This is a genomic window from Acinetobacter sp. LUNF3 (genome assembly GCF_022699605.1).
Classification (GTDB): Bacteria; Pseudomonadota; Gammaproteobacteria; order Pseudomonadales; family Moraxellaceae; genus Acinetobacter; species Acinetobacter johnsonii.
Map to the genome: position 1 here is coordinate 2,304,916 of NZ_CP093968.1, position 115,343 is coordinate 2,420,258.

Consider the following 115,343-nt stretch of genomic DNA (forward strand, 5'->3'; position numbering starts at 1 on the left):
GAATAAAGATGCTCAAGGCTTCAACTCACACTTCTCAAATTTAAATAGCCTTTCAATCACTGAACGTTCAGGTGATAAAATTCGTCGCGAAACAATCGCTGCAAAAATTGAGATCCCTGAAGAAGAGCCTTCAGTGATTGAAAAGTTAAATACTGTTGCATCAAATACAGTCCGTAAGTTTAGTCAAACGGGTATGGCGTCTTGGTATGGTCGTCAGTTCCACGGTCGTAAAACAGCAAGCGGTGAAACATTCGATATGAATGCATTAACTGCAGCTCACCGTAGCTTGCCGCTAAACTGCTTTATTCGTGTAACGAATAAAACCAATGGTAAAAGTGTTGTGGTTAAAGTAAATGACCGCGGCCCATTCCATGGTAACCGCGTACTTGACCTTTCTTATGGTGCTGCTAAGCAACTGGGTATTACCAATGCAGGTACAGCGAAAGTCAGCATTGAACGTATTGATGGGCCAAACTCTTAAGACTCGTCCTTACAACATGCATTTGACAGTAAAGCCACAGTAATGTGGCTTTTTTAATGTCTCATATTTACATAATGCCCAATAGATAGCTCTCCATCACTTGATCCCCTCCCAGATGCTCAGTCTGAATAAAATGAAAAAACTCAATCGATCCGATTTTTTGAAGTGAGTGCGCTCATATTTTTACAGCGGTGGAAGACTAGCAGAATTAAATATTTTCTCGGCTCATTCTTATCTGATCAAAGCCAATTTTCTACCCACCCTGAACTGTAGTTTTATGCATTCGTCAAATTAAAATGATTTTATGAATTACCTAGTAAATTAAGCGCCATTTTTGCGATATTAGATTCACTATTGCCCTGCTTCTTTTATATAATTGAGTCAATTCTATGGACCAAAACTCAAAAGAAAACCTTGTTATTTCTTCTAAGTTCTCAAACCCCACCTCATTTGCTCTATTTTCAACTTTTTTAGTTCCCCAATCAAAGCTACGCCAATTTGATAGACATAGAAAAAATCGCAAATGGTGAGCATTTAGAGCAACACAAATTTAAAAGCAATGAAAAAGATCGGGCTCGCACACTTTTTTATCCTTTTTTCGGTATTTTATGGGCCTATTTGCTGATGAAATGCTAGAAATCGAATAATAGATTCAGACTGTAAAAAAATCCTAAACTCAGCAAAATACTAAGCAATAATTTTCTCGTCAAAAGAGTGATTAACAGCGTAAAAATTACCCCATAAAAATAACTATTTTGAAGTATCCCTTTCCAGTGCCCGCCTTCAAAAAAAACCAGTGGCAAACAAATCGAAATCATCAGACAAGGTGCCGCATATTTCAGCATGCGTGTCGCAAATTTAGGCAGCCGAATTTGAGTTTTAGGCTCTAAAAATAAATACCGATTAAAAAAGGTCACACAGGTCAAACTCAAAACAAATAACCAGGTCATGTTTTAGTCCTCTGCTTGATCAAAGAGCGCAGCAACCCACATCCCACTAAATCCAGCCAGCAAAATAGCTGATCCAAGCTCGAACCAACTCAAAATCGGCACCATGATCGATGAACTCACCACGCCATAAATTGCGGCCTTATTTTGAATCAGCAACACCGCCATAACCAAGAACACCACCACAATTGAAAATTCTAAGTGGAGAGTTGAAAGATCAGGTACTTTATTTGCAAGCAAAATACCCATTAGACTAAACAACACCCAACTGACATAAAAGCTAAATCCTGCACCCAACATATAGGCATAAGACGGCTTTTCCTTCAGCATCGCGGTGGCGTAGAGTTCATCGGTCAGCAAAAAGCCGATGCTCAGTCTTCTTTTGAGTGACCATGGCTTCACCTCCTCTCTTAAACTCAGTGCATAAATAAAGTGCTGACTGGTTAGAAAAAATACGGTGATCAGAATACTCAGTAAAGATGCACCCGTCATGAGCATACTCAAACTGACCAATTGTGCCGCACCTGCAAACACTAACGCTGACATGCCTACAGCTTGTATGACACTCAGGCCCGCATTAATCGCTGCTGAGCCTGCCAATATTCCCCATGGAATAACGGCGACTGAAAGCGGCAACATATCTTGTACACCACGGAAAAAGCTTAAACTTTTTTGTTGGATCAATTGCGACTGCACAGCAGACTCCATTTTTCAATTCGCTAGAGTCAATATGCGGCATACCTTAGATGGCTTTCTTGTATGAAATTGCTGTTATTTTAAATTTTATGTGCCAGATATTGCGCAGGCGTACAACCCAAAGACTTTTTAAAATGACGAGTGTAATGGCTTTGATCGGAGAAACCACAGAGTTGTGCGAATGTCGCAATCTCGCAGCCTTGTTTAAGTAAATATAAAGATTTACGTAATCGAAACTGTACCAACCATGCATGAGGTGGAAGTCCAGTAAACTTTTTAAATTGACGTAATAAATGCCATGGGCTCATCTCGACGACAGCGGCGAGCTCGGCCAGTTGATGCTCTCTTTCAGGTTCCGCAGCAAGTAGTTCTTGTACCAAGACCACTTTACGCTGTGCTTCGGGTAAGTCTTTTAATATTTTTTTAGATTGATTATAACGGCTTAATAAATAAGCCAAAGTTGAAATATATAAGCTTTGTTTAAACAGTGTATTTTTTGGCTGTAACAACAAATCGAACAGCAAATTCAATTGTTTGGCTAGTCCTTCATCATGAACCACAGCTTGCGGAAACCACGGCATAGTCCCTGCTTCATGAAAAAAATCTTGACTCACCTCTTGGATCATTTCAGGAGTCGGATAAATTGCCCGATAACACCACCCAGTTTCAACAGCAGAAGAACCCGTATGTACCTCATCAGCATTCACTAAAATAATGTCGCCTTGCGGTGCAATATGCTGATTTCCTGTACGTAAAAAAGACTGCGCACCTTCATCAATTAAGCCAATGCAATAGCCTTCATGGGTATGTTTTGAAAACTGCGTATGCTGATAGGAGGCTTTTAACATTTCAAGACCGTCAAGTTCTTGAACATGATGGTAATTTACAAATTCACTGGGTCTGATTTCGTGCATGAGTTGGCCTCTCCTGAACACTCAGCATACTGCGATTCAGCAAAACGTATAGAACAAAATTGCTCTACTACTGATAGGTTTTTCCTTGGTGTTTTAACCAACCACCTTCATGGCGCTGTTGTGGATCGTGATGTGTCCAGTGGATCACCCCACCTTTTTCACTATATTCGTATTCACCATTGAAGCCAACGGTATCCCCTTTTTGTAAGCGTTCAATACGGGGTGCTAAATCAATATTATGTGCAACCAAAACCGTCATTGTATTAGGGAGTTCTACAATAAATTTTTGATGACGAGAACCATTATTATCATCTTTAAGCACAGCCACAACACGCCCTTGTGATTGAACTTGAATATTACTTTTCCGGTTTTGAAACGCTTGGGCAATTTTTGCTGTGCCATCAAGTACTTGATTTTGCGGTTGGCTGGTCTGTGTAGAGGGCTCTACCGCGACTGATGGTGTCGATGTTTGTAATTGATTTTCTTGAAGATCGATTCCGAAATATGCAGCAATCAAAAGTACGATCACCGCGCCAATACTCAGGTTGGTTTTGTTGGCCACTTATCTACTTCCTCGTTTTATTTTTATTAATTGTATAAAAAAAGCCCCAAAGGGGCTTTTTTTACTCAAAATAATTTTTCAATTATTTTGCAGCAGCTTGAGCAGCAGCAACTTCTTCAGCGAAAGAAAGTTCAGCTTTTTTCTCAATACCTTCACCCACTTCAAAGCGAGCAAATTGAACAACTGTAGTACCAGTTGCTTTAAGAACGTCCGCAACTTTCTTGTCGTTGTCGATTACGTACATTTGACGATCAAGAGCAACTTCGTTCAAGTATTTCTCAACTGAACCAGTGACCATTTTCTCAACGATGTTTGCAGGCTTACCAGATTCGATTGCTTTAGCTTCAGCAATTTCTTTCTCTTTAGCGATAAGTTCAGCAGATACACCTTCAGCAGAGATAGCAACTGGGTTGAATGCAGCAACGTGCATTGCAATACCTTTACCAGTCGCAGCATCACCTGTGTAAGATACAACAACACCGATTTTTAAACCGTGTTTGTAAACTGCAAGGTTTTCGCCTTCAATGATTTGAGCACGACGAACTTGGATGTTTTCACCGATTTTTTGAACAAGTGCAATACGCGCTTCTTCTACAGTTGCACCATCTTCAAGTTTCAATTCAGCAATTTTAGCAGCATCAGTTTCGCCAGCAGCTAACGCAGCAGCAGCAACTTGAGCAGAGAAACCAGCAAAGTTTTCGTCTTTAGCAACGAAGTCAGTTTGGCAGTTTACTTCTAAAAGAAGCGCTTTGTTACCGTCTTGAGCGATAGTGATTGCGCCATCAGCTGCAATGTTACCCGCTTTTTTAGCCGCTTTAGCTTGACCAGATTTACGAAGGTTATCAATCGCTAATTCGATGTCACCATTCGCTTCTGTTAATGCTTTTTTACATTCCATCATTGCAAGACCAGTACGATCGCGCAATTCTTTAACCATGCTTGCTGTAACTGCAGTCATGTCAATCTCCTAAATACGGTAGAAAATGAATTCTTTTTAGAACAGAAACGGCCCAGAGCTGTCTCTTGGGCCGTCTGCATACATGACGCTTACTTTGCCACCATCACATGTCGCAAAAATGACAAGCTTACGTCAAACGCATTAAGCCTCAGGAGCTTCTTTAGCTTCTTCAACTTTAGCTTGTGCATTTGCTTGTGATTGAGCATATTCTTTACCAGCAAGAATCGCATCAGCCATAGCAGAAGCATACAAAGTAACTGCACGGATCGCATCGTCATTACCCGGAATAACGTAGTCTACGTTGTCTGGGTTAGAGTTTGTATCAACGATACCGATTACAGGAATACCAAGGTTTTTAGCTTCTTTAATTGCAATTGCTTCGTGATCAACGTCGATTACGAATAATGCGTCAGGTAAACCACCCATGTTCTTAACGCCGCCTAAAGCGCGTTCAAGTTTTTCCATCTCACGAGTACGCTCTAAAGCTTCACGTTTAGTAAGCTTAGCGAAAGTACCATCTTGAGATTGAGTTTGAAGGTCTTTAAGACGGTTGATAGATTGGCGAAGTGTTTTCCAGTTCGTCAACATACCACCTAACCAACGGTGATCAACATAAGGTTGACCAGCACGTTGTGCTTGTTCACGGATGATGTTAGAAGCAGCACGTTTCGTACCAACAAACAATACTTTATTCTTTTTGCTAGCAAGGTTGTTAACAAAGTTCAAAGCATCATTTAACGCAGGAACAGTGTGCTCAAGGTTGATGATGTGAATTTTGTTACGCGCACCAAAGATGTATTGACGCATCTTTGGGTTCCAGAAACGTGTTTGGTGACCGAAGTGTGCGCCTGCTTGAAGAAGGTCGCGCATGCTTACGTTGTAATCTGCCATTTTCTTTACCTTAAAGTTTGGGTTAGGCCTCCATATATCCGCATCCTCCACCCTAACGGGCACCCAGAGAAATGTGTCGATATATGTGCGGATTTTATTGCCCCATCGCACAAAGCCCGTGAAATTTATTCACGAAAAAGCATTTGATAAAATGGGCGGCTATTTATACCATAGTCACACACAAATTTCCAAAAGTTTTTAGAGATCATGAACAGTACTTACGAAGCACCCCGTCGACTCATCAAAAGCGCTGAAGACATCGAAAAGATGCGTGTGGCTGGACGACTGGCGGCTGAAGTCTTGGATATGATCAAGCCACATATTAAACCGGGTGTGACTACACTTGAGTTAGATACGATTTGTCACGATTATATTGTCAATAAACAAGACGCGATTCCAGCATGTTTAGGTTACGGTGCAGCACCAGGTCGCCCTGCTTTCCAACATGTGATTTGTACTTCTGTAAACCATGTGGTCTGTCACGGCATTCCTTCAGATGCAAAAGTGTTGAAAAAAGGCGATATTTTAAATATTGATGTGACGGTCATTAAAGATGGTTTCCACGGTGATACCAACATGATGTACATCGTGGGTGGCGAAACTTCTATTCTCGCGAATCGTTTATGTAAAGTGGCACAAGAAGCAATGTACCGCGGAATAGCAACAGTGAAGCCGGGTTCAACCATTGGCGACATTGGTCACGCCATTCAACAATATGTCGAATCGGAACGTTTTGGTGTCGTGCGTGAATACTGTGGTCACGGTATTGGGACTGTGTTCCATGACGAACCTCAAGTCTTACACTATGGTCAACCAAACTCAGGCATGATTTTAGAAGAAGGCATGACCTTTACCATTGAGCCAATGGTCAATGGTGGTGACTGGAAAACTAAATTACTGGGGGATAAATGGACGGTAGTGACCAAAGACCATAGCTTGTCTGCACAGTATGAACATACATTATTAGTCACTAAAAATGGTGTTGAAGTTTTAACTGCACGTCCTGAAGAAGATTTATCACGTTTTCAGTCTTAAATGCTGTCATTGGCATAAAATATGATGCCATCTGTCAAAAAGACCACCTACTGGTGGTCTTTTTTAGGGCTAAGCAAATATTAGATGTGAAATTTATTCTTTATTTTACAAACAGCTAGAATCAAAAAATATTCAACAGTAGCGCTCTATTACATTCATTTACCTGTAACAAAGATTGCAAGCTAGTAACACGATCACACAAAACGGGTTTTGACATTCACAAATGTCAAAAACACATGTCCTTCAAAAACAACAGCTTTATCGTAGCAGCAACCTTAATAATACGCTCTCTGTACACGACAAATTTCACAGAACTCTTATCCTATCAGGCATCTGCCTTCTTAAAATTGCCAGAATTTCCTTAAACTCTTCTTTTTTCCCAAAACCAATTAAACGCTGAATCGCCATTTGAACATAGTCTAAACCATAGCGAAATAAACTCATTGAGAGTCGTCCATGCTTCTTTATTTTTATCGCTTTTTTTTGATCATGTTGCCATTCACCCGTTAAGTAGCACCAACAGAAGCTTATAGCTAAGACCGCAATCAATTTTTTCACTCGTCTAGGGTCTGTCAAGCGCGTATTTTCAAGATTGAATCCTCGTCCTTTGAGACAACTGAATAAGGTTTCAATTTCCCAGCGTAATGCATAATCCTGAATAGCATTGGCATTAAACTGAGGAGAAACGACGAGTAAAAGCTCTCCATTTTCTAACTGTAGTGCACTCATATATAGTTTCACCCGACCAACCAAAATCCGTCGTTTACGACATTCAATTTGACCAAGTTGAAGATGGCGAAATAAATCACTAATTTTATGATTCTTCCCTAAATGATTGGTGAAAATGAAGTTTTTTTAACACGAATGCAGAAGTTGATGTCTTGTTCAATTAACCATGTAAACCACTGCTCACCGATAAACTCTCTGTCTGCGAACACATTCACAATACGGTCTTTACCAAAAATGGATATAAAGCGTTGAATCAAAGCAATCCGCTCTTTCGTATCTGAATTTCCACGTTTATTAAGCAATGTCCAAACGATAGGTATCGCTATTCCACGATAAACGATCGCAAGCATCAGGATATTAATATTTCGTTTTCCCCATTTCCAATTGGTTCTATCTAAAGTCAGTTGCACTTTGTCGAATGAAAACATATTGAAAATCAACTGAGAAATTTGACGATAATCAAAATACTGACCTGCAAAGAAGCGCTGCATACGTCGATAAAATGATTGTGGTAAGCACTTGATGGGCAAGGCTTTAGATGCAGAAGAAAGATTACATGTTTGCTTTAAAATGATCACAAGCATGATGAGCGCAAAGCACTTTAAATGTGACTTGTTCCATTTTAGAGATTTGTTTAAGATAAGATATAACTCATTGAGATGTGTCATAGTATTCGTCGTTAGAAAACAATTATTGTGACATTATTTCAATGAGTTATCTATTTTTGTCGTGTACAGAGTAATACGCTCTATAAAAACGAATAGCTAATTTGGACATGGAGTCCCAGAATGAAAAAAACATTGCTTTGTGTAGCAACATCTATTGCTGCCTTGCCTATGCTCACACATGCAGATTCACCTTATTTTAGTCTACAAGATGGAGATGGATTTAAACGCTTTTCTGTATCGGTCGGTGCTTTACATGTCATGCCACAAGGTAAAGCTCAACCTTTCCGAGTTAACACATCGGTTAAAGAAAGCGAAACTGCAAAAGTTGGAGATATCAAAGCACAAACGGTGCTCGACAATATCAAGCCAGGAAGTAGCGTCAATCCTCTCTTAAAGGCTACTCTTGATGGGCTAGCTTTAATTAATGCTGATGTCCCCTCAGCACTAAGTGGGACTGCTGAAATACGTGGCCTCAGTCAATGGGACAACCCAGGCACAGGTTTAGAAGCCGATGATGTCACCACATTGGGCATCATGACCAATTACTTTTTTACCGACAATATTTCTTTTGAAATGAAAGCAGGGATTCCACCAAAAGTCGATTTACAAGGTAAAGGAAAAATTTATGCGCCTTTTTCAGCAACTGCAACACCTATGGGCGGAGCTTTAGGAAATTTAGAACTTGAAAATGATATTTTCATTACCGATTTGGAAGCACACGGCCCTGCGGCATCTGCACGTGCATGGACACCTGCTTTCGAGTTCCAATATCACTTTGGTAAAACAGGGGTAAATAAATTCCGCCCCTATATCGGTGTTGGAATGATGTATGCCTACTTTAATGAGCTGGAAATTAACCCACAAACTGAAAAAGACTTGATTGCAGCAGGTCATATGATTGCCAATATTAAAGAAGGAAATGCTGGCGCATCACTTGAAGGGAAAAAAAGTTCAGCCAATCCCAAAGTTAAGCTAGAAGCAACTGATGCCTTCGCGCCTATTGCAACCGTCGGTTTCACCTATGACTTTAATGATAAATGGTTTGCTGTCGGTTCCGTGTCCTATGCTCATCTTAAAAATGAAACCACGATTACCGTCAAAGATGCTACGCACGGTGAACTGATTAAATCCACAGCCGATATTGAAATTAACCCTATTCTAGCGTATGCAGGTGTCGGCTACCGGTTCTAAGCCTTAAAAGAACTACAAAAAAGACGACACCAAGTCGTCTTTTTTCATGAATATTCATTGTTTTTATTGATCAAATAGTCAATTTTTTATCATCGCTTTCAGCAAATAATTCACTTAATATAGCGAACTCTAAGCTCATTTTTTGGTTGAAATATGTCAGAAACTCATTTTTCCAAACCGCTGATTTACATGCTCATTGGAAGTGCAATAATTCTGGCATTATCACTGGGTGTCCGACATGGCTTTGGACTCTACCTTGTGCCTATGAGTGATGAGTTTGGCTGGGGACATAATGTTTTTAGTCTAGCGATTGCGATGCAAAACCTGATTTGGGGCGCTGCGCAACCCTTTACAGGCGCATTAGCAGATAAATATGGCTCTAAAATTGTGGTTGCCGTCGGTGGTGTGTTGTATACCATTGGTTTGCTGCTCATGGCAGTCAGCTCTACGGGTTGGTTACTCAACTTAAGTGTCGGTCTTATTTTGGGCCTAGCATTATCTGCGACCTCTTTTTCTGTATTGTTATCCGCGGTGGGTCGTGCTGCACCGCCTGAAAAACGTAGCCTTGCTATGGGCATTGCCAGTGCAGCGGGTTCTTTTGGGCAGTTCATTATGCTGCCGTCAACCTTACTGCTGTTACAAAACTTTGGCTGGTCTGCGGCGTTGGTCGTTAGTGCACTTTTAATTGCGATGATTATTCCACTGGCTTGGATGCTCAAAGCTCCCGCCTTTGTTGTACCGAATGCGTCAACCAATCAAGTTCAGCTCAGTTTTAAAGATATTTTAGTCATTGCGAAAAACCATAAACCATTTTGGTTCCTATCACTTGGTTTTTTGGTCTGTGGCTTCCAAGTGGTCTTTATAGGTATCCATTTACCTGGCTATTTGATTGACCAGGGTTTTAATGCAACTACAGGAACTGTTTTCTTAGCGCTGGTCGGTTTATTTAATATCGTTGGCACCTACACTGCTGGTTGGCTAGGTGGGAAATATTCTAAACCAAAGTTACTGATGGGCTTATATGGGCTCAGAGGCATTGCAATTATTGCCTTTTTAATGCTCCCGCTCAGCACATTCACCATCTATAGCTTTGGTGTGGTGATGGGTTTATTATGGTTATCTACAGTACCTTTGACCAACGGTATTGTAGCCAATATGTTTGGTATTAAGTACCTCAGCATGCTGAGCGGGATCGTGTTCTTTACCCATCAAGTTGGTTCATTTTTCGGTGGATGGCTAGGTGGTGTGAACCATGACGTGACAGGTAATTATGACTTGATTTGGCTGTTTTCTATTATTCTGAGTGTTTTTGGCGTACTGGTACATTTCTTTGTCGATGAAAAGGCGGTTGTCCATGACTAATTCATTTTTATGGCTCAAATGCGGTATCGGCATTAGTATTATTGCTTTGTTTACTCTGGCGATTAGCCTTTGGCTGAATACGCCTGACCTGTTTGAGTATTTTAATCAGGCATTTTGCGCACATTAAATCTGCATATTTTGAGCTATATATTTCATTATAAAAAAAGCAATATAATCAGCATCTTAGTATTTTTTAAATTTTTTCATAAGTTTAGAACTTCTTTTAATTTTAAGATTACAAGTATTTTGATTACATTTTCTCTAGCCCCCATATCTAGAGAAAATAATCAAAATGACCGCATTAACCCAACTTTCACAAGCGATTCATGATGCCCCGCGTTGGCATCAACCTGAACAATTTCAAAATCCAGAAGAAATACAAATTATCCCACTGGCGGAAGAAGCCTTAGGTGCTGTGGTTTTTGGTTTAGATGCCCGTAAAGCCCAAGCAGGAGAAACCATTTATCGCTTAAAACAAGCTTTGGCCGAACATCTGATTTTAATTTTTAAGAACCAAACTCTGGATGATCTGCAATATTTAGCATTTGCCAGCTATTTTGGTTCTATTTTCCGTCCAAGTGCAGACAATCCTGTGCTGGCTAGTCAGTCTGACACTGGTGTTCCACCCGATGTGGTTCCTGTTTCCAATGCGGTCGGTCAAGGCGACTATACTGGTCATGGCGAACTCACCCCACATGCCGATCACCAGTGGATACCGCTTCCCTCTTTTGGCTCTCTGCTCTATGCCCTTGAGCTTCCTCAAGACGGCGGACAAACCTCTTGGTTCAATACCATCAAAGCCTATGATGCACTTCCCGATGACGTCAAAAAGCAGATCGACCAGCTACAGCTGATTACTTATAACCCATTCGTCCGTGCGCAAAGTAATACAGGCAATACGGGTTATGGAGACAGCCCTTATTATCGCTTTAAAGATCAACCCATTTTAGGTCATGCCTATCCTCATCCCTTAGTCCGCACACATCCAGAATCTGGGCGTAAAGCGCTTTGGCTCAATACTCGTTCGGAAGTTGAATTGCTCAATGTCGATGATACGGCAGGCAGTGAACTGATTGCTGCACTTCGTGCGCACATCCTGAAATCTGAGTTCCGCTATGAACATCATTGGGAAACTGGAGATATTGTCTTTTGGGACAATCAGGCGACACTACATTCACGTCGTCCCTTTCCTGTCGATCAACGTCGCTTACTAAAGCGTATTAGTCTTGCAGGTGGGCGTCCGTACTAGGCGATAAATAAAATGAATGATTTATTGGTATGACACCAAAATGTCACGATTGTTTTAGATAATCTGTTAAAAAACCAATAAAAAAGCCCATCAAACAATGTACGACTGATCAGTAAAGGCATTTCAATAGAATGCATTTACTGTTGGGCTATTCTCAACGGAGTCTTACTGTTCAAATCGAATTTTTGGAGTTCTTTCTGTTCTTTTGTTTAGCCAAAAGAAAATGCCAGTCCGTTTCTTAACTGACTGGCATTACAACTTTTAAGTTGGCTTTTCTGGCTCTATGACTTAAGCATTGCGTTTCGCAAAATCATCCATAAAGTTCACTAGCGCTTGCACGCCTTCTAGAGGAACCGCGTTATAAATACTTGCGCGCATCCCACCAACTGAGCGGTGACCTGCAAGGTTCAACAAATGGTTTTCTTCAGCTTCTTTGAGGAAAAGTTTCTCCAAATCTGGATTCGCCAAAGTAAACGGCACATTCATAATTGAACGGTTTTGCACAGCAATTGGGTTCGCATAAAAATCGCTTGCATCGATATAACCATAAAGTAGTTTCGCCTTTTCAAGGTTCACTTTATGAATCGCTTCAACACCGCCTTGTTCAAGCAACCATTCAAATACCAGACCGGATAAGTACCATGCATAGGTCGATGGTGTATTGACCATCGAATCATTCTTTGCTTGCGAAGCGTATTTCAAGATGCTTGGAATTTCAGGTTTGGCTTGATCTAGCAGATCTTCACGAACAATAACCAAGGTTAAACCCGCTGGGCCAATGTTCTTTTGCGCGCCTGCATAGATGATACCAAATTTAGTGACATCAACAGGTGCAGACAAAATACTTGAAGACAGATCTGCAACCAATGGCGCATTGGTTTCTGGAATAGCCGCAAACTGAAGACCACCAATCGTTTCATTGTCTACATAATGCACATAAGCCGCATCTTGAGATAAGTTCCAAGTGCTTGAGTCTGCAATGGCAAGTTTTCCATCAATTTGCGTACCCGCTTCAATGACGTTGATATCGCCATAGCGCTGCGCTTCTTTCAGTGCTTTCTCAGACCAAATTCCAGTATGGATATAGTCCGCTTTGCTGTTTTTACCCAACAAATTTAAAGGAATCGCGGAGAACTGAAGTGAAGCACCACCTTGAAGGAACAAGACTTTATAGTTCTCTGGAATGTTCATGAGTTTACGTAAATCTGCTTCTGCTTTTTCAGCCACAGCAACATAGTCTTTACTACGGTGACTCATTTCCATGATGGAAAGACCCTTGCCTTGCCAATCAAGCATTTCAGCTTGTGCTTTTTCTAAAACGGCAGTAGGTAATGCAGCAGGACCAGCACAGAAGTTGTACGCGCGCATGATTTTTCCTTTCAAAGTGAAACACAATAAAATGATGGCATTTAACCACAGATAGCCAGTGCTTGCAGTAAATTCAACTGAAAATATTTCAATGTAATCTCACCTTTACAGTCAAAAACTCAATCAAGATCAACGATCCAGTTTGAACTCAGCACTGCTCAATCAATTACAGCAGCGCTTTCCGATTCACCAAAGCTCAAACGAAAGCATTCCCTTTGCTTAAAAATGTCGCTAATCTATTGATATACATTTGCAAATTAAACAATTCAGTAACTGAGTCGGCATTCAGCACAGTTAGATTATGCGTATAATGTGCAAAAACATAGAAAAGAGTCGTGCTCATGCCACAAAGACTATTCAACATGCTTAATACACCAGCCAACAAATTCCTATTGCGTACATCACTGCCATCAATCTTGTCATTAAGCATGTTCGGCCTCAGTCTCGTAATCAGCTCGACAACTTTTGCTGCATCCATCAGCTATCAACAAGCTGAGCAAAGTGTGTTACAAGACTCGTATAGCACACAGGCCACACAAGCCTTACAACAAGCCTCAAAACTAGAAGCTGAAGCGGTCAAAGGTTTGGGGCTACCCCGTATCGATCTGAACGTACGTGCTTATGCTTTTCATAATGAGCTCGATGTGCCTCTGGGTGCACTCAAAAATAATTTAGAACACACACTGACTGATGGCGTAGCCACGAAAATTGATGAGTGGCAAAACACCTATCCAAATGTGGGCGATTTAAGTGGTTTAGAGCAAGGTATTGATCAAACCATCCACAAAGGTGTCGGGCTTATTCCGAATAGCTCGCAAATTACCTTAGAAGATCAAGTCATACGCCCGACGATTTCTGTAATGATGCCGCTTTATACAGGTGGGTTAACCTCAAGTGCAAAACAAGTCGCCAATATCAAAGCAAAACGTAGCGAACTCAATACAAAACAACAGCAAGACCTACAACGCTTTGAGCTGATTCAAGCCTATTTCAATGTTCAACTGCAAAAACAGTTACTCGCGTCTAGCCAATATAATTGGCATGCGATGCAAAAACACTATGACAATGCACTTAAACTTGAACAACAGGGCTTTATTAGTAAAGGCCAGCGCATGCAATTTGAAGTGGCAAAAAACAATGCACAACGCAATGAGCAAGCCAGTCAGGCCAATTTAAAAGCCAGTTTATTTCAACTGAATAACCTTTTACAAAGCAGCCAAATTACTGAACTCACCACACCACTCTTTATTAACAGTAGCCAAAACCAAGATCTGAATACCCTACTCAGGTCATATGCAGATCAATCGGCTTTAGTACAAAAACTGCAAATGGACACTCAACTGGCACAAGCCAATGTCACAGCACAAAATGCCGCTAAGAAACCACATATTTTTGCCTTTGGTGAATACAGTCTGGACGATAAAAATAACTGGATCGTTGGCTTAGCCGCACAGTACAATCTGTTCTCAGGCATTGATAAAAACAAAAATGTCCAAGCAGCAGAGTTACAACGCTACGCTTCTGAACTGATGACAGCACGTACCAAACAAGAAATTGAAAATGTGATTTATAAATCGTATAGCGAAGCCACCACAGCGCAGCAAAGTGATCTGTTATTACAGCAAAATATAAAAGCAGCGCAAGAAAATTTACGTATACAAGAACTGTCCTTTAAAGAAGATATGGGAACAGCGACACAAGTGATCGATGCACAAAATATGCTGAGCGCTTTAAAAGCAGAAACAGCACTAAATGCCTATAAATATGTCATGTCACTGGCGACGCTTCTACAAAGTCATGGTTCGATCCATCAGTTCCAAACCTATCTTCTGCAACCCAATACGCGATTTATTCGTTAATTCTTTGATGAGAGCCATTTAATGAATCAAGATCAAAACCAATCTGATCCGCAAAAACCTGAAAAACAACAAGATCAAGCGGTGCCATCAACAGAGGAATTAACCACAAATGATACTCAAGAGCAGGCACAGACTGAGAGCGAACAGACTGAGCCAGCATCAGTCAATACGAACACCGAGCAAAAGTCCAAAGTGATCAAGCTAATTGGGGGCCTTGCTCTTATTATTCTATTCATCGTGATTGCTTTTGGACTGTGGAAGGCCTATCAACCGAAAACGGTTGAAATCCAAGGTCGGGTTGAGGCAGAAACGATCCATGTCAGTACCAAAGTACCGAGTCGAATTGATGAGATTTATGTCCATGACGGACAAAAGATCAGCAAAAATCAAGAACTCGTTCGACTGTATAGCCCAGAAGTCGATGCCAAAAAACAGCAAGCACTGGCCAGCTTACAGGCTGCTTTAGCACTCCAGTCCACCGCTGACCGTGGTTCTCAGGAAGAAAATATTGCGAGTTTATACGCCAACTGGCAAGCACTGAAAGCACAGCAAACTTTGGCACAGACCACCTATCAACGTGGTGCAAACTTGTACCAACAAGGTGTCATCTCGCGACAACGTCGCGATGAAATGCATGCTGCGGCGCCATCAGCTGCTCAAATGACAGAAGCCGCATATCAACAATATGCTCGGGCTGAACGTGGCAGCACTCCACAGCAAAAAAGTTCAGCAGATGCGCAAGTGCAAATTGCAAAAGCAGCTGTTGCTGAAGTCAATGCACTTGAAGCTGAAACCAAACTACTCTCACCTATTGACGGTACCGTGTCTAAAACCTATGGCAAACCCTCTGAATTGGTAGCGATGGGGGTACCGATTGTCAGTATTATTCAAGATCGCGAGCTTTGGGTATCACTGAATATTCGTGAAGACCAATACGCCAACATCTATCAGGCAAAACAAATTGAAGGCTTTATTCCAGCCTTAAATCTACATACCAACTTTAATATTAAGAATATTGATGCCGAAGGCGAATTTGCCACCATTAAAACCACACGCCAAACAGGAGGCTATGACATTCGTAGCTTTAAAGTTCATTTAACGCCTGCGCAAGCCATTCCAGACCTAAAAGTTGGCATGAGTGTGTTGTTTAAAGTCAAAGAGAGCAAATAATGCTAAGCGGGCTACTGCGGGAACTGAACTATTTACTGAAGCATAAGTGGGATCTATGTTTAGTCACGCTTGCCCCACTGTTTATTATCGTGCTGTTTTCCAGCATGTTTGCCCAAGGTAAACCTGAACATTTGCCTATTGCGATTATTGATCAGGATCAAAGCGAGCTAAGCCAAAACATACAGCGCTACTTGAGACTCAACCATACTTTAGATGTCGCCATCGTCAGTGATCAAAATACCGAAGTTGAAAAGCTGCTGAACCAAACCAAAGTTTGGGGTTACGTCAGTATTCCCAATGGCGCCGAACAACGTTTTGTTCAAGCTAAAGATGCTGAAATCAGCATTGCCTATAACCAAAGTTACTTTAGTGTGGGGAACACCATTTCATCAGCTATGTTACTCAGCACAGTTGAAGCCATGGCAGACTATGCTGGTGAAAGCTATTTAGAAAATACTATTCCTTATTTAGATGTACCTACACCACACGTTAAAATTTCGACCTTATACAACCCAAATTTGAGTTATGAGTTCTATTTAGAACCCTTTATGATTCCTGCGATTTTGCATTTACTACTCTGCTGCTGTGTCGCATTTTCAGTCGGTCAAGAATTTAAGTTTCATACAGCGCAAAATTGGCTAAACAACCAATCTGCTTTTAAAGCCATCCTCACGAAAAACCTGACCTATGTACTTATTTTTAGCTTATGGACATGGGCGTGGATGTTTTGGCTGATTGAGATTCGCGGTTGGTTTGTTGCAGGTCAACTTTGGTTGATCATGTTGGCACAGCTTTTATTTTATAGCGCCTATGCCTTGATCAGTAGCACCATTGTTTTAGCCACCAACAACTTATCCAAAACCTTTGGTTTAATTGCTGTGTATGGCGGCTCATCACTCAGTTTTGCAGGAGTGACTCTCCCCTTAAATAATGCACCACTGTTTACCAAATTTTGGGCCAATATTATCCCTTACACACCCTATGCCAAACTACAAACTGAACAATGGGTCATTGGTAGCCCAATCAGTTCATCGCTGTTACCTTTACTCATTCTTATTCTCTATGTGGTCTTTTACGCTGTGACCTCTGTCCTGTTCCTCAAAAAACGAATCAAAGGAGCAGTGTCATGAAGTCATTTTTGCACTATTACCTCAAGACATTTAAAGACATTTTCGCCAATCAGTCGATTTTAACCACGCTCATCCTCTCGGTAATTTTCTATAGTGTTTTCTATCCGACTGCCTACAAAGCACAGCAAGCAGAAGCTTTGCCGATTGTAATTGTGGATGAAGAACAAAGTATCGTGACCAATAACATCATTCAGCAAGTTTCGCTCAGTCCAAATGTTGAAGTGAAAGCTGTGACGGGCAATTTCCTCGATGCTGAAAATATGATTAAACAACAGCAAGCCGATGGTATTTTGCTCTTACCCGAAAATCTTTCCAATAGTCTTCGGCATGGCGAAGTCGGTGGGATTGGGCTCTATCTCAGCGCGTCAAACTTCTTAAAAACCAAGCAAATTGGACTAGGTCTCGCTACCTCAATTGAAAATGCTGTACGCGAGCACGTGGAAAAATTTGGCAATATTTCGCACTTTTCTCCAACTATTTCCATTCATCAAACGCCGCTTTTTAACACCATGTCGGGTTATGGCAGTTATATTTTCCCCGCCATTGCTCCGCTGATTATTCATCAAACCATCGTGCTCGGTTTAGGGATGTTATTGGCCGGATACCGCGAACAGAAATGGCGACCAACGACGACAGAATTTTTTGCGATTTTTTGCGCCATTCTGACCATTGGTATGCTCGGTTGTTTATATTTATTTGGCTTTATTTATTGGTTAAATGACTACCCACATGGGGGAAATTTTAGTGGCATGTTACTGGCCGTGCCGATTTTTATAGGCTGTATCGTGGCTTTAGGCATGTTGATTTCAACATTTTTCGATATGCCTGAGCGTGCAGGACATGTCATTGTATTTACCTCTATTCCGCTATTTCTACTTTCAGGAACAGCATGGCCACACGCCGCAATGCCCGCTTGGATGCAATACTTGGGCAATGTTTTGCCATCGACCCAAGGGATTCAAATGTTTATTCAACTGAACCAAATGGGTGTACCAACTACACTTATTCTGCCGAAACTACTCTATCTCTTTGTGTTTGGTATAGCGTGCGCAGCATTTGCTTATTGGCGTCTCAAGCATCGCTAAATTTTAGAACCTATTGATAACAATCCTACCAATTTAATCCGTTGAAGCCCCATAAAGTTTGACATCAAAGCTGCGAATTTTTGTGCTTCCGCCGGCTTTATCAAAACCAACATCGTATTGAACTAGGTTTTTATTGCTATAAGCATACTCATAGGTAACTGCATACAAACTTGGTTTTTCCGTCGATTTTTCAATGTGTTTCGATACAATTTTTTGAGTCGTTATGGCTTGTTTAGGAATCGATTTTGCAAATTTTCGCATGTCTTTTTCATGAGTTTTAAATTTACGCTGTAACTCTGGCTCAAAATAAGTATATAGCTGCGGAAAATCGCCCTGAGTAAAGGCTTGATAAGCCTGCTGAGCTGCTTTCTCTTGAGCAGGACTCGGATTTGGGATCGAATCCAATGCCTGTTGTCCCAATTTATCACACGCTGTTAAAGCCAACGCGCAACTCAAAACCAGTAATTTTGCTTTCATAAAATCTTATCCACCACTCGGTCATCGCCAATATGAAAAAGGACGCCGAAGCGCCCTTTTCTTTTTCATTCAGTTAGTCTTCGTTCGATGTATTGGTATCTGTTGTATTTTCAGATGCATCTACATTTACTTCGTCAACCACAGTTTCTTCAGTTGTTTCCATAGAAGCATCTAAAATATCATCTTCGACTTCAACTGCTTCAACAGCAACGACACCGACCAAGATTTCTTCGTTACCTAAACGAATCAGACGTACACCTTGTGCATTACGACCCGTTCTAGCAACCTCAGAGGCACGAGTACGAACTAAAGTACCGCCATCAGAAATCAACATCAGCTCTTTAGATTCATCAATGGCAACCGCACCTACCAACTCACCGTTACGTTCAGATGTTTTGATGGCAATAACACCTTTACCACCACGTTTCTTGGTTGGGAAGTCGTCTACTGGCGTACGTTTACCATAACCATTTGCAGAAGCACACAGTACTTCGCCAGTTTCAGGCACAACAACTAATGAAACAATACGGCTTGCCACATTTAAATCAGAAGATTCTTCATCATCTGAATCTGTGTCGGTTTCAACATCATCTTCGGTCTGGGCTGCAGCTAAAGTGACACGCATACCACGTACCCCTTTTGCAGTTCGTCCCATCACACGTGCATCAGTTTCAGAGAAGCGGATTGCTTTACCTTCATTTGAGAACAACATAATTTGCTGTTCGCCATCGGTGATTGCAACACCAATCAAGGTATCTTCTTCTTTTAGCTCAATCGCACGTAAGCCATTTGAACGAACATTACTAAATTGCTCTAATTCAACACGCTTGACTGTACCAGATGCTGTTGCCATAAATACAAAGAAATTCTTCCGCATTTTCTCTGCAAGATCAGCAAATTCAACAACTGTTTCATTGTCCAAATCTGTTGTTGAAAGCTCAACACCCAATTCTTTCAATTGCTTACGTAATGCATCAGAGAGTTCATCAGCATCTTCTGCCAACTCATCGAATGAAGCTTTTAACGCTTCATAATGCGCGTCGATAATACTATTTTCACGTAATGTCGCGACATTGCTACGCACAAAGTTTTTGAACTCAGCTAAGCGTTCTTTAAATTTCTTCGGCGCATCAATCACAGGAAGAATTGCTGTGATTGTCTCATCGGCATCCAGTGGCAATAAGTTCACCATTGGGCGACCTTTCGAACCACGCGATGCTTGAGGCACTTCAAACACTCTCAGGCGATAGACTTTACCAACATTGGTAAAGCACAACACTGTGGCATGGTTAGATGTCACAATCAGATGCTGGATGTAGTCATCTTCTTTCATCGAGGTCGCAGATTTACCACGTCCACCACGACGCTGCGCAGCATAGTCTGAAAGTGGTTGAGTTTTCGCATAACCTGTTTTTGAAACAGTCAGTACCACTTGCTCTTCAGGAATTAAATCTTCACGAGAGAAGTCAATACGAGACTCAACAATTGCGGTACGACGCGCATCGCCGTATTGTTGCAAAATTAAAGCTAATTCTTCTTTAATCACTGCCATCAATAAATTGAAGTCATTTAAAATCGCTGTGAGTTCAGTAATTTGACCTAAAATTTCAGTATATTCAGCTTGTAACTTATCTTGTTCAAGACCCGTTAAACGGTGCAAACGAAGTTCAAGAATCGCACCAACTTGTGCAGGCGATAAACGATATATCTGACCATCTAAACCAAACGGACGACTTGGGTCTTCACCTTCAATTTCGTCGGGACGTACAGAAACAGAACCTGCTTTTTCAAGCAGTGCAATTACATTCCCAGCTGCCCACTCACCTGCTTGTAAACGCTCACGCGCCTCAGCTGGGTTTGCAGAAGTTTTAATGGTTTCAATGATCGCATCAATATTTGCTAATGCTACCGTCAAACCTTCTAAAATATGGCCGCGCTCACGTGCTTTGCGCAATTCAAACATGGTACGACGCGTCACTACTTCTTGGCGGTGACGAATAAATGCCGCAACAATGTCTTTCAAGTTCATTAACTTTGGCTGGCCGTTGTCTAAGCACACCATGTTAATGCTAAAAGAGTTTTCCAACTGCGTGTTTTGGAATAAGTTATTTACCACAACTTCAGCGTTTTCACCACGCTTTAAGTCAATGGCAATACGCATCCCGTCTTTGTCAGATTCGTCACGTAGTTCAGAAATACCTTCCAGTTTTTTCTCTTTCACCAACTCAGCAATACGTTCAATGGTTTTCGCTTTGTTGACTTGATATGGAATTTCTGTGAAAACGATCGTGGTGCGACCTGTTTTTTGGTCTTCTTCAAAGTGGTATTTACCACGAATATGCAAACGACCTTTACCCGTACGGTAAGCATCAACAATGCCCGCTTTACCGTAAATAATGCCACCAGTAGGAAAGTCTGGACCCGAAATATATTCCATCAATCCTTCAATTGAAATATTTGGGTTTTCAGCATAGGCCAAACAAGCGTTCACTACTTCAGTCATGTTGTGCGGCGCCATATTGGTCGCCATACCCACAGCAATACCTGTAGTACCGTTAATCAGTAAGTTAGGAATACGCGTTGGCATCACTTGCGGAATGCGTTCAGAACCGTCGTAGTTATCTTCCCAATCCACCGTATCTTTTTCAAGATCGGCAAGGATTTCATGAGTCAACTTACGCATACGAACTTCGGTATAACGCATTGCAGCTGCGCTATCGCCATCAACCGAACCAAAGTTCCCCTGACCATCAACCAATTGATAACGCAAGCTAAAGTCTTGAGCCATACGAACAATGGTTTCATAAACAGCATAATCACCGTGTGGGTGATATTTACCGATCACATCACCAACCACGCGGGCAGACTTTTTATAAGCTTTGTTGTAGTCATTACCCAATTCGTGCATTGCATAAAGCACACGACGATGAACAGGTTTTAGACCATCTCGAACATCTGGCAAAGCACGAGAAACAATCACGCTCATTGCATAGTCAAGATACGAGTTCTTGAGTTCATCCTCAATCGCAATCGGTCTGATTTCCGATACGCTCATGCATACTCCTTATTCTACAAACGTAAAACCGCTTGCATTTATATGTCGTAAAACTTGCAAAATTATTAGTTCAAAATACTGAACTAAAAACTGAAATATAGCCGTAAATTATAACATAAACACTCTAATTTTTGTGTCACGTCACCACAGTTAATCTCGTTAATTTTCTTTAATTTAGGGGTTATTTTTTACACATGTATAGGATGGACATTTACAGCTCCATCACATTCCCTGTTAACGTTTCATAAGATGCAAAAAAGCCCTCATTTTTGAGAGCTTTAAGCCATGTCTTGCCTATCTTTAGACTTACTGATCGATCTCTTGCTTATCGCGCCGCATAATATGAAATGCCACCATAAACAAGCCCAATATTAAAGGAAACTCATATAGCTCCTCCATAAGGTCTTTATATGCAATCTGATGTAAGAAAATTCCACCATAAATGCGACTGTGTTCAATGCCGTCAGAAATAATCAAACCCAACACCGTGAGCAGCATTGCCCAAGCAGGTATCGTAATGTTCTTCATTTTTGTCGCAATTTCATGGCGCAATGGTTTAACCAACAACATAAATACGACTGAACCAATCAAAACTACCGAGATGCCACGAAAATATACTTTTGGGACTTCAGGGAAATAGTCTCTACCCCAACTGGTGCTACGTCCAAACAAAAGCAACCACCACAACACAGCCCAGATCCAAAAATACTTTTTACCCTCAGGAAGACGCATCGGTTGCATGTAAAAATAGCTAAATGCAGCAAATATGAATAAAAGTAACGCTTAAATATTTTCCACACCACGTACAACAGCACCACCTAAAAGTGGAAACTGCAGATCAGCTAAAAATGGAAAAATTAGACACAGAACAGAAACGATCAGAACAGACCAAGATACACGCGTATCAATCAGCAAGATTACAACCCCCAACTTAACAAAAAATGTTTTGTGTAAGTTAAGCTTAAAAATGGATGGCAAATAGTATCATAAATCTGAATATTCAGATGCACACTCATCTTAAGAAATGCTTAAATTTTCATTATTATTTGCAAAATACAAGGACTTAAAATAACAAAATAAATATCGAGTAATTTTGATTTTTTATAATATTGAGATTGATTTACGCACATAAAAAAACGCTCCTGCACATGACAGCTAAGCATTGCTTAAACTGCTTGCACAAAAGCGTTTTTTGAAACGTTGTCAGGAATTAGATTTTAGATACTAACTCTGGAACAACGGTATTCAAATCACCTACTAACCAGTAATCCGCTACTGCATTGATCGGTGCTTCTTCGTCTTTGTTGATCGCAACGATCACTTTAGAGTCTTTCATACCCGCCAAGTGCTGGATCGCACCAGAGATACCTACAGCGATATACAGATCAGGTGCAACAATTTTACCTGTTTGACCGACTTGCATGTCGTTTGGAACAAAACCTGCGTCAACCGCAGCACGTGATGCACCTTGAGCAGCGCCCAATTTGTCAGCCAATGGATCAAGAACAGTATGGTAGTTCTCACCTGAACCTACACCACGACCACCTGAAACCACAATACGCGCAGCAGTTAATTCTGGGCGTTCAGATTTTACGATCTCTTCAGCAACAAACTTAGAGATACCCGCATCTTTTGCTTCGCTTACAGCTTCAACCGCAGCAGAACCACCTTCAGCAGCGACAGGGTCAAATGCTGTACCACGTACAGTACCAACAATGATTGCTTCATCAGACTGAACTGTTGCAATCGCGTTACCTGCATAGATTGGACGCTTGAACGTATTTGCAGATTCAACAGCAATGATGTCTGTAATCATGCTGACATCAAGAAGTGCAGCCACACGTGGAAGAATATTCTTACCCGTTGTAGTTGATGCAGCCAATACGTGTTTGAAACCACCTTTAGCAATATCTGCAACCAAAGCTGCAACGTTTTCAGCCAATTGGTTTGCGTAGACTGCGTTGTCAGCAAGTAATACTTTGCTTACACCCGCAACTTTTGCAGCAGCATCAGCAACAGCTTGAGCGCCAGAACCAGCAACTAATACAGTGATATCACCACCGATTTTTTGAGCTGCAGCAACAACGTTTAAAGTTGCACCGTTTAGTGCTTTGTTGTCGTGCTCAGCGATAACTAAAATACTCATGATTTTATCCTTCTGTATTAGATCACTTTCGCTTCATTTTTTAGTTTTTCTACAAGTTCGTCTACAGACTTCACTTGTACGCCTGCTTTACGTTCAGCAGGCGCTTCAACTTTAACTGTTTTAAGTTTAGTTGTCGTAGAAACACCAAAATCAGCAGGAGACTTCGTATCCAGCGGTTTTTTACGCGCTTTCATGATGTTTGGAAGAGCAGCATAACGTGGCTCGTTCAAACGTAAGTCAGTGGTGATGATCGCTGGAAGTGCAAGTTCAACAGTTTGTAAACCACCGTCGATTTCACGAGTTACTTGTACTTTGTCGCCATCAACTTTAACTTCAGAAGCAAAAGTACCTTGACCTGCACCTAGAAGCGCACCAAGCATTTGGCCAACTTGGTTAGAGTCATCATCAATTGCTTGCTTACCAAGAAGAATCAACTGAGGTTGTTCAGCGTCAACAACGCCTTTCAACACTTTCGCAATTTCTAAAGCACCCAGTTGGCTGTCATCAGCTTCAACTAAAATACCGCGGTCAGCACCAAGCGCCATTGCAGAACGGATTTGCTCTTGCGCTTCTTTAGGACCAATAGAAACAACGATGATTTCTGAAACAGTTCCTTTTTCTTTTAAGCGAACCGCTTCTTCCACTGCAATTTCACAGAATGGGTTAATTGACATTTTAACGTTGGTTAAGTCAACACCACTGTTGTCCGGCTTAACGCGAACTTTAACGTTGGCATCAACCACACGTTTTACAGCAACAAGAGCCTTCATGTAATCCTCGGCTGTTTTAGCAAATGTAAATGTTGAGAAAAGTTAGTTTAACTCTTCACTTAAATTTTTTTAGGTGCCCTATCTTGCAATGTGTACGGCATTTCGGTCAAGTCACAATTCACCAAAGAGCTGTAAAAATGCGTAAATTTAGCTGAACGACGCGTTCATACTTTTTTGTACGCACTATATTTGCACAAAATCGCACTCAGATTAAGTTATGATTTTTATTATATTTTTATCTGATTTACATTATTCAAAGATTTGATTTCTTTTCTCTAATATTCACCATCAAATAGATGATTGACTGCCTGTTTACATCTTTATCAGGCTTCACAAATCTGTCATTTAAGATAGATCACACATCCTTAGATTCAAATATTCAATATTCCAGACATACGATGACACAATATTGCTGCTTTATTAGGCAATCTAAAAAACTTCCTCAAAAAAAAAAGCATGCCATTCGGACATGCTTCTCTGAGTTTAATTGGCAATCAGCCATGTCGCGGCCAAAGCCAACAGACCACCTGAAGTGCCATCAATCCATTTTTGCTTACGTTCATCTATTGAGGACTTCTGTGTCAATTTTGCAAAAACTAGACTCAAACTACAGTAGACCACAAAAATCATCGCGATAAAGAGTAAAGACAAAATCAAACCTTGACTGACAGTGTTGGCTGATTTATCGATAAATTGTGGCAAGATTGCAAAATAAATAAGCATACCTTTGGGATTTAACAGTGCGGTAAAAAAGCCTTTTTTGATTGGGTTATTTTCCGTTTTTCGGTCTAGTTGCAATTTTTTAGAACTAAAAACCGACTTTAATAAACCAAAGGCCAAATACAACAAATAGGCAATGCCCAACCAACGGATGGTTTCAAACAAAAGCGGGAAAGACACAATAATGGCAGCAATACCCAAAGCCACTAAAATTGAATGTAGTAAATAGCCTGTACATACGCCGACAGTCGCCATCATGCCTGCTTTTGCATCTTTGCCCATAACTTGAGACAGAATAAATAACATATCTGGCCCAGGTGTAAAAATCAGCGGCAGCACGGTCAGTGCAAAGAGTACATATACAGACATTTCCTTTCCCCTTTCATCTATTAGAAAGTGAAAATTAGTATGTGCGAAATAATACAAAATTGGCTTTCAATTTATTCTATAATAAAACGTATTTTTCAAATTATATTCTAAGATATGAAACAATCACCAAAGTCTGTGCGCATAAAACTTGACCGTATTGATAAAAATATCATTCGCCACTTACAAGACAATGGCCGCATTCAAAATAATGACTTAGCACGAGAAATCGGTCTATCACCGTCTTCGTGCCTAAGACGCGTCAAACTATTAGAAGAAGCAGGCGTCATTCAAAATTATACCACAGTGGTCGATCCACAAAAAATTGGCCTTCAACTGATTCTGTTCTCGCGTATTTGGCTGGTCGGTCAAGATGCCGAAACCATCGACACCTTTATTGAAGCCATGAAAGAACTTCCACAAGTCATGGAATGCTACATTATTTTAGGGGAATGCGATGCAATGCTGAAAGTTGTAGTACCTGATTTAGAAAGCTATCGTGAATTCCAATCCACACATTTGACCAAAAAAAATGGCATTACCAGTGTCAAAACAGACTTGCCAAGTCAAATCATTAAACAAAGTTTCCAACTCCCGCTTAATGAAATCTAATGTCAGCGCATTTAAATTTTGCGATAGAAACAGCGCGTTTACGTCTAAGAGCTTGGCGCGCAGATGACTTTCCTGCATTTGTGCAGTTAAATGCCGATGCTCAAGTGATGCGTTATTTTCCTCATCCACTCACGCAAACAGAAAGCGATGCCCTTGCGCAAATATTTCAGCAATTCATCAATCAAAATGGTTGGGGCTTTTGGGCAGTCGAACTGAAGCATAGTCAGAAGTTCATTGGATTTACAGGCTTACATGCTCAACCGGAGTGCTTTGATTTTTCACCCTGTGTCGAAATTGGTTGGCGATTGGACTCGAAGTTTTGGCATCAGGGTTATGCCACAGAAGCTGCACAGGCTTGTCTATATTTTGCTTTTTCTGTTTTAAAACTGGATGAAGTTGTTGGTTTTACCGCAGTTCAAAATAGGGCTTCTGAAGCGGTAGTGAAACGTCTCGGCATGCAACATCGTGGCTATTTTAATCATCCTAAACTCGACCAAAATAGCCCACTGCTTCGACATACACTCTATGCTATTAAGCCAACTGACTTTCTAAAAAATCACGATGAATATGACTTAAATCAATCAATTCATATTGTCCAAGATTAAAAATTTTCCAGACTTCAAGAAAGTCATCTTTCAAATCAATGCTATTTGAGGGCTGTGCAGTCGCTTGCCACTGTAAATCGGAAATCCATAAATAGTATTGCCCAGTCTCTGCATTAAAAGCCTGAACTTTACCTGCTGCATTGACGCCTTGAACAAATGCATTTTCAGGCAGTACAGGTTCAATATTGGCTAAACTAATTTCAACAAAGTGTTTGACCTGACGCAAACCATAGCCCGCAAAAATTTCTTTTTGCGCGGAGTTGAGTTGATCATACTTTACTTGTATATCTGAAATCATATACTGACCTATTTTCACATTTGTCATCTTCAATATAAGCTTAAATCTACCGTTTCATTAAACTGGAATATTCAGCCCATCCTCTTTTAAGTTTATACTCTATTTTTTGCCGATTTATTATTCTACAAAAGTTCATAATCACACTTTTTCTAACAAAAGTGAGCGATCATTGCTACTTATTGATCAAGTTGATTAAAGCAAGAATAATGCCGAATCTCACAGACCGCCCTAGTGCGTACATGCGTACAATAGTTATCTACGGATGTGTTTACGCCGTTTGTTCTGACCTTTGGCATTTAACCTAAAGCACAGCGCTATAGTGCATGCATTATGTGACACTATTTTTAAAGTATGTATGAACTAAGTTTTCACCTTTTGCTGTGCTCTTGGATGTGTCTGATCATACACTTGAGCCAGCCTGTCAAAATCGACATGGGTATAAATTTGGGTGGTACTTAAGTTACTGTGACCTAACATTTCCTGCACTGCGCGCAAATCACCACTGTTTGACAGCATGTGACTAGCAAAACAATGACGGAGTAAGTGCGGATGCAGATCGATATTTACTCCTGCGCGCTGTGCCTGAAACTTGACCCGATTTTCAATCTGGCGCATCCCCAAAGGATTGCCCTTTTGAGTAATAAAAACTTGTGCATCTGGCACAAAATCACCATTCCACAGCGGATAAATGCTCAGCCATTTCATTACCGCATCTTTGGCTTTTGAACCAAAAGGTACAACCCGAGTTTTATTCCCCTTACCTGTAATACGCAGTAACTGTCGGTTAAAGTCGATGTCTTTAATTCTTAAGCCCTGCACTTCCGCTAAGCGTAATCCACTGGCATAAAGCAGCTCAAGCAAAGCTTTGTCTCGATACCACATTTGCTGTTCGACTTCTTTCTCAGGCAAGGCCTGATCCAAAATTTGATTGATGGTTTCAATATCCACTAGACCTGGTAAAGGGCGAGGTTTACGTTTAAGTTGAAAGTCATCAGCAGGATTAAAAGCCAAGTGTTGCCCCTGCTCAGCCCATTTCATAAACTGACGAATAGAAGACAACATCCGCTGTAAACTACTAGAGCTCAACTGTTGATATTCAACTTTTTGTGCAATAAATTCGCGTAAATCAGTGGCTTCAACATCGCCCAACTCAAGCTTTTTCTGTTCGCAAAATAGCAAAAAATCAGACACATCTCGTTCATAGGCCTGCAAAGTATGAACAGACTGATTTTGTATTTCTCGTTGTTTTAACCACATCGCGAGCAGTTGCATCGGCTCAAAAGTCACAAGTCAGCCTCTATAGTTCTATTCGGTGAAAAATTAATTGGCTTTTACATAGTAGCACTGTCTCAGCTCTTTATATGCCTATGTTCATTTTTCATAAAAAAAGCACTGATGAATCAGTGCTTCTTGTGTGACGCTAAACTTAGTTTTGATAGTAACTCAGATCGATACGTCCTTCGTAGACATTTGAGGTTGGGCCCGTCATCCAAACCACATCACCTTCACGCCATTCGATATGCAACTTACCACCTGCTAGCTCAATCTCAACAGACGAATCGAGTAAACCGCGGCGCATACCTGAAATCGCAGCCGCACAAGCTCCTGTTCCACAGGCCAAGGTTTCGCCTACTCCACGTTCAAACACTCGTAAGCGCGCATGCTTTTCATCAATGATTTGCATAAACCCTGCATTCACACGCTGCGGAAAACGCTCATGCGATTCAACCTGAGGCCCTAGACGTGCAACATCAGCTGTAATCACGTCAGGAACGATAGTAACTGCATGAGGGTTACCCATATTCACCACATCAATGGTCAATTGCTCATTGTTCGCCAAAGCAATGTCATACAAAGCTTCTGGTGCATCCGCAATAAATGGAATTTCCTGTGGCAAGAACTTTGGATAGCCCATATTCACGCGTACCCAGCCATTTTGACCAAGTTCGGGTTCTACAATTCCAGCCTTGGTTTGTACTTTAATCTTGGTCTTTGTAGTGAGCTGGCGCTCATGTACAAAGCGTGCAAAGCAGCGCACGCCATTACCACATTGTTCAACTTCAGAACCATCGGCATTGAAAATTCGGTATTTGAAATCGACATTAGGTAAATCGGGTGGCTCGACTATCAACAACTGATCAAAACCGATGCCGAAATGACGATCCGCCAAGCGTTGAATCGTGACAGTATCAAGGAATGCTCTTTGGCTGATTAAATCAACCACCATAAAGTCATTGCCTAGACCATGCATTTTGGTAAATTCTAATAACATCTTGAATTATCCTTCAGGCAATAAACGTTCTTTGTCCCAAAGCGACTCAATGGTTTCACGCTCACGAATCAAATGTGCGTTTTCACCATCCACCATCACTTCAGCGGCACGACCGCGACTGTTGTAATTTGAACTCATAACAAAACCATAAGCGCCAGCACCTAATACCGCCAGTACGTCATTTTCTTTGAGTGCAAGCACACGCTCTTTACCTAAGAAATCACCTGTTTCACAAATCGCACCAACCACATCCCACTCTTTTGCCTCGACATCTGAGCGCGGTGTAACGGGCTGAATATCCATCCATGCTTCATACAGTGCAGGACGAATCAAGTCGTTCATAGCTGCATCAATAATCGCAAAGTTACGGTGAATAGTCGGTTTGAGTAAATCTACTTTGGTCAGGAGTACTCCTGCATTTGCCGAAATACTGCGTCCCGGTTCCATATACACTTTCAAGCCCAGTTTTTCTAAAGCGGGCTTCATTGCATTGGCATATTCAAAAACGGTAGGCGGCACTTCATCTTTATAGGTCACGCCTAAACCACCACCAATGTCGATGTGTTTCAGCTGAATACCCATGGTTTTAAGCTGATCGATCATCACAATCACACGATCTAGCGCATCCACAAAAGGCTGTGTTTCAGTCAGTTGGGAACCAATATGGCAGTCAATCCCAATAATGTCTAAATTCGGCAGCGTTGCAGCATATTGATAGGTTTCAAAAACTGTATCTGACGGAATCCCAAATTTATTTTCTTTCAAACCTGTTGAAATATAAGGATGCGTTTTCGCATCTACATCTGGATTGACGCGCAATGAAATCGGCGCTTTTTTACCGAGCTTCGCTGCAACTTTTTGAATACGATCCAGTTCTGCATGAGACTCTACATTGAAGCATGCAATATCCACTTCTAATGCTTTTTGAACATCAACCTCAGTTTTACCTAAACCCGAAAAGACAATTTTAGAAGCATCGCCACCCGCTTTTAGTACACGAGCCAGTTCTCCACCGGTCACAATATCAAAACCCGCACCGAGCTTCGCAAGGACATTCAATACCGCAATGTTTGAGTTCGACTTGACCGCAAAGCAAATTTGATGATCGATAAAGTCAAAAGCACGATCCATCTCTGTAAAGTGTTTTTCAAAAGTCGCTTTTGAATAAACATACAGTGGTGTACCAAATTGCTGCGCAAGCTGTTGCAGCGAGCATTGCTCAGCGTGCAAAACCCCATGATTGCGGGTAAAACTCATGAATGTATCCTTTCTATGAAGCGTTTAAGGTATTAAGGCTGATTGGTTTCAACTGAAGGTGCAGCAAACTCTTGCTTAACGGGCGCTGTATCTTCCTTTTGTACAGACGGCTTAGATGCTGCGTCTTTATAAAGCAAATATTTCGCTCGCTTGTCGTAGTTTGGATCATTTGGCATATGTAATGTACCAGACTGACCACAACCGACGAATGCAGTACTCATCACCAAGACACTGATGCAGCAAATGACAGAACGCATCTGATCACCTATTTGATATTTTGAAGAAGTATAACCTGATCAACATACATGACCAAACCACTAAGCGCTAAAGATTATAGTGAGTTAAAAAAAAACGCCAGTTAAAGACTGGCGTTTTTCTCAATCGCATCGATTATTTATGTTTCGGTTTGTAGAAACCAAAATAACCAATAATCAAAATGATGAACCAAATCGGACTCACCATTAAAGCTTTCATGGTATCGGCTTCTAGTGATAACACATAGATCACACCAATAAAGAAAACAATCACAAACCAACAGGTAAACAGACCACCCGGTAGCTTAAAGGTCGATTTTACATGTAACTCTGGACGTGTTTTGTAATACACAATGTAGCTCCAGATAATCATAATCCAGACACAGATAAACAAAATCGTCGACAGTGTAGTTGCCAAAGTAAAGGCTTCAACGGTATTTGGTACAAAGTACTGTAGTGCAGCACCTAACAGTAAACAAATGGCTGAAAAGTACAATGCATTTGCAGGAACAGCACGCTTGTTTAAATGCCCAAATGCTTTTGGCCCTTGATCTTCACGAGACAAACCAAACAACATACGCGACGTTGAAAACACACCACTGTTCATTGATGACATCACAGAAGATAACACCACCAAATTCATGATGATTGCTGCAGCTGCAATACCCGCTTGACTGAATAAGTTCACAAAAGGAGAAACCGCTGGATCGATTACGTTCCATGGTGTTACTGACATCACAATCACTAAAGACAGCACATAGAAAACAATGATACGAATTGGAATCGAGTTCACCGCTTTAGGCAAATTTTTCTCTGGGTCTTTGGTTTCAGCAGCCGTGGTACCGACCAGCTCTACACCCACAAAGGCAAAGATCGCAATTTGGAAACCAGCAAGGAAGCCTGTCACGCCTGTTGGGAACATTCCGCCATGTGACCAAAGATGACTAAATGATGCAATTTCACCCGTGGTTGAAGTGAACCCTGTAAAGATCATCCATAAACCAACGGCAATCAACACCACAATGGCAATAATCTTAATTAGTGCAAACCAGAACTCTAGCTCACCAAACAGTTTCACCGTGACCAAGTTCAAGCCCATGATGAACACAATGGCCGCAACACTGATCATCACCCCTTCCCCAGGTGTGAACGGCATCCCTCCATTAAAAAACTGAAGGTAATAAATAATGGCTGATAAGTCCGCGATACCAATCGTGATCCAACATAACCAATAGGTCCAACCAACGAAATAGCCCGCCCACGGTCCGATCAAATCGGTAGAGAAATCGATAAACGATTTGTACTTCAAGTTAGAAAGCAGTAATTCGCCAAGCGCGCGCATGACCAAAAACACCATAAAACCAATAATCATGTAAATGATTAAAATCGATGGCCCAGCGAGACTAATCGTCTTCCCCGACCCCATAAATAAACCTGTACCAATCGCACCGCCAATCGCAATGAGTTGTAAATGTCGGTTGGATAAACTCCGTTTTAAATCACCCTGTTCAGAGGTCGATTCTGTATTTTCTAAACTCATTCTTGATGTCATCTTTTATTTCCAGTCGCCAAAATTACCCGAAAAGAACAAAAAAATAAAAATAAAATTGTATTAATCTATATTTTCAACATCTTTTGAAAAGTTAATTAATTTTTCTTATATTTAATACGACAAAGGACACGTAAAAGTTCCTGTTGAAAAAATCAGCAAAACACTTGTCAAAAATAAATTTCCGTGTAACAAATACAACAAGACTAAAAATCAATAAAAAATCGTGCAGGAAGCATGACTGTGGCATATCAATTGCTTAATAAAACTCAAAATTTTTCTAGAAATTACAAGTTTTAAAATATAGAGGACTAAAAGAAAAATGAATACACAAAGTTTACAAACTTTTATGGAAACTATCAGTGGTTTGGTCTGGGGACCCTATATGTTGGTCCTCATTGTCGGAACAGGGATATTCCTCACATTACGCTTGTTCTTCTGGCAAATCCGCATGTTGCCTCTGGCCTTTAAACAAGTCTTTGGCAAACATGACCAAGCACATTCTCATACAGGAGATATCTCGCACTTTGCATCCCTCATGACGGCACTCTCTGCCACCATTGGTACGGGTAATATCGCCGGTGTTGCAACCGCTTGTGTCCTTGGTGGCCCAGGTGCGGTATTTTGGATGTGGATGACAGCCCTGTTCGGTATGGCAACCAAATATGGTGAAGGTGTACTGGCAGTTAAATACCGAATCAAAAATGAAAAAGGTGAAATGTCTGGCGGTCCAATGTACTACATTGAACGCGGCCTAAAATGGAAATGGTTAGCACTGATTTTTGCACTATTTGGCACCTTAGCGTCTTTTGGGATTGGCAGTTCAGTGCAATCCAACACAGTTGCTCTCGCTGTTGAAAACAGTACGGGAGTTGCAACATGGATCACAGGTATCGTCATTACTGTATTCTCCGCTTTAGTTATTTTAGGCGGGATTAAATCTATTTCTAAAGCAGCTTCTTTCATCGTTCCGATTATGGCAATTGGATATGTCCTCGGTGGCCTCATTATTATCTTCAACCATCTTGAACTCGTCATGCCTGCACTTGAACTGATCTTCCGTGATGCCTTTACGGGTGAAGCTGTAGCAGGTGGTGCAATCGGTGCCGTCATTCGTTACGGTGTTGCTCGTGGCGTCTTCTCAAATGAAGCAGGGATGGGTTCAGCACCCATTGCTGCCGCTGCTGCAAAAACCGACCACCCTGCACGTCAAGGCTTAGTCTCAATGACAGGTACGTTTATCGATACCATTATCGTCTGTAGTATTACAGGGATCGTTTTGGTTATGGGCTTTATTATGGCGGGCAATAGTTTTGGTGGCGAAACAGGCGCGGTATTAACTACCCATACTTTTAACCAATTACTGCCGGGTGTCGGAGGCTGGATCGTGACTTTTGGTATTGTTTTCTTCGCTTACTCCACCATTTTAGGTTGGTGCTATTACGGCGAAAAATGCTGTACTTATTTACTCGGTGAAAAGTATGTTCTGTTGTACCGTCTCATTTACATCGCATCAGTCTTTATTGGTTGCGTGGCATCTCTTGATTTAGTCTGGCTATTTGCCGACACCTTTAATGGTTTAATGGCAGTTCCAAACTTAATTGCCTTGTTATTGCTGTCGACCGTGATTGTGAAAGAGTCGCGTGATTTTGTCGAAAAACGTAAATCAGGTGAGTTGTACTAAGGCTATTTTCAAAGCAAATTTATAAAATCTTCAATCGCTAAGCCACCTTCGGGTGGCTTTTTGATTCAGAGCATTCATTTCAAATCCAATCCTCTGTATGCTGTTGAACCATCGAATACTCCAAATAGTGCATCAAATAAGGTATGGCAAAAGCAAAAAGTGTTTACCGCTGTGAACAATGTGGCGCTGACCATTCAAAATGGGCGGGCCAATGTTCTGAATGTGGAGAATGGAATAGTCTAGTTGAAGTCAATATTGCACCTGCAGTCACACATCGTGCGCAGCCCAAAATGGGTGGCGGCTATGCAGGTCAAGCTGCTGCTATTAGCACCTTAAATCAAATTTCAGTTTCACATGAGACTCGACTGGCTACAGGAATTGGTGAGTTTGATCGTGTGCTTGGGGGTGGTCTCGTCACGGGTTCCGTGGTGCTGATTGGCGGTGATCCGGGCATCGGGAAATCGACCATTTTATTGCAAACGGCAACGCATATGGCCGCGGCCAACAGTGCGGCATTGTATGTCACAGGTGAAGAATCACTCTCTCAAGTGGCTTTGCGTGCAAATCGTCTTGATCTACCCACAGATAAACTCAAAGTCATGGCTGAAACCTGTGTCGAGCGGATATGTGAAATGCTTGCCCATGAGCGTCCCGCCGTGGCAATTTTAGATTCCATTCAAACCCTGTATACCGAAACACTCCAGTCAGCGCCGGGCGGCGTTTCTCAAATTCGCGAATCTGCTGCTTTACTAACTCGTTTTGCTAAAAATAGTGGCACAGCCTTGTTCATCGTCGGACACGTCACCAAGGAAGGTGCACTGGCTGGTCCACGTGTGCTTGAACATATGGTGGACTGTGTTCTGTACTTTGAAGGTCAGTCCGACTCACGTTATCGGATGATTCGAGCTGTTAAAAACCGTTTTGGTGCAGTCAATGAACTCGGGGTTTTTGGCATGACCGATAAAGGCTTAAGAGAAGTAGCGAATCCTTCAGCCATTTTCTTAAGCCGTTATGATGAAGCCATTGCAGGCTCAATCGTGATGATCAGCCGTGAAGGCACACGTCCTCTGTTGGTTGAGGTTCAAGCTTTGGTTGATGATGCACATGGTCAACCGCGCCGAGTCGCCTTAGGTTTAGAACAAAACCGTTTAAATATGCTCTTGGCGGTGATGCATCGCCATGGTGGCGTGCAAACATCTGGACAAGATGTCTACGTCAACGTTGTCGGTGGTTTAAAAATCACGGAAACAGGCTCTGACTTGGCTGTCTTATTGGCCTGTGCATCGAGTCTGCGAGGTAAAGCGCTGCCACAACAATTGGCTGTTTTTGGTGAAGTAGGACTCTCCGGGGAAATTCGCCCAGTCCCTAATGGGCAGGAACGCTTAAAAGAAGCCATTAAACATGGTTTTAAGTACATTATTCTACCGCGAGGTAACGCACCGCAAAAAGACATTGCTGGGGTTAAGGTCATCGCTGTGGCTCGCTTACATGAGGCACTCACTGAAGCCATGAGCTTAAGCGATGAACTCAACTAAGCTAAATTCCATCCATTTTAATTTCTCATAAAATAAACACGTTTTTTATTGAAATTTAGGATGAAAGGCTGCATAAAGGTAGAGTTAAAATTTATTTTTTATAGAGTAGGAAAATTTGATGGAAGTTCGACAGCGTGGTTTGATTGCTGGTTTTTTAACAGCGGCTCTTTTAGTTGCACCCTTAGCTGCAGAAGCTAAACGTGCAGGTGGTGGTAAAAGCCACGGCATGAGCCGTCAAGCTGCACCAACTCAGTCTTATCAACAACCTCGTCAAGCAACTCCAGCTCAACAACCGACCGCGCCCGCTACAGCTCCAGCTAAATCTGGTCCAGGCGTCGGTGGTATGGTTGCGGCGGGTGTAGCGGGTGCTGCAATTGGTGCTGTAGCTGCAAATGCATTGGCAGATGATAACTCTGCTTCTCAAGCGCAAGCACAGGAAGAAAAAGGTGGTATTCCGAGCTGGATTTGGATTCTTCTTGCCGCTGCTGTTGCCTTCTTCATTTTCCGTAAAATGGGCGCAAAAAAAAAAGTAGCAGCTAATCCATACGCGCCAAACAATGGTTCAACTCAAGCACCGTTTGGCCAACAATCTGCACCACGTACATCAAATGACAACAGCAATATTTTTGGTCAGTCTGTAGGTGGTTCAGCTGCTGCACCACAAAACAATGCACCTTTTGGTGCTGCCTATACCAATAGTGGTAGTCAGCTGCCAGACGGTACAGAACCTGCGGCTTTCTTACGTATTGCTCGTCAACGTTTCAATCATATTCAGTCGATGAACACGGCAAGTAACATTTCTGAAATTCAGCGTTACTTAACACCTGATCTTTACCAGTCTATGTATCAAGACATTATGGCGAATCAAGATCAAGATGTAGCTGAGTTTTCAAACCTTAATGCGATGGTTGCGGACTCTGCGACAGAAAATGGCCAATACGTGGTTAGCGTACGTTTTACTGGTACAGTAAGTGAAGATCTCAACAGCTTACCGCAACCTTTTGCTGAAGTTTGGCACTTTGTAAAACCAGCTGGTTCTACCCAAGACTGGCTCGTTGCGGGTATCCAACAAGAAGCATAATTTCTAGATATATAAAAACAGCGACTTCGGTTGCTGTTTTTTTTGTGCCTTAATAAATCCTCCGATCGATTCAACCGAGTCATCAGCGCCTCGCTTAAACAAAAACACCATTCAAAACGATAACAGCAATGGTTTTTTAAAAGTTAAGCTCAACATTTCCTAGAAGTAAAACTTATCATCTATGTTAAATAACAAGCGTAATGAAAGGCTGTACAATGCATCCTCAGTCATACACCTTCTTTTAGCTTCGACCTATACCTCCACACAAATAAGTTCATCGCGTTATGAATGCTTGATGCGAATGGGCAATATCTAAAAATAAGTGAGCTTTGATTTTCGACTAAAACTAAGATCATGATTTACCAATCTTAGGCATTTAAAATGCACAGGGTTTTTATTGATCATGCTCTGCATTTAATATTCACACTGTAAATCATCTACTCATAAAAAATGCCTCTATAAAGAGGCATTTTTTATTTATGTTTTTTAATCTTATTCAGGTAATGGGATAAATTGAGAGTCCTGATTTTGCTCTTTTCTTTCCCCAACAACCACAGCAACATCTAAAGGTTTGCCATCGCGCTCAAGTGAAATCTGAATGGTGCTATTTGGCGGTTGTAAAGCCACAAAATTAATCAAATGTGAGGTTGAAGTAATCACTTCATCATTCACTTTCACAATCTTGTCGCCTTTCTTTAAACCAGCTTTTGCAGCAGGTCCCGTTTTCAACACATCCGCGACAACCACACCTGGCCCTTTAGGCTCTAAGATATTGACTTGTTCAACAGGCAATAAACTGATACCTAGCCAACCACGTACCACACGACCATCTTTAAGAATGGAGTTCAGTACTTGCTGACAAATTCTTGCAGGAATGGCAAAACCAATACCTAAAGACCCACCTGACTGAGAGAAAATCGCCGTATTCACTCCAATCAAATTCCCCGCGACATCAATCAAAGCACCGCCAGAATTGCCGGGATTAATCGCAGCATCGGTTTGAATGAAGTCTTCATAAGTGTTAATGCCCAGGTCAGAGCGTCCTGTAGCAGAGATAATACCCTGCGTAACGGTTTGACCTACGCCAAATGGGTTGCCAATGGCCAAGACCACATCACCCACTTCGTTGCCACTTAGCTTAAAGGGTAAAACAGGCAGATTTGCCAGCTCAATTTTAATCACAGCCAAATCGGTATCGGGGTCGGTACCAATCACTTTTGCCACTGCGCGACGACCATCTTGTAATGCCACAACAATTTGATCAGCTTGAGCAATTACATGATTATTAGTCAAAATATAACCATCTGGGCGAACAATCACACCTGACCCCAAACTGTTTTCATTTTTATTTTGGCTAAACTGATCTGGAATTTGATTGCCAAAAAATTCACGGAACGCAGGATCATTGAGTAATGGATGGTCAAGCTGTTTGACTTTTTGCGTGGTAAAAATATTTACTACTGCTGGTGCAGCCACTTTCACTGCAGCGCTATAAGAAACTACACCACCGGTACGCGTGGTGTTAATTAAAGGCTCAACTTTTTCAGCGGGCATCTTAATACCGTCCGACGCCACAGGTGCTTTTGGCTTTTGATACTGTTGCCAAGCAAAAAATCCAGCAATGACTAAAATGAGTAATACCCAAGGTAACCAGGAAAAGGTCCTGCGCACGATTTCACCCTCTAAAATGTTTTAATTCATTGATGACTAAGTAATTTATGCCTATTGTAAAGCGAAATTCAAGCCGAAGCACAAAAATAAGCAAGAGTTTTGTCATGCTTTAGTTACAATAAACAATAGCTTCCGATGTAATCAATTTAAAAGAGTTTTTAAGTCAATATGGCAAAATTACAAGACATTATTCAGTGGTGTGATCAAACCCTCAAATCACCTGAGTTTAAGGACTATGCACCGAATGGCCTTCAAATTGAAGGAAAGACCGAAGTGCGTAAAATTTTAGCGGCGGTGACAGCATCGCAAGATGCCATAGATGCCGCGATACGAGAAAATGCGGATCTTTTACTGGTGCATCATGGTTATTTTTGGAAAGGTGAAGCCTACCCCATCACAGGTATGCGCGGTAAACGGATCAAGAGTCTGATCCAACATGACATTTCTTTGTTGGCATATCACCTCCCCCTCGACAGCCATCCGAGTCTTGGAAATAATGCAGCGATTGCAGATTTGCTCAAACTGGAACGTATTGAAGCACTTGATCCATCTGAGCGTCATCCTATTGGCAATATTGGTTATTTAAAACAGCCCATGCCTGTGGAAGAGTTTAAAAAGTTTGTATCTGAGAAATTAAAGTTTGATGTCACCCATCTTCCTGCGGACAAGACCATGATTGAAAAAGTTGGTTTTTGTACCGGTGGTGCTCAAGATTTTATTGTAAAAGCCGCAGAACAAGGATGTGATGCCTATATTTCAGGCGAAGTCAGTGAACGTACCTTCTATGAAGCTAAAGAATTAGGCGTACATTATTTTGCTTGCGGACATCATGCGACTGAACGCTATGGCGTGCAGCGATTAGGTCAAGCAATTTCAGAACAATTTAATATTGAATATGTTTATTTCGAGTTAAATAACCCGATCTAAGCAATCGCTGGGATGAGACTATTTTCATCCCAGTCCTTTCAATGCGCTTACATTGCATGGCATCCGACATCACTTCCATTTCAGCAAATGATTAATTTCTAAAATATTATTCCTAGCCTTTCATCTTTTTAAAACAAAACATAGCATCAGTTCAAAAACGCTTTGCATTTGATATTTGTTATACCTGCTGAACGTTCAACCCAATACGAACAATATAAATTGCTACGCTGCACTCCAATATTGTAAATAATAAACATATTGATTCTCATTAACTTTTAAGTAGATAATGAAACTGCTTTAAAAAATCCCAATAAAACAATTTTGATGATTAAAGGAATCAAACACATGGCTTATTCTTTACCCGCTCTTCCTTATGCCTATGATGCACTCGAACCCAATATTGATGCGAAAACGATGGAAATTCACCACAGTAAACACCATCAAACCTACATCAATAACATTAATGGCGCGATTGCAGGCACAGAATGGGAGAAACTGTCTGTGGAAGATTTGGTTGCCAAAGTCAATGAAGTCCCTACTGATCTTAAAAAGATGGTGATCAATAATGCAGGTGGTCATGCCAACCACTCACTGTTTTGGACGGTCATGAGTCCACAAGGTGGTGGCCAACCGACTGGAGCTGTGGCAAAGGCTATTGATGAGCAACTCGGTGGTTTTGATGCTTTTAAAGATGCATTTACCAAAGCCGCGATTAGCCGTTTTGGCAGTGGTTGGGCATGGCTGAGTGTGACACCTGAACGCAACCTGATTGTTGAAAGCAGTGCAAATCAGGATTCCCCTCTTATGCACGGTCATACCCCTATTCTCGGTTTAGATGTATGGGAACATGCGTATTATCTAAAATACCAAAACCGCCGTCCTGAATATATCAATGCCTTTTATAATGTGGTCGATTGGGATGAAGTAAATCGCCGTTACCATGCTGCGTTGCAGACTAAAAATTAATTACACACCTCAATCCATCTAGAGCTTAGAGTCTTTTAAAATGAACACATTCTGTACAAAAGACTCTAACGATATCTTGTGTATCGTATATGTCTCCTTGCGAAATTTTTTGCATATTTTGTGTATTAAAAGACTGCCCTATTGTCTATAGAATCATTTACAATAAATGCACTTAAAGTAAAACCCAGCAAATCTGCAAGGAATGAAACATGACAACCATTACTTTACCTGCACTTCCATATGGCTACGAAGATCTTGCTCCACACATCAGCAAAGAAACTTTAGAATTCCACCACGACAAACACCACAATACTTATGTTGTTAACCTAAACAACCTAATCAAGGGTACTGACCTTGAAGGCAAAACTTTAGAAGAAATCATCACAGCTTCTGCTGGTGATGCATCTAAAGCAGGTATCTTCAATAACGCAGCACAAGTTTGGAACCACACCTTCTACTGGAACTGTATGGCTAAAAACGGTGGTGGTAAAGCAACAGGTGCTTTAGCAGCGAAAATTGATGAAGCATTCGGTTCTTACGAAAAATTCGCTGAAGAGTTTGCTGCTGCTGCAACAACTCAATTCGGTTCAGGTTGGGCTTGGTTAGTTGCTGACGAAGTAAATGGCAACCTTTCTATCCTTAAAACTTCAAATGCAGACACTCCACTTGCACACGGTAAAGTTGCAGTGTTAACCATTGACGTTTGGGAACATGCTTACTACATCGACTTCCGTAATGCGCGTCCTGTTTACATCAAAACTTTCCTTGAAAGTCTTGTAAACTGGGATTATGCAAACGCGAAATATGCAGGCCAAGCTGCTGGCGTTGAAAAATAAGATTCGTCTTGTTTAAAAAACCGCTCTTTTTGAGCGGTTTTTTTGTTTTTGCTACCTAAACGCATATTTATAAAGCAAACAATTCATTTCTCAATATTTTTTGCTTGACCCATTTTCCTTTCCTCCCTAAAATGCGCTCAGATTCTCCAATAGCTCAGTCGGTAGAGCGACGGACTGTTAATCCGCAGGTCCCTGGTTCGAGCCCAGGTTGGAGAGCCACTATTCTTCCATAGCTCAGTCGGTAGAGCGACGGACTGTTAATCCGCAGGTCCCTGGTTCGAGCCCAGGTGGAAGAGCCAAGATTCTAAAAAGCCCAAGCATCGTGACTTGGGCTTTTTTTATCACTCATTGTTTTAATCACCACCCTATACCCTTCTGGTATACAGCTATGACATATCAAATTGTTTATAAAAAAAACATTTAATCTAAAATTCGACTTTTTTTAGCATTGTAACTTGACCGATGTGTAATTTTCTCTATACTGCATTTCAGATTCTCCAATAGCTCAGTCGGTAGAGCGACGGACTGTTAATCCGCAGGTCCCTGGTTCGAGCCCAGGTTGGAGAGCCAAATTTTAAAAAGCCCAAGCATTATGACTTGGGCTTTTTTCTGTCTATAAAAACGACATTCCCCCATAAGTAAAACCAATCTCTCAAAATCACTCCAAAGCAGCTTTCCATACAGGCCCTTCTCAGCTTGAATCTCCCAAATATCTCCATGGAAAACCAAAAAGACTGAATCAAATCGCACCAATAAAAGCTAAACCGTTTATTTTTAAATCATTTAAAGCAGATTATATAAAAATATCAGGCCAAAGACTTGACCCTTTGAGCTTTGCCACATAGAATGCGTGCAGATTCTCCAATAGCTCAGTCGGTAGAGCGACGGACTGTTAATCCGCAGGTCCCTGGTTCGAGCCCAGGTTGGAGAGCCAAAATTCTAAAAACCCACTCCATGCGAGTGGGTTTTTTCTTTGCGCTAGAAAATATTGTGTTCGATCTGAGTCAAATCATCTTCTTTATCATCGGCTGCTTTGCCACTATTACACTAGTGATGATGGTCTACCCTGACCTGTTTCGCCGTAAACAAAAGTTTTATGCCAAACACGTCATTACGCCGTTTGAACGTAAAATGTTTATTCGCTTAAAAGAAGCCTTCCCACGCCATCATGTTCTAGCTCAAGTTTCATTTAGCTCACTGATTACCAGTGACCACTATAAAATACGGGCCAAATTTAACCGCAAAGTCACCGATTTCGTTTTATTAGATGAACAATTGGCAGTCGTGGTGATTATCGAACTTGATGATCCTTCCCATATCGGCAAGGAACAAGAAGATGCAGAACGTGATGCCATGCTCAATGAAGCAGGTTACATCGTTCTGCGTTTTACTGAAATTCCAAGCATTCGCCAACTGCATAAACACATTGGTATCACGCCTGCAATGCGTGCTTAAATTACTTTGAGACTGCGCTGCTCGCTTCCTGCTGTGTGAATTGCTTTTCGGCAGCCAACTTTTCTTGAATACGCTGCTGTTGTTCTTCCTTAATACGCTGATATTCCGCTTGGTTTTTTGCATCGCTTTTTACCGCTAAAAAAGCAATCCCTAAAATAAGCAATGGAATCACAATACCAAGACTCGCCAAAAACATCACTTTTGGCGTTAGTTTTTGAGTTGATTTCGTCATAGCCAGCCTATTTTCCAATATCTAGATTTTGATGGGCCAATACTATAACAAAAAAAGAGCCTCAATCATGAGGCTCTGTCTTCAGTTTAAATGGTTCATTTTATGTCGGTGCTTTACCTGTACAGTTTTCATTGGTGCTGGCATCCACTGTATTTGGATCAAGTATAATATTAGTATTTGCTGGCATCTTATCTTGAATAAAATTATAAACTTGTAAATTTTTACATACAATTGCTTGGGTATGAGTTGCTCCAACCACTGGATCTAATAAAACATTTGGTGAACCCAATCCTTGCAACTTCGTAACTAAACCCTGTGTGACTGGATATGGAACATTTGTATCCAATGTACCTTGTACTATATATACAGGTTTATCAATTCGTTTAGTCCCAGGCTGACTGCTTACTAAGAAGTTTTTTACGGTTTCATTGGTCGCAAACACACTAGTATCTAAACCAGGATAATCCATGACTTTTTTATCAGGATTTGCAGTCATAAACTGAATAATATCATCTTTAAACTTATTAATTAGACTTAGACTTGGGTCATTATCATTGTCTAAACACAGACCATTATCCCCTGTTGAACCTTCTGCAAACTCAGCCAAAGATTTGGCACGTGATTGGAAAATATCTTGATAATTAAATCGCGGCTCATACGCTTTAATACCCACCCCTGTTAATGCTGCATAAGCCAATAAAGTTGCATAAGTATCCACCGATGTTCGAAATTCTAGAGGGATATTAGCTGCCGTTTCACGTGCTTCAATATCTGCCAATGCAGCAGGCGCAACCTCAAGAATAATTTTGCCCAAACTCGAAGCTGGTGCACCTGCCACAGCACCTTTATAGGTTGTATCTGTATTTGCGTATTCTGCGGTCGCTAATGAGGCATGTCCCCCTTGAGATTGCCCCACAGACATCCACGCACCATTCAACTGCTTACCATAATGATCTTTTGCTGCTTGTACAGCAGAAAGCGCTGACTTCGCAGCACTAGATAAGTTTAAATATGGATGAATCCCTGGCGTGCCCAAACCTTCATAATCTGGCGCAACAACCACATAACCAGCAGCTAGTAGACTGTCTGCTAAAATTTTAAAACGTGGGTGAATCATATTATTACTTGGTGCACAACTATCACCTACCCCAACCGTGCCATGCTCCCAAACCACTACGCGATAACCATCTGTAGGTGGTGCTACTTTAGGGAACATCACCAGCGCCGTTGCTTTAGCGGTCTGACCTTGAACATTTTCCATGTTATACGTCATTACCTTAATAGAAGCTGCAGTGGTTAATGTGTCTTCTGAATAGGTACTTTCAGAAACATAGGTCTGTTTTTTGATTTGAAGCGGGCGAATCATCATCGTCATTACAAGCAGTTAAAGACAGCATTGAAACGGCAACTGTAAGGGCTAATGCTATTTTCGAGCGTTTCATAAAATATCCTTTTATTCGTTGTTTTTTTAAGCATGAAACTACATGCCGTTTTATTAAGACATAAAAAAGCGCCCTGTACAGGACGCTTTTTCAACCAATATATAAATTTAAATAATTAATTCTAAAAAGATTCCAGAAAAAACAATCAATCCCACCCAACGATTGTGACGGAATGCCCAAAAACAACGCTGTGGATCTCTGTCTTTGGTTTTTGACCATTGATAAATAAAATCAGCCACGACTACAAGCAATGCGATTAGACCCAATGGCATCAATAAATTTTCAAGGTAAAGCGCCGTACCGATCAAAACGACACTCATCGCCTGTAAAAGTGCAATGATTTGAATATCAAAACGACCGAATAAAATGGCTGTCGACTTCACCCCAATTTTTAAATCATATTCACGGTCGGTAATCGCATATTGAGTATCGTATGCCACAGTCCAAGCCAGATTACCAAAATACAGCAACCAACAGGTTAAATCTAATGGTTTACCCATAGCCGTAAATGACATCGGAATTCCCCACGAAAAAGCCATGCCTAAAACAACCTGAGGCAAATGGGTATAGCGCTTCATGAAAGGATATATAAATGCGAGAACAAGCCCACCTAAAGCACAATAAAACGTTTCAATCGGTAGAAACAACAACATACAAGCACTAGCAAAGACTAGAGCTAGAAACACATAAATGGCTTCTTTGGCCGTGATAATCCCTGTTGCTAAAGGCCTTGTTTTCGTGCGCTCTACATGCGCATCGACCTTACGATCAGCAAAATCATTAATTGCACACCCAGCCGCACGCATAAATATCGTGCCAAGTACCATCGGAATCAGAATACCAATTGGCGGTATGCCCTCTGCTGCAATCCACAGTGCCCACATGGTGGGCCAGAATACCAATTCTGTGCCAACAGGCTTATCAAAACGACATAAATAATAATAGGCTTCTAAACGTTCACGCCAAGTAATTTGATGCGCAGTTGTCATGACTGTCCTTCAGATGCTGAATTCTGCTTTTGCAAAAATTGCTCAAAACTCGCTAAAAAAGTTTCTTGAACAATAAACTTGCAGCCGTGCCAAGTATAACAGCTCTGTCTAGTCCAGCCATCTTCTAGCCAAATCACACGACGTTCACATGCTGGATTGGTGCGCTGAAACAAGAACCAGCCAATCGGTTTTTTACCAATATGTTTAAAAAGCCGTGCACGGCCTTGCAAACTTAAGATCGGAAAAATGCTTTTGGCTTTAACCCAAGGCTCTACATCACTACCATATAAAAAACTTTCTCGTACCCATGACGTATGCTGAAACGGCATGCCCATCCATTTTGCATCGATAAACTGAAGACGCTGAAAATGCTCTTTGGTTGGTTGAACCCTAAATGTTCCATCAGCCAAATCCTTCAGTTGCTGAGTAAGTGAACCTGAAGCATATAACCATGTTTTCAGTTCAGCTGGAATCTGCTGCATAAGCCTACCTGTACCATTGATTTACTGTGCGCTTAAACGCTTTTTGAGTTATGCAGAATGTCATTGATTCAATTCTAAGATCAATCTTTAGCAATTATCTGTTTTTGCAATGGTTTCAAATTTACCCTGCGGAGTTTTTACCAAAATAAAACCTTCAGCACTCAAGTAAAAACTTTGAGGATAATCATAATCCAGTGCCAACTCTGGGCTTTTCAATGCGACAAATTCTGCCCGCTTGTAGCCTTCAGGGGTGCGACCTACTTCGATATAAGTCACCATCGAAAAATTTAGCTTAAAACCTTTATCATGATCTTTAGGGTCAATCCAAGGATAAAAACTGGTGTGCTTCTTACGCTGTGCCATTGCTCTCATCAATTTTTTTCAAGTTAAACAGATGATACAAAAAAACCCGCGACTAGCGCGGGTTTTTTACAGTGAAATTCAGTTCAGAATTACAAGCTGTAGTACATATCAAATTCAACTGGGTGAGTTGTCGTGTTCAAGCGACGCACTTCTTCAGTTTTAAGTTCAATATATGCATCAAGCATTTCTTTAGTGAATACACCACCTTTAAGAAGGAACTCATGATCCGCTTGAAGCGCTTCAAGAGCCATGTCTAGGCTGTGCGCAACTGTAGGGATTTTCGCTTCTTCTTCAGGAGGAAGGTCGTATAAGTTTTTGTCAGCTGCTTCACCTGGGTGAATCTTATTTTGGATACCATCAAGACCCGCCATTAACAATGCAGCGAAACCTAAGTACGGGTTCATCATTGGATCTGGGAAGCGAGCTTCGATACGTTTGCCTTTAGGGCTAGAAACGTAAGGAATACGGATAGAAGCAGAACGGTTACGTGCTGAGTAAGCCAACATGATCGGCGCTTCGAAGTGTGGAACTAAACGCTTGTACGAGTTGGTAGAAGGGTTCGTAATTGCGTTCAATGCACGAGCGTGTTTAATTACACCACCAATGAAGTAAAGCGCCATTTCTGAAAGACCAGCGTATTCATCGCCAGCAAACAAGTTCTTGCCATCTTTAGAGATAGACATGTGAACGTGCATACCAGAACCGTTATCACCAACCATTGGCTTAGGCATGAAAGTTGCAGTTTTTGCATATTGGTGCGCAACATTCCAAACAGCATATTTGAACTGTTGTACTTCGTCTGCTTTACGAACCATTGTGTTGAAGCTCACGCCAATTTCTAACTGGCAAGATGCAACTTCGTGGTGATGTACTTCTACACGACCTGGCCCCATGATGTCTTCAATACGCGCACACATATCAGCACGCATATCGTGTGAAGAGTCAACTGGAGGAACTGGGAAGTAACCACCTTTAACACGTGGACGGTGACCAGAGTTTCCGCCTTCGTAGTCTTTGTTTGTTGACCAAGCAGCTTCTTCAGCGATCAATGTATGGCGTGCGCCAGACATATCGATTTCCCACTTCACTTCGTCAAATACAAAAAATTCTGGTTCTGGACCAAAGAATGCAGTATCACCAATACCTGTAGATTTTAGGTATTCTTCTGCACGGCGAGCAATAGAACGTGGGTCACGGTCATAACCTTGACCAGTTGATGGCTCGATGACATCACAAGTAACAACTACTGTAGGCTCAGCGAAGAACGGGTCGATAAAACCAGTTTCAGCATCTGGGCGTAAAATCATGTCAGACGCTTCGATACCTTTCCAACCAGCAATTGAAGAACCGTCAAACATTTTACCGTCTTCAAAAGTATCTTCGTCGATAGTATCTGCTGGGTAAGTTACGTGTTGTTCTTTACCCTTAGTATCCGTAAAACGGAAATCGACCCATTTTGCGCCACTTTCTTGGATGAGTTGTAGGACCTTGTTCGCCATGCTCATTTTGCTCCGATGAATTTTTGTTGCACTCTTTAGTGCGTGTTAGTAGTTGGTTGTTCTAAAGCAATTACCGTACCAACTTTAAAAAGCTTAGCTAAAATGTTGAATTCATTATCAGAATAACAGTTTTAAGCTGTTTGCTTTGGCTCTATTATACTGAGCTAAAAAGTAAATGCACCATATTCAAGCATGCTTCTTCACATTTAATCTAAAAGATTTTGAGTGTGGATCATAATGGTGCATTTTTAAATTTCACTGTGCAATTTCCACCCATTTTTTATAAATTAGAGCGCTGTTTAAGCTGTTATTTTCGCCTTGATTTGACCTCAACACCTCATATTACGGCGGGCGATATACCTAAAACCAAATATAAACAGTATAGACAACTGTTTTTATTCAATTTTATAAAAATATAAAATCTCACCATTCAAACCTATATAAAGCCGAAATCTCAGATGTGACTAAGAAAATAAAGATGCTCTGTTTTGGTGATATTTGGTGAGTTTTTGGCTCACAACATCAGAAGATATTCTTTTTATATTCATTGAATATGCATGCTTCATGACATTTATACATAGTCCACGAGGCTTCTCGTTAGGATTTGAATCTGAGATATTCATAAACTCTATATCCGTTAGTAACAAAACCCATTGTAATTTTTAGACCCACAAAAAAATGTCGCGCCCTAGCTGTGTATTTTTTGCTATGATAATTTCGGTTTTGTGCCTCCATTCAAGTCATTGAATGAGAAAAATAATTTACTTATAGCTTTATAATGTAAACGCACGAATACCATAGGACTCTTCAAGCACATTTATGTGCATAAATTTCAATAGGTTAAGCTCATGCTTTTAATGATCGACAACTATGACTCTTTTACCTACAACATCGTCCAGTATTTTGGCGAGTTAAATCAAGAAGTAAAAGTAGTACGTAATGATGCCGTGACATTGGAAGATATTGAGCGATGGCAACCTAAGTATCTTGTGATTGGCCCTGGTCCATGCTCACCTTCGGAAGCAGGAATTTCTATTCCAGCCATTCAGCATTTTGCTGGAAAAATTCCATTATTAGGGGTGTGCTTAGGACATCAGGCCATTGGTCAAGCATTTGGTGGCGAAATCATTCGTGCCAAAAAAGTGATGCATGGGCGTCTGTCTGACATGCACCACTCGAATAAAGGCATTTTTAGCAACCTCCCTTCCCCGTTTTCAGCAACGCGTTATCACTCACTGGTGATTGATCAAGAAAGCTTGCCTGAATGCTTAGAAGTGACCTGCTGGACCAATGAAGCAGATGGCTCAATTGAAGAAATCATGGGTATAAAGCATAAGACGCTTGCCGTTGAAGGCGTGCAATTTCACCCTGAATCAATCTTGAGTCAGCATGGCCATCAAATCTTTAAGAACTTTTTAGAAATTTACGCATAAATGAGTGCAGTGAAAAATGAATATGCAACAAGCTTTAAATAACATCACTAAAAATATTGAGTTGACGCAACCGCAAATGGAAGACGTCATGCGCACCATCATGAATGGTGAAGCAACAGATGCCCAAATTGGTGCACTAATGATGGGTCTTCGCTTAAAAGGCGAAAGTATTGATGAAATTACCGCAGCGGCTCGTGTCATGCGCGAGTTTGCCATCAAAATTGATGTCAGTGATGTGCCTTATTTAGTCGACATCGTCGGTACAGGTGGTGACGGTCAGAACTTATTTAACGTCTCGACTGCATCTGCTTTTGTGATTGCAGCGGCAGGTGCAACCATTGCTAAACATGGTAACCGTGGTGTTTCAACCAAATCGGGTTCCTCGGACTTGTTAGAACAAGCAGGTATCCAACTTGACTTAAACATGCAACAAACTGAACGTTGTATTCGTGAAATGGGTGTAGGTTTCTTGTTTGCGCCGAATCATCATAAAGCGATGAAATATGCGGTTGGCCCACGTCGTGAATTAGGCATTCGCAGTATTTTCAATTTACTTGGCCCGCTTACGAATCCGGCTGGAGTAAAACGTCTAGTGATTGGGGTGTTTTCGACTGAATTGTGCCGTCCTATTGCAGAAGTGATGAAACAACTGGGGGCTGAACATGTCATGGTGGTTCATTCGAAAGATGGTTTAGATGAAATTAGCCTTGCATCAAGCACTTATGTGGCTGAACTCAAAAATGGTGAAGTCACAGAATGGGAGATTCAACCTGAGGATGTCGGAATCGAATCGCAAACTTTAACAGGTTTAATCATTCAAAATTCTGCTGAAAGTTTAAGCTTAATCAAAGATGCCTTAGGTAAAAACAAATCCGATAAAGGCGAAAAAGCAGCCAATATGATTGCTTTAAATGCAGGGGCTGGTTTATATATCTCTGGACTTTGTACCAGTTATAAACAAGGCGTGGCTTTAGCACATGACATCATCTACGGCGGACAAGCTTTAGAAAAGATGAGTATCCTTGCTGAATTCAGCAAAACCCTTAAACAATACGACGCTTGATAGACAGGATTTTGTCATGGTAGATATCGCAAATACGATTTTAGGCAAAATTGTGGATCGCAAGCAGGAAGAGTTTGCTGCACGCCTCAAACAACGTAGCTATAAAGATGTTGAAGAATGGGCATTTGAGGCAACTCCTGTGCGTGGTTTTGCAAAGTCTTTACTGAGCAAACAACCGGGTGTGATCGCTGAAATTAAGAAAGCATCACCATCTAAAGGCATCATTCGTGAAAACTTTGATCCTGCTGAAATCGCGCAGCAATACGAAGCCGCAGGTGCAGCATGTTTATCGGTTTTAACCGATGTCGATTTTTTCCAAGGTGCCGATGAGAATATTCAAATTGCACGTTCTCACTGTGCCCTGCCTGCATTACGCAAAGACTTTTTGATTGACCCTTATGGGGTGATTGAAGCACGTGCTTTACATGCCGACTGTATTCTTCTGATTGTGGCATGCTTGTCAGATCAACAACTCGAAGAAATGTCTAAAACGGCTTTTGAGCAGAATTTAGATGTCTTGGTTGAAGTACACGATGAAGCAGAACTTGAACGTGCTTTGCGTCTACCCGAGCGTTGCGTATTGGGTGTCAATAACCGCAACTTAAAAACCTTTGATGTGGACTTAAACACTTCGATTCGTCTGAAAAAACTACTTGAACCATCTCGTCTACTGGTGACGGAAAGCGGCATTGCGACCCCAGCGGATGTTGCGATGATGCAAGAGCATGACATTCATGCTTTCTTGGTCGGTGAAAGCTTTATGAAGCAGCCCCGTCCAGATCACGCCTTTACTGAGCTATTTGGAACACCTAAATCACTTTAATCGCATATTCAGGGTAAGGCATGCTCTTGCCCTGAATACTTTATGATTTGCACTTTCAAAAAGCTGTTGAAGATCTGGTTAAACAGTAACATATAAAAAATTGTTCAATTTTAAATTACTCAATTAAGCCCTGCTTCTTGGCCTCATTCACCGCTTCCATTCGAGAGCGGACCTGCAACTTGTTATAGATTTTACGCAGATGCCATTTCACCGTATTGATGGACAAAAAGATCGACTCGGATATTTCAGCATCAGTACAGCCACGGCTTAATTTTTCTAAAATTTGGACTTCACGTTTTGATAAAGCCTCAAGGCCAGAACTTCCGATCAAAGCTTCAGCACTGCTTTCAGCTTGATTGAGCTTTTGAAGTTGCTGGATATATTCTAGCAATACAACTGTATGCTTTTGCTTCTGTCGACTTAAATGCTGACTTAGACCACTTAACATATCCCAAATTAAAGGGTCTTCATCTAGAATCACCCGCACCGCTTGAGTCGGCATGAGGGTTTCAAGTGCTTGTTGTAGCGCTTCAAAAGCCTGTTCATGTTGTTTCAATTGATACAGAGCCAGTGCAAACAAGATTTGAACACGCACAAAACGTATCGGATAAATCCTAAAAAATGCTAACTGTTGGCTTAAATATTCTTTGGCTTGCTCGGCTTGCCCCATGAAAATTTGCTGACGCACCAGCATTAAATCATCGCCACGCAGCAAATGGGTAAAATTTAGATACGGCTGAAATGCTGCCTGCTCAGAATCAGCTAATGCAGAAAGCGGGCTTGCTTGTTGCACATAGGCTTGTATAGTTTGTGCGAGTCTAGGTAATGACCATTGGCTACTACGCGTATGTGCTTGGTGCAAGCACATTTGTATCGCGCTTTGATCTTGATGCAAGGTCGCTAGTCGCATTTGTAAAATATAGCCCACCACCACCATATCAGGCATTGCCAGATTACCGCCGCCCTTAAAGTCCATTAATGCAGCTTCGACTTGCGACATTTGGTTCATTTCATAATACACGTCTGCTTTAAAGCTGCTCAGAATATTCATAATGGCTGCTTTATTGTCATCATCTAAGCCTAATTTACGATATTCCTCGCTCTGCCCTACTTGAGTAAATTTCTCTGCCGCGAGCGTTAAATTTCCTAATAAATAATCACATAGGGCATCAATACAATCGACCATTGCCAAACCATATAGGTTATGACCTTGCAAATAGATAATGCGCGTTTGTAGTAATAGCTTTCGTGCTTCACTCATTTGCCCCAAACAAATGTGATGTAAAGCCCCAATCCCAATCAGTAGAGCACGGACAAAATAAACGGTACTTGGCAGTTGTGCTAAGTTTTGTTGCGCTAAGCGATAAGCCACATCTAACTTGTCTTCTAAAACAGCAATGAGAGGAGCTAAACCTAATTGGTCCTCATGTTGTAATAAGGTTTCATGTTGATCCACACTATGCCAGAGCTGTAAATAATGATTGGCTAGGGTCACTTGATGGGTCAGCACCAAGGTCCAAATAATGTCATAGAGCAAATTTGGATTTTGCAGCAAGACAGAATCAGGGATCTGTTTGACCAACTCCAACAACGTATAGTGTCGGCCTTCTAAGATCAGTTCACGACATACCGTGTTGAGCAATGATAAAATCAGCTGCTGATCTTCTGCTTGTTGGGCGTGATAAATCGCTTCCATCAGATAACGCTGTTGTTTGAACCATTCTGCCGCTTTACGATGCATTTGCTGATATGCATCGGGTTGTAAAAGCTTAAACTTCGATTGCAAAAAGTCTCGAAATAAATGATGCACGCGATACCACGTACGCTGTTCATCTATCGCTTGAATGAACAAGCCTTTTTGGCTGATGACATCGAGAATCTGCTGTGCAGCATGATTACCCGTTAAGGCGATAACCAAAGCTGGATTAATTTTCCTCAGTACACTAATTTGCAATAAAAATTGCTGAATTTCAGGGTCTTGTTGTAAAAAAACCTGCTCACTGAGGTAATTCACAATCTGATGATGCGCACCAGTTAAGTTTTTAATAAAACCATGAATATCTTGATGTTCTTTCAAATATAAATTAGTGAACTGAATGCCTGTAAACCAGCCTTCAGTTTTATCAATCAGTTGTTCTGCAAGCTCTGTGCTTAAAGCAAGCTGGTCAAAGTTTTGTTGTTGTAAAAACTGAATAAGCGCACTGCTTTCTTGCTGTTTGATACTGAGCTGAGTCTCTGTGACCCACTTTAAACGACCTAATAGATATTCTTTCGCGAAACTCCAATTGGGTTTGACCCTTGAAGCGATCACCAAATGACAATTTTCAGGTAAGGACTGGTACAACCACCAAAAGATATTTAAACATTCTGGGTTTGTTAATGCTTCAAACTCATCGATAAATAAAACTGTGTCAGCATCCTCTGCTGCAACTTTTTGTGTCAGCTCAATGATGTGTTGTTAATGGATCTGTCCATAAGAGATCGAATGCGGTGGTTCTAAATCCAAAAGCGCCAAACGCAAGTATTGATAGAGTCGAATTGGATCATTGTCATCATCATCCAAAGTTAACCAACAGACTTTCTTTCCCTTTGCTAAAAGAGACTCTGAAAGTTGATGCATCAGCGTGGTTTTTCCATAACCCGCCGCGGCGTGAATAAAAACCAAAGAAGACTGACAATAGCCCACGATCTGACTTAACAGTTGGGGACGTTGCATTGCCCTGCCATTCAGCATGCTCGGACGACTGAGTTTAGTCTTCAACACTTGCATGTATATTCATCCAATCTTTTTATTCATTTACATCTGCAACATTCATTTCCCTGAATTTTGCATTTGGCAAAACATCATCCTCTACGAATCATGTTATGCCATTCATCAGTCTAAAACACTTATAAATTAGAAGGGGCACCGCAGTTAAGCAATATGAAATAGCATCAAAAACCATTCCAATCCCTATTTTAAACTGTTCATTCGCGCATTTATCAAACAATGTAAATTCCATTCTTTCGAGTGGTTTGCATTTTCTGAAACCTTGTTATGCTCAAGCTTAAGGAAATCTTAGGTATTGATATCTCATATCATATTCTAAATCAAAGACATATAAGGATTTTATCATGAGCATCGCACAATCAGTTAAACATCAGGATCGATTATTAACGATTAACATCAAAGATGGCGAAATCAAAAATGCACTACCGGGTGTACATGTCACACCTTGCTTTTTAGACCCCGATAATGGCGTCTGGGTTATTCATGCCCGTTTTGAACCGAGTACTATCCTTCCACGTCACTTCCATACCGGTGTTGTACATTTCTATACAACAGCAGGTTCATGGCATTATGTCGAATATCCTGAAGATGTTCAAACGGCTGGCAGCTATTTATTTGAACCAGCAGGTTCGATCCATACTTTAGCAACACCAGAAGGTGCTGAAGGCTTTATGGTCATTAATGGTGCGAACGTCAACTTAAATGATGATGACTCTCTAATGTTCATCATGGATGCAGGTTGGATTGAACGTACTCTGCATGCAGTGACACAACATACTGGGCAAAAAATGCCGCGTTATATTAAACCGGGTTCGGATGTTGTATTTAGCGACAAATAAATTCCAAAAGGCTTTTGGCTTCGGCTAATAGCCTTTTTTATTAGAAAAATAGTCACCAAGGATGAATGAAATGTTTGGCAAAATGATGCACCAATCTTTATTGATTAGTAATTTAATCGAACATGCGGCAAAGTACCACGCAGATACTTCTATTTTTTCACGTGAAGTAAATGGTCAAATGACCACCACCAATTGGTTACAGGTCCAACAGAATAGCAAACGTTTAGCCAATGCTTTCACGTCATTTAATCTTAACCAAGGTGATCGTCTTGCAACGATCGCGTGGAACAACCACCGTCATTTAGAGTCTTGGTATGCTATTTCAGGGAGTGGTTATGTATGCCACACCATCAACCCTCGCTTATTCCCAGAACAACTGGTGTTCATTATTAACGATGCACAAGATAAAGCGATTTTCTTTGATTCAACTTTTCTACCGTTAATTGTCGCAATCCAAGGCAAAGTACCAACCGTTGAAAAATTTATCTGTTACGGTGAGCGTGATGAAAAAGTCATTGCAGCGCTGCCTGATGTTATTTTCTATGATGATTTAATTCAAAACCAATCTGCTGAATTTAACTGGCCGCAATTCGGCGAAGAAACCCCAAGTTCTTTATGTTATACCTCAGGCACAACAGGCAATCCGAAAGGCGTACTATATAGCCACCGTTCTACCCTATTACACACCATGGCAATTAGCTTGCCAGACTCATTAAACCTGTCGGCAAATGATGTGGTCATGCCTGTTGTTCCAATGTTCCATGTCAATGCATGGGGGGTTCCTTATGCCGCAGCTATGGTCGGTAGTAGCGTGGTTTTACCGGGACCAAATTTAGATGGTGACAGCCTTGTTAACCTGATTGACAACTATAAAGTTACTGTGGCTTTAGGTGTTCCCACCATCTGGCAAGGCTTACTTGCAGCTGCGAAAAAACGTGGGACAACTTTAGAAGGTATGAACCGTAATGTCGTGGGTGGCGCTGCATGCCCACCGTCGATTATTCGTGATTTCAAAAACAACTATGCTTGCGACACCATTCATGCATGGGGAATGTCTGAAACCAGCCCACTGGGAACAGCGAACCAACCGAAAGCAAAACATGCCACGTTGAGTGCTGAAGGTTTTGAAAAATTACGCTTAACCCAAGGTCGTCCACCTTTTGGTGTTGAATTACGTATCGTTGATGAAAGCACCAATCAAGTCCTAACCAACGATGGTCATACTCAAGGGAATTTACAAATTCGTGGCCCTTGGATTGTCGATCATTATTTCAATCAAGAAAAAAGTGCCACCACAGCCGATGGTTGGTTCGACACGGGGGATATCGCAACATTAAATGCAGACGGTTATATGACCATTTGCGACCGTGCCAAAGACTTAATCAAATCGGGCGGTGAATGGATTTCTTCGGTTGAACTTGAAAATATTGCCGTAGGCCACCCTGAAATTCACATGGCAGCTGCTATTGCAGCACGTCATCCGAAATGGGATGAGCGCCCAATTTTGATTGCCGTAAAACAGGAAAACTCAACACTGACTGAAGAAGAAGTGCTGGCTTACTTTGATAATAAGATTGCCCGCTGGCAGATTCCTGACGTGGTGATTTTTGTAGATGCACTGCCAATCAACGGTACAGGTAAAATTGTGAAAGTAGAACTCCGCAAACAATTTGGTCATGTTTTACTTCAAGACGAAGTCGTTTAAGGCTCATTCGAAACATTCAAAAGGATATTGTGATGAAAAAAAATATGAAAACAGCATGGGTTACAGGCGGCAGTAGCGGTATTGGTCTTGAACTGACTAAATACCTACTCAAAGACAACTTCCAAGTGTGTATTTTTGCCCATGCTGGCATTGAACAAGCAGTGATTGACTTGCAAAAGCGCTCACCTACTGTCTGTGGTTTTGAAGTGGACGTACAAAATGAAAGCAGCATCATTGCAAAATTTGCAGAAGCGGTGACTGCATTTGGTACGCCAGATTTGCTCATTAACTCAGCAGGCATTGCGATTGCAAAATCATTTGAAGACATGACGTCTGAAGAATATTTACGACAAATTAATATCAACCTGGTCGGTAGCCGTAATGTAGCCCATGCTGCATTACCGCATCTCAAGCAAGCGGTTCAACAAGGCAAATCACCAAAATTGGTTTTAGTTGCATCAGCAGCGGGCTTGGTCGGTTGCTATGGTTATACGGGTTACTGCTCATCTAAATTTGGCGTGGTCGGTTTGGCTGAAGTGCTACGTATGGAACTGCGCAGTCAGAAAATTAAAGTTGCCGTGGTTTGCCCGCCAGAAATTGAAACACCGATGGTATTTGACGAACGTAAAAATGGTTCACCAGTCACAGCGGCATTAAAACAACTTGGCGGCAGCCTCCCACTAGAGAAGGCCTGTCAGGAAATTTACAACGGCATTTTCTCATCCCAATTTATGATTATTCCAAGTACTCAAGCACGTATTCTTGCCAAACTTTCGCGTGTCTTGCCTGACCTTTATCGTAACCAAATCGATAAAAAACTAGATAAAATCATCCGTACTTTACGTGCAAGTTAAGGTACGACTGACTTAGCATGCCAAACCTGAACCCGAGTGGATCATTTTCTATCTAGGTAGCATGGTTGCTCGGGTTCAATCATTTGAGGTTCTTCCACAACTATCGTTCTCTTGAGCACTCCACAAAATACTATCAGTCATTTGCTATTCAATTTTTTGCCATTCTCTATAAATGCAATTCAGTTCAAATATAGGAAAAATCAGACTATAATTATCGCCTAATTCCTTATTTTGCGTATTTTTCTGACCCTATGAGCAAACATGATTCATCGCTTTCTAAAGAACAGTTTAATTTACTGAAAGACTTTAAAAAGCAAATCACTAATCCGCATTCGACTGCGATTAAACAGTCTGAGGCCCAAGCTCAAGTTGCTCCGCCCGAGCCAGAAGATGATTTCGCGTTGTTTCAAAAACAAATGCAAGGTGTCCAAAAAATGGAGACCGCGAACATTGCCAAAATAGAAAAAAATCCAAAGAAAAAAATCGATGCACAAACTTTAGCAAAACGTGCAGCGGCTGAAGGCCCAATGCATACCGATGCAACTGAGCTGTCTGATACTCAAGCCATGCTCAATCCTGTCGCGAGCCAAGCCGCGCTCAGTTATCGCATTGCTACGCTGCAACACAAAGTATTTGAAGATTTAAAAGCGGGTAACATTCGTTGGTTTGAAGCAGTCGACTTGCATGGTTGCACCGTTGAAGAAGCCCGTGTCGCAGTTTTACAAGTCATTCAAATGGCCAAAGATGAAAATCAAAATGTCATTAAAATTGTACACGGCAAAGGTCCGGAAGCCATTTTAAAAACCTATGTGAATGGTTGGCTGCGTCAACACCGCGATGTGCTGGCTTTTGTGAGTGCACCAGAGAAACAAGGTGGCACAGGTGCAGTTTTAGTGTTGCTAAAACGTGCTGAAAAGAACCCAAAGTTTAAACAGTAATCGGATTTTTGTCCAAAATAAGGCATTGGAATAGTTTTCTGCTACAATGCCGTCCTTGTTCAATATCAGTGTAAGTGAACACGTCTTATGTCTATGCAGCAATCCTACGCTAACATCTTAACTGCCGTTGGTGAAGACCTAACCCGTCCAGGTCTCCTCGATACGCCTATGCGTGCTGCTAAAGCTTTTTCGTATTTAACGTCTGGTTATAGCAAAAGCTTAGAAGAAGTGACCAATAATGCGGTGTTCCCATCAGACAACCGTGAAATGGTGCTGGTTAAAAATATCGAATTTTATTCACTCTGTGAACACCATTTATTGCCTTTCTATGGTCGCGTACATATTGCGTATTTACCTGAAGGTAATGTCCTTGGACTCTCTAAATTTGCACGCATTACCGAAATGTTTGCACGTCGTCTACAGATTCAAGAAAATCTGACGCAGCAGATTGCAGAAGCGGTTGCAGAAGTGACAGGTGCACGTGGCGTGGCAGTTATGATTGATTCTGCACATATGTGTATGATGATGCGCGGCGTAGGCAAGCAAGAATCGACTACACGTACCGTTTCCTTTATTGGTGACTTTAAAACCAATAAAGAAGAGCGTCGCGAGTTTTTAAGTGCAGTCCCTGAAAGCTATTAATTGAAACATTAAGCCTCAACCTCTGTTGGGGCTTTTTTTATGCATATATCATTGAACGATTCATTTTTTGTTTAGAGGAATACGCAATGTCAGCAATTTGGTTAGCAGGTCATGGTTTGACCCAAGGCGAACAGAGTATTGATTTTCCACGTCCAGACCGTTTGGTCCAAGGCAACCCACAGCGCAAGACCTATAGTCTATATGAACACCCACACATGGGCTGCGGGATTTGGCACTGTGAAGTTGGGTCATGGAATATTCAATTTGCCGACAATAAACAGGAATTTTTTCAAGTGATGGAAGGCTGCATCCGTATTCATGATGCTCACACTCAAAACTTCATTCAAGTCAAAGCAGGTCAGGCAGGAATTATTCCACCGAGTTTTATCGGTACATTTGAAGTGGTTGAAGCTGTTAAAAAATACTATGTGATTGTTGAGGTATAAAGTACCTGAACAACCGATTTGAAACGTCTTAGAACAGCTCGTGTTTAAGTCTGAGATTTAAACACTCAGGACTTTTTCAGTCACATGAATACAGTTCCGCCCTTTATTTTTGGCCGCATAGAGTGCAGAATCGGCAGTGTCTAAAAAGCGTTGATAGTCAGGATGACCATTATAAACCGTACAACCAATACTGACGGTCAAACTAAAATTTTGCCCATGAGCGGTACGAATTGGGGTTTCCTGTATCCGCATGCGAATCGTTTCAGCGATTTGTAAAGCACGCGTGAGATCACTATCGACCAACAACAATAAGAACTCTTCGCCACCGACACGGAAGGCATAGTCACTGCCCTTCGCTACATCCAACAAGACTTCAGCAATAAAACGCAGTGCCAAATCCCCTGCTGTATGCCCATACTTATCATTAATACGTTTAAAATAATCCGCGTCGATTGCCAATAGGCTGAGTGTCGCATCATTTTTACGAGCAAAATTAATTTCACGCGACACAATCGTACTTAAATAACGACGGTTTAAAAGTTGAGTCAGTGAGTCATTGCCTGAGTCTATATATTCGGTCACTTGAAACAGTTGATCGACCAAATGCTGGATCTGTCGGTTCACGTCACGAATTTCTTGAATGCGTTCTACCTTCTGAGCCTGATCCTGACAGTCGAGCATGTCAAAATTGAGGGTATCGACCTGTTGAATCAGCCTGATAATGGTCTCCACCTGCTCTGCACCTGTAAACGCATACGCTGCTTTATGCACAAACCATAGACCAAATTCCGACTTAGACAAAGCAATGTGTTGCAACTGCGGATGCTCGGAGAAGACTTTGAACATCAACTCATTTTCCCAGTCGAGTAAAATACTGCGCTGCTTATCTTTTTGTACTGCGACATCTTGCATTGCAGAAAATAAACGATAGCTATGCTTAACTTCATGGCTCCGCTCAGTATTGGCTTCATAGGATCTGCAAATAATTTCTGTCGCAAAACCCATAATTTGCAGCATATAACTTAGCATGTGGTGGTTATTTTCTAGCGGAAATTCAGCCAAGAGTTCCAAAATTTTGTTTTCAATCTCACGAATACCGCACATGATCAACCAAGAAGGAATGCTCACCCGCGCATGTACCTGCCCAACTTTTTGTTGTTTTTCAACTGCTGCACAATAAGCTTCATTCACAGCCACGTCGAAACTTTCAATGAGCCATTGGTTTAAACTGTTTTTTAAACGTTGTTGAATGATGTCATCTTTAAAAAAATCTGCAGCCTCAGGCTCCAAGACAATATTGCTATAAAATTCATTGACCAATACAGACGAATGCTGCTGAATAAAATTTTGCGCTTTAACGTGATCATTCACTGAATAATGTTGGAAAATTTTCCCCCACTGCTCGGCCAATTTAGCCATGCATTCATCATTCATAAAAATTACCTATTTATATATTTTTTAGACTTACTAGACATTTATGTGATTAATATAGCAAATTTCAATACTTATTTTCACCATCAGCTTTCATTTTCAGCGCTTTATAAAAAGTAAAGCTCACGTTTGGTTGTTTTAACAGCAATGACTTCCATAAAAAAAGCCCCATTAATGGGGCTTTGAAAAGAGGATCGAACTAAAAGAAATGGAGATAACTCAAACCCATCTGATCCCAATCTTTGCCTTTTTGCTGTTGATACTGCCAATGAAGCCTCAAGGCATTTTGCTGATTGAATAAATATTGCAACTGAGTATTCAGTCTGACTTGCCATTGATGGCTATCTTCCCAATATGGCAGCTCGACCTGTACCAAACTATTGATATGTTCGCTCCAGATGTTCTGACAGCCTACCGTTGGCCCAAGTCCCACGCGCCAACCTCGCTCTAAAGCTTTGCCTGCTTGAACATGATTTTGCAATTGTGCATAGCATAAATGTTGACGCGCCTGATCTGCCACACTATAGCCAAACTGACTGGATAGATTAAATACGCCGTGTTGATCTTGTTCACTAAATGTACCATCTCGATCTAGTGCCTCTTGTTGCCAACCCATGTTAAAACCCCAGCTTAATGGTGTTTTAAAGGCAGTCAGTGGACTGTAGGCATTGACCTCCAGCACATTTAGTTCTTGCAGTTTTAGTCGATCATCACGGTATTCGAGACTGCCGTCTAGAAACTTAAGCTGTGTACCCAAACGGAAACCGCCTTGCGGGTCAATCAAGTCATGATAGGCCTGACGATGGCTCAGTCGGAAATAAGTGTCACCTTGTATCTCACCTGCTTCAAGCTGAACGGTTCGCGCATTGTGGCCTTTTACTGGATCTACTTTTGGCGCTTCGACCACTTGACGTTGCTTTTCCAAGTCAATCTGACTCCGCAAACCCAGCAGTTGTCGAATACGCGGTTGGGCGTCTTCTGCCGCAATCTTTTGTGCAATTAACTGTAAATACACATGGTCATAGGCCATTTCTAAAATACGTGCCTGATCCACCAAGGCATAGCGATTCAAATAATCTTGCATTTGAGCAGGTTTAAGTTGCGCAACCTGATGCGCAGCCGCTGCCAAGGCTTGTCCGTGTTGTTTGGCTTGTGCCAACAACTGAGTTTCTAAAGCTGGACGGTAAACACTTTCTGCAATTAGATGGTTTTCATCGACCGCCTTAATAGTCTCAACAGGAATCGCAGCGGTTTTAAATTGTTTTTGTAGGTTGACCTCTGGCCGTACCAAATCAATTAAACCCAGTAAACGATAGGCACAGTTATCACTGATAAAATAGTAAGGAAATTGCACATGCTTGAGTTCCCAAATATGCTCAACCATGGTTTTGGTTTCTTCTGGCGTCAGGGCTAACTCGTACTCCCACAAATCGCGGCTTTCCAAATCACCATATTCTTTCACTTTTCGATAGTACGGCATGAGTGAGTACTCACCTGGGTACTGCCCGGTTAAGCCCTTCCATGCAAAAGAAAAGCTGTCGCTATTGGCCACTGTCGCTGCATAATTCACGGCATAAGAAACTAAGTTCAGCTGTTTTTGGTCTTTAGGATCAAGCCTTAACAGGGTATGCCCAAACATCGAACTGGGATTGCCCATAAAGTCCGTAGCGTAAATTAAAGTCGCCTTATACGGCTTAATTTGCCCAAGCCACTCATCCAGCTCAGGACATGAGGCTTTAGGCAGTTGGTTTGATACAATATTCAGTTGTCCTATGAGCCATTTTGAACGTGCCGGAAAGCGACATTGAATCGATTGATTGGCTTCGGCTGGGGTAAAAAGTGCTGAAATATTGGCATCAAGCTCTTGTTTGAGCTGAGTTTGTCCGTGTTCGCTATAAAAAAATGGGCGATAAGTGACTTCACTTTGTCCTGAGACATTGGCATACATCAAACGTTGCCAAGTCACATTTGAGGCTAGCTTCAGCTGCTGTGCTTTTTCAATATAAAACTCTGCTGAGCTAGGTGCTTGAGCAAAGATGCTGGTGCTGAATAGCACACTAAAGAGGAGGACAACAGATTTCATGCAGTGTTAGCTATTCTTCTTTTTTAGATATGAAAAACCCTGCCTGAATGGCAGGGTTTTATGGTGCAATTAAACGTATGCTTTTAATAAGCTATCCGTTGCCATGACTGCTTGTAAAGATGCTAATACTTGAAGCGCATCTTGGTTTTCAGCTGAATAGATTTTTGCGAAGTTTTGTTTAGACACTTCAAAGAAACGTGCTTTATCTTCAGACTGGATGTTCAGTAATTCAGCCAGTACATTTAGACTTTCGCCCTCACCAACTGCCATATCACGCGCCAATGCTTCCGCATTTTCGTTGGTAAATGTTACTGCCTGAGCAGTCACGGTACCTGTACCGCTACAACCTAAAGTACCAAAGGTAATACCGAAAAGTTGGTTAGCAAAAAGACCATTGGTTGTACCCGCTAAAATTTTAGCGACTTTACCAGACTGGCCAGCCCAAATTTGTGAACCAATACCACAACCGACGTCATTATCTGCAAATGTAGCGGTAGAACCAACAGCCAAAACCGCAGCCAATGCTATTTTTTTCAACATAAGGTTTCTCCAGACTCGATTATCTCCGAGTATTTTTATTGTTCCCATTGTGTGTATTTTGAGCTACACCCTTGTAAGATAGCCGTAACAAGCGCATAACGCAAAACAATTTATACTAAAGTGAAGTGAATATTTAAAAATGTGCTTTAGCGGTATAAGGACCAACTGCCACGTAGATCTCGTTTCCCTAAAATCTTTAACACCAACACCAGACTGAGCAGTAGCAATAAATACCAAGAACCCAACTTGCCCCAACCGACCATATGCCATGCATCGACTTGACTTGGGTACAACCAGATTTGGTAAAACGTACTGATATTTTCCGCAATCCAAATAATAAAAGCCAACAGTAAAAGTACGGGTAACATCGGCAGTTGAAAACGGTGCTGCTGTAATTCAAAGCCAATCTTGGTTTTCCAAAACAGCACTATGCTCCACGCAAACAAAAGATAGCGAATATCGGGAACAAAAAATTTGGACATAAAGTTGATATAAGACAACACCGCTAAGGTTAGCATGGCGGAGAAACGGGGCAAGTGTTCAAAAGAAATATGATAAAGACGCAATGAACGCGCAAAAAAACTGCCCACAGCCGAATACATAAAACCTGCAAACAAAGGCACTGTTAAAATTTTAAACACGGCGGGATGCGGATACTGCCAAGATGCAATTTGCGGATGAGTCAAAAAGATTTCCATCACCATTGCCATCACATGAAATAATGCAATCACTTTAGCTTCGGCCCAAGACTCAAGTTTTAAATACAGCAGACAAACTTGAATCAGCACGGCATAAAACAGTAGATAGTCATAACGGAAAAAGCCGAAATATTCCTGACTTCCCATACTGGCTGTGAGCGCAAAAGCCAATAACAACAATATCCCAAATAAGGCAGCCGAAGCTGCCTTAGATGAGAACTCAAAACATGATTTTAAAATCGTGATCACGCATGAACCCTAATTGAATTGAAGCTGTGAAACTTAGAGATATTTGGCACTGTATTCATGCACAGTATCAATAAAGGCTTTCGGGTTTTCAGGATCAACCCACTGGGTAATGCCATGCCCTAAGTTTGCAACATAACCCGTTTTCTCACCGCCTGCATAAGCGTCATCCAACATGGCTTTGGTGGCTTTCACGATGGTCTCATGCGAACCATATAATGTTGCAGGGTCTAAGTTGCCTTGCAGTGCCGCACGGTCAGCCACCGTTTGGCGAGCCACATTTAATGGTGTCGTCCAATCTAGACCAAAAGCATCCGCCCCTGTTGCCACCATTGGCTCTAACCACTGACCACCACCTTTGGTGAATAAAATGACTGGAACTTTACGTCCTTCATTTTCACGTTTTAAACCTGCAACAATTTTTTGCATGTATTTTAAAGAAAACTCTAAATATTCACGGTGCGCCAATGCCCCGCCCCAGCTGTCAAAAATCTGTACGGCTTGAGCACCTGCATCAATTTGCGCATTTAGATAGTCAATCACCGCATCAGCCAAACGATCGAGCAGCGCATGTAAAACTTCAGGTTGCGCATACATCATTTGCTTAGTGAAACGAAAATCTTTGCTCGAACCACCTTCAACCATATAAGTTGCCAGCGTCCAAGGGCTGCCTGAAAAGCCAATTAATGGCACTTGGCCGCCAAGCGCAGAACGGATCGTCTTGACTGCATTCATCACATAGTCGAGATCAGATGCAGCATTAAACTGAGGTAAATTCGCCACATCTTGTTCAGTACGAACCGTTTTATGAAATTTAGGCCCTTCCCCAGCTTCAAAATAAAGCCCTAAACCCAAAGCATCGGGTACAGTTAAAATATCTGAAAATAAAATGGCAGCGTCGAGCTCATAACGACGTAAAGGCTGTAAAGTTACTTCACACGCAAATTCGTTATTTTTACACAGCGAAAGGAAATCACCCGCTTGAGCACGGGTTGCACGATATTCAGGTAAATAACGTCCTGCTTGACGCATCATCCAGACGGGTGTGGTATCTACAGGTTCACGTAATAAAGCACGTAGAAAACGATCATTTTTAAGCGTCGTCATTTACTTTCCCATCTCAATTAAATTTGCTCACCATCATAACAAAAAGGTCGAATTTTTAATAACTTCTCATAACACTAAAATTCGATCAGGACAAAGATGCAAACGAATATTTACACAAAACAAATACTGCATCTCCATCTTTTTTCTGTAATACTTGACTAGTTTTTACTTTGTAAATGAATAATTCTTAAGGTTGAATTACATGTTCGTTCGCACAATACTCGCGATGAGTTTAAGTTGCATTCTTGCTGGTACAGCGTTTGCTGCATCTACTACTGAACAACCTTTGACGCCCAAAAAGATCATTGGTACTTCAGTTCAAGATCCTATTGATCCTTTAGCAACAGATGTCGCTTCAGCTTCTACTGCGGTTGCAAATAGCCAAATTACAGCAAAAGAACAAGCAGACTTAAACCAAGCTTCGCAAACTTTAGATCAACTTGAACAATCTGAAGATAAAACCGCTGACGTTGGTGCTGCACCAAGCAAAACCACCCCTGCACCGACCACCACGACGACCAATCCTGCTGCAGCAAAAGCATCGTGGACATTAAATGGTCTAAACAGTGCAGAATGGTTTGACAATATTGGTAAAGGCCAATTCCCTGTCTATGCACGTGCTCACGTGATGCTGAATAATGCACATGCGTCTCCGGGTGCAATTGATGGCATGAGCGGTAAAAATACCCTCAAAGCCATTGCTTCGTTCCAGCAAATGAGCGGTTTAAAAGCAACAGGCACTTTAACCAAAGAAACTTGGGATGCCCTACTGGCAAGCCAAGGTTCTAAGCCTGCATTTATTGAATACACCATTACCGAAGCAGACCTAAAAGGTCCTTATGCCGCATCAATTCCACGCGATTATGCACTACAAGCCAAAATGAAAGGTTTGTATTACACTCGCGTGACTGAAATGTTGGGTGAAAAGTTCCATATGGATGAAGACTTTTTGCAGAAGTTAAATCCAAAAGCGACCTTCAAAAAAGCGGGCGAAAAAATTATTGTGGCCAATATCCGCAATGAAGTGCCAGAAGACATTCATTTGATTGTTGCACACAAAGGTGCAAAACAGCTGTATTTATTTAACAGCCGCAACCAAATGATTGGTTCTTTCCCTGCAACCATTGGTAGCTCGGACACTCCATCGCCAGCGGGTACCTATAAAGTCACTGGTGTTGCACCAAATCCATGGTATAGCTACTCGCCAAGTAACTTTGTACAGGGTAAAAACTTAAAACCACTTTCTCTACCACCAGGTCCGAACGGTCCTGTAGGGAATATCTGGATTGGTTTAAGCAAAAAATCATTTGGTATCCACGGTACACCAAACCCTTCTGCTATTTCTAAAACAGCATCACACGGTTGTATCCGTTTGACCAACTGGGATGCTAATGATCTTGGCAAAAAAGTGAAGTCAGGTGTTACGGTTAAATTCTTAGAATAATTGGCTTTCTAAGGTATTTACGCTATAAAAGGTGTTCTCTTGAGAGCACCTTTTTTTATTACAACAATATAAAAATGACGATGAACGCTTTAAAAATAATACTGCCCGTAGCCTGCTTACTAGCTTTCTCAACTTATAGCTTTGCCGAATTAGATGAAGAAATCGTGACCAGCGTGGATGCTTCTGCTTATGCGGTGGAATCTGACCATCCATTTGACAGTCTGGATGATCATGAAAAAATCCGTCACCCCCACAATACATTCCAGAGCAAGACAGTCTCAGAGAGCCACTTTTGAATGCACGCTATTACGTCATCGCAGGTAAATCTCCGATTCACTATTACGTGATTCGAACAGAGCAAAAGCCTAAACTGCTTTATTTAAACCAGCCCCACTCTGCAGTTTTTTCAATAGGCGAGGCTTATGCTGAAAATCGAGAAAAAATCACCCTACAGCCCCAACTCAACAACACCGTCAAAGATCATGAGCTGTTTTCGATTATGCCTGTCGCTCAGCATCTCGCAATGATTTTTCGTACTCGCTATGCCTATACCCCTACAGAGTTAAAAGCTAATGCGGTTATGAACTCCATCTATGCCAACAATCGCTACCGATACAGCTATGAAATTATTGAAATTGACACGAATGGCAAACAGCTCCACCGCGTGCAATTTGTGGCTCCAACCATTGAAGATGGAATGAGTTTTGGCCCCAAATGGGATGAAGACTTATTAGATTATAATAATGCAATACTGGAATACAGCACCAAGTCTCCAGGCGACTACCAAACCGTACACCCTTATAACCTTGAAACCCGCTATGAATACAGACAAGGTCAATTGAAGCACTTTGAACAGAAAATTCTGCTCACCGCCAGTGACAAAGTGTTCTTAAAGAATCCACCCAACTCGATTAATTATGAAAATTATCTCGATGATCAAGATGTACCACTCTCCGTTGAAAGCAGTACTTGCCTCGATGACTATTTTGTTTTTAAAGACAAAGCAGCTCCACTCGGTGTGAAATGGGGCAATGACTGGATGCAACAGCAGCCGAATCTACATCAACAATTTTTAGCTGAATATGCGCAAGGCAAAAACTACGTCTGGAAAGATTTCCGCGTACGGTATTGTTATTTAAACTAAGGCTGCAATGTTGTGTTTAATCATTTCAATATTGAAACGCAACATTGCAAATTCACTATTTTAGAGACAAATATAAAACGCTAAAATCACTCCATAGATTAAAAATAAGATTGGAGTTCAAAATGGATGCTTTCATTCATCGCAGTCAAGACCGTGGTCATGTCAATATCGGTTGGCTAGAGTCTAAACACAGTTTTTCTTTTGGCAGTTGGTATAACCCTAAATATATGGGCGTAAGTGCTCTACGTGTCATCAATGACGACGTGATCGCGGGTCATCAAGGTTTTGGGCAGCACCCCCATGACAATATGGAAATCTTGACCTGTGTGCTTAAAGGTACCATCACCCATAAAGACAGCATGGGCAACCATGGTGGTATTTCTGCAGGTGAATGGCAACTGATGAGTGCAGGTACCGGTGTACAGCACAGTGAAATGAATCAGGGTGATGAGCCAGTACATTTGCTACAAATTTGGATTACCCCAAATCAAAGGGATGCAGCACCAACCTATCAGCAGATTCGTCTTGATCCACATGAGCAGCCAAATCAATGGCATGTGATTTGTGGTCCAAATGACAATGCTGCAATGCATATCCGTCAAGATGCCGAAGTCAAAACGGCTGTGATTGAAAAAAATCAAATGCTAGAAGTTAAAACTACACAGCATATTAACTATGTGCATGTAATTTCAGGTTCTATCCAAATTGCAGAACATACTCTTCATGCAGGTGACGCGATTGCGTTCTTAGAAGCAAGCGACGTTAAAGCTTTGGAAGAAGCACAAGTGATTTGGTTTGATTTGCCTGAAGTCAAATAAGTCATCACTCACAATAAAAAGCCAACGTCTCGACGTTGGCTTTTTTAATGCAGAACTCAATCAGTTGTTTCATTTGGTTTAGAGAACATTCACCGCAAGTAACGCTACAGCAGCAGGTAAGGCTTGAATGTAGATAATTTTCTTACTGGCGGTCAACCCACCATAAATCCCAGCAACCAAAACGCAGCCTAAAAAGAAATTGGCCAGTGGCAGTGCATAAGTTTCAGGTGCACATAATGCCCAAAATAAACCTGCAGCCAAGAAACCATTGTATAAACCCTGATTTTGCGCCATAACTTTGGTCAGTTGTGCTTTTTCGGGCGTATTGCCAAAGGCTTTTAAACCATAGGGCTTATCCCATAAAAACATCTCTAAAACTAAAATATACACATGCAACAGTGCAATTAAAGCAATCAAAATTTGTCCCATCATATGCTTTATCCTTATTTTTGATGAATGATGCTAGATCAGCTTCACAGCTGATCTAAGTCGAAAACGGTTAAGGTTTCAAAAGTACTTTACCCTGACGTGCGCCTTGCGTCGCTTTCAGTGCTGCATCTTTAATTTGTGCAAAGCTGAAGATGCCTTCAACAGGCAGCAGTAATTTTTTCTGTGCAGCAAGCGTCAATAACTCTACAATTAACGCCTTTTTGCGTTCAGCAGACAATTGCTTATTCACCACACTCGCCCAAAAGCCTTTGATTGTGGCTTGTTTAAAAATCAGATCTCCCGAAGAAATCTGCATGGTCTCACCCGTCATGCTGCCAAATGAAACCAATAGACTATTTTCACTCAGCAAAGCCAACATTTCACCACTGGCCTGACCACCAATGGAGTCTACACCCGCAATCAGTGGCTGATCTGCATGAATCGCTTTGACTTGTTCTTTCCAATCGGCTTGGTCTGTTGCCACCACATTTTGAATGCCTAAGGCCTGCATTTCAGCTACAGCCTCAGTACGGCGAACCAAATGAATCACCTTTTGACCACGCGCTTTTGCAATCATTGCCACGGTTTTACCCACCGCACCATTGGCGGTGTTCTGAATCAACCACGAATCTGCTGGTAAGTCGATAAAATCTAAGAGCATCAGTGCACTGATCGGCATCCCAATCAACTGCGCTGCCGTTTCGTCATCAATCGCATCAGTTAAAGGCACTATGCCATGCGCTGGCGCAATAAAATACTCAGCCCAACTGCCATGAACTGCAGCAACTGCTACACGCTGCCCTATCGATACGCCTTGTACACCCTCACCAAGCGCATCAATCACACCCACAGCTTCACTGCCACCAATTGCAGGCAGTGTTGGCTTATAACCATAACTACCACGCACTGTCCACACGTCATGGTTATGCATTGGCGATAGAATCATTTTAATACGTACTTCACCCGCTTTCGGTTCAGGTTGCGGCATATCTGCAGCTTCCAAGACGTCAACAGGTTCACCAAAATGGTGATGAATAATACTTTGCATTTGCTATTCCTTTATCGGCTGTAATAGTTGTTGGGTAGTTTCCAAAGCGAGGTAAAGGGGCTGCTTATCTCGGGCCAGTCTTGCCAATAAAGCTGCTCCCAACCACAGTTGATACATCGTCTGTGCCATTTTTTCAGCGTCAATATGCGCTGGAATTGAACCGTCTTGCTGCCCGGCTTGGATTAGACCCGAAATACGTTCTGTTAACTTACGCACCCCGAAGTTCAAAATCTGACGCATATCTTCAGATAAATCTGAGACTTCTGCTGCCAATTTGACGATTAAACAATTCTCCGCCCATCCCCCATCGCTATGATGTTCAATATCACTTTCAATATGTGATGAGTTATCAATCCATGCTTGCCAAAGTGCCATCAGGCTTGCATAGGCGCTTCGCTGTTCTTGCTGTATCAGCTGATCGATTTTGACTTTATAGTCGGCCAGATACTGCTGGAGTAGCGCACAGCCGAAAGCCTCTTTCGAAGCAAAGTAGTAATAGAATGAACCTTTCGGCACATCACAATTCTTTAGAATTTCCTGTAAGCCCACTCCGACAAAACCTTTATGTAATACCAGTTGAAAACTGCTATTTAAAATGTGTAGTCGTGTTGCTTCGCTTTTGTCTGATCGTTTCATATCCACACTATAAATCAATAATAGACCAGTCGTCTATAAAATAATGCATCTACCTTTGATACTTCATCTCGAATCATTGGATTACATATAAATTTTGCTGATTAAATTTTAAATATAAATGATTGAAATAAATGTTATATTATACCATAACGATAATTTTCAATTCATCTTATGTCTACACCTTCACAACGTTTACAAGCGATTGATGCCCTCAGAGGATTGGTTATTCTGATTATGATGGTCGACCATGTCAGAGAAACTTTTTATCTCCACCAGCAAGTCCCCGACCCGATGCTGATTCCAGGAACTGAAGAATCCCTTTTCTTTAGCCGGATCTTGGCTCACTTATGTGCCCCTGTTTTTGTGGTATTAACAGGCTTATCGGCTTATCTTTACCAAGCAAAAAACAACAGTGTTCAAATGACCCGTGAATTTTTACTCAAGCGCGGTCTATTTCTAATTTTTCTCGAACTGATCATTATCAACTTCGCTTGGACTGGACAGTTCCCGCCCGATGTCATCTATTTACAAGTGATTTGGGCCATTGGTCTGAGTATGGTGGTTTTAGCAGGCTTAATTGGGCTATCGCAAAAATGGCTCTGGGTGATCAGTCTCAGCATTATTTTTGGACATAATGCGCTGGATCAAGTGTCATTTTCGCAGATGCCGACCCTGCAAAATCTGTGGTTTATTTTACATGAACGTGGTTGGATCGAATTTGGAGATCTGATTCGTTTTAGAACCTCTTACCCAGTACTGCCTTGGATTGGGGTGATTACCCTCGGCTATTGCATCGGTCATACCGTATTTAAAAGCACACACGATGTCGCAAAAAGAAATCAAATCTTGTTAGGCTTCGGGCTTGCCAGTATCAGTTTATTTATCGTTTTAAGAATGATCAATCTCTATGGCGACCAAGCATGGTCAATCATGCCGACCAGCACTGAAACCGTTATGAATTTTTTGAACTTGACCAAGTATCCGCCATCGCTGCTGTTTATTTTGTGGAATGTCGGACTAGGTTTAGTCCTGTTAGTGTTACTTCAAAAGGTTGAAAGTAAACCTTGGATCAAACCCTTGATTGTCTTTGGTTCCGTGCCGATGTTCTTCTATATCGTACACTTATATGTGCTGAAAGCCCTCTATCTCACTGCGGTCACACTGTTTGGCACGACCCATGGCGAATACTTCGGCGTCGATCATGTCTCCACCCTCTGGCTCATTTCGATTATTTTAACTGTGGCTCTCTATCCGTTGATGTTAAAATTCTCAGCCTTTAAACATAAAAACAAACACATTCGCATTCTTAAATACCTCTAAGGATTTAAGGTGTATAACCCATTTCACTGAAATAACATTGATGCTTAGTCCAACTAGGCATCAGATTTCCCAACACTCGGCAAATATGCTTTATGCGCCAACGAATGTCTGAAGCAAAAAATTTACTTTGCTTTAGCCTGCAATGCTAAGCAGATTGAAATTAAAACCATCCCAATCCAGCCGATTGGTGCAAGTTGTTCTCCCACCAACAGGATTGCAAATACAGCGGCAATCAAAGGCTCAAACAAGGTCAAAGTAATAACTTTACTGGCAGTCACGGTTTTTAAGCCATATCCAAATAAAACATAGCCCAAAAACATGGGGATCAACATCATATAACCCACGACATAAAGGTTGATGTTTTCTTCAAACAAGTTTGAACCTGTTATCCATAAAGTCGGAAGTAATAATAAAGAACCAAGCCCGAAGATGAGCCCCATTGACGCTTTTGCATCCATTCCTTGGTCAATCATTCGTTTTGCCGCCCAAGAATATAAAGCATAGGTCAATCCCGCAACCGCCCCTAAAGCAATACCCAACATTGGTCGATTTTGGGACAAATGCTCCGTGGTTGCTACAGCATGTGATTCCCCGAGAGAAAGTAGCGCAACGCCCGTCACTCCCAATACGAAACTCATCAGCCATGTCATCGAAAGTGCTTTTCGGTCAAACACCCTTTCTAAAAGTGCAGTAAATAAAGGCGCCGTACCAATCGACACGACCGTACCAATGGTGATGCCTGCATAGTGCATCGATGAATAAAAGGCCAAAGGATAAATAAAAACCGCAATTACACCTACACCGAGCATCACTGCATTGGCTTTGACATGTACCAGATGGTAGATAATACTTTTTCGCGCCAAAAGTGCCTGTAACAGTCCACCACCACCCATCGCAGCAGCGCCAATAGCCAAAGGACTCAAATTAGGTGCAAAAGATGCCACTGTGCCCGTCGTTCCCCATAGAAAAGCAGCGAACAGCACCGCGATGAAACCATAATTCGGTACCGCAGAAACAGACTGATTCACGTACTAATTTCCTGTGCTAAAAGTGTTTTCACCATCGCCGTTGCAGCTTGTACTTTTTCACTCGAGCTTTCCAAGCCCGCTCGCGCAATCGATCCCTCTAGAATAAAAGACAACAACAAAGCCATTTGTTTGACCTTATCTACGTCCAAAATGATAAGGGCAAGCTGTGTAGAGATAATGTTTTCAATTTCATCCTTATGCCGTTTTACAGCCAAGCGCTCGGCGCTGTGCGCTGGGAACTCAGCAGCAGCATTCAACAAACCACAGCCCCGAAAACCTTTTTCATAGGCAAACTCAGCATGGTCTTGATAGGCTTCAAAAACCGCGACAATTTTATCAATAGGGGTATGCGCTTGTTGGTTTCGAAGCGCATACAAATCTAACCACTCTTGATGCCGTGCTTCTATATAAGAGGTAATCAGGTCAGCCTTGGTCGGGAAATTATTATATAAGGACATTTTGGCAACTTTGGCCTTATCGGTAATGCTATTAATCCCTGTACCGGTAATGCCATCGTTATAAAACAAAATTGCGGCTGCATCCAAGATTTTCTGTTTCGCAGTTTTCGTATTCATCACATTCAACTAAGTAGACCGATCTACCTAATTTATAGAATCTGTAAAAATATGCAAGCCACCTTTGCTTATTTAATGAAGGAAATATCAGATGAATCAAATACAGGAGAATACCCTTCAATCACCCCATTACAATGACGGTTGATAGCAAAGTGAAACAGAACAATCGCTCTATACTTTTACAAAGCATATGTAGTTCAAACTTATAGGTAATGAGTTGCTAGATAAATCAAACGAAGGATGCTAAAAACCGCACAGATGAAATTGAGAAACTTTCGAAAAACTGATCTACAGAAATGACTGCTACACAGTACAACTGCATAGTCTCTATAACTGCTTGTCTGAAACGAATAGTGGATCTAAAAAGGGATCGAGTTGGACAGCTCAATAGTTATAAAAGAAGGTTAAATACCTTAAATAAAAAAAAGCAGTAAGAGAAAGTCTAACTGCTTTTTTTAGAATTTGATCACTGCCGATCTATGTGGTGTGCCCCACACTACTTGCCGTAATGGCCCAACTTAAACTTGGGTTATTGATTACTGATTAATTTTAGTTTGTATTTAAAAATAATTTGGCGGAAGCGGTGAGATTCGAACTCACGGAGGACTCACACCCTCGTCGGTTTTCAAGACCGGTGCATTAAACCGCTCTGCCACGCTTCCATGGGCGCTATCATATAAATAAAAATATTTTTTGGCAAATATTTTTCATCTCACGGCCTGCAAAAAGCCACTATTCAGCTAAAAAATGTTCAATCTCAATAAGATATTAAATTTACAGCCTCTATAGGATGGAAAATTGATCAATAACTCTGGCATCTTTTAAAAATTAACTTTAAAAAAGGCATAAAAAAAACCCTGACTTAGTCAGGGTTTTTGAATTTGGCGGAAGCGGTGAGATTCGAACTCACGGAGGACTCACACCCTCGTCGGTTTTCAAGACCGGTGCATTAAACCGCTCTGCCACGCTTCCATGGGCGACATCATATAAACATTCAATCTACTTGGCAAATACTTTTCTTCAAAAATCACACCAAGTGGCTAAAATTAAAACAAAATATTTTAATTCTCTGAACTTTCAGGTCTTTCATAACGAATTGAATTGACATACCAGTGTTTTTTTCCAGTTGGCGTCAACACTTCAATTTCATCATCGACTTGTTTGGAGAGTAAAGCACGTGCCATCGGCGAGTCGATGGAGATGTGCTGCGGGTGATGATCGTAAATTTCATCCACCCCGACGATGCGTAAGATTTTTTGTTCCCCTGCATCATTTTCAATTTCGACCCAAGCCCCAAAATAAATCTTGCCAGCCTGCTCTTCAGAAAAGTCGATAATACGAAGTTCTTCGAGACGTTTTCCCAAGTAGCGAACCCGTCGATCAATCTTACGTAAAAGCTGTTTGTTGTACTGATATTATAACCCCATGACTAAACATACTATTTACAACCCAATCAAATTGACAATTGATCAAATATTGTTAGCCTAATAATTAAACACCCAATAATATGTACTAAAAATTATATGCCTTATGTTCGAAAGATTTATGTAAATTACACTGACTGTACTACAAGAAGAGTATTAACGTTACCATCGATCCTTACTGAAAAAGGTGTGGTGATTTCTCACTTAAGGTATTTGGCTTGGTTCAACTCAAAAAGTGAGGCTTGGAAAGAACGCTCAAGTTTCGCTTTGCAGCTTTTGCTGAAATATATCAATGCCGTTCCGAATATTGAAAGTGCTACGATACTACTCAAATCATTTACAGAATCTCTAGCTACAGGGACAATCAATTATAAAACCCTTACTGATCCTCTCGATCTTTATTGGCGACCTAGAACTATCACTGACACTAATAACTTATTATTTCACATCACACACTATACTGACTTCTTAGCTCTACAAGATGAATATAACTCTCCAAGAGTTAACCCTTTTCGTAAAGCAACCAGCTATGAGGAACGCCTTAATTGGTGTGCCTATTACCACAAACAAGCAAATGTATTCCTAAACCATTTAACAAATAAAGACAAAGCAAATATTACCCAACAACAAGTACGCTTAGTTGGCTCATTACAAGAAAATCAATATGATACGGAATATGCAATCCGTTTCCCTGAAAACCAAATCGAAAAGCTTCTCTATTTAGGATTTGAGAAAAATGGGCAATTCGACTATAAATCACAAGCTATTACAATGCTTATGAATTATGGAGGGTTAAGAAAAAGCGAGGTTTTTCACCTTTTCATTTCTGATATTACTTTGCACCCGAATCATTCGAAGGAAGCTTTGGTTCGTGTTTATCATCCAATTATAGGAAGTTCACCTGATCCAAATTATAGAAATAGGCAAGAGTATCTTCTTTCCAAAACATCATATAAGCCAAGAAACACCTACTCATTTTCTGAACGATTATACTCAGGCTGGAAGACACCGTTATTAACTTCTAAAGATGGCTACTTTGAAGTACTTTTTAACCCACCTGAAAAAGCACGAGAATTTCTAGCAGTTTGGATAAACTACTTAAAATATCAACGTGTTGAGCCGCCAAAAAATAATCCCCACCCTTTTGCATTTACTAATAGCTTAGGAGCACCAGAAACAATTAAAAACTTCCAAAGGCTTCATAAAAATGCAGTAGAACGAATCGGCCTAGAATGTAAAAAAGAACTTGGTACAAGTGAACATGGCCATAGACACGCTTACGGCTTCAGGGCTAGAACAGCGGGTCTAGATCAAATAGCAATTCAAAAAGCAATGCATCATAAAAGTCCTATCTCCTGTTTAGTCTATATCAAACCAACGCTAGAAGAAGTCAAAGAAAAATTAAGAGGCATAAAATGATAAAACACTTCAATCTAAGAAATATTAGTAAGTCAGGAGTTGCAACCTCTTATTCACCCTTTCCAAATTTTGAAGACTTAAAAAAAACTTGTAAGCAATTAGGGATTACAAATTCTGTTATTTATAAGAAAAGCTATCGTCAGCATAATTTACCAGCACACCCTGAACGTATTTATGATGAGTGGGTAAGCTATAAGGACTTTTTTGATATTCCAGAAATTATTACTGATCCTAGACAGTATCGTGGACAACCAGCCCCTCTAAACTTTTAATATATTTCTGTTCAAAGGCTTCTGGACTTAACCAGCCGTTTGCAGAATGTCTTCTGACTCGATTGTAATAAATTTCAATATAGTCAAACAAGACAGCATTCGCTTCTTTTCGAGTCGAAAACACACTGCCATGTACCACATGACCTTTTAATGTATGAAAGAAGCTTTCAGTCACTGCATTATCCCAACAGTTTCCACGTCTAGACATACTCTGAGTACAATCATTTTTCAGTAACAGCGCTCTAAAATCACGACTACAGTACTGTGAGCCTTGGTCCGAATGAACCATAACACCAGTTGGATAACCCTGACGAGCCATTGCATAGTTAAACGTATCACACACCAACTGGCGGTCTATTCGATGGCTGGTTTGCCACCCCACGATACGACGGCTAAATAAATCTAGCATCACACATAAATACAACCAACCTTCTTTAGTGCGGATATAGGTAATGTCTGTTGTCCAGACTTTATTAGGCTGAGTAACTGTAAATTGGCGATCCAACAAGTTGGGTGCTGTAGGCAAACGATGGGTTGAATCAGTCGTATGCTTGTATTTACGTGCAATCCTGCTACGTAAACCAAGCTTTTTTAGCATCCTTCCAATAGTACGTTCGCTCATGTTGTAACCTAAATCATGCATGTCATGTACTAATGAAGGTGCACCCAATCGTGCATGATGCTGCCAATATACGGCTTTTAAGTCATTATATTTCTGTGCCGTATTGGCTTGACGTTTTCGCCAGGCATAATAGCCTGAAGTGCTGACACCTAGGTATTTACAGGCAGAAGATACGGTGACTTCATTCATATCTAGATCTTGAATTACCGTGTACTTTTCTTGGCATGATCTGTTAGAAAGTACACATGCGCTTTTTTTAAGATGTCATTGGCTTCCTTGAGCTGTTTGACTTCTTTCTCTAATTCCACGATCCGCTGTTGTTCTGGTGAAAGTTGACGTTTGCTTGAACCTGCCGGATTGGTTTCACGAATCCATTTATCTAATGTTGAATAACCCACACCTAATTTCTGGGCGATTGCAGCTACAGACTCGTGTGAGTTTGAAAGTGCATAATCAATCGCTTGCTGTTTAAATTCGGGACTAAAACGTTTAGCCATTTCTTGAATCTCCAAAGATTAAAGTTACGTTATCTTTAGAGGGACGTGCTGTCCATTATTTTGTCTAGGATCATACTTATGTAGATCTAAAGAAAATTATTCATGCACAAAACTTAAAGAATGCGAAAGAATATAAAGACTTTGTTAACAAACAAAATGATTTATCAATACCACTTGATCCACAAGGTAGCTATGGAGATGAATGGGAGAATTGGTTTAAATTCTTAGGAAAAGAGGAGCCCTTTAAGCCCGATTTTATTTCTTATGAGTATCATGACTGGGCTACTAAAATAATTGAATTTATGAAAGTAGCTCGAGGTGGTGGTACAAAAGAAAGTCATTTATGTCGATTCGTACGTCTATACATAGAAAGATTTGATAAAAGTAAATCTCCTCATATTTTTCTTGTTCAGGAAAAATTCGACGTTAAGCCCTTTCGAAATATTCTTGAAAATTTCGAATCTGATCATATGAGAAGAAAACTTGTGATTGCGGTAAACGAGTTTCTTGATTATATCATTAATAATGACCTGACTATTGAAGATGAAGATACAGGAGAAATTGTACGAGTTGATAATGCACGTAACCCCTTTACTCTATTATTAGCTCAACAGAATATTTCATCTTCCTCTTTACGCTCTGAAACAACCAAACCTTGCTTACAGTATCATTTTGTTAAAAAAGCACAGAACTGGATTATTCCCGTAACAGCAAAGAACTTTAGAGATCTTAGCCACTTACAAAAATTTGATGTTGATTGGGTTAAGATTAATTCCAATTTGATTGATCCTAATGACAAAGATTGCATCTACAAAAGAATAGATGATCAATACTATTTGTGGTGTCCAATTGATTGGATACATACATACGCTTTAACAAAGGTGCCATTGAGGGGCAGACAAATTGCTTATAACGACTCTGGTGAAGCCGATAAGTACATTGCTGATCTTGATGAACATAATCAAATCATTTGGATAGAAAATCCTTCGCTATTTGCTGGCTTGACTAAAGAGCAATCTTTTATACAACGTATGCCAGATGGACAATTAGGTATGTTCACTACTACCAATAAAACCAATAATAATGGATTAGGTTATACCGTTCCCTGGATTCCAGAAGATCTTGCATATTGGCTAATAAAATTAAGAAAATGGCAACAAAAGTATAATGCTATTAAGGCTCCTAGCACTTGGTTAGACTGCCAAAGAACTAACTTAAATGAGTTACAAAGAAAATCTAAAGGTATAAATTGCTTTTTATTTAGAAGATTTGGGGATTTTGAACCAGCAGCGGTGTCTAATGCATTAACACCTCGATTAGCAACTGCTCTTTACTATATACAACCTACTAATCTTAACTTATCAACTCTTGAAGGTAATCCAGCAACAATAGGTGCATATAAATCAAAATATACTCCACATAGTATGCGTGTAAGCCTCATAACAGCATATGTCATAGAGATGGGCATGCCTATCGAGATAGTTATGAAAATTGTTGGGCATAGTTCAGTAATCATGTCCATTTATTACTGCAAAGTTTCCCAACAGGATATAAGGACGAAGTTAGAAGAAAGTGAAAAAATTATATTAAAGAATGAAGCTAAAGCAATTCAACATACAATTGAACAGAACAAAATTGAAGATATCAAAAATCAACTTGTTGGCAGTAACGCTGAACTATTACAAGCATTAAATAATGATATACCAGCTGGAAATTATATTTTTAGAGACTATGGTATTTGCCCTTTTGCAGCATCAAGATGCCAAGATGGTGGAGAATTAATTCAAAGTAGCTCATTCTATACCCCGACCCCTCAAGGTTATTTGGGTATTCAAAATTGTATTAGATGCAGACATTTTATTACTGGACCAGCATTTTTAGGTGGACTTCTAGCGATTGCAAATGAAATTTTACTACAAGCAAATACTCAATCAGATGCATGTAACCAATTACAAAAGAAAATTACTCTACTAAATCATGAAATTAATAAATTAGAGCAAGAAGAATATATAGCAAATCTCAAACAACAAGAGTTCTTAGGTAAAACACAACGCCCTAAGCTCGAAACTGAATTACGCAATTTTGAATCAGAATATGAGTTAACAGCGAAGAAATTAGATATGTTGCTATGTGATATCCAAGCAACATACGGGCATATAACTCGTTGTCATAACTTAATAAATAGTACCCCCTCAGATACAAGTACAAACGAGCTATCTCTCATTACTATGCGAGATGCAGAACTCATTATTGAAATGGAGGAGGTCAATCATTATCAACAACTTCAGGAAGTCTGTGAGAATGCAGTAATCTATAAATCATGTAATGCTGATCAGGCAATTTATCCTAGAACGCAATTGATTGATAGAATGGCTATGTTTAATGAAATTATGCCTAGCCTTTTCACTCTCACTAAAGAACAGCAACTCATGGCAGGAAACCAAATTTTTAAATTATTAATGAACAGATTAAAAACTTGGGATAAAGTCCAACAGGTAATAGACTGCCGTATCAAATTCACAGAATTAGCAGACACTGAGCAAATTTCGAAGTCAGATATTGAACTTATCATGACAAATTCAAAGAATCTTATTGAGGGCTAAAAACATGAGTCCTGAAGAACTACTTGAACATTTAAAAAGCGATGCTTCAAGCAAAATACAGCAATCATTGACAGCTATTTATGATATTTGCATGGAACAACAAGAACGAGGAATATATGACTTTTCTATTTCTACAATTGCAAAATTAGGATGCAAACGTGGAGTTCCCCAGGCACAAAGTATCCGCAATAAAACAGGTGAAAAATACCGAGCTTTGATTCAAGCATTTGCTGATTCTACATCCAGCAAGAAGAAGCTTAAAAAACTTTCCAAACAAGAAACTGATTGGATTTCCGAAATTGACAATCCTAAGCATCAATTATTGATTAGGATTATGGCCTCAGAGTTAAAAGAGGCACAACAGATGCTTCGAGAAATTATCCCTCCAAAACAAAGAATTGATATTTATGATCATAAGCATATGATATCTGACCAATCATTTAAATTAACAGATCAAGAAGTTCGAGCTTTGCAATATTTACTATCATCTGACTTTCAGAAAAAGTGGAATTTAAAAGCTACAGAATATGGTGCCTTAGTAGATGAAAAGAACCTGCCTGTGTTTAAGGTAGCAACTTTAGATGCATTGCGTAAAGCTTTGGAATATTTATCATGAATCGCAAATTACTGACTGCTGAAGGATATCAACGTTTACAAGATGAACTTAATGACTTGGTTCGTAAAGAACGTCCTGAGATTACAAAAATTGTATCCTGGGCAGCAAGTTTAGGCGATCGATCAGAGAACGCAGATTACCACTACAATAAAAGAAAATTGCGAGAAATTGATCGTAGAATTAGATACCTAACCAAACTATTTGAAGTCGCGCATAAAGTTGAATATAGCCCTGAACAAGACGGGAAAGCATACTTTGGGGCATGGGTTGAACTAGAAAATAATGAAGGTGAAACTATTAAATTTCGTATTGTTGGAGATGAGGAAATTTATGGTCGTAAAGACTATATTTCTCTCCAATCGCCAATTGCTAAAGCCTGTTTAGGTAAGTCTGTAGATGACGAGGTTCGAGTACTCACACCTACAGGGCTAAAAAACTGGTATATTATTAACATTAATTATTAATCAATTACTTACAAAAACATTTTTCATCTATAAAATATAAGTTATTTCATGTTTAAGATAAAACAAGTGGAATATACAAATGTTTTATAATTGGTGTAACATTATGATTCTTCTACTTAAGAACTCAAAATTTTGTTGTTAAAACAAAATAGTAGGAATATTCTTAAGTAATTAATAGAAGTCTAAAATCTTAATTTATGGTGGTAGAGCAAGTGAATAAAATTAAAAAAAATGTAACTGTGCGTTTTTTTTCCATTGAAACCTCTCAATCCTTTTTTAAGAATTTTATTGCTAACTATTTAGTTAGTTATAAAAGTGACCTGCACTCAAGAATCTTTACTATTAAACATACTAAACATTTAGTAAAAACAGTATCGACTGATAGTAAAAAATTTTTTTTAACAGTGGTAAAAGAACGAAATACGTGGCAGGCGAAAGCTACGCGCGATGGATCAATTTCTAGTCTTTCATTAAATCAAGGAATGATTGGAGATCCCTACTATTTTTGTGTAGTACCTGATAAAAAAATAATATTTGGCTTCACAACTGGGCCCATCGGTAGTTTAAAAAGTGTTGCCAAATTTGCTCTCGAACAATTCAATTCTGATAGGTTGACGAAATTAAATTTATCATTGATTCCTAAAGAAAAAGAATTTTCACGACTACTTGAATTAACTAACTTTAACAGTCTTCATTTTAAAATTAATTCTTCATCATTAGTAGATTTGACAGAAGATGCTCCTCAGCTAATTAAAAATTTAGGAGCAGCACCTTACATAGAAAATAATATCCAACTTTCTTTAGATTTAGAATGCAGTGAAGATCCTGAAAGCATATTAACCCAGGAAAGTTTAATTGAAATTGTAAACTATCTTTCAGATAGTGAAACATGTTCAGTCTTAAAAGTTAAAGGTATAAATAAAGATGGTAAAAAAGTTAATCTAGATTTTGGTAATGCATTTATAAATTACAAGACCGAAATTTCAACTAGAAATAACTATATTGATGAAAATACAGCATCTAATATCTTAAATGCTGCACTAGAATTAGCGAATGATATCAACTAGAGATATATTTGATTTCTTTTTTTGTTATAGGATGCACATTATCTAATTCCCCTCTATCTAATAATTCAATTAAATCATAAATATTATCCACTACCACACTTCCCTGTAGTTTATCATCAACCTCTTTCGCCGCTTCTCTTGACAAGCCTATTTTAATTAAATTCATCATCCTTTCATCACAAGCACCTATCTCAAGATAGGTATGAATTTTAATACTTTGTTTATCAATTTCTCTTAATTCCAACTGATTAGATAAAAGCAAATGATAACAACTTAATGCATTAGCTAATCTAAATCTAATATTATTATTAATAACTTTAATTACATTTCTTACTGAAGTATTAATACTTGGCTTTTCATCTAAATTATCATTCGCCCATCTTATCTGCTCTGATATTATTTCTTTTAAACTTTTTCCAGATATCCATTTGTATGCAATAGTAACAATAAATTCAACCTGGTAACCATCACTTATTACATATACACCTAATTCCTCTAACTTATAAATAATAGATACTAACTTTTCATATAAGTTAGGAGATTTTGGATGGGGTAATAACCATTCATCTAAATTTTCTAAACCTTTTAAAAAGTCATATAGTTTATTTTGTTGAATATAACCAATTGTTGGGTTAGCCTGTAAAAGATAAGGAGCAACATTAAGGTTATCACTAGCTTCTTTAATAGAAAAAATTAGACTATCTAATTCTGCTTTTGATAATTTAAGATCGTTTGAGTCTAGAGTTGAAGATAAGTTTTCATTTGTGAAGTCCTTAATAAGTTTATTAGCAATTGTATATAAACTATATTGATCTTCATTTGAATGGGAATAACCACCAGAAAGTGCAGTTATCACATCCTGGAAACTTTCATTTAAAGTTCGGTAATAAGTTGGTATTTTATAACTTTCTTCTCTATCTTCCTCAAAATAATCTTGAAATTTCCATTCTTCGGGTTCAATTAAAAAAATATTTCCAGAGAAATGCTCAATCATTCTTCCAGCGCGACCAGTTATATTGTTAATTTTTACATCTTCTAATCTTTCAGATTCTCTACCAATATTTTGGTGTAATGGATTCTTTAAGAAAAGGGGCGAATTCAAACATGAGGTGCGACAGTTTCAAAAGCCATATGATAATCAACAAGCTGAGCAAATTTCTCTAATGGTGTAAGCCAATCTAACGCCTTTCTAGGACGAGTATTCAGTGACATGGCAACTTGATTTAAATAATGCTGATCTGCCTGATTTAAATCAATCCCTTTAGGTAAATATTGCCTAATTAAACCATTCATATTTTCGCATGTGCCTTTTTGCCAAGGTGAATGTGGGTCACAGAAATATACATCTATGCCTAAATCTTCTTCGAGTATTTTATGTTCTGACATCTCGCGTCCACGGTCATAGGTCAACGTTTTACGCAGTTCTGCAGGTAAATATTTCAGAGCTTCAGTTAAAGCCTTGCGCACTGATTCTGCCTTTGCATCAGGTAATGTTGCCAAGATACAGAGCCGTGTATTTCGTTCAATAAGTGTTGCTATCGAACTTTTATTGTCTTTACCTTTAATTAAATCAGCTTCCCAATGACCCGGTATTTTTCTTTCTTGAACTTCGGCTGGGCGCTCATGAATAGTTTTAATATCCTGTAATATAGAATCTTTTTTAGGTTCACCGTTAGCTTTTCGCTTTTTATTTTCATGACGTAGACAGGATAATAAGTCTTTTTTCAACTCACCCTTGGGTAATGCTCGTATCGTTGAATAAATCGTTGTATGGCTTACATTCATTGTTTGATCCAAATCAGGAAATGTCTTTAAACGCTTTGCTATTTGCTGAGGAGACCATAAACAACGGATCGCTTCAACAATAAATTTCCAGAGGATTGAATCGATTTTGAGTTTTCTGTGACCACGTCTACGTCTAGCAAAAGTGTTATCAGAAGCATATCGAGCTTGATAAACGTCATTGATGCTATTTCTTTTAAGCTCACGATAGATCGTACTAGGATGTCTTTTAATAAGTTCAGCAAATTTTCTGGCTGAAAAGCCTTCTTTTCTTGACTCAAGCATTAATGCAGTACGATCTTCAAAGTTAAGATGATGGTATGACAATTTTATATACTCCATAAACCCTTTAAATTAATTAGGTGGTTTATGTCGCACTTCAAGTTTTACTCTGCCAGGTTTTTTGCTGGCAAATTAACACCTTCAGCTAATGTACTTGTACAAGCTATATATTTAATTAAATCTTCTTTAGCTAACCTTTCAATCATCACTCTTACAGAGCTTGGAAGAGGGCCATAATGAAATGCGACACCCTTTCTCAATGCTTCAGCTAAACTAAACTCTTCATGAATAAACTTTTCTATATAGTCCGCAGCTTCTTCAAGTTCTGATGGTGCGACAAAATCTACCATTAATTTTGTAATTTCATCGGCTATATCTTCACAATAATCTGTTCTATTTCTATAAATTATATTACTTTGCCCTTGCCCTAACCTAAAAACGATATCTGACAACTTACTCCCTGTAAATTTTTTAGGTATTTGAATACTATAATCATGATTATATCTAGATATTTCAATATTTCTTCCTGTTAATTTAACAGACATTAATATTTTAGCCACAGGTGAATGTTGAGTAATTTTACTCTTAAAATCGATTTCATTAAAAATAGATTTAAATGTATCTTTATAACTATCAGATGGCATACTTAATATAATTTGAGGAAAGCTATTCTCTAATAGTTTTTCCACAGTAAGATGGAGTAAAACTCCTCTACTTGGATCAGAAATATTATGAGCTTCATCAATAAACAAATAGTTAAAAGTTAAATCACCACTTTGCAGAACCTCATATAGTCTTTCTTGAGTCATAACAAATATAGTTTTATCTTTAAAATTAGAATCTTTGGGTATAGTGCATATTTCTATTTCTTTTTCATGATTAAAAGATTTAGCAATCTCAAACACTTTATTTGAAACTTCAGCTATTAAGGCTCTAGTTGGAACTACTATTACAGCAAATGCTCCTGAAGATTTGATAATTTTATTAACTAAATATGTAAGAATAATATGAGTTTTACCTGCTGAAGTAGGTGCTATTGTTATTACATCTTCCTCCTCCATTAAATCTTGCCACAAAACTCTTTGGAAATCTGTTAATGCATAGTCTAACTCTGGAACACTATTCAAGTTCTCTTTAAAATCAAATTTTGCATTTGTATAAAACCCAAAATTCATTTCAAAGTTAGAATGTTTCTTATTTAACAACTTAATATTTGGAAAGTCACCAACATCAAAAAATATTTTTTTCGCTATAATTGCTAAATCTGGATTATTACTTGCAGCTATATCTAAAAGTATAGCTAACAATATTGCTCCTTCTCTTTTTACATTCTCATCCTTTGATTTATAAAAATATTGAATTACCGTAGATATTTTTTTTACAATATTTCTATCTACCTCACAATCCCCCCTGTAAGGTAAGAAACATATTTATCAAAGATAATATCTCTATCAATTAAAAATTGTTCATTATTAAGTATATTATTATTTAATTTATCTATAAGATTTGTCATTCGCTAATCCCCAAATAACTAATAAACTCCTCAGTTAACTCTTGAACACATTTAAAAGGTAATAACAAAAGAGTAAGTGAATTAATATCTAACCCTTTTCTCTCCGCTTTAGAATAAAAACTTTTTATATATGAGTCTGCAACTTCTAAATATTTTTTATGATATTCACTTTCTATGCTTAACAATATTTCAGGTTTTGTAAAACCAATAAAACATGGTGAATGAATTTTATCTATTATATTTGTTGTTTCATAAGGATTTAGAATTGCAAGAATTTCATCTACCAAATCCTCACTTAGATTAGGAAAATCTAGATGACTGTCGATTAAATCTAACTCTGTTTGATAATCACCTCTTGCATTTGAAATAGAATGTACTGCATCTGTTGAAGCATTACTATAACTTGCGTGTAATTTAGATTCGCCTAGATATAATCTTAACTCTCCATCAATAAATTGCCCATGAACAGCATCTGCACCATAAACAGGCATTCTTGCATTTGTTTTCATTGCAACTTTACTTAGTAATTTCGGAGCACATAAATAAACATCTAATATTGTGAAAAGTATCATTTCACCAAGCTCACCTTTTGCAGTCTGCTGGCTAATTTTTCTTAATGCTTTTTGAAATAATGCTTCCTTTTTCACATCATTATTATCAACACCAAGTTTTTTTTCGACTTCTGTACAGCTAAAGACATAATTATACAGAATCCCCTCTCTTACACACTCGAAAAACTCTTTATGAGAGGATTGATTATCAGTATAACAAGGTAAATATACTAGTAACGAGTTAACCTTTCGACCATCTTCTAATTCAAAATCTATAGGAATATTTTTGAGAATATTTTTGATATCATCTGCATTTTTCAATTGAGTATCTAAAGTCATATCAATCTCTTAATGAATTATTTTGTATACTTACATCTTTAAATTATATTACTATAGTTTACAAAATAAACAATAAAACCAACTGATATTTACACAAAATACATAATTTTTATAATTTTCTTTTTAGTAAAACTTCAAAGTATTTTCAGTAAGATTACCTTTCCTCTATTAATTGACACTTAATATTTACAAGTCTAGATAATATTCCCTCTACACAGCTTTTATGCCGCTCAAACAATGGATCTTCTGTATTTTTCCAGTTATTAAGAATTTCTTGACCAACTTTGAGTTCTTTTTCTAGTTCACTAATTCTCTGTTGAAGTGCCATTTTTTTGTTCCATTGAAGTAATAACTCGGCTTCCACTTCTGCTCGTGTGACCTCTCCACTAACGATTCTCTCGAAGTCTTCCTCAGATCGCTTTTCTGCAGCCTCTATGACATTTTGAGGGTAAGAGTGACCCATGATACTTTTTGCTAACATATGGGCTGTACGGAGCTCTACAGCTTCTTCATCTGTATATACACGCTCTACATTCATTTAGATTCTCCAAACCTCTCCGTAATATCCTACCTCTACTACCAAAAACATGGAACACTTGATCACTCTGATTATATTGATACTTTACTCAACCATGTAGAAATAATTTCCTTTGTATTCATCCCAGCCCAATTATGTTGATTATCAAAGAAATTTAAGCTTATAAATTGCTCAATTTTGGAGAATTGCCAATTATCAGGTAGTTTTTTAGGATAGTTTGGCTTCTTTTTCGAATCGACTAAATATTTAATATAAGAAGCAATTTTGTTCGAGTATTTGTTCTTATGCTTTTCATGATCAATTTCATCTTTAATTTTTTCTATAAACAAATCTCCTGCTAGCAGTTTTGCCTGATAAAACAAAAGGCTATATGAATGTTCTAGATCAAAGTATTCTGAAAGTTGGATTAAATTAGTTTCTAAATTTAAATTTTTCTCATAAGGAACTGGAAATTTCGAGAAGACCTCTGGAATTAAATAATATATTTCTTGCAATCTAATATTTTTAACAAAATTTTCTATTTGCTGGATATCAACCATGTCTAATTTAAACATATCAATAAAACCGCCAACAAATATTTTTAATTCATAATTACTAACATCCTCATCTATAGCCAAATAAATGCCATTTTGCACTTTAATTTGAAGAATTCTTACTAATGAATCATATTGTTCGTTACTAAGAGTAGAGCTATTTTCTCGCAAAAATAAACTTATTTCCTCTTTTAAATTATTTAAATCTTTGTACTTATCAATTATGACTCTTTTATCAAACAAGGATTGAATCACAATATTTGCCCCACCTCTTTCTTCTTCATAAAAACTATCCCACACTTTCTTATTGATAAATCTTTCTTCTCCCATTGTGTCAAGAGATAGGAATAGAAAAATGTATATCATTTCAAGATAGCTAAAATCGAATTCAGAAAAGGCTTTTTCCTGCAATATATTTTCATAATCATCAATAAAATCCTTAGCTTTTTTATTATTCTTTTTTAACTCACAATTTACACATAAATAGCCTTTCTTAAAAAATTCTTTATACATACTTCTATTCTTAAATATTACTCTTGAGTGACATTTTCTACATTCGAAATTGGTATCCACAAGTTCTAGGCAGCTATGCAATTCAACAAAATCTGATAATTCTTTCGCATTTGTAAATCTATATTGTTCTGTGATTGTTTTAGCAGTATTTGCAAATTTTAAATCACCGGCCGTTGTATAAGTTTGTAGCCAATAATCTTTAATTATTTGGAGATCTTCTCCATGTAAGTTACTCAGTAATTTTATTTCAAAAGACTCGGGTCTCATAAGGCTCACCTTAACATTTAGATTGAGTAGTTCTAATTGTTCGTTTTAATTCTTAAATCTTTTTATAGTATATTTTTTAGTATGTGTACTATCACTAAAGTTATGTTTTTGTTATTTATAAAATAAAATAGTACAAATCAAAGGGTTATAAATCAAAATCCGCGTTTTCACTACGATCACCAAGGCTCGCCGCCCAGTTTACTTTCTTGGTAATTTCAGGGCGTTCTTCATGCCAAAGCTGCTTTAATTCCGCCACCAATTTGTCGTGACCAGCACGTGTAATTAAGTTTGATTTCATGATGAATGCCGTCTAAATCTGCTTATTGATTTACAACAAAGGATTATTTTATCCCTTATTTCTCCACAACAGAAGTTTATAAAATAAATTCCTGAATTAAATTAAATTGTTATGTTACATTTTTCAAAAAAATATTGCACAAAATTTGACACTTTTAAAATTGATATATATTATGCGCACATCTTAAATTAGTTGCCTATTTTTTAATCTATGTAGTTTTTCTACATAATCTTCTTAATCCCATGTCATTTTGAATGACATCATGAATGCCCAACCTCTTATTGAATTTAGACAACTTGAACTCGTTTTAAGGCATGTTTTTGCCTTTGCGTTCTAGGGCATAAATTACTTGTAGCGGAGACAACATGCACAGTAATTCAACTTCTGGATCGAGGCTTTGCCTTAATTCATTAACTTTCTCTCTCCCGTTGAAAGCCCTTGCTTTAAGTACTTTGTTAATTCCATTTCATAGTATTAATGCAAGTAAGACCTACCAATATGATAACGTCGTCAATCATAATAAATTGACTGTCGTTTCAGTGGAAAACCCAACGACCGTTTTTAAAGATGGTCAGCATTTGCATGGTTTTGGTTATGACCTTGCACGTAACTATGCAGATAGCTTAAATGTAAAGCTAGACTTCAAAACCGTCCCCGATAATGCTACAGCACTTAAATGGGTAGCACAGGGCAAAGCAAATTTTGCAATGACGACGGCAAGTGTTCAAACGATTGAACAAAAAAGTCTCGCAACCTTTTCTGCAACTTGTGGTGATTTAAACGTTTTACGTAAAAATGGCCTCAATACTGAGCTGAACTGGGTGTTTAAACATGCGAATGATCCATTGACGCAAACGGCGAGTGGATTTGTCTGCCGTGGTAAACAATCTGGTTCACTTGGTCAATTGGCCTCTTTTTACAACCGTAATGTCGTGAAGCCTGAAAACTGGAATACGATTCAACGTGATTTGCGTCAGCGTATGCCGATCTATAAGGCCAGTTTTAAAAGCACAGCGCAAAAGTACGATTTAGATTGGCACTTATTAGCAGCGATTGGTTATCAAGAGTCTTATCTTAAACCAAACTCCGTTTCTCCCACGGGTGTTCGTGGTTTGATGATGTTGACCAATAGCACAGCCAAAGCCATGGGTGTGAGTAACCGTACCGATCCTGCGCAAAGCATTCAAGGTGGTGCTAAGTACTACGACCAAATGCTAAGTCGCTATGAGGATATTCCCTTCCCTGACCGTAACTGGTACGCATTGGTTGCGTACAATATGGGACCGGGTGCGGTGAATCAGATTCAAAAACGCATTCAGGCACAAGGTAAAGACCCAAATAACTGGCTCAATTTGTATGCTTACTTACAACAGAACCAAGCAAAGAATGGCCTTTACCGTCAAGCACTACAGTATGTGACACGTATCCGTGCTTATCTTGAGCACATTAAAACCACGCCGCAGCTGGTCAATATCTAAAAGATCATATCTATCGGCATAAAAAAAGCTTACCTATAAAGGTAAGCTTTTTTTATTTCAGAACACTTAAACCGTTTGCTCAAGCACTTTCTTAAATAAATCTTTTTGCTCTTGGCTTGGCTTCGCTGTTTGCAATGCCATCAACTGTGACATATCACCTTGAACTTTTATTTTACCCGTCATGAACGCTTGCATTGCTGCAGCCATATCAAACTCAAGGAACACTTTACGTAGTGTTTCAGCATCCATGTTCAAGGTTGTTTTCGCATTTGAAGACAAGCCTTTTTTAATTGCGCCACCATCTAAAGATAATTCGGTATTACCCGCATTGTCAGCAACAACTAAGTTAATTGCAAGATTCGCAAGTGCTGGCGGCAGGTTCAAATTCCCCGCTTGAGCAGTTAATGTTTCTACAGTTGAAAACCAATCATCAGTTAAAAAAGCAGGCATGATGTTTCCTCAATTCTTTGTTCGTTGTGTGCTGCCTATCCAGACGGCATCATTGTGAAGCTAAATACGCTCGGAGATTGTTATAGCATGTATATCCTACATGTGCCTAAAGTTTTTTGTACGTACCGTTCATATTTTATATTTCTTATACAAAGTTTATCAAAATCATTCACATAAAAAAAACACCAATCATTGATTGGTGTTTTGCATTGGCTTAACTGACAAAATTAGTCTGCTGCAAAGCCAAGATTAACCATGTTAATGCGTTTGTTCTCTGGTTCATCTTCCGTTGAACAACTTTCACCTTTAAAGTCGAATTCACGTTCGCTATCTAACGCTTCAAAGTCGAATAACTCACGGTCTGCCAGCTGCGATGGCGACACATTTTGCAAGGCACCAAAAATACTGTGTAAACGCTTTGGATGCGCTTTATCCCACTCGCGCAACATGTCATTTAACATGGCACGTTGCAGATTTTCCTGAGAACCACACAAGTTACACGGAATAATCGGGAACTGACGCATTTCAGCATATTTAATGATGTCTTTTTCTTCCACATAAGCCAGTGGGCGAATCAAGATGTTCTTTTTATCTGACGATAACAATTTAGGAGGCATCGCCTTTAAGCTACCGCCATGGAATAAGTTCAAGAAGAAGGTCGCCAAGATATCATCACGGTGATGGCCCAACGCCACTTTGGTCGCGCCAATTTCTTGCGCAAAGCCATATAGAGAGCCACGGCGTAAGCGTGAACAAACTGCACAATAGGTCTTACCTTCAGGCGTTAAACGTTTCGTAATGCTGTAGGTGTCTTTTTCTAAGATATAGTAGGGAATATTATTCTCTTCTAAATAACGTGGTAACACGTCCTCAGGGAAACCCGGTTGCTTCTGGTCCAAATTCACAGCCACCACATCAAAATTGATCGGTGCAATACGTTTAAACTGCAACATAATATCGAGCAAGGTATAACTGTCCTTACCACCGGAAATGCAGACCATCACTTTATCGCCTTCTTCGATCATTTTAAAATCGCGAATGGCATGACCCACCTGACGGCGTAACTTTTTCAACAGACGATAATACGCAGAGCTAGTGGGTAGTTCTGGTTTAAAATTAAATCCCTGATTGGACTCAACTGGCGAGAACATAGACGAGTTAAACCTTAAAAAAAATACCGCGCAATTTTATCCGATTCACAGCCATCTCGCACCTAAAGAATGTAAATTCTCATGAATTGTCATTGCTGTCATATTCATGTATTGAAATCGGTTTAACTTTGAACGATTGCGTTCATATTTTAGCTGAACTGCTTATGTTTTGGACTTTTCCACATTTTTCCACAAAAGCTGGGGATAACTTTGTGGATTCTAATCGACTTGACAGGGTGTTCCCCCCACTCTTTAAGGCTTCTATTTAAATTGATCATTTTTTGATCAATTTATTTACCATTAAATTTCAATAACTTAACCCAGTCAAGCAATCCCCATTAAAAATAAATTAATTATTTTTTTTGATTACTTGCTCAACAATTTGACTTGATTTTTACAAAGACATAGCTTTTTTGAACTTAAAATAGTTTCAGACGGTTCTTTTTTTGCTAAACTCATTTCTAGTCACTGACATCGATTTTTTTACGATTAATAATAGATAATGAAAAATAAGCTGCTTTTGAGTCGTTTTTACGTTTTGGGGTGTATGACGATTTCGTTCATGGCACTAGATTGTCACGCGGGTCAAACTATCTACCAATTGAAAGATTCCAACGGCACGACCTTGTTAACCAATAAACAAAGTCGTTATAGCAACTTAAAAGTCGAAAAGAAAACCTATTATCCAGACAGTAATATCCACAGTTATAGTAACTGGGGGGCTTCTGAATCTTCCGTGTTGCCCAGTTATAGTCGTAACAAAAATGCTTTTGACCACATTATTCGCCAAGCGGCTCAAACCCACGGCGTTTCTGAAGGCTTAATTAAAGCGGTTATGCATACCGAATCAGGCTTTAATGTCAACGCACGCTCACCTGTTGGGGCTCAGGGTCTTATGCAACTCATGCCTGCGACAGCACGGCGCTTTAATGTCTCTAATGCATATGATCCACAGCAGAATATAAATGCAGGTGCCAAGTATTTGGCATGGCTGATGAAACGCTTTAACGGCAACACCAATCTTGCGCTTGCAGGCTACAATGCTGGCGAAGGCAATGTACAAAAGTACGGCGGTATTCCACCCTTCCGTGAAACTCAAGACTATGTTCGCCGGGTGAGTAGCCGCTATAGCAATCTATATGCGGGCGGGATCAATATCTCTGCAGGCTCAAATAACACACCAGCCAATGCTCAAGTCATTGCGCAATCTGCACATTACGATGCAGACTCTTCTCCAAGCACACAACTCAGTGTGAGTCGTAGCGCACCTTCACGCCAAATTATCCTCGCAGCCGATGGCAGTTTTACTGATGCGCCGGGTTCCTATGCCACAGCCAATGCAACCGCTTCTGCCCGCATTCAAATTTCAGAATAATTTTTATAACAGTTTTATTATTTTTTCTTGAATTTTGAAGAGTTTCACCTCATATTGAGAGCAATGATTTTCGATTTATAAATCAGATTATTTTTTTATTATAAGAGGATTTTCTCAATGATGCGGATTGGTTTGTTCTTGCTAACCAACCTCGCGGTACTGGTTGTAGCTGGCATTATCTTGTCACTCTTCGGTGTCGGTAGTTACCATGGCGCGGGTGGCTTAAATCTAGGTAACCTACTGGTTATCTGTTTTGTCTTTGGTATGGTTGGCTCAATGATTTCTCTATTCATGTCAAAATGGATGGCGAAAAAAACAACTGGTACAGAGTTAATTGACCCAAATGCCCCGCGCAACCAAGCTGAAGCATGGTTGTTACAAGAAGTCGCTCAATTGGCGCAACGTTCTGGTATTAAAATGCCAGAAGTCGGTATTTTCCCGTCTTACCAATCGAATGCCTTTGCTACAGGTTGGAACAAGAACGATGCATTAGTTGCAGTTTCTACTGGCTTACTTGAGCGTATGAATAAAGACGAGCTTCGTGCAGTCTTGGCTCACGAAATTGGTCACGTGGCCAATGGTGACATGGTGACTTTAGCGCTCGTTCAAGGTGTCGTGAACGCCTTTGTGATGTTCTTTGCACGTGTTGCAGGTGATTTTATTGATCGTAATGTCTTTGGACGTGAAGACGGTGAAGCACCTGGTTTAGCTTATTTTGCCATTACTATTGTGCTTGATATTGTCTTTGGTGTTTTAGCTTCTGCAATCGTGATGTGGTTCTCTCGCTACCGCGAATATCGTGCAGATGAAGCAGGTGCCCGTCTTGCAGGCAAACAAGCGATGATTTCGGCCTTGTTGCGCTTACAAGCGGAGTCACAACTTCCAGATGCGATGCCTAAAGAAATGAAAGCGTTTGCTATCGCGGCAGGTCAAGAGCAAGGCTTTAGTTTAGCTGCTTTGTTCCAAACCCACCCAACGATTGAACAACGTGTTGCTGCTTTACAACAGCTCGATTGTCCATAAACAATTCGTTCACTAGATTTTAAAAAGCCTCCACTTGGAGGCTTTTTTGTGACTCTGCATAACAGGACATTTTTATTCAATCGTCACTTCGACACAGCGTAATAAACTGCCATTTGGGTCAATGATACAAAACTGGCGGATCTCATCAAAATCCTGAATATCGGTCATACGAGCGCTTTCCCACAACGACCAATTCACTTTAGACCAGTATTTATAATAGGGTTGAATTTCCGCTACGCGAATACAGGCACTATGCCATGAACTATTTGGGTCTAAATGCGGATGATGGAAAAATTCCAGTGTCATTTCGCCCAAACGCAGAATCATCCACTCTGCGGACTGATAAACCAGATTAAAGCCCAAGCTTTGATAAAATGAAGAAGTGCACGCCAAATCAATCGCTGGCAAATTTGCCGTAATCTGACCTTCAAATTTCATGAGTGGCTATCCTAAGTTTAGTCCCTGTAACCAATGCCACATCACACTGCCACCCCACCACAATAAGCCCATAAAACACACCAAAAAGATCAGGCCAAACAAATCGGGAATATGTAGCCAAAGCCATGCCACTACTGGATTTCGCCAAAATGCGGATTGCTGCTGTTTCTTCTCCAATTTTTCATGAAGAAAAGGATGAGTCACATGATGCTCTGAATGGATTTGGTATTCTTCCCGAATATGGTCATGAACCACATCCAGTGCTTTACGGCTCGGACGTATAAAAATATCAAACAATGTCCCTAACAGTGGGATAAAACCGACCACAGCGTCAATCATAGCCAGCTTCAATACTGGACTCAATTTCTCTTGCGGCACGCCAATTTGCTTGGCTTTATAAATGGCATAACAAGTTAGGGCAAAACCTGCGATATCCCCAGCAATCGGAACAGTACTCAATGCGGCATCGGCACCGACTCCCTGCTTGGTGAACGGAATACGCACCACAGAATCCATCATATTGGCATATTTGGCCAAATCACGCTCTAACCGAATGACATCTTGCTGGCTCATTTTTTTTTGTTCTAAGGCTTCAGGCATGTTGTTACTGACCTCCATCATTTCAACCACTTTAACATCATAAAACCACTGAATTATGCTGGTTTTCATGACTTTTTTCTGTGCTAACTTTGTGCTGAAACAATTACTTATTAGCTTAAGACAATGTCAGGATTTGCGACGCAATCAGCAGATATACCACCACGCCTGACGCATCACAAATTGAGGTGACTAAAGGTGCAGATGCACTGGCGGGGTCGAGTTTCATGCGGTTTAAGATAAACGGCAGACTCATACCAATCAGACAACCCATCAACACAATGCCCATCATACTCAGTGCCAATACTACAGCGACCAAAATGTCCCCACGGAAATAGCCCAAGATAGAGACTGCCGTTGCCATGGTTCCACCCAAGCACAGCGCAACCAAACTTTCACGTCCTAGCAAATAAAACCAGTCTTTAAAATGTACATCACCGGTTGCCAGTGCACGTACCATTAAGGTTGCGGATTGAGACCCCGCATTTCCTCCACTTCCCACCAGTAAAGGAAGGAAAAATACCAAAACGATATGTGCCGCAATCAAGTCTTCAAAGTGTGCAATTCCTAGTCCCGAGAGTAAACTGCCAAAAACCAGAAACACCAACCAAAACACCCGCTTCTGATACAGTAAGAGGATTGGAGCCGTTTTAATACTCATCTGCGGACTGGCCGCAACCGCACTACTTTTTAGAATATCTTCTGTAGTTTCTTGTTGTACCACATCCATTGCATCGTCATAAGTCACAATTCCCAATAGACGCTGCTGCTCATCGACAATGGGCAAAGCCATAAAATCATAATGAGCCAGTTTCTGTGCAATGCTTTCTTGATCCTCACTGACCAACCCCGTGATGACATGACTGGTCATAACCTGTCCAATCAATTGCTCAGGAGGAGATTGGATAATTTGCCGCAGCGAAATCACACCGTGTAAATAACGCGAGGCATCGGTCACATAGATGAGATATAAAGTTTCACTTTCCGCTGCATACTGTCGTATATGTTGAATCGCCTGTTGCATGGTCATTTCGGCATGTACCGTAATGACCTCGGTGCTCATAATTGCACCCGCAGACTCAGCTGGATAGTGCATTAAATCATTCAACTGAGCTTGAACATGCGCAGCTAACTGCGGAAAAATATGACCTTGAACGTCGTTCGCTAAGCTTTGAAATAAATCGGTGCGGTCATCCGAATGCATATGAGCTAGTAGCTTCACCAGCAAAGCCTGAGGCAATTGCGCTGCTAGCTGCTGCTGCTCGGTTAATGCTAAAAACTCAAAGACATAACTGGCTTGGGGTAATTGTTCCAATAGCCGAATTTGGTCATTTATAGGCAGGGCCATTAAAATATCAGCTAAATCCGCAGTGCTGTACTGTTTCAAACTTTGGATAAAAGCATGGTTATCGGGCTGATTTAATTGCGCTTGGAAATCTTGCTGTGAAAATGACGGATTTGGCATACACCACTCAAATATTGTTTTTCTTTATCTGTCCGAGTATAGCAAAGGATCTTTAAATGTCAGGCCTTTCAGCCTGATTGGATTAAAGGTTCGCTTTGCCTATTCATACTGCACACGAATGTTTCAGATTCGATCTTAGACTTCCTCCTGAGGTGTTCGTCCATGAAACACACGGCGAACCAAGACATACATTAAAGGAATAAACAGCAATACCAACACCGTACCAAAAATCACGCCACCGAGTACACTCACCCCAATTTCCTGACGACTTGCGGCCCCTGCACCAAAAGCAAAGACCAGAGGTGTAACACCCGCGCCAAAAGCCAAAGACGTCATTAAAATCGGACGTAGACGTAAGCTTGCGCCTTCCAACGCTGCTTCAATTGCGGTTTGGCCTTTTTGCTGCGCCAGTGAAGCAAATTCCACAATTAAAATCGCATTTTTACAGGACAGACCAATTGTAGTCAGCAAGGCAATTTGGAAGTAAATATCATTCGGAAAACCCGTCAGATAACTGAACAAAATATTGCCACCGATACCGAGTGGAATCGCACTCATGACTGCAGTTGGAATACTCCAACTTTCATAAAGTGCAGCAAGGCATAAAAAGATAAAGCCTATGGAGACCAAATACAGCAGCAATGCTTGGTTATTGGACTTGTTTTCCTCGAACGATAACCCGCTCCATGCTAGATCAATACCATCATGCCCTCGTACCATGTTTTGTACGTCTTGCATGGCTTGTCCAGAACTAACATTTTGTGCTGTATCCGCCTCCATTTCTAGTGCGGTATAGCCCATAAAGCGATTCACTACCTCAGGGCCTCCACTCCAAGATACTTGAGCAAAATTTGTAAAAGGAATCATTTGGTTCAGATCATTACGTACGGTCCATGCTTGAAGATCATCAGGTTTTGAACGAAATTCGGCATCCCCTTGCATAATTACCCGCTTAATCCGACCACGGTCAATAAAGTCATTGATATAACTTCCACCCCAAGCACTGGATAAAGTGCTATTAATGGCGGTCTGGCTGAGTCCATTGGCCAAAGCTTGCTTTTGGTTCACATCCACTTTGAGTTCGGCTTTATCTGGGTTAGAACGTTTATCTAAATTGCTAAAACTAGAATACTGCTTGGATGCTTCCTGCAAAGTTTTGAACTGTGCTTCTAAATAGGCACGACCTTCGCCATTGATATCACGTATCCAAAACTCCATGCCATCGGTTTGCCCTAAGCCACTGACTGAAGACGGCATATTTACATTAATTTGCGCATTTCGATGCGATCTAAAATGAGCAATCGCTCGTTCTCGAATCGCTTGTGCGGAATTTTCTTTCCCCTTACGTTCATCCCAATGTTTCAATGCAATAAAACCCTGACCTAAATTTTGTCCCGTCCCTGAGAAATTACGACCATAGCGGATCATCACCAAATTGATATTGGCCTGTTCTTGGTCTAAAAAATATTGGCGAATTTCTTCCCCAACTACACGGCTTTGACTCAGCGGTGCACCATCGGCCAGTTTAAACTGGACACTTAAAATACCCTGATCTTCACTGGGAATAAAACTGGTCGGCAAAGCACGATAAAATAATGCAAAGACGGCAATTAACGCCACAAAAACCACCAGCATGATTTTACTGTGCTGAATGGCCTGAGTACTCAACTTTAAATAACGCTGTTTTAGCTGATCTAGCTTCAGATTAAACCAAGTTGCCCATCGTGCCGATTTATCATTGGGTTTTAAAATTAAGGCGCACAACGCTGGTGTCAGAATCAATGCGACCAGCAGCGATAGCGCCATGGCAGCAACTAAAGTCATTGAAAACTGACGGTAGATCACTCCTGTCGAGCCACCGAAAAAGGCCATGGGAATAAACACTGCGGTTAACACCAAAGTAATCCCAATTAATGCCCCACTGATTTCCTGCATCGATGCAATCGAGGCTTGTTGAGCACTCATCTGCTGTTCATGCATCAGCCGTTCAACATTTTCCACCACCACAATCGCATCATCCACCAGAAGCCCGATGGCTAAGACCAATGCAAATAGGGTTAAGGTGTTGATACTCATCCCGAGCACATACAGAATGGCGAGCGTACCTAAAATTACAACAGGTACTGTGATAGTCGGAATCAACGTTGCACGCCAATTTTGCAAAAATACAAACATGACCACAATCACCAAAAGCACTGCTTCAAACAGTGTTTTGACCACTTCCTTAATCGACTCTTGCACAAAAGGCGTGTTATCGCGTGGATAAACAATTTGATAACCATCAGGAAGTTTTGCGGACAATCGACTGACTTCTTGTTTGATCAATGCCGAAGTGGCTAAGGCATTAGCCCCTGAAGACAGTGAAATGCCCATCCCCGCTGAAGGAAAACCATTAATGGTATTAAACGACTGGTAATTTTCCGCGCCTAGTTCCACCCGTGCGACGTCTTTTAAATAAATAAAACTGCCATCGCGGGTCGATTTGACAATGATGTTTTCAAATTCTTCAACGGTTTTTAGACGTGTACCAGAGGTGACTTTGGCATTTAAATATTGATCTGACAGGCTTGGTAACTCGCCAATTGCCCCTGCTGCCACTTGCGTGTTTTGCGCTTCAACCGCCGCACGAATATCACTCGGCATCAGTCCATATTGACGCAATTTGTGCGGATTCAGCCATAAGCGCATGGCATACTGCGCGCCAAAGACATCAACCTCACCAACTCCATCAATACGGGCTAAATCTTGCTCCAAATGCGTCATCATATAATCAGAGAGTGCAATATTGCTGCTTTTGCCTGTTTGGTCATATAGGCCAATCACCATATGCGTATCACCAAGCGATTTATAGACATTGACCCCTTGACGCTGTACATCTTCTGGTAAACGGTTAATCACTCCATTGATGGCATTTTGAACTTGCACCTGAGCGGTATCTGGGTCTGTTCCATTTTCAAAACTAATGCTGATTCGACTACGGCCATTCGAGTCACTGCTCGAACTAAAATATAGTAAATGATCAATCCCTTTAATTTGCTGTTCCAAAACCTGAGTAACGCTCTCCTCCACCGTCTCTGCCGACGCGCCTGTATATGTTCCACTCACCGTAATTCGCGGAGGTGCAATATCTGGGTAGCGCTCTACAGGCAACTGAAAGGTGGCAAATAAACCAAATGCCATCACGATAATCGCCAGCACACCAGCAAAAATTGGACGATGAATAAAAAATTTAGACAGCATGGGTCTGCGGTACTCTTGGGTCTGAGGCTAGATCTAGCAACTGGGCATCACTTCATGCTTGATCTTCTATGACGAATCATTAAAAAACAAGACTTAACAACATGAAATAGAACATTAGAGCTAAATATGAAGAAACTATGAAGAAAGCTTTTTGACCAATTGATGACATCCTGTAATTTTTCGCAATTTGTCATTGATCTGAGATATTAAAATTGAACACTGAGTCCGCAACACCACAATAAAATGTTGAGGAACACATGTTAAAAAGAACATTATTGAGTTTTATTTTTTTAAGTTTATTGGGCTGTCATCATGATGAGAAAGACAATGCAGCATCCCAGCCACCATCAAACAACGCCGAATACATTGAGCCTGCATTACTTATTATTGGACATCGCGGCGCCAGCGCGCTACGCCCTGAACATACCTTAGCCGCTTACCAAAAAGCAATTGATGATGGTGCAGATTTTATTGAGCCTGATTTGGTGCCAACTCTAGACGGTTATTTAATCGCTCGCCATGAAAATGAAATCGGAGGAACCACCAATGTCAGCAGCTTGCCGCAGTTTGCAGAACGGAAGACCAGTAAAGTCGTTGATGGCGTGACTTACACAGGTTGGTTTACTGAAGACTTTACTTTAAACGAGCTGAAGCAACTGAAGGCACGAGAACGTATTCCAGAGATTCGTCCAGCAAATGCCCAATATAATGATCAATTTGATCTGCCCACTTTAGATGAAATTATTGAACTCGTAGATGCGCACTATAAAAAGACAGGAAAAATTGTGGGCCTGTATATCGAAACCAAACATCCCAGCTATTTCCAAGGTCTCAATTTGGCCATGGAGCAACGCCTATTAACCACGCTGGCCAAACACAGCTATAGTCGTGACATTGCACCAGTCTATATCCAGTCATTTGAAGTCAGCAACTTAAAACAGATGCGTCAACAGTTGGATCAATTAAAATCGATTCGACATGCCAAAATTATTCAACTCTATGGCGGCAAGTCCGAACAACCTGCCGATGCTGTGCTTGCCAAATCGACACTCCGCTATAGTGATATGGCAACGCCTCAAGGGCTAAAAGATGTCGCAAGTTATGCATATGGTGTTGGGCCAAGTAAAACCTATATCGTGCCGAATACTCAGCCGGCGACCCCAACCAGTTTTGTGAACGATGCACACACAGTGGGCTTAAAAGTACATCCTTATACCCTACGCCCAGAAAATAATTTCTTACCAGACTATTTAGACTGTAGCGCTATTGTCGCTGAAAAGTGCGAAAAAGGCGCACTGGCTGAGTTTGAGATTTTCTTTAAAGCTGGAGTGGATGGTGTCTTTACCGATGATCCCGCTTTAGGTCGTCAAGCCGCCAATGCCTTTTTGAATAAATAGAATAAGTCACCCACAAAGTAAACCAGACATCTGAGCATCTCGTTTGCTTCAAACCCATATCCATCGTTGAAGGATGGAGATTAAAAAGCAGGTTTTTTAATCTCTTTCTCCTTATTTTAGGTGTACATAGATTAAGCACTTTTTGAATACTATAATTAAGTGACTTTTAATATAGATCATGTATTGTGGCTGAAATTTTAAAATGGTTGATGGTATGAGCCAATATTCCCCACTCAAAGGCAAGTCAGGTTTTAAACATATTTTTAATGCAACTCATTATTCCCTTTCAGGTTTTAAGGCCGCATTTACGCATGAGGCTGCTTTTCGTCAAGTCCTGTTAATTAACCTGATTCTGATTCCAACAAGCTTTTTCTGTGATGTCAGTCGCTTAGAACAAGCCCTCATGGTAGCCGTCTGTTTACTTGCAATTATTGTTGAATTATTCAATTCAGCCATTGAGGCGATTGTGGATCGTATTTCACTAGAGCGCCATGAGCTTTCAAAAAATGCCAAAGACATGGGCAGTGCTACACAGTTTGTTTCTTTAAGTATTATCTTTATAGTTTGGCTGCTGATTCTGATGTCTTAATGCTTTTGTTCAACATTTCACACCCAAACTGTTCAACAAGCTAAAAATTAAGTCATAAAAAACCCTGCTTTCGCAGGGTTTTCTTTTGAATCAGTTCAGTGCTTAGTGAGCAGCGAATTGGTTCATTGTGTTTTTAGCATCATCGTGCGCTTTAAGAGCGTTGTCACCAGAGAAGATTTCTTTGTGATCATCACCGATGTCAGAACCCGCCATTGCTTGGTGTTTCACACAAGCGATACCGCCACGGATTTCTTTACGTTGTACGCCAGCAACATAAGCCAACATACCTTCAGAACCGAAGTAACCTTGAGCAAGCTCGTGAGTAGAAAGAGCAGCTGTATGGTAAGTAGGTAGAGTGATCAAGTGGTGGAATACACCTGCTTCACGAGAAGCATCTGCCTGGAATGTACGAACTTTCTCGTCAGCTTCAGCAGCCAATTCAGTGTTGTCGTACTCAGCGCTCATTAGTTTAGCGCGGTCGTATGCAGATACGTCTTTACCTTCAGCAACCCAACGGTCGTAAGCTTGTTGACGGAAGTTTAAAGTCCAGTTGAACGATGGAGAGTTGTTGTAAACAAGTTTCGCATTTGGAACAACTTCTTTAACACGGTTAACCATGTGAGCGATTTCAGCTACGTTTGGAGTCGCAGTTTCGATCCAAAGAAGGTCAGCACCGTTTTGAAGGCTAGTTACACAGTCAAGTACAACGCGATCGATTTGAGTGCCTTCGCGGAACTGGTACAGACCAGAAGCAAGACGTTTTGGACGGTGAAGTTTGCCATCACGTTTGATCAGGATTTCGTCTTCTTGCGCTTCTGAAATGTCAATTTCAGTTGTATCTAAGTAGCTGATGTATTGAGAAGCGATGTCACCTGGCTCTTTAACCACTGGGATTTTTTGAGTCAAGTCAGCGCCTTCAGAGTCAGTACGTGCAACGATGATACCGTCGTCTAGACCCATTTCCAGGAATGCATAGCGAAGCGCGTGGATTTTCGCGATGAAGTCTTCGTGTGGAACAGTTACTTTACCCGCTTGGTGACCACATTGTTTCGCGTCAGACACCTGGTTTTCGATTTGAAGTGCACAAGCACCCGCTTCGATCATTTTCTTCGCTAGTAAGTAAGTTGCTTCTTCGTTACCGAAACCAGCGTCGATGTCCGCAATGATTGGCACAACGTGAGTTTGGAAGTTGTCGATTTGAGAAGTGATTTCAGCAGCTTTAGCAGTGTCACCAGCTTCTTGAGCTTTTTTAAGTGAACGGAACAGATCGTTCAATTCTTTCGCGTCAGCTTGACGTAAGAATGTGTAGATTTCTTCAATCAATGCAGGAACAGAAGTTTTTTCGTGCATAGATTGGTCAGGAAGTGGACCGAACTCTGAACGAAGTGCTGCAACCATCCAGCCAGAAAGGTAGATGTAGCGACGTTCAGTTGTACCGAAGTATTTTTTGTTCGCAATCATTTTTTGTTGTGCGATGAAACCGTGCCAGCAACCCAGAGATTGAGTGTATTTGCTAGAGTCAGCATCATAAGCAGCCATATCACGACGCATAATTGCTGCTGTGTATTTAGCGATATCTAAACCAGTTTTGAAACGGTTTTGGATTTGCATACGCGCAGCATCTTCAGGACTGATGTCTGCCCAAGTGCTACCGAATTTTGCTTTTAATTCGCGGATTGCATCAATCGCTGTTTGATATGTAGTCATGATATTTCCTGTAATAATATTAGGATTTTCTTCAACGAAAAGCTAAAATCAGACCCTCAAGCTTTTGCTTAGATTTAGAGCGCTTCGTTGCGATGAATACAGATTAGATTGACAGAATAAATTAATCCAATATTCTGCATTAATTTTCAGTATTTATTTAAAAAATATATAGATAAAAGTCTAATTATATTTCGACATATCCAAAACAAGTATTTGTTATTATTAAATTTAAATAAAATAGAATGAACCTAAAAAATACACACTTTGTCGAATATTTCTTCATTAGACTTAAGTCTCAGCCGTTGAAAAAAAGAGTTTAAACTGAAAATCAATACTTAATTTGACCGAAATGACAATAGTTCAATATTCAGTAAAAAGAGTATTTATCACGCTTTTATTCCACCAACAACAAGCAAGATTAAGCCATTTTCTAGGCGATAATCTGAGACTCAATTTACGCACTTTAAAACATTGTTTTGGGCTGATAGTCCCTCTATTTTTAAGCATAAAAACCCATTTTCTGAGAAAATGAAGGGGGTGTTCTTTATCCAACCCGATGCTTTTTTTTTTCGTCAGTTTATTACACAAGCCCGATGGCTTATGGCATAATGCAAATAATTTCATGATTTTATTCTCGGTATTTATTTTATGAATCTGGAGCGGGTTGATCTAAACCTCTTAATTTACTTGGACGTACTTTTACGCGAAAAAAATGTAACCCGAGCAGCTGAACAATTGGGTGTCACCCAACCAGCAATGAGTAATATTCTACGTCGTCTTCGTAACTTATTTAATGATCCTCTGCTAATTCGCTCTTCTGAAGGTATGACACCAACCGAACGGGCTTTAGAATTACAACCCCGCATACGTGACGCTCTTTCTGATCTCTCCATGATTTTGGAACCTCGTACCGAGTTCCGTCCTTATACCTCAAATCGTGTTTTCCGTATTATGACTTCGGACTATGCCGAAGCCACCTTAGTTCCCCGCCTCGTTAAAGCACTGCGTTCAGAAGCTCCCAATGTGGTCTTAGACTTCTTAACCCCAAGTGATGTGTCATATCGTGATATGGAACAAGGTAAAGTTGATCTTGCCATTAACCGATTCAATGAAATTCCACAAAGCTTCCATCAAGTTTTAGTCTGGCGTGACAGTTTTTCATGTTTGCTGAACGGTAAACACCCCGCCGCCAGCAACTTAAACCTAAAAAGTTACCTTGATGCACAGCATATTTGGGTTTCTAAAACAGGTATGGGCGTTGGTTTCGGCGTTAACCCTGAAAAACAAGCAGGTCTCGGTTGGATTGATCAAGCGTTAGAGCGTATTGGCCAAAAACGTAAAATTTCGGTCTTCACTCGACATTATCAAATGCCTGCACTATTGGCTTCAAATGTAGACTTAGTCGCGACTTTACCGACCCGTATTGCACGCCTACAAGCCAAAAGTCAAAATCTCCTGATTAAAGATCCACCTTTTTATATTCCAGAATTTGAGTTGAAAATGGCATGGTGCCCACTGTTGCATCACCATCCTGCACATCGCTGGCTCAGACAGCTGATTTTGTATGTGGCACGTCAAATGATTGAGGAGGAAAATCGAGAGTTTTTAGGCAATAACTTGCAATTCTCACATTATTAAGCATTCAGTTCTAAATAATTCATATTCATATCAATAACTCAGGTATGATAGAAGACAGTAACTAATTACTGTCTTTATTTTTTTGTGTTAAAAATATTCATAATAACGATGAATCACAGGTGGATTCGGTGAGTCTTTTTCAAAACATAGTTATCATTCTAGTCCTGATTGCTGGGGCGGGTTTCTTGTCTCTGACAGAAATTGCACTGGCGGGAGCACGTAAGGTCAAGCTGAAAATCTTGGCTGAGTCGGGTGAGGATCGCGCACAGAAAGTTTTGAATTTACAAGAAAATTCTGCTGACTTCTTTGCCGCTTCACAAATTGGCTTAAACGCAGTGGCAATCTTGGGCGGTATTTTAGGTGAAGGGGCTTTTCGTCCTTACTTCATGAGCTTTGTTTCTCGTTTTTATACTGGCCCTTGGTCTGAAACCATTAGCTTTGCTCTATCTTTCACTTTAGTCACCTCTCTATTTATTTTGTTTGCTGACCTCATGCCAAAACGTTTGGCCATGATTGCCCCAGAGAAAATCTCTATTGCGGTGATTAACCCCATTCAGGTGTTTATTAAGGTATGCAAACCTTTGGCTTGGATTATTAATGCTCTTGCCAACTTGTTATTCCGCCTATTTAAAGTGAATACCACCCGTGATGACAACATTACCTTTGATGATATTTCTGCAGTGATGGATGCGGGTGCACAAGCTGGGGTTCTGCAAAAGCAAGAGCACCATTTCATTGAAAACGTATTTGAACTTGAAGAGCGGAACGTTCCTTCAAGTATGACCACGCGTGAAAATGTGGTGTATTTTACTTTAAATGAATCCGAAACCAGCATTCGTCAAAAATTGGCTGAATATCCTTATTCTAAGTTTTTAGTCTGTAGTGAAAATATTGACGATGTAATTGGCTATGTCGATGCCAAAGACATTCTGGTCCGTATCCTGAATAATCAATCTTTACTACAACTCAATGAAAGCACCATTCGTAATGTTCTCACCATTCCAGACACATTAACCTTGTCTGAGTTATTAGACCGTTTCCGCTCCACCAAAGAAAAGTTTGCTGTTGTGATTAATGAATATGCTTTGGTCGTGGGCGTCATCACCCTGTCAGACATTATGATTACGGTCATGGGCGACTGGGTTACTCCAATTGAAGCCGAACAACAGATCATTAAACGTGATAATAATTCATGGCTGATTGATGGCAGCACGCCGATTGAAGACATGAAGCATGCACTGGCCATTGATGAAATGCCAGATGAAGAAAATTATGAAACCTTGGCTGGTTTTATGATGTACCGTCTACGCAAAATTCCACGCCCTGCCGATACCGTAGAATATGCAGGCTTTAAATTTGAAGTGGTTGATGTCGACCATTTTAAGATTGACCAACTTTTAGTGACGCGTTTACTTGAAGAAACACTACAGCCTGAAACTAAAACAGTCGAGGAATAGGAACATCGCCTTGAATTAAAACCTTGCAACTGCAAGGTTTTTTTTGCTTCAGATTTAACCATATGAAGTTATACAAAATAAGTATCTTAACCATACTTTACAGATATATATTATTTATTAGAAAAATAGAATGAAAAATCACATATGTTTAAGAGCATTTAAAAATCATGCTGAATTGCATACTATCGCTGTCACTTGCTGAATAAACAGACTTAACACGTTCAAAGGATTGATCCATGCTGACCATTTTAGGTTTAGGCATGATTATGTGCTTCATGTACTTAATCATGTCCAAACGACTGAGCGCTCTTGTTGCTTTAACTTTAATCCCTATCATTTTTGCATTACTTACTTATGTTTTAAGTCTCTTTGTTGACAACCTTGCTGGATTTGATATTGCTGAACTTGGCAATATGATGATGGAAGGCATTAAAAAGCTCGCTCCTACGGGCGTAATGCTCCTTTTCGCAATCCTTTATTTTGCAATTATGATCGACACGGGTCTATTCGACCCTTCAGTGAAGTGGATTTTAAAGCAGGTTAAAGGTGATCCTTTAAAAGTGACCCTCGGCACCATTACACTGACTTTAATTGTTTCCTTGGATGGTGACGGTTCAACCACTTACATGATCTGTGTTGCCGCAATGCTACCGCTGTATAAGCGTATTGGTATGAGCCCTTTAATTATGGCTTGTCTAATGATGCTTGCGAGCGGCATCATGAACCTAACGCCATGGGGTGGACCAACAGCACGTGCTGCAACGGCATTGCATGTCGATCCAAACGATGTCTTTGTTCCGATGATTTTACCAATGCTCGTTGCAATTGGCTGGTTATACTTCCTCGGCTTTATGTATGGCCGTATGGAGCGTAAGCGCATTGGTATTGTGGAATTAGATATTAGCCATGGTGACAGTATTCAGATTTCGCAAGAACCTGAAGCCAACCGTGCCCACTTAAGATGGTTTAACGCTCTACTAACTTTGGTCTTGATGGTCTGCTTAGTGATGGGTGTTTTACCTGCGGCCATTCTGTTCATGGTGGCGCTGTGCATTGCATTGGTGGTGAACTATCCTGATTTAGACATGCAAAAGCGTTTGGTTGGTAACCACTCTGCTAGTGCCTTAGCTGTAGTCGGGATTATTTTCGCGGCAGGTATTTTTACTGGTATTTTGTCGGGGACAGGTATGGTTGAAGCCATGTCTCAAGAACTGGTTGCCATTATTCCAGAAAGTATGGGGCCGTATTTAGCACCTATCACGGCTGTGATTAGTATGCCACTGACCTTCTTTATGTCGAATGATGCCTTCTACTTTGGTGTACTGCCTGTACTCTCTGAAGCCGCTGGACACTATGGTATCACTCCTGTGGAAATGGCTCGTGCATCGATTGTTGGTCAACCTGTACACTTACTGTCCCCATTGGTTCCATCGACTTACTTACTCTGTGGATTGGCTGGAATTAACTTTGGTGAACACCAAGAATTTACCATCAAATGGGCGGTGATTACTTGTTTAGTGATGCTGGTTACAGCGATGATCTTTGGTATTTTCCCACTTTACTCAACACTGGGTTAATCAAATACTCATACTGAGTTATAACGAACCTTAAGCTCAACAACCGATAAATACCCGATGTGATACATCGGGTATTTTCATTTATAATACCTTGATATAACAATATAATAGAGTCAAGCCTATGTCTTTTTCATTGCCCGCTGTGTTGGCATGTACTTTCTTTTATTCTGCGCTCTATCTGATTTATTATTATTTTGCCCAATACAGCCACACGCTGCTGATCGTAAGTGCGATTGTTTTGCTGATTTTAGCATGGCGGATTACACCTTGTGCTTATGAACGTGGGCAACGAAGCTTTAACGAGACTCTGTCTTTTGGACAGTATTTCTGGAATCCACTGATTACATGGTGGCGACTGTTTATTTGGCCCATCAGCTTATTACTGTCTTGGATTTTCCATAGTTAAATAGAAGCCATAAAAAAGCACCCAAAGGTGCTTTTGAGACTGCGATCTTAACGACCATATAATTCAAGCAATTTATCTAAAGTCGCTTGATAGTGAATGGTAATATCTTCAGATAAAATTTTATATGCGCTGTCAAACTGAACCATTGGCCAGCCTTCTTTCCAAAATGGGAAGATGTTGTGCAAATCATGTGTCACGGTCGCATCTTCCCGTACAATGGCTTGTGCAACTTGTGACAAGACTTGTGCTGTTTCCGCACCATCAATCGCCATGTAGTCAATCCCACGTACTTTTAAAATACGGATGCGGTCTTTCTTATAGCGAATTTTTTTGGCTTGACCTTCATTCAAGCCCAATGCCAAAGCTACAGCTTCAACAAATTTGCTTTCAAAAGATTGGTTTAAAGCCACAATCGCAAGTTTATGTGCTTCTTGACGACCCGCTTTACCACCCTTACGAATCTCTTCTTTTGCCTCTGTATCAAGCTCATCGTCTTTCATAGACTGCAAAATGTCTAAAATTTCGATATCACTTAAAGATTCAGGAGAATGATCAGTCATGAACTGCCCTTAGACAAAAAAAATTGAATCCGACATTTTCGCATAATTCAGAGCGAAAAAGCGAAATTGTTGTGCTTTTCTCTGTGAATATTCTGTTTTACTTATTTTTTTGAGTCATCCCCTTCCAAATCTACTATAGTAAAGGCTATTTTTCTCATACGCTCTTTTTTGACGATGCAATCCAAACAAGTTCAACTGTTACTGCAACAATTAGAGACCCGCTACCCTGCCGCATTTAAACGTAATTACTTGCTTTATAGTCAAATCAAAACACGCGGTATTTTAGATGACCAACGTGAAATTATTCCGTGGGTTTTGGCGGTGATGATTTTTATTCCAATCAGCTTAATTCTAAAAAATTTTTACTTAACTCACTTGGAGAATCTCGACCCGCTGCAAAGTCATAGTTACGCCATTATCACTATTTTATTGGTGCTGATGTGGGTCTTACCTTTTGTCATTAAGCAAATTAAACATTCATCAAACTCCCTGTATCAACTGCAACGCCATGCGCCCATCAAACTCGCTGCCGTGATTCTTTTAAGTGGACTCAATCTAATGTTCCTTGAAAGCAGTTTGCTGATGTGGATCTTGTTTTATTTTGGTGTAAACTTTGGTTTTGTGCGCTTCTATAAAGAAAATTTATTTCGAGACCACAGCCAGTCGGTTGAACATCATCAGTTACAACAACTTAGACGTGTCTGCTTTTGGGCCTATAAGCAAACGCTCAAATCACGACTCCAATTACGCTTTAGCTCCCATCAATCTGAAGATTATCAGGCACGTAAAACCCAGCTGGGGCATGAAGCAGATTTGTATGTGCAACTGCTGAAGTATGAGCATGCTTACTGTAAACAGATTAAGCACATCGATCTCGACAGCTATATCGATGAGAAATTATAAAAAAACCGAGCAATGATGCTCGGTTTTTTCTAAGGTCATTTTAGGCCGTTTGCTTTAACGCACTGATTGGCAATAATGTCGGATCTAATATTACTTGATGTGAGCGAGTCTCATCAACGATGTATTCTTTGTTCTTAATGGTATCCACAAATATCCAATCCGCTTGTACCTGCTCTGCGGTAAAACGGACTTTCAAATAACCACGCTGATTTAAATTGCAATAACTCAGCTCATCAATCAAGGTTGTAAAAGCAAACTCAAACTCTTTGAGTTGTTGCATTGGAATAGACAAATACTTTTCCATACCTGGCGAGGAAACTGAACTTGTCGCTAACTCCACACCTACAAATTGCCCTGTTAAATCGTGTAAGTCCGATGCCCATGCATTATGGGTATCACCAGCCAAGACCACGACTTTTTTATTTAAATACTGTAGTGTGCCGTACAACGTCTCCCTTTCAACCGCATAACCATCCCATGCATCTAAATTGTAAGGAACCACAGTTTTAATACGAGACAACTGCTCTACTGTTAAAGATGGATCATGATTTAAGTAACGAAGTTTTATTTCTACCAATTCTTTAATGAGTTGATTCACCTGCGCCAAAACCTCTGGAGTCACCGCGCCGCTACTGATTGCACTGAGCACTTGTAACATCTCGGCTGGAACAAGCATTTTGCTCATCAACACCTGCTGACCCAAAACTTGCCATGTGGCTTTAGAGCTCGCAAGTTGCTGTGTTAACCATGCGCGTTGATTCAACCCCAGTAACGTTCGATTTGGGTCTTGCATATCTGTAGTAAAGCGCACAGCATCCAAACCCGATGCGGTTAAATAATCTGCATAATCTAACTGTTTACTCCGCGCTAGAATACGCGTATCCAACATATTCAACTGCACTAAATTACCAAAGTTAAACTGGCGATAAATATTCAAATGATCTTTTTCAGAAAGCGGACGGATTGGCATCCACTCAAAATAGGCCGCCAGTGCCGCAAGTTTACGTTCAAGGAAATCGCCTTCAGTATCTGACTGATGATTTTCAGCACCCTTTTCCCATGTATCATTTGCGAGTTCATGGTCATCCCAAATCACAATAAAAGGATGACGTTGATGCGCGGCCTGCAAATCTGCATCTAGTCGGTATAAAGCATAACGTTTGCGATAGTCATCTAAGCGAATAATTTCTGCATTATTATCATCCGCCAGTGCGCGCCCCATCGCTACAGCCTCTTCCGTTGCATATCCGCCCATGCCATATTCGTAAATGTAATCACCCAAATGAATCACAACATCGACATCCTGTTTGGCCATTTCTTTATAAACATGGAAATAACCCGCTGGATAATTTGAACATGAGCATACTGCAAACTGTACCGACTGTACTTGCGTTGCCAAAGTTTTGGTTTGCCCTGTGATCGAATATGTCGACGCCGATTTAAAACGGTAGAAATAAACTTGCCCCTCAGCAAGTCCCGTCACATCCACTTTCACAGTAAAATCTTGTGCAGCTGTAGTCAGCACCTTTCCTGTTGCTGTAATGTTTTTAAAGTCTGCATCTTTTGCCACATCCCACTGCACTTCTAAACGCGCACTGCTATCCGATGGTGTTACACGTGTCCAAATGATGACTTGAGTTTGTAAAGGATCACCACTGGCAACCCCATGCAAAAATTGCACTTGCGTGTTGGGCTGTGTGTTTGAGTCGGCATCATCACCACAAGCAGTCAGTGAAATAGGTAAAGATAAAGCACCAAATCCTGCCAAAGTTTTTTGAATAAGTTCTCGGCGGTTCATTTTTTTTGTCATGTGGATTGCCTAAAGATGATATGGACTTGAAATTTATGCGAAAAAGATGACACCCATATCTCAAGTCGATGACATTTTTATGAAGCCTGAACAAGTGCAGCACAGATAATTTTGCTATTTTTTAAACATAAACCGCTGAATTGATTGAAAAGAAAGCAAATAATCACAAATAGACTTGCCAACTTTTATTTCGTCCTCTATTATTGCGCTCATGCCCGAGTGGTGAAATCGGTAGACACAGGGGATTTAAAATCCCCCGCCCACAAAGCGTGCCAGTTCGAGTCTGGCCTCGGGCACCATTCTTAAGCTAATTAAGATGGTGCAATAAAAAATCCAGCGATATGCTGGTTTTTTTATGTCTATAATTTATGCATCGAAACACATAACAATCACAATATGAAAAAGAACACTCTCATTATCATCTTATGCCTAATTTTTTCAAACGTCAGCCATGCAAACCCCACCTCGCAGCAAACAGATAGCGATACCTTTTATGACTTGTTTGCAGGCACGATTATTGAAAAAGACCACCAACTTTATTTACATGCGTGTAAATCAGTAAATGCTCATTTTAAATTAAGCTTTAATCATACTAAAGATGAGCAACATATTCGTGAGCTCATGAAAAAGCATCCAAAATTTTGGCTGAATCTCAGTGCAAATGCTGAAATGGTCGATGGTGAATACGTGATGACGGTCGATACGATTAAAGATGAGCATTTAAACCAAGGTTGTCATCTCACCGATCTTTTAGATGAACTGTAACAGCAATCTCAGCGTCTAAAACAAAAACCAACTGCACTTGAAATGAGAGAGTGACTCACCACTCTCTATTCACCACCAATTCTTCCATTTCAATATCCATAAACCCAGCATCTTGTACCACCATCATCATCGCTTCAGCAATAAAATCGGCAGCAGAATCATCTAACGACGAATCCAGATCTTCAAAATGTGGCTTCATTTCATTAATTTCAGCCACTGTGGCATTGGCATATTGATAAATATCACACTCAGATTTTGCTTTTACAATTTTTTTAGCAAAAGTCTCGACATGCTGCTTCACTTCAGCAACAAGAATATCGGGATAATATTCATCATCAAACATAGGGAGAAGTAAATCTGCAAACATACAGGCACTCAAAACGAGAAACTTAAAAAACGAGTCTGTATAACATAAACCGAACAAATCACCAAATAAAAAAGCAGCATCTCAAAATGCTGCTAGTCTAAAAATCAGATAAAGATCAAATTTTCAAATTAAATCATTAGCCCAGCATTCCGCCGCCGCATTAAGCAATATTCATCGCTTGCCAAACCTTGATCGCATCACTCATGGCTTTGACATCATGAGCGCGCACCATACACGCGCCTTGTTGAATACTCAGCAAATGTCCCGCTACAGAACCCACAGCCCTCTGCCCTGCATCCGCCCCACCTAAGGCTTCGCCGATAAAGCGCTTCCGTGACAATGCGGACAAGATGGGATACCCGAGCTGATTCAGCTGATGGAATTCGTTTAAAAGCTTAAGGTTCTGCTTTGCATTTTTAGCAAAGCCAAAACCCGGATCAATAATGATATTTTCAGCTTTGACACCTGCCTTGAGTGCATCCGCCACACGCTGGGAAAGCTCAGCCATCACATCTAAAGTGACATTATCGTATTGATCTAAACTATTCATAGTGGTTGGTTCACCACGCATATGCATGATGATCACTGGAATATTCAGTTCAGCTGCCATCTCTAAAGCATTCGGGCGTGTTAATGCTCTCACATCATTCCAGATATGTGCGCCTGCTGCGACCGCAGCTTGAATTACTTCAGGTTGAGAGGTATCAATCGAAATGACCACATCAAGTTCAGCCAAGGCTTCCACCACTGGAACGACACGACGAATCTCTTCCTCAACCTCAACCACAGATGCACCTGGACGCGTCGATTCACCACCAATATCGATGACTGTCGCTCCATCGGCAATCATTTGCTGAGCATGTGCAATCGCTTGTAGTTTGCCATTATGTTTGCCGCCATCACTGAACGAGTCTGGCGTCACATTTAAAATACCCATCACATGCGGTACCGATAGATCGAGTGATAGCTCACCACAACGTAGGATTTTCTTTGGCAAAGCCATCAATTGCATGTGATATTCTCCAGTTCAATTTACATTATCTTAACGCGTTCCCACTTTTAAGTGCCTATTTTTCTTCATCGACAGTGAAAAATCTGTGCAATAAAAAACCACCCGAAGGTGGTTTTTTATTTTAACTTTTTAAAATTAAATCGCAGATGGTAATGGTGGTGGTGTGCTTGGACCATCCGTTGGAGTTACATCAATCACAGGATTTTCTGCAACATATACTTTTGGTGGTTGTGGCTCACGACCTTCCATAATGTCACGAATTTGCTCGCGATCAATCGTTTCCCATTCCATCAAAGCTTTTACCATCGCATGCGCGATATCTTTGTTATTTTCCAAGATATTGCGTGCTACACGGTATTGTTCATCGATGATACGACGAACTTCAGCATCTACTTGTTGCTGTGTTGCTTCAGAAATCGTACGACTACCAATGCTGCCCA

At 40.4% G+C, this 115,343-nt stretch carries 106 protein-coding genes, 7 tRNA genes and 4 pseudogenes (2 of these 117 only partly in view); 55 read left to right on the forward strand and 62 right to left on the reverse strand.

Features of this window, described 5'->3' with window-relative positions:
• On the forward strand, positions 1–481 hold the 3' portion of the coding sequence (locus tag MN200_RS11230; protein ID WP_004695839.1) for a septal ring lytic transglycosylase RlpA family protein. 128 nt of this gene lie to the left of the window's left edge; 481 of the gene's 609 nt are visible here — the last part of the coding sequence; its start codon lies beyond the left edge, outside the window; it ends in the stop codon at positions 479–481.
• 632 nt (positions 482–1,113) lie between these two features.
• Here the strand turns inward: MN200_RS11230 and MN200_RS11235 are convergent.
• From MN200_RS11235 to rpsB, 6 genes are all read right to left on the reverse strand, one after another.
• Positions 1,114–1,431 (reverse strand): AzlD domain-containing protein, encoded by a 318-nt coding sequence (locus tag MN200_RS11235; RefSeq protein WP_058870006.1) that lies wholly within the window; start codon positions 1,429–1,431, stop codon positions 1,114–1,116.
• Positions 1,432–1,434: 3 nt separating this feature from the next.
• Positions 1,435–2,136 (reverse strand): AzlC family ABC transporter permease, encoded by a 702-nt coding sequence (locus tag MN200_RS11240; protein ID WP_058870007.1) that lies wholly within the window; start codon positions 2,134–2,136, stop codon positions 1,435–1,437.
• A gap of 68 nt (positions 2,137–2,204) precedes the next feature.
• Positions 2,205–3,038: an AraC family transcriptional regulator gene (locus MN200_RS11245; protein WP_058870008.1), complete on the reverse strand. Its 834-nt coding sequence runs from the start codon at positions 3,036–3,038 to the stop codon at positions 2,205–2,207.
• Between the two features lie 67 nt (positions 3,039–3,105).
• Positions 3,106–3,600: a DUF3465 domain-containing protein gene (locus tag MN200_RS11250; RefSeq protein ID WP_058870009.1), complete on the reverse strand. Its 495-nt coding sequence runs from the start codon at positions 3,598–3,600 to the stop codon at positions 3,106–3,108.
• Positions 3,601–3,682: 82 nt separating this feature from the next.
• Entirely contained in the window at positions 3,683–4,558 is an 876-nt protein-coding gene (gene tsf / locus MN200_RS11255; RefSeq protein WP_004695824.1) for a translation elongation factor Ts, read from the reverse strand.
• A gap of 141 nt (positions 4,559–4,699) precedes the next feature.
• Positions 4,700–5,449: a 30S ribosomal protein S2 gene (gene rpsB, locus MN200_RS11260; protein ID WP_004982536.1), complete on the reverse strand. Its 750-nt coding sequence runs from the start codon at positions 5,447–5,449 to the stop codon at positions 4,700–4,702.
• A 207-nt stretch (positions 5,450–5,656) separates the two neighbouring features.
• Here rpsB and map point away from each other — a divergent pair, with 207 nt between their 5' ends.
• The gene (map, locus tag MN200_RS11265; protein ID WP_004695821.1) at positions 5,657–6,484 is read left to right on the forward strand and encodes a type I methionyl aminopeptidase; all 828 of its coding nucleotides are present in this window, start codon (positions 5,657–5,659) and stop codon (positions 6,482–6,484) included.
• A gap of 306 nt (positions 6,485–6,790) precedes the next feature.
• Here the strand turns inward: map and MN200_RS11270 are convergent.
• Positions 6,791–7,881 (reverse strand): IS4 family transposase gene (locus MN200_RS11270; RefSeq protein ID WP_242759393.1). Its coding sequence is split into 2 segments (ribosomal slippage): positions 6,791–7,341 and positions 7,341–7,881, totalling 1,092 coding nucleotides; the frame shifts between segments, so codons are not numbered across the junction.
• A 120-nt stretch (positions 7,882–8,001) separates the two neighbouring features.
• Between MN200_RS11270 and MN200_RS11275 the strand changes: the two genes are divergently transcribed.
• The 4 genes from MN200_RS11275 to MN200_RS11285 all read left to right on the forward strand — a co-directional run bounded on the left by MN200_RS11275 (position 8,002) and on the right by MN200_RS11285 (position 11,683).
• Positions 8,002–9,072, forward strand: a complete 1,071-nt coding sequence (locus tag MN200_RS11275) for an OmpW family outer membrane protein (protein WP_111810498.1) — start codon at positions 8,002–8,004, stop codon at positions 9,070–9,072.
• Between the two features lie 153 nt (positions 9,073–9,225).
• On the forward strand, positions 9,226–10,434 hold the full coding sequence (locus tag MN200_RS11280) for an MFS transporter (RefSeq protein WP_242759395.1): 1,209 nt from the start codon (positions 9,226–9,228) through the stop codon (positions 10,432–10,434).
• Positions 10,427–10,561 carry a hypothetical protein gene (locus tag MN200_RS16665; protein ID WP_278189325.1) on the forward strand — a complete coding sequence of 45 codons (135 nt, stop codon included), beginning with the start codon at positions 10,427–10,429 and terminating at the stop codon, positions 10,559–10,561. Before MN200_RS11280 ends, MN200_RS16665 begins: the two co-directional genes overlap by 8 nt.
• Positions 10,562–10,726: 165 nt before the next feature.
• On the forward strand, positions 10,727–11,683 hold the full coding sequence (locus MN200_RS11285) for a TauD/TfdA family dioxygenase (protein ID WP_242759397.1): 957 nt from the start codon (positions 10,727–10,729) through the stop codon (positions 11,681–11,683).
• 288 nt (positions 11,684–11,971) lie between these two features.
• Here the strand turns inward: MN200_RS11285 and serC are convergent, their stop codons facing one another.
• A complete protein-coding gene (serC, locus tag MN200_RS11290; RefSeq protein ID WP_004982544.1) occupies positions 11,972–13,051 on the reverse strand; it encodes a 3-phosphoserine/phosphohydroxythreonine transaminase in 1,080 nt (359 codons plus the stop codon).
• Positions 13,052–13,479: 428 nt separating this feature from the next.
• Between serC and MN200_RS11295 the strand changes: the two genes are divergently transcribed.
• The 4 genes from MN200_RS11295 to MN200_RS11310 are packed head-to-tail and all read left to right on the forward strand — an operon-like array spanning position 13,480 to position 18,295.
• Entirely contained in the window at positions 13,480–14,910 is a 1,431-nt protein-coding gene (locus MN200_RS11295; protein WP_242760528.1) for a TolC family protein, read from the forward strand.
• A 21-nt stretch (positions 14,911–14,931) separates the two neighbouring features.
• Positions 14,932–16,080, forward strand: coding sequence for an efflux RND transporter periplasmic adaptor subunit (locus MN200_RS11300; protein WP_242759399.1), 1,149 nt, complete (start codon positions 14,932–14,934; stop codon positions 16,078–16,080).
• Positions 16,080–17,210 carry an ABC transporter permease gene (locus MN200_RS11305; RefSeq protein ID WP_242759402.1) on the forward strand — a complete coding sequence of 377 codons (1,131 nt, stop codon included), beginning with the start codon at positions 16,080–16,082 and terminating at the stop codon, positions 17,208–17,210. Before MN200_RS11300 ends, MN200_RS11305 begins: the two co-directional genes overlap by 1 nt.
• Complete coding sequence (locus MN200_RS11310; RefSeq protein WP_058870015.1) at positions 17,207–18,295, forward strand: ABC transporter permease; 1,089 nt, start codon at positions 17,207–17,209, stop codon at positions 18,293–18,295. The genes MN200_RS11305 and MN200_RS11310 overlap by 4 nt, the downstream gene beginning before the upstream one ends.
• 33 nt (positions 18,296–18,328) lie before the next feature.
• Here MN200_RS11310 and MN200_RS11315 read toward each other — a convergent pair whose 3' ends face one another.
• From MN200_RS11315 to MN200_RS11340, 6 genes and pseudogenes are all read right to left on the reverse strand, one after another.
• Positions 18,329–18,772 (reverse strand): hypothetical protein, encoded by a 444-nt coding sequence (locus MN200_RS11315; RefSeq protein WP_004982555.1) that lies wholly within the window; start codon positions 18,770–18,772, stop codon positions 18,329–18,331.
• A gap of 73 nt (positions 18,773–18,845) precedes the next feature.
• Complete coding sequence (gene gyrA / locus MN200_RS11320; RefSeq protein WP_242759404.1) at positions 18,846–21,827, reverse strand: DNA gyrase subunit A; 2,982 nt, start codon at positions 21,825–21,827, stop codon at positions 18,846–18,848.
• A gap of 306 nt (positions 21,828–22,133) precedes the next feature.
• A pseudogene (locus MN200_RS11325) lies at positions 22,134–22,742 on the reverse strand (hypothetical protein).
• Positions 22,743–23,037: 295 nt separating this feature from the next.
• The gene (locus tag MN200_RS11330) at positions 23,038–23,973 is read right to left on the reverse strand and encodes an FAD-binding protein (RefSeq protein WP_004982561.1); all 936 of its coding nucleotides are present in this window, start codon (positions 23,971–23,973) and stop codon (positions 23,038–23,040) included.
• Between the two features lie 17 nt (positions 23,974–23,990).
• The gene (locus MN200_RS11335) at positions 23,991–24,743 is read right to left on the reverse strand and encodes an electron transfer flavoprotein subunit beta/FixA family protein (protein ID WP_005400499.1); all 753 of its coding nucleotides are present in this window, start codon (positions 24,741–24,743) and stop codon (positions 23,991–23,993) included.
• Between the two features lie 483 nt (positions 24,744–25,226).
• Entirely contained in the window at positions 25,227–25,832 is a 606-nt protein-coding gene (locus tag MN200_RS11340; protein ID WP_058870017.1) for a LysE family translocator, read from the reverse strand.
• 114 nt (positions 25,833–25,946) lie between these two features.
• Between MN200_RS11340 and MN200_RS11345 the strand changes: the two genes are divergently transcribed.
• Positions 25,947–26,441, forward strand: coding sequence for an Lrp/AsnC family transcriptional regulator (locus tag MN200_RS11345; protein ID WP_058870018.1), 495 nt, complete (start codon positions 25,947–25,949; stop codon positions 26,439–26,441).
• Positions 26,441–27,046 carry a GNAT family N-acetyltransferase gene (locus MN200_RS11350; protein WP_058870019.1) on the forward strand — a complete coding sequence of 202 codons (606 nt, stop codon included), beginning with the start codon at positions 26,441–26,443 and terminating at the stop codon, positions 27,044–27,046. The genes MN200_RS11345 and MN200_RS11350 overlap by 1 nt, the downstream gene beginning before the upstream one ends.
• On the opposite strand, the gene MN200_RS11355 is transcribed toward MN200_RS11350, so the two are convergent.
• From MN200_RS11355 to MN200_RS11380, 6 genes are all read right to left on the reverse strand, one after another.
• Positions 26,973–27,371, reverse strand: coding sequence for a hypothetical protein (locus tag MN200_RS11355; protein WP_058870020.1), 399 nt, complete (start codon positions 27,369–27,371; stop codon positions 26,973–26,975). The two genes, MN200_RS11350 and MN200_RS11355, sit on opposite strands and share 74 nt — an antisense overlap.
• Before the next feature lie 333 nt (positions 27,372–27,704).
• The gene (locus MN200_RS11360; RefSeq protein ID WP_058870070.1) at positions 27,705–28,616 is read right to left on the reverse strand and encodes a tyrosine recombinase XerC; all 912 of its coding nucleotides are present in this window, start codon (positions 28,614–28,616) and stop codon (positions 27,705–27,707) included.
• Between the two features lie 154 nt (positions 28,617–28,770).
• Complete coding sequence (dapF, locus tag MN200_RS11365) at positions 28,771–29,616, reverse strand: diaminopimelate epimerase (protein ID WP_004695783.1); 846 nt, start codon at positions 29,614–29,616, stop codon at positions 28,771–28,773.
• A gap of 6 nt (positions 29,617–29,622) precedes the next feature.
• Positions 29,623–30,873, reverse strand: coding sequence for a diaminopimelate decarboxylase (gene lysA / locus MN200_RS11370; RefSeq protein ID WP_242759405.1), 1,251 nt, complete (start codon positions 30,871–30,873; stop codon positions 29,623–29,625).
• A 32-nt stretch (positions 30,874–30,905) separates the two neighbouring features.
• Positions 30,906–31,130, reverse strand: a complete 225-nt coding sequence (locus MN200_RS11375; protein WP_010327230.1) for a hypothetical protein — start codon at positions 31,128–31,130, stop codon at positions 30,906–30,908.
• Positions 31,131–31,263: 133 nt separating this feature from the next.
• Complete coding sequence (locus MN200_RS11380) at positions 31,264–32,667, reverse strand: amino acid permease (RefSeq protein WP_242759406.1); 1,404 nt, start codon at positions 32,665–32,667, stop codon at positions 31,264–31,266.
• 331 nt (positions 32,668–32,998) lie between these two features.
• Here MN200_RS11380 and MN200_RS11385 point away from each other — a divergent pair, with 331 nt between their 5' ends.
• From MN200_RS11385 to MN200_RS11395, 3 genes are all read left to right on the forward strand, one after another.
• Positions 32,999–34,360, forward strand: coding sequence for a sodium:alanine symporter family protein (locus MN200_RS11385; protein WP_183172985.1), 1,362 nt, complete (start codon positions 32,999–33,001; stop codon positions 34,358–34,360).
• 143 nt (positions 34,361–34,503) lie between these two features.
• Entirely contained in the window at positions 34,504–35,895 is a 1,392-nt protein-coding gene (gene radA / locus MN200_RS11390; RefSeq protein WP_004695771.1) for a DNA repair protein RadA, read from the forward strand.
• A 118-nt stretch (positions 35,896–36,013) separates the two neighbouring features.
• Positions 36,014–36,976 (forward strand): TIM44-like domain-containing protein, encoded by a 963-nt coding sequence (locus tag MN200_RS11395; protein ID WP_242759407.1) that lies wholly within the window; start codon positions 36,014–36,016, stop codon positions 36,974–36,976.
• Between the two features lie 492 nt (positions 36,977–37,468).
• Here MN200_RS11395 and MN200_RS11400 read toward each other — a convergent pair whose 3' ends face one another.
• Positions 37,469–38,647: a trypsin-like peptidase domain-containing protein gene (locus tag MN200_RS11400; protein ID WP_010327233.1), complete on the reverse strand. Its 1,179-nt coding sequence runs from the start codon at positions 38,645–38,647 to the stop codon at positions 37,469–37,471.
• Positions 38,648–38,815: 168 nt separating this feature from the next.
• On the opposite strand from MN200_RS11400, the gene MN200_RS11405 reads away from it, so the two are divergent.
• From MN200_RS11405 to MN200_RS11440, 8 genes are all read left to right on the forward strand, one after another.
• Positions 38,816–39,574 carry a Nif3-like dinuclear metal center hexameric protein gene (locus MN200_RS11405; protein ID WP_058870026.1) on the forward strand — a complete coding sequence of 253 codons (759 nt, stop codon included), beginning with the start codon at positions 38,816–38,818 and terminating at the stop codon, positions 39,572–39,574.
• Between the two features lie 345 nt (positions 39,575–39,919).
• The gene (locus tag MN200_RS11410; RefSeq protein ID WP_242759408.1) at positions 39,920–40,540 is read left to right on the forward strand and encodes a superoxide dismutase; all 621 of its coding nucleotides are present in this window, start codon (positions 39,920–39,922) and stop codon (positions 40,538–40,540) included.
• A 209-nt stretch (positions 40,541–40,749) separates the two neighbouring features.
• Positions 40,750–41,376 (forward strand): superoxide dismutase, encoded by a 627-nt coding sequence (locus MN200_RS11415; RefSeq protein ID WP_010327236.1) that lies wholly within the window; start codon positions 40,750–40,752, stop codon positions 41,374–41,376.
• 143 nt (positions 41,377–41,519) lie between these two features.
• Positions 41,520–41,595 (forward strand) — tRNA-Asn (locus tag MN200_RS11420).
• 4 nt (positions 41,596–41,599) lie between these two features.
• Positions 41,600–41,675: transfer RNA gene (locus tag MN200_RS11425), tRNA-Asn, on the forward strand.
• Positions 41,676–41,870: 195 nt separating this feature from the next.
• Positions 41,871–41,946, forward strand: a tRNA-Asn gene (locus tag MN200_RS11430).
• 288 nt (positions 41,947–42,234) lie between these two features.
• Positions 42,235–42,310, forward strand: a tRNA-Asn gene (locus tag MN200_RS11435).
• Between the two features lie 56 nt (positions 42,311–42,366).
• A complete protein-coding gene (locus tag MN200_RS11440; RefSeq protein WP_058870071.1) occupies positions 42,367–42,831 on the forward strand; it encodes a DUF2726 domain-containing protein in 465 nt (154 codons plus the stop codon).
• A 1-nt stretch (position 42,832) separates the two neighbouring features.
• Here the strand turns inward: MN200_RS11440 and MN200_RS11445 are convergent, their stop codons facing one another.
• The 6 genes and pseudogenes from MN200_RS11445 to glnA all read right to left on the reverse strand — a co-directional run bounded on the left by MN200_RS11445 (position 42,833) and on the right by glnA (position 47,844).
• A complete protein-coding gene (locus MN200_RS11445) occupies positions 42,833–43,063 on the reverse strand; it encodes a hypothetical protein (protein WP_039890041.1) in 231 nt (76 codons plus the stop codon).
• A gap of 100 nt (positions 43,064–43,163) precedes the next feature.
• Positions 43,164–44,505 (reverse strand): annotated as a pseudogene (locus MN200_RS11450) (lipase family protein).
• 107 nt (positions 44,506–44,612) lie between these two features.
• Positions 44,613–45,494 (reverse strand): 4-hydroxybenzoate octaprenyltransferase, encoded by an 882-nt coding sequence (gene ubiA / locus MN200_RS11455; protein ID WP_242759409.1) that lies wholly within the window; start codon positions 45,492–45,494, stop codon positions 44,613–44,615.
• Positions 45,491–45,976, reverse strand: a complete 486-nt coding sequence (locus MN200_RS11460; RefSeq protein WP_078388622.1) for a chorismate lyase — start codon at positions 45,974–45,976, stop codon at positions 45,491–45,493. The genes ubiA and MN200_RS11460 overlap by 4 nt, the downstream gene beginning before the upstream one ends.
• A gap of 87 nt (positions 45,977–46,063) precedes the next feature.
• Complete coding sequence (locus MN200_RS11465; protein WP_242759411.1) at positions 46,064–46,339, reverse strand: hypothetical protein; 276 nt, start codon at positions 46,337–46,339, stop codon at positions 46,064–46,066.
• Positions 46,340–46,428: 89 nt separating this feature from the next.
• Positions 46,429–47,844 (reverse strand): type I glutamate--ammonia ligase, encoded by a 1,416-nt coding sequence (glnA, locus tag MN200_RS11470; protein WP_242759413.1) that lies wholly within the window; start codon positions 47,842–47,844, stop codon positions 46,429–46,431.
• 842 nt (positions 47,845–48,686) lie between these two features.
• Between glnA and MN200_RS11475 the strand changes: the two genes are divergently transcribed.
• Genes MN200_RS11475 through trpC form a run of 3 tightly spaced genes read left to right on the forward strand, consistent with a single transcriptional unit; the run spans position 48,687 to position 51,157 of the window.
• Positions 48,687–49,271, forward strand: coding sequence for an aminodeoxychorismate/anthranilate synthase component II (locus tag MN200_RS11475; protein ID WP_125273259.1), 585 nt, complete (start codon positions 48,687–48,689; stop codon positions 49,269–49,271).
• A 16-nt stretch (positions 49,272–49,287) separates the two neighbouring features.
• A complete protein-coding gene (trpD, locus tag MN200_RS11480) occupies positions 49,288–50,334 on the forward strand; it encodes an anthranilate phosphoribosyltransferase (protein WP_125273258.1) in 1,047 nt (348 codons plus the stop codon).
• Between the two features lie 16 nt (positions 50,335–50,350).
• A complete protein-coding gene (trpC, locus tag MN200_RS11485; RefSeq protein WP_242759415.1) occupies positions 50,351–51,157 on the forward strand; it encodes an indole-3-glycerol phosphate synthase TrpC in 807 nt (268 codons plus the stop codon).
• Positions 51,158–51,272: 115 nt separating this feature from the next.
• Here the strand turns inward: trpC and MN200_RS11490 are convergent, their stop codons facing one another.
• The gene (locus MN200_RS11490; protein ID WP_242759416.1) at positions 51,273–53,468 is read right to left on the reverse strand and encodes a LuxR C-terminal-related transcriptional regulator; all 2,196 of its coding nucleotides are present in this window, start codon (positions 53,466–53,468) and stop codon (positions 51,273–51,275) included.
• A gap of 147 nt (positions 53,469–53,615) precedes the next feature.
• A complete protein-coding gene (locus MN200_RS11495) occupies positions 53,616–53,927 on the reverse strand; it encodes a hypothetical protein (protein ID WP_227509220.1) in 312 nt (103 codons plus the stop codon).
• A gap of 344 nt (positions 53,928–54,271) precedes the next feature.
• On the opposite strand from MN200_RS11495, the gene MN200_RS11500 reads away from it, so the two are divergent.
• The 6 genes from MN200_RS11500 (at position 54,272) to MN200_RS11525 (ending at position 59,351) form a co-directional block, all read left to right on the forward strand.
• The gene (locus tag MN200_RS11500; protein ID WP_058870034.1) at positions 54,272–54,766 is read left to right on the forward strand and encodes a 2,4'-dihydroxyacetophenone dioxygenase family protein; all 495 of its coding nucleotides are present in this window, start codon (positions 54,272–54,274) and stop codon (positions 54,764–54,766) included.
• Positions 54,767–54,836: 70 nt separating this feature from the next.
• Positions 54,837–56,471 carry a long-chain fatty acid--CoA ligase gene (locus tag MN200_RS11505; RefSeq protein ID WP_242759417.1) on the forward strand — a complete coding sequence of 545 codons (1,635 nt, stop codon included), beginning with the start codon at positions 54,837–54,839 and terminating at the stop codon, positions 56,469–56,471.
• A 32-nt stretch (positions 56,472–56,503) separates the two neighbouring features.
• The gene (locus MN200_RS11510; protein ID WP_228199301.1) at positions 56,504–57,325 is read left to right on the forward strand and encodes an SDR family NAD(P)-dependent oxidoreductase; all 822 of its coding nucleotides are present in this window, start codon (positions 56,504–56,506) and stop codon (positions 57,323–57,325) included.
• 251 nt (positions 57,326–57,576) lie between these two features.
• Complete coding sequence (locus MN200_RS11515; RefSeq protein WP_004695682.1) at positions 57,577–58,263, forward strand: Smr/MutS family protein; 687 nt, start codon at positions 57,577–57,579, stop codon at positions 58,261–58,263.
• Positions 58,264–58,356: 93 nt separating this feature from the next.
• Positions 58,357–58,905, forward strand: a complete 549-nt coding sequence (gene folE / locus MN200_RS11520; RefSeq protein ID WP_171054237.1) for a GTP cyclohydrolase I FolE — start codon at positions 58,357–58,359, stop codon at positions 58,903–58,905.
• 86 nt (positions 58,906–58,991) lie between these two features.
• The gene (locus MN200_RS11525) at positions 58,992–59,351 is read left to right on the forward strand and encodes a cupin domain-containing protein (RefSeq protein WP_242759418.1); all 360 of its coding nucleotides are present in this window, start codon (positions 58,992–58,994) and stop codon (positions 59,349–59,351) included.
• 57 nt (positions 59,352–59,408) lie between these two features.
• Here MN200_RS11525 and MN200_RS11530 read toward each other — a convergent pair whose 3' ends face one another.
• From MN200_RS11530 to hemE, 5 genes are all read right to left on the reverse strand, one after another.
• Positions 59,409–60,785 carry a diguanylate cyclase gene (locus MN200_RS11530; protein WP_234304656.1) on the reverse strand — a complete coding sequence of 459 codons (1,377 nt, stop codon included), beginning with the start codon at positions 60,783–60,785 and terminating at the stop codon, positions 59,409–59,411.
• 196 nt (positions 60,786–60,981) lie between these two features.
• A complete protein-coding gene (locus MN200_RS11535; RefSeq protein WP_242759419.1) occupies positions 60,982–62,865 on the reverse strand; it encodes a DUF4105 domain-containing protein in 1,884 nt (627 codons plus the stop codon).
• A 69-nt stretch (positions 62,866–62,934) separates the two neighbouring features.
• Positions 62,935–63,405, reverse strand: coding sequence for a DUF3015 family protein (locus MN200_RS11540; protein ID WP_242759420.1), 471 nt, complete (start codon positions 63,403–63,405; stop codon positions 62,935–62,937).
• A gap of 146 nt (positions 63,406–63,551) precedes the next feature.
• Positions 63,552–64,349, reverse strand: coding sequence for a DUF817 family protein (locus tag MN200_RS11545; protein WP_171253468.1), 798 nt, complete (start codon positions 64,347–64,349; stop codon positions 63,552–63,554).
• A gap of 36 nt (positions 64,350–64,385) precedes the next feature.
• The gene (gene hemE, locus MN200_RS11550; RefSeq protein WP_242759421.1) at positions 64,386–65,456 is read right to left on the reverse strand and encodes a uroporphyrinogen decarboxylase; all 1,071 of its coding nucleotides are present in this window, start codon (positions 65,454–65,456) and stop codon (positions 64,386–64,388) included.
• 202 nt (positions 65,457–65,658) lie between these two features.
• Between hemE and MN200_RS11555 the strand changes: the two genes are divergently transcribed.
• The 4 genes from MN200_RS11555 to MN200_RS11570 all read left to right on the forward strand — a co-directional run bounded on the left by MN200_RS11555 (position 65,659) and on the right by MN200_RS11570 (position 68,862).
• Positions 65,659–66,900 (forward strand): L,D-transpeptidase, encoded by a 1,242-nt coding sequence (locus tag MN200_RS11555; RefSeq protein WP_242759422.1) that lies wholly within the window; start codon positions 65,659–65,661, stop codon positions 66,898–66,900.
• 80 nt (positions 66,901–66,980) lie between these two features.
• On the forward strand, positions 66,981–67,196 hold the full coding sequence (locus tag MN200_RS11560) for a hypothetical protein (RefSeq protein ID WP_228254458.1): 216 nt from the start codon (positions 66,981–66,983) through the stop codon (positions 67,194–67,196).
• Positions 67,193–68,044: a hypothetical protein gene (locus MN200_RS11565; RefSeq protein ID WP_227509223.1), complete on the forward strand. Its 852-nt coding sequence runs from the start codon at positions 67,193–67,195 to the stop codon at positions 68,042–68,044. Before MN200_RS11560 ends, MN200_RS11565 begins: the two co-directional genes overlap by 4 nt.
• Before the next feature lie 122 nt (positions 68,045–68,166).
• Positions 68,167–68,862, forward strand: a complete 696-nt coding sequence (locus tag MN200_RS11570; RefSeq protein WP_058870043.1) for a pirin-like bicupin family protein — start codon at positions 68,167–68,169, stop codon at positions 68,860–68,862.
• 78 nt (positions 68,863–68,940) lie between these two features.
• Here MN200_RS11570 and MN200_RS11575 read toward each other — a convergent pair whose 3' ends face one another.
• The 3 genes from MN200_RS11575 to MN200_RS11585 form a co-directional block, all read right to left on the reverse strand.
• A complete protein-coding gene (locus tag MN200_RS11575; RefSeq protein WP_004695658.1) occupies positions 68,941–69,294 on the reverse strand; it encodes a DUF1304 domain-containing protein in 354 nt (117 codons plus the stop codon).
• Between the two features lie 67 nt (positions 69,295–69,361).
• Positions 69,362–70,339, reverse strand: a complete 978-nt coding sequence (locus tag MN200_RS11580) for a zinc-binding dehydrogenase (protein WP_058870044.1) — start codon at positions 70,337–70,339, stop codon at positions 69,362–69,364.
• Positions 70,340–70,342: 3 nt separating this feature from the next.
• Entirely contained in the window at positions 70,343–70,975 is a 633-nt protein-coding gene (locus tag MN200_RS11585) for a TetR/AcrR family transcriptional regulator (protein ID WP_058870074.1), read from the reverse strand.
• Between the two features lie 171 nt (positions 70,976–71,146).
• Between MN200_RS11585 and MN200_RS11590 the strand changes: the two genes are divergently transcribed.
• Positions 71,147–72,295: a heparan-alpha-glucosaminide N-acetyltransferase domain-containing protein gene (locus MN200_RS11590; protein WP_234304648.1), complete on the forward strand. Its 1,149-nt coding sequence runs from the start codon at positions 71,147–71,149 to the stop codon at positions 72,293–72,295.
• 122 nt (positions 72,296–72,417) lie between these two features.
• Here MN200_RS11590 and MN200_RS11595 read toward each other — a convergent pair whose 3' ends face one another.
• The 5 genes and pseudogenes from MN200_RS11595 to MN200_RS11615 all read right to left on the reverse strand — a co-directional run.
• Positions 72,418–73,323: an EamA family transporter gene (locus MN200_RS11595; protein WP_242759423.1), complete on the reverse strand. Its 906-nt coding sequence runs from the start codon at positions 73,321–73,323 to the stop codon at positions 72,418–72,420.
• Positions 73,320–73,898, reverse strand: a complete 579-nt coding sequence (locus MN200_RS11600; RefSeq protein WP_234304646.1) for a TetR/AcrR family transcriptional regulator — start codon at positions 73,896–73,898, stop codon at positions 73,320–73,322. Before MN200_RS11600 ends, MN200_RS11595 begins: the two co-directional genes overlap by 4 nt.
• Before the next feature lie 572 nt (positions 73,899–74,470).
• Positions 74,471–74,560 (reverse strand) — tRNA-Ser (locus MN200_RS11605).
• Between the two features lie 220 nt (positions 74,561–74,780).
• Positions 74,781–74,870: transfer RNA gene (locus MN200_RS11610), tRNA-Ser, on the reverse strand.
• 89 nt (positions 74,871–74,959) lie between these two features.
• A pseudogene (locus tag MN200_RS11615) lies at positions 74,960–75,313 on the reverse strand (GreA/GreB family elongation factor); the annotation flags it as partial.
• A gap of 108 nt (positions 75,314–75,421) precedes the next feature.
• Between MN200_RS11615 and gmtY the strand changes: the two are divergent.
• Entirely contained in the window at positions 75,422–76,741 is a 1,320-nt protein-coding gene (gene gmtY / locus MN200_RS11620) for a gamma-mobile-trio recombinase GmtY (RefSeq protein WP_242759425.1), read from the forward strand.
• Positions 76,738–77,013: a hypothetical protein gene (locus MN200_RS11625; RefSeq protein WP_242759427.1), complete on the forward strand. Its 276-nt coding sequence runs from the start codon at positions 76,738–76,740 to the stop codon at positions 77,011–77,013. Before gmtY ends, MN200_RS11625 begins: the two co-directional genes overlap by 4 nt.
• On the opposite strand, the gene MN200_RS11630 is transcribed toward MN200_RS11625, so the two are convergent.
• A protein-coding gene (locus MN200_RS11630) for an IS3 family transposase (protein ID WP_087514482.1) occupies positions 76,973–78,132 on the reverse strand; the annotation gives its coding sequence in 2 pieces (ribosomal slippage) (positions 76,973–77,898 and positions 77,898–78,132; 1,161 coding nt in all). The two genes, MN200_RS11625 and MN200_RS11630, sit on opposite strands and share 41 nt — an antisense overlap.
• Positions 78,133–78,434: 302 nt before the next feature.
• Here MN200_RS11630 and MN200_RS11635 point away from each other — a divergent pair.
• The 4 genes from MN200_RS11635 (at position 78,435) to MN200_RS11650 (ending at position 82,882) form a co-directional block, all read left to right on the forward strand.
• Positions 78,435–80,735, forward strand: a complete 2,301-nt coding sequence (locus MN200_RS11635; protein WP_242759429.1) for a VPA1269 family protein — start codon at positions 78,435–78,437, stop codon at positions 80,733–80,735.
• 4 nt (positions 80,736–80,739) lie between these two features.
• Positions 80,740–81,351, forward strand: a complete 612-nt coding sequence (gene gmtX, locus MN200_RS11640; RefSeq protein ID WP_151690930.1) for a gamma-mobile-trio protein GmtX — start codon at positions 80,740–80,742, stop codon at positions 81,349–81,351.
• A complete protein-coding gene (greB, locus tag MN200_RS11645) occupies positions 81,348–81,815 on the forward strand; it encodes a transcription elongation factor GreB (protein ID WP_242759430.1) in 468 nt (155 codons plus the stop codon). Before gmtX ends, greB begins: the two co-directional genes overlap by 4 nt.
• 212 nt (positions 81,816–82,027) lie before the next feature.
• Positions 82,028–82,882, forward strand: coding sequence for a hypothetical protein (locus MN200_RS11650; protein ID WP_151690929.1), 855 nt, complete (start codon positions 82,028–82,030; stop codon positions 82,880–82,882).
• Here MN200_RS11650 and MN200_RS11655 read toward each other — a convergent pair.
• From MN200_RS11655 to MN200_RS11685, 7 genes and pseudogenes are all read right to left on the reverse strand, one after another.
• Positions 82,875–83,984 (reverse strand): hypothetical protein, encoded by a 1,110-nt coding sequence (locus MN200_RS11655; protein ID WP_242759432.1) that lies wholly within the window; start codon positions 83,982–83,984, stop codon positions 82,875–82,877. The genes MN200_RS11650 and MN200_RS11655 overlap by 8 nt on opposite strands.
• Positions 83,981–84,949: an IS30 family transposase gene (locus MN200_RS11660; RefSeq protein WP_005804963.1), complete on the reverse strand. Its 969-nt coding sequence runs from the start codon at positions 84,947–84,949 to the stop codon at positions 83,981–83,983. The genes MN200_RS11655 and MN200_RS11660 overlap by 4 nt, the downstream gene beginning before the upstream one ends.
• 101 nt (positions 84,950–85,050) lie before the next feature.
• Positions 85,051–86,253, reverse strand: coding sequence for a DEAD/DEAH box helicase (locus MN200_RS11665; protein ID WP_242759433.1), 1,203 nt, complete (start codon positions 86,251–86,253; stop codon positions 85,051–85,053).
• Between the two features lie 202 nt (positions 86,254–86,455).
• Positions 86,456–87,349, reverse strand: a complete 894-nt coding sequence (locus MN200_RS11670; protein WP_242759434.1) for a DUF1837 domain-containing protein — start codon at positions 87,347–87,349, stop codon at positions 86,456–86,458.
• Positions 87,350–87,503: 154 nt separating this feature from the next.
• Complete coding sequence (locus tag MN200_RS11675; RefSeq protein ID WP_004682741.1) at positions 87,504–87,887, reverse strand: hypothetical protein; 384 nt, start codon at positions 87,885–87,887, stop codon at positions 87,504–87,506.
• A gap of 71 nt (positions 87,888–87,958) precedes the next feature.
• A complete protein-coding gene (locus MN200_RS11680; protein ID WP_242759435.1) occupies positions 87,959–89,200 on the reverse strand; it encodes a hypothetical protein in 1,242 nt (413 codons plus the stop codon).
• Positions 89,201–89,357: 157 nt separating this feature from the next.
• Positions 89,358–89,498, reverse strand: a pseudogene (locus tag MN200_RS11685) (transcription elongation factor GreB); the annotation flags it as partial.
• 365 nt (positions 89,499–89,863) lie between these two features.
• On the opposite strand from MN200_RS11685, the gene MN200_RS11690 reads away from it, so the two are divergent.
• Entirely contained in the window at positions 89,864–90,976 is a 1,113-nt protein-coding gene (locus tag MN200_RS11690; protein WP_242759436.1) for a transglycosylase SLT domain-containing protein, read from the forward strand.
• 66 nt (positions 90,977–91,042) lie between these two features.
• Here MN200_RS11690 and MN200_RS11695 read toward each other — a convergent pair whose 3' ends face one another.
• Together MN200_RS11695 and ttcA are read right to left on the reverse strand one after the other, a co-directional pair.
• A complete protein-coding gene (locus tag MN200_RS11695; protein ID WP_178928629.1) occupies positions 91,043–91,426 on the reverse strand; it encodes an SCP2 sterol-binding domain-containing protein in 384 nt (127 codons plus the stop codon).
• A gap of 227 nt (positions 91,427–91,653) precedes the next feature.
• Positions 91,654–92,577, reverse strand: a complete 924-nt coding sequence (ttcA, locus tag MN200_RS11700) for a tRNA 2-thiocytidine(32) synthetase TtcA (RefSeq protein WP_004695645.1) — start codon at positions 92,575–92,577, stop codon at positions 91,654–91,656.
• A 502-nt stretch (positions 92,578–93,079) separates the two neighbouring features.
• Here ttcA and MN200_RS11705 point away from each other — a divergent pair.
• Complete coding sequence (locus tag MN200_RS11705) at positions 93,080–93,952, forward strand: lytic transglycosylase domain-containing protein (RefSeq protein ID WP_058870050.1); 873 nt, start codon at positions 93,080–93,082, stop codon at positions 93,950–93,952.
• 117 nt (positions 93,953–94,069) lie between these two features.
• Entirely contained in the window at positions 94,070–94,975 is a 906-nt protein-coding gene (gene htpX, locus MN200_RS11710; RefSeq protein ID WP_058870051.1) for a protease HtpX, read from the forward strand.
• Positions 94,976–95,047: 72 nt separating this feature from the next.
• Here the strand turns inward: htpX and MN200_RS11715 are convergent, their stop codons facing one another.
• The 4 genes from MN200_RS11715 to MN200_RS11730 form a co-directional block, all read right to left on the reverse strand.
• Positions 95,048–95,413 (reverse strand): glyoxalase/bleomycin resistance/extradiol dioxygenase family protein, encoded by a 366-nt coding sequence (locus tag MN200_RS11715; RefSeq protein WP_058870052.1) that lies wholly within the window; start codon positions 95,411–95,413, stop codon positions 95,048–95,050.
• Between the two features lie 6 nt (positions 95,414–95,419).
• Positions 95,420–96,013 (reverse strand): DUF4112 domain-containing protein, encoded by a 594-nt coding sequence (locus MN200_RS11720; protein WP_058870075.1) that lies wholly within the window; start codon positions 96,011–96,013, stop codon positions 95,420–95,422.
• A 115-nt stretch (positions 96,014–96,128) separates the two neighbouring features.
• The gene (mgtE, locus tag MN200_RS11725) at positions 96,129–97,475 is read right to left on the reverse strand and encodes a magnesium transporter (protein WP_242759438.1); all 1,347 of its coding nucleotides are present in this window, start codon (positions 97,473–97,475) and stop codon (positions 96,129–96,131) included.
• A 135-nt stretch (positions 97,476–97,610) separates the two neighbouring features.
• A complete protein-coding gene (locus MN200_RS11730) occupies positions 97,611–100,715 on the reverse strand; it encodes a multidrug efflux RND transporter permease subunit (RefSeq protein WP_242759440.1) in 3,105 nt (1,034 codons plus the stop codon).
• A gap of 257 nt (positions 100,716–100,972) precedes the next feature.
• Between MN200_RS11730 and MN200_RS11735 the strand changes: the two genes are divergently transcribed.
• Together MN200_RS11735 and MN200_RS11740 are read left to right on the forward strand one after the other, a co-directional pair.
• Positions 100,973–102,112, forward strand: a complete 1,140-nt coding sequence (locus tag MN200_RS11735) for a glycerophosphodiester phosphodiesterase (protein WP_058870055.1) — start codon at positions 100,973–100,975, stop codon at positions 102,110–102,112.
• Between the two features lie 214 nt (positions 102,113–102,326).
• Positions 102,327–102,701, forward strand: a complete 375-nt coding sequence (locus tag MN200_RS11740) for a diacylglycerol kinase (protein ID WP_242759442.1) — start codon at positions 102,327–102,329, stop codon at positions 102,699–102,701.
• Positions 102,702–102,803: 102 nt separating this feature from the next.
• Here MN200_RS11740 and MN200_RS11745 read toward each other — a convergent pair whose 3' ends face one another.
• Positions 102,804–104,408, reverse strand: a complete 1,605-nt coding sequence (locus MN200_RS11745) for an isocitrate lyase (RefSeq protein ID WP_242759444.1) — start codon at positions 104,406–104,408, stop codon at positions 102,804–102,806.
• 648 nt (positions 104,409–105,056) lie between these two features.
• Between MN200_RS11745 and MN200_RS11750 the strand changes: the two genes are divergently transcribed.
• The 4 genes from MN200_RS11750 to MN200_RS11765 all read left to right on the forward strand — a co-directional run bounded on the left by MN200_RS11750 (position 105,057) and on the right by MN200_RS11765 (position 109,486).
• Complete coding sequence (locus MN200_RS11750) at positions 105,057–106,046, forward strand: LysR family transcriptional regulator (protein WP_178928301.1); 990 nt, start codon at positions 105,057–105,059, stop codon at positions 106,044–106,046.
• Between the two features lie 128 nt (positions 106,047–106,174).
• Complete coding sequence (locus MN200_RS11755) at positions 106,175–107,503, forward strand: hemolysin family protein (RefSeq protein ID WP_125273234.1); 1,329 nt, start codon at positions 106,175–106,177, stop codon at positions 107,501–107,503.
• A 236-nt stretch (positions 107,504–107,739) separates the two neighbouring features.
• Complete coding sequence (locus MN200_RS11760) at positions 107,740–109,080, forward strand: CitMHS family transporter (protein WP_004982682.1); 1,341 nt, start codon at positions 107,740–107,742, stop codon at positions 109,078–109,080.
• 121 nt (positions 109,081–109,201) lie between these two features.
• Positions 109,202–109,486, forward strand: coding sequence for a hypothetical protein (locus MN200_RS11765; RefSeq protein WP_058870057.1), 285 nt, complete (start codon positions 109,202–109,204; stop codon positions 109,484–109,486).
• Between the two features lie 47 nt (positions 109,487–109,533).
• Here the strand turns inward: MN200_RS11765 and MN200_RS11770 are convergent, their stop codons facing one another.
• Positions 109,534–110,046: a hypothetical protein gene (locus tag MN200_RS11770; RefSeq protein WP_004695616.1), complete on the reverse strand. Its 513-nt coding sequence runs from the start codon at positions 110,044–110,046 to the stop codon at positions 109,534–109,536.
• Between the two features lie 174 nt (positions 110,047–110,220).
• Between MN200_RS11770 and MN200_RS11775 the strand changes: the two genes are divergently transcribed.
• A complete protein-coding gene (locus MN200_RS11775) occupies positions 110,221–110,949 on the forward strand; it encodes a hypothetical protein (protein ID WP_058870058.1) in 729 nt (242 codons plus the stop codon).
• Positions 110,950–110,989: 40 nt separating this feature from the next.
• Here the strand turns inward: MN200_RS11775 and MN200_RS11780 are convergent, their stop codons facing one another.
• Complete coding sequence (locus MN200_RS11780) at positions 110,990–112,759, reverse strand: alkaline phosphatase D family protein (RefSeq protein ID WP_058870059.1); 1,770 nt, start codon at positions 112,757–112,759, stop codon at positions 110,990–110,992.
• Between the two features lie 213 nt (positions 112,760–112,972).
• Between MN200_RS11780 and MN200_RS11785 the strand changes: the two genes are divergently transcribed.
• Positions 112,973–113,058, forward strand: a tRNA-Leu gene (locus MN200_RS11785).
• 97 nt (positions 113,059–113,155) lie between these two features.
• Positions 113,156–113,524 (forward strand): hypothetical protein, encoded by a 369-nt coding sequence (locus tag MN200_RS11790; protein WP_058870060.1) that lies wholly within the window; start codon positions 113,156–113,158, stop codon positions 113,522–113,524.
• Positions 113,525–113,579: 55 nt separating this feature from the next.
• On the opposite strand, the gene MN200_RS11795 is transcribed toward MN200_RS11790, so the two are convergent.
• From MN200_RS11795 to ftsH, 3 genes are all read right to left on the reverse strand, one after another.
• Complete coding sequence (locus MN200_RS11795; protein ID WP_058870061.1) at positions 113,580–113,891, reverse strand: DUF5713 family protein; 312 nt, start codon at positions 113,889–113,891, stop codon at positions 113,580–113,582.
• Between the two features lie 160 nt (positions 113,892–114,051).
• Positions 114,052–114,903: a dihydropteroate synthase gene (gene folP, locus MN200_RS11800; protein WP_058870062.1), complete on the reverse strand. Its 852-nt coding sequence runs from the start codon at positions 114,901–114,903 to the stop codon at positions 114,052–114,054.
• Positions 114,904–115,038: 135 nt separating this feature from the next.
• A protein-coding gene (gene ftsH, locus MN200_RS11805; RefSeq protein WP_058870063.1) for an ATP-dependent zinc metalloprotease FtsH crosses the window boundary here: on the reverse strand, positions 115,039–115,343 show its final stretch. 1,588 nt of this gene lie beyond the right edge of the window; the window shows 305 of its 1,893 coding nt (coding positions 1,589–1,893); its start codon lies beyond the right edge, outside the window; it ends in the stop codon at positions 115,039–115,041.

Excerpts from the sequence above, each read along its gene's own strand:
- MN200_RS11235 (WP_058870006.1), bottom strand. The coding sequence starts at position 1,431 with ATGACCTGGTTATTTGTTTTGAGTTTGACCTGTGTGACCTTTTTTAAT.
- MN200_RS11240 (WP_058870007.1), bottom strand. The coding sequence starts at position 2,136 with ATGGAGTCTGCTGTGCAGTCGCAATTGATCCAACAAAAAAGTTTAAGC.
- MN200_RS11245 (WP_058870008.1), bottom strand. The coding sequence starts at position 3,038 with ATGCACGAAATCAGACCCAGTGAATTTGTAAATTACCATCATGTTCAA.
- tsf (WP_004695824.1), bottom strand. The coding sequence starts at position 4,558 with ATGACTGCAGTTACAGCAAGCATGGTTAAAGAATTGCGCGATCGTACT.
- rpsB (WP_004982536.1), bottom strand. The coding sequence starts at position 5,449 with ATGGCAGATTACAACGTAAGCATGCGCGACCTTCTTCAAGCAGGCGCA.
- map (WP_004695821.1), top strand. The coding sequence starts at position 5,657 with ATGAACAGTACTTACGAAGCACCCCGTCGACTCATCAAAAGCGCTGAA.
- MN200_RS11275 (WP_111810498.1), top strand. The coding sequence starts at position 8,002 with ATGAAAAAAACATTGCTTTGTGTAGCAACATCTATTGCTGCCTTGCCT.
- MN200_RS11280 (WP_242759395.1), top strand. The coding sequence starts at position 9,226 with ATGTCAGAAACTCATTTTTCCAAACCGCTGATTTACATGCTCATTGGA.
- MN200_RS16665 (WP_278189325.1), top strand. The coding sequence starts at position 10,427 with ATGACTAATTCATTTTTATGGCTCAAATGCGGTATCGGCATTAGTATT.
- MN200_RS11285 (WP_242759397.1), top strand. The coding sequence starts at position 10,727 with ATGACCGCATTAACCCAACTTTCACAAGCGATTCATGATGCCCCGCGT.
- serC (WP_004982544.1), bottom strand. The coding sequence starts at position 13,051 with ATGCGCGCGTACAACTTCTGTGCTGGTCCTGCTGCATTACCTACTGCC.
- MN200_RS11295 (WP_242760528.1), top strand. The coding sequence starts at position 13,480 with ATGTTCGGCCTCAGTCTCGTAATCAGCTCGACAACTTTTGCTGCATCC.
- MN200_RS11300 (WP_242759399.1), top strand. The coding sequence starts at position 14,932 with ATGAATCAAGATCAAAACCAATCTGATCCGCAAAAACCTGAAAAACAA.
- MN200_RS11305 (WP_242759402.1), top strand. The coding sequence starts at position 16,080 with ATGCTAAGCGGGCTACTGCGGGAACTGAACTATTTACTGAAGCATAAG.
- MN200_RS11310 (WP_058870015.1), top strand. The coding sequence starts at position 17,207 with ATGAAGTCATTTTTGCACTATTACCTCAAGACATTTAAAGACATTTTC.
- MN200_RS11315 (WP_004982555.1), bottom strand. The coding sequence starts at position 18,772 with ATGAAAGCAAAATTACTGGTTTTGAGTTGCGCGTTGGCTTTAACAGCG.
- gyrA (WP_242759404.1), bottom strand. The coding sequence starts at position 21,827 with ATGAGCGTATCGGAAATCAGACCGATTGCGATTGAGGATGAACTCAAG.
- MN200_RS11330 (WP_004982561.1), bottom strand. The coding sequence starts at position 23,973 with ATGAGTATTTTAGTTATCGCTGAGCACGACAACAAAGCACTAAACGGT.
- MN200_RS11335 (WP_005400499.1), bottom strand. The coding sequence starts at position 24,743 with ATGAAGGCTCTTGTTGCTGTAAAACGTGTGGTTGATGCCAACGTTAAA.
- MN200_RS11340 (WP_058870017.1), bottom strand. The coding sequence starts at position 25,832 with ATGTCTGTATATGTACTCTTTGCACTGACCGTGCTGCCGCTGATTTTT.
- MN200_RS11345 (WP_058870018.1), top strand. The coding sequence starts at position 25,947 with ATGAAACAATCACCAAAGTCTGTGCGCATAAAACTTGACCGTATTGAT.
- MN200_RS11350 (WP_058870019.1), top strand. The coding sequence starts at position 26,441 with ATGTCAGCGCATTTAAATTTTGCGATAGAAACAGCGCGTTTACGTCTA.
- MN200_RS11355 (WP_058870020.1), bottom strand. The coding sequence starts at position 27,371 with ATGACAAATGTGAAAATAGGTCAGTATATGATTTCAGATATACAAGTA.
- MN200_RS11360 (WP_058870070.1), bottom strand. The coding sequence starts at position 28,616 with ATGCAACTGCTCGCGATGTGGTTAAAACAACGAGAAATACAAAATCAG.
- dapF (WP_004695783.1), bottom strand. The coding sequence starts at position 29,616 with ATGTTATTAGAATTTACCAAAATGCATGGTCTAGGCAATGACTTTATG.
- lysA (WP_242759405.1), bottom strand. The coding sequence starts at position 30,873 with ATGAGTTTTACCCGCAATCATGGGGTTTTGCACGCTGAGCAATGCTCG.
- MN200_RS11375 (WP_010327230.1), bottom strand. The coding sequence starts at position 31,130 with ATGCGTTCTGTCATTTGCTGCATCAGTGTCTTGGTGATGAGTACTGCA.
- MN200_RS11380 (WP_242759406.1), bottom strand. The coding sequence starts at position 32,667 with ATGAGTTTAGAAAATACAGAATCGACCTCTGAACAGGGTGATTTAAAA.
- MN200_RS11385 (WP_183172985.1), top strand. The coding sequence starts at position 32,999 with ATGAATACACAAAGTTTACAAACTTTTATGGAAACTATCAGTGGTTTG.
- radA (WP_004695771.1), top strand. The coding sequence starts at position 34,504 with ATGGCAAAAGCAAAAAGTGTTTACCGCTGTGAACAATGTGGCGCTGAC.
- MN200_RS11395 (WP_242759407.1), top strand. The coding sequence starts at position 36,014 with ATGGAAGTTCGACAGCGTGGTTTGATTGCTGGTTTTTTAACAGCGGCT.
- MN200_RS11405 (WP_058870026.1), top strand. The coding sequence starts at position 38,816 with ATGGCAAAATTACAAGACATTATTCAGTGGTGTGATCAAACCCTCAAA.
- MN200_RS11410 (WP_242759408.1), top strand. The coding sequence starts at position 39,920 with ATGGCTTATTCTTTACCCGCTCTTCCTTATGCCTATGATGCACTCGAA.
- MN200_RS11415 (WP_010327236.1), top strand. The coding sequence starts at position 40,750 with ATGACAACCATTACTTTACCTGCACTTCCATATGGCTACGAAGATCTT.
- MN200_RS11445 (WP_039890041.1), bottom strand. The coding sequence starts at position 43,063 with ATGACGAAATCAACTCAAAAACTAACGCCAAAAGTGATGTTTTTGGCG.
- ubiA (WP_242759409.1), bottom strand. The coding sequence starts at position 45,494 with ATGACAACTGCGCATCAAATTACTTGGCGTGAACGTTTAGAAGCCTAT.
- MN200_RS11460 (WP_078388622.1), bottom strand. The coding sequence starts at position 45,976 with ATGCAGCAGATTCCAGCTGAACTGAAAACATGGTTATATGCTTCAGGT.
- MN200_RS11465 (WP_242759411.1), bottom strand. The coding sequence starts at position 46,339 with ATGGCACAGCGTAAGAAGCACACCAGTTTTTATCCTTGGATTGACCCT.
- glnA (WP_242759413.1), bottom strand. The coding sequence starts at position 47,844 with ATGAGCATGGCGAACAAGGTCCTACAACTCATCCAAGAAAGTGGCGCA.
- MN200_RS11475 (WP_125273259.1), top strand. The coding sequence starts at position 48,687 with ATGCTTTTAATGATCGACAACTATGACTCTTTTACCTACAACATCGTC.
- trpD (WP_125273258.1), top strand. The coding sequence starts at position 49,288 with ATGAATATGCAACAAGCTTTAAATAACATCACTAAAAATATTGAGTTG.
- trpC (WP_242759415.1), top strand. The coding sequence starts at position 50,351 with ATGGTAGATATCGCAAATACGATTTTAGGCAAAATTGTGGATCGCAAG.
- MN200_RS11495 (WP_227509220.1), bottom strand. The coding sequence starts at position 53,927 with ATGCAAGTGTTGAAGACTAAACTCAGTCGTCCGAGCATGCTGAATGGC.
- MN200_RS11500 (WP_058870034.1), top strand. The coding sequence starts at position 54,272 with ATGAGCATCGCACAATCAGTTAAACATCAGGATCGATTATTAACGATT.
- MN200_RS11505 (WP_242759417.1), top strand. The coding sequence starts at position 54,837 with ATGTTTGGCAAAATGATGCACCAATCTTTATTGATTAGTAATTTAATC.
- MN200_RS11510 (WP_228199301.1), top strand. The coding sequence starts at position 56,504 with ATGAAAAAAAATATGAAAACAGCATGGGTTACAGGCGGCAGTAGCGGT.
- MN200_RS11515 (WP_004695682.1), top strand. The coding sequence starts at position 57,577 with ATGAGCAAACATGATTCATCGCTTTCTAAAGAACAGTTTAATTTACTG.
- folE (WP_171054237.1), top strand. The coding sequence starts at position 58,357 with ATGCAGCAATCCTACGCTAACATCTTAACTGCCGTTGGTGAAGACCTA.
- MN200_RS11525 (WP_242759418.1), top strand. The coding sequence starts at position 58,992 with ATGTCAGCAATTTGGTTAGCAGGTCATGGTTTGACCCAAGGCGAACAG.
- MN200_RS11530 (WP_234304656.1), bottom strand. The coding sequence starts at position 60,785 with ATGAATGATGAATGCATGGCTAAATTGGCCGAGCAGTGGGGGAAAATT.
- MN200_RS11535 (WP_242759419.1), bottom strand. The coding sequence starts at position 62,865 with ATGAAATCTGTTGTCCTCCTCTTTAGTGTGCTATTCAGCACCAGCATC.
- MN200_RS11540 (WP_242759420.1), bottom strand. The coding sequence starts at position 63,405 with ATGTTGAAAAAAATAGCATTGGCTGCGGTTTTGGCTGTTGGTTCTACC.
- hemE (WP_242759421.1), bottom strand. The coding sequence starts at position 65,456 with ATGACGACGCTTAAAAATGATCGTTTTCTACGTGCTTTATTACGTGAA.
- MN200_RS11555 (WP_242759422.1), top strand. The coding sequence starts at position 65,659 with ATGTTCGTTCGCACAATACTCGCGATGAGTTTAAGTTGCATTCTTGCT.
- MN200_RS11560 (WP_228254458.1), top strand. The coding sequence starts at position 66,981 with ATGAACGCTTTAAAAATAATACTGCCCGTAGCCTGCTTACTAGCTTTC.
- MN200_RS11570 (WP_058870043.1), top strand. The coding sequence starts at position 68,167 with ATGGATGCTTTCATTCATCGCAGTCAAGACCGTGGTCATGTCAATATC.
- MN200_RS11575 (WP_004695658.1), bottom strand. The coding sequence starts at position 69,294 with ATGATGGGACAAATTTTGATTGCTTTAATTGCACTGTTGCATGTGTAT.
- MN200_RS11580 (WP_058870044.1), bottom strand. The coding sequence starts at position 70,339 with ATGCAAAGTATTATTCATCACCATTTTGGTGAACCTGTTGACGTCTTG.
- MN200_RS11585 (WP_058870074.1), bottom strand. The coding sequence starts at position 70,975 with ATGAAACGATCAGACAAAAGCGAAGCAACACGACTACACATTTTAAAT.
- MN200_RS11590 (WP_234304648.1), top strand. The coding sequence starts at position 71,147 with ATGTCTACACCTTCACAACGTTTACAAGCGATTGATGCCCTCAGAGGA.
- MN200_RS11600 (WP_234304646.1), bottom strand. The coding sequence starts at position 73,898 with ATGAATACGAAAACTGCGAAACAGAAAATCTTGGATGCAGCCGCAATT.
- gmtY (WP_242759425.1), top strand. The coding sequence starts at position 75,422 with ATGCCTTATGTTCGAAAGATTTATGTAAATTACACTGACTGTACTACA.
- MN200_RS11625 (WP_242759427.1), top strand. The coding sequence starts at position 76,738 with ATGATAAAACACTTCAATCTAAGAAATATTAGTAAGTCAGGAGTTGCA.
- MN200_RS11635 (WP_242759429.1), top strand. The coding sequence starts at position 78,435 with ATGAAAGTAGCTCGAGGTGGTGGTACAAAAGAAAGTCATTTATGTCGA.
- gmtX (WP_151690930.1), top strand. The coding sequence starts at position 80,740 with ATGAGTCCTGAAGAACTACTTGAACATTTAAAAAGCGATGCTTCAAGC.
- greB (WP_242759430.1), top strand. The coding sequence starts at position 81,348 with ATGAATCGCAAATTACTGACTGCTGAAGGATATCAACGTTTACAAGAT.
- MN200_RS11660 (WP_005804963.1), bottom strand. The coding sequence starts at position 84,949 with ATGCTTGAGTCAAGAAAAGAAGGCTTTTCAGCCAGAAAATTTGCTGAA.
- MN200_RS11670 (WP_242759434.1), bottom strand. The coding sequence starts at position 87,349 with ATGACTTTAGATACTCAATTGAAAAATGCAGATGATATCAAAAATATT.
- MN200_RS11675 (WP_004682741.1), bottom strand. The coding sequence starts at position 87,887 with ATGAATGTAGAGCGTGTATATACAGATGAAGAAGCTGTAGAGCTCCGT.
- MN200_RS11680 (WP_242759435.1), bottom strand. The coding sequence starts at position 89,200 with ATGAGACCCGAGTCTTTTGAAATAAAATTACTGAGTAACTTACATGGA.
- MN200_RS11690 (WP_242759436.1), top strand. The coding sequence starts at position 89,864 with ATGCACAGTAATTCAACTTCTGGATCGAGGCTTTGCCTTAATTCATTA.
- MN200_RS11695 (WP_178928629.1), bottom strand. The coding sequence starts at position 91,426 with ATGCCTGCTTTTTTAACTGATGATTGGTTTTCAACTGTAGAAACATTA.
- ttcA (WP_004695645.1), bottom strand. The coding sequence starts at position 92,577 with ATGTTCTCGCCAGTTGAGTCCAATCAGGGATTTAATTTTAAACCAGAA.
- MN200_RS11705 (WP_058870050.1), top strand. The coding sequence starts at position 93,080 with ATGAAAAATAAGCTGCTTTTGAGTCGTTTTTACGTTTTGGGGTGTATG.
- htpX (WP_058870051.1), top strand. The coding sequence starts at position 94,070 with ATGATGCGGATTGGTTTGTTCTTGCTAACCAACCTCGCGGTACTGGTT.
- MN200_RS11715 (WP_058870052.1), bottom strand. The coding sequence starts at position 95,413 with ATGAAATTTGAAGGTCAGATTACGGCAAATTTGCCAGCGATTGATTTG.
- MN200_RS11720 (WP_058870075.1), bottom strand. The coding sequence starts at position 96,013 with ATGCCTGAAGCCTTAGAACAAAAAAAAATGAGCCAGCAAGATGTCATT.
- mgtE (WP_242759438.1), bottom strand. The coding sequence starts at position 97,475 with ATGCCAAATCCGTCATTTTCACAGCAAGATTTCCAAGCGCAATTAAAT.
- MN200_RS11730 (WP_242759440.1), bottom strand. The coding sequence starts at position 100,715 with ATGCTGTCTAAATTTTTTATTCATCGTCCAATTTTTGCTGGTGTGCTG.
- MN200_RS11735 (WP_058870055.1), top strand. The coding sequence starts at position 100,973 with ATGTTAAAAAGAACATTATTGAGTTTTATTTTTTTAAGTTTATTGGGC.
- MN200_RS11740 (WP_242759442.1), top strand. The coding sequence starts at position 102,327 with ATGAGCCAATATTCCCCACTCAAAGGCAAGTCAGGTTTTAAACATATT.
- MN200_RS11745 (WP_242759444.1), bottom strand. The coding sequence starts at position 104,408 with ATGACTACATATCAAACAGCGATTGATGCAATCCGCGAATTAAAAGCA.
- MN200_RS11750 (WP_178928301.1), top strand. The coding sequence starts at position 105,057 with ATGAATCTGGAGCGGGTTGATCTAAACCTCTTAATTTACTTGGACGTA.
- MN200_RS11760 (WP_004982682.1), top strand. The coding sequence starts at position 107,740 with ATGCTGACCATTTTAGGTTTAGGCATGATTATGTGCTTCATGTACTTA.
- MN200_RS11765 (WP_058870057.1), top strand. The coding sequence starts at position 109,202 with ATGTCTTTTTCATTGCCCGCTGTGTTGGCATGTACTTTCTTTTATTCT.
- MN200_RS11770 (WP_004695616.1), bottom strand. The coding sequence starts at position 110,046 with ATGACTGATCATTCTCCTGAATCTTTAAGTGATATCGAAATTTTAGAC.
- MN200_RS11775 (WP_058870058.1), top strand. The coding sequence starts at position 110,221 with ATGCAATCCAAACAAGTTCAACTGTTACTGCAACAATTAGAGACCCGC.
- MN200_RS11780 (WP_058870059.1), bottom strand. The coding sequence starts at position 112,759 with ATGACAAAAAAAATGAACCGCCGAGAACTTATTCAAAAAACTTTGGCA.
- MN200_RS11790 (WP_058870060.1), top strand. The coding sequence starts at position 113,156 with ATGAAAAAGAACACTCTCATTATCATCTTATGCCTAATTTTTTCAAAC.
- MN200_RS11795 (WP_058870061.1), bottom strand. The coding sequence starts at position 113,891 with ATGTTTGCAGATTTACTTCTCCCTATGTTTGATGATGAATATTATCCC.
- folP (WP_058870062.1), bottom strand. The coding sequence starts at position 114,903 with ATGCAATTGATGGCTTTGCCAAAGAAAATCCTACGTTGTGGTGAGCTA.